The following is a 113,798-nucleotide window of genomic DNA, read 5'->3' as shown; positions in this document are numbered from 1 at the left end:
GTGAAGCCCTGCTGGAACGGCAGCGACACCGAGTCCGTGAAGATCAGTGGCGCGGCGCCGGTGCCGCCCTCGCCGCCGTCGATGGTGACGAAGTCGACCCCACGCCCGGTGTCGCGCATCAGGGTGGTCAGCTCCTCCCAGAAGCCGAGGTCGCCCACCGCGGACTTGATGCCGACCGGCAGGCCCGTCTCGGCGGCGAGCAGCTCCACCCAGTCGAGCAGGCTGTCGCAGTCGGAGAACTCGGCGTGCCGCGACGGGCTGACGCAGTCGCGCCCCTGCGGGATGCCCCGGGTCGCCGCGATCTCCGCGGAGACCTTGGCCGCCGGCAGCAGGCCGCCGAGGCTGGGCTTCGCGCCCTGGCTGAGCTTGATCTCCAGCGCCCGCACCGGCGCGCCGGCGACCAGGTCCCTGAGCCGGTCCAGGCTGAACCGGCCGCGTTCGTCGCGGCAGCCGAAGTACGCGGTGCCGATCTGGAAGACCAGGTCACCGCCCTTGCGGTGGTACGGCGACAGCCCACCCTCGCCGGTGTTCTGCAGGCAGCCGGCCAGGGCGGCGCCCCGGTTGAGCGCCTCGACGGCGTTGCCGGACAACGAGCCGAAGCTCATCCCGGAGATGTTCACCACCGACTCGGGCCGGAACGCGTGGGCGCGGCCCCGCGCGGCGCCGAGCACCTTGGCGCACGGCAGCCGTACGTCGTGTCCGGCGCCCGGCGTCGACGGCGGGACGGCCCGGCCGAAGGTGCGGTGCTTGATGATCGGATATCCGGGCGTGAACTCGATGTCGTTGTCGGTGCCGAAGCCGAAGTAGTTGTTCTGCTGCTTCGCCGACGCGTACACCCAGCGGCGCTGGTCGCGGGTGAACGGCCGCTCCTCGTTGTTGCCCGCGACGATGTACTGGCGCAGCTCCGGCCCGATGGACTCCAGCAGGTACCGGGCCCGGCCGAGGACCGGGAAGTTGCGCAGCAACGCGTGGTCGCGCTGGATCAGGTCGCGCGCGGCGAGGGCCGCGACGGCGGCGACGGCGGCGGGTACGGCTCGGCTTGCCCACTTCATGCCCGCCACTCTTTCCGCGATCGCCTCCCGCCAAACGGGCCGGCGACCACGCGGCCGGTCCCGCCCGTCCGGACGGCGCGCCCGGGCGCCGGCGCTCCGACGGGTCAGCGCGGCGTCGGGAGCCGGTGGACGACCAGCATGGCGATGTCGTCGGTCGGCTGCTCGGCGCCGAGGGCGCCCATGACCGCGGCGCACACCTGCTCGGCCGGTGCCGGCCGGACCACGTCGGCGAGCTGGTCGAGGCCGACGTCGATGACCTCGTGGCGGCGTTCGACGAGGCCGTCGGTGAAGCAGACGAGCGCCGCGCCCGGCGGGAAGTCCACCTCCGCCTGCTGCCGGGGCGGCGGCCGGCGACCCGTGCCGAGCGGGGGATCGGCGTGGACCGGGACGGCCGCGCCCGGCTGGCCCGGCGCGGCGAGGACGGGGCGCAGGTGCCCGGCGGAGGAGAGCCGGATGCGGGTCCGGTCGGGGGAGACCATGGCGTAGAGCGCCGTGGTGAGGTTTCCGGCCTCGAAGTGGCTGACCTTGCGGTCGAGGAGCGTCAACGCCTCCGCCGGGTCGTCGCAGACCAGCGCGTAGGCGCGCAGCGCGCTGCGGACGCGCCCCATGATCACGGCCGACTGCAGCCCGTGGCCCGACACGTCGCCGATGACCAGGCCCAGCCAGCCCGAGGGCAGGACGAACACGTCGTACCAGTCGCCGCCGATTCCGGCGACGTGCCCGGGCACGTACCGGGCGGCCATGTCCAGGCCCGGCAGGCGGGGCAGCTGGGTGGGCAGCAGGCTGCGTTGCAGGGCGAGGGCGGCGTTGTGGTCGAGGTTGTGGGACCGGGCGAGGTTGGCCAGGCTGGCCCGGTCGGCGACCAGCTCCAGCAGGCGTACGTCGTCGCTGGTGAACCGGCGCTGGCCCAGCGTGCCGACGTGCAGCACGCCGATCAGCTCGCCCCTGGCGAACATCGGCACGCCGAGCAGCGACCGCAGCCCCATCGACAGCAGGATCGGGTTGACCACGACGTCGGGGGTGACCTCCTCGATGACCACCGGCCGTCCGGTCAGGGCGATCCGGCCGGCGAATCCACGGCCCACGGAGACGCGGAACCCCTGCCGGACCTCCTCCTCCAGCCCCTTGGCCGCGGTGGCCACGAGCTGCTGGGAGTGCGCGTCCAGCATGAGGATGGCCGCCGTGTCGACGTCGAGCAGGTCCCGGACGCGGTCGAGGAGCTCGTCGAAGAGGTCGGCCGCGTCGAGGCGGGACAGCGTCGCGTCGGTCACCGCCTCGATGCGGCGCAACCGTTCGTCGTCCTGGATGAGCCCTCGACCGCCCACCACCGGATCCTAGCCCTGACGACTGCGACCGCCGATTCCGCGTTGTGCCGGCCGGCCCGGGCGCGGCGTCTGCACGGACCTGGTCCGGGCGTCGGCCGGTCAGGACCGGCGGCGGGTCGCCGAGGCCTGGAGCGTGGGCCGGCGGATGACCGCGATCCGGTCGCCCCGGGCGCGCAGCGACGTGCGCCCGCCGCGCCCGCGCCGTACGGTCAGGTCGACGGTGCGCCCGCCCACGCGCACGCCCTCCAGCGTGAGGTCCGGCAGCCACTCCGGCAGGTGCGGGTCGACGAAGATCGTCCGCAGCGGCGCGGCCGGGCGCAGCGCCAGCAGCGCCTGGATCAGCGCGACGACCGCGCTGGCGGACCATGCCTGCGGGGAGCAGGAGTCCGGGTAGACGCCGGGGTGCGGGTGGGCGTCGTCGCGGGGGAGTCCACTGAGCACCTCCGGCAGCCGGTGTTCCGTGAAGAGCGCCGCCGCGGAGAACATCCCCTCCGCGAGCCGGTGCAGGTGCTCCCAGCAGCCGTACCGGGCCAGCCCCAGGCCGATCGTGCCCGCCTCGACCGGCCAGACGCTGCCCCGGTGGTAGCTGAACGGGTCGTACGCCGGGTGCGCCGAGGACAGGGTGCGCACCCCCCAGCCGCTGAACATGTCGGGGGCGAGCAGCCGGTCGGCGACCAGGTGCGCGATGCGGGCGGGCACGATCCCGGCGGCCAGCAGGTGGCCGTCGTTGGAGTTGACCGAGCGCACCTGCCGCTTGTCCGGCCCCAGCGCCAACGCGTGGCAGCCCCGGTCCGGCATCCAGTAGGCCCGGTGGAAGCGGCGCCGCAGGGCGGCGGCCCGGCGGATGAGTCCGGCGCCGTACGCGGGATGGCCGGCCGCGGCGAACGCCACCCCGGCGTGCCGCAGCGCGGCATACCAGTACGCCTGCAACTCGCTGCTCGCGATCGGGTTCGGCACCACCTCGCCGTGCTCGTCGACGATCGCGGTGTCCGAGTCCTTCCACCCCTGGTTCTTCAGGCCGGCGGGAGACCGGCGGTGGTACTCCAGGAAGCCGTCCCGGTCGAGGTCGCCGAACCGGTCGATCCAGCCCAGCACGCGCCGCGCGGTCGGCAGCAGGTCCCGTACCGTGTCGAGGTCCCCGGTCCAGGCCAGGTACTGGCCGAGGAAGACCAGGAAGTCCGGCGCGGTCGACCAGTCGCCGTAGTAGCCGTCGAACGGGTCGATCCCGAGCGCGGACACCGGGCCCCGCCGGGCCTCGTGCAACGGCTTGCCGGGTTCCTCGTCGCGCCAGTCGTCGACGCGCCGCCCGAGGTGGTGGGCGTTGAGCCGCAGGCTGTCCGCCAGCATCGTCGGCCCGGCGAGCAGGGACTGCCACGAGGCGGTCATCGTGTCGCGGCCGAAGATCTCCTGGTAGATGGGCAGGCCCGCCATGGGCGCCGTCGGGCCCTCCGGTTCGCCCAGCGGCAGCACGGACAGGTCGTCGACCGCGCACCGCCAGGCGGCGGTGACGTCGAAGTTGCTGCTGGCGAGCCGCGCGAGTTCGCGGGAAAGGGTGCCCCGGGCGCGCGCGGCCGCGTCGTCCGGCTCGGCGAAGGTCGGCGGCGGCGCGGCGAGGCGCTGCCCGTCGAAGACGGGTTCGACGAGGAGTTCCACCCGGCGGGACCCCCGGGGTGGCACCGCGAGGTCGACCGTCAGGGCGGCGTCGGCGTACCGGACGGGCGTGTCGGCCCGTACGCCGATCGCCACCGCCCGGTCGAGGCCGTCACACCGGTAGGTCAGGCGGAGCTCCCGGTCCCGGTCGTCCCAGCTCGCGTCGACCGTGCCGGACTGCATTCGGCGGCCGGTCTCGGCCTCGCTGGTGTCGGCGAAGTCGGCGGCGAGGTGGATCCGCAGCCGCAGGTCCAGCGGCACGGCCGCGTAGCTGACCACGGTCAGCCGGGTCCGCAGCCCCGCGCCGACGAAGCGCTCCACCAGCAGGTAGGACGCGCGGGAGGGCAGCGTGTCGCCGTCGCCGAGGGCGGTGTACGAGAGCTGGGCGTGCCCCGCCACGTTGGCCGTGCTGAACGGGACCGGCTCGCGGCCGTCCACGCTGAGGCGTTCGGTGCTGAGCACCCGGGTGTTGCGGGCGAAGAAGCCCTGCGGGTCGGCGCCGGTGATCCGGCCGCGGACGTCGGTCACCAGGGTGCTCCAGCCGCTCGCCACGTAGAGCAGGTCCGGGCGGACGCGCAGGTTCCGGACCCGGGTCATCGCGGCCGGGGCGGGCTCGGGCGGGCGCGCCGGACGGGACGGGCGGGCCGTGGATGCGCGGACGGCGACAGCATCGGGTGCACCCCTCCGGCCGGCGGCTGCGGGCCGGGGCCGCACCGGTGGGGTGCCGCCCGGGCCCGCCGGACAGCGGTCCCTACCCGTTCGCGCCGCCGCTACACCCGGTCAGCCCTGCGGCTGGCCGATGTTCACCATCCAGCCGATGCCGTAGCGGTCGACGCACATGCCGAACTCGTCGCCCCACATCTGCTTCTCCAGCGGCACGGTCACGGTGCCGCCGTCGGCGAGCTGATCCCAGTAGCCGCGCAGCTCGTCGGCGTCGTCGCCGCTGAGGCTCACGGAGACGTTGTTGCCGGGATCGTGCTCCATCCCCGGCGCGGTGTCCGAGCCCATCAGGGTGAAGCCCCGGTCGGTCTCCAGCATCGCGTGCATGATCTTGTCGGTCAGCGCGGGATCGTCGGTGCCCATCGCGCCGAAGGTGCTCGTCGACAGCGAACCGCCGAACACACGCTGGTAGAACTCCATTGCCTCCCGCGCGTTGCCCGGGAAGCTGAAGTACGGGTTGAGTCGAGACGCCACAGCACCCTCCTCCGGTCGCGACGGCCTCATCGTCGCAGATCAGGGGGCCGGAGCGGGTCAGGTGCGACCGCGTTTCGCCGGCCCGCCGGGGCTGTCCGCCCCGGTGAGCCGGCGGACGGTGTTCAGCCCCGGAACGACCGGCGTACGACGCCGCCGACGACCGCGCACCAGGTGTCGAGGTCGAGCTTGCCGTGCGCGGGCAGGCGGTGCAGACGCTGGACGTCCTTGACGGCCGTCCTGGTCGCGTGGTCGTACTCGCCGGTGACGGCAACCTCCGGGTAGCCCCGGTAGTTGAGCAGGAACTGTGCGGCGGTGACAGGCGCGCCGCTGGCGTGGGCGCCCAGCTCCGGCACCAGGGTCTCCCAGGTGGGCGCGGTGAGGGTGGCGTCGACGTCGACCGGGATGCCGTTGCGGTGCTGCCAGTCCTGCACCGCGGCGACGGTGGCGGCGTCGAAGACGCTGTTGACGGGCACGGTGTAGCCGCGGTGGGCCAGCAGGTACTGCACCACCCGGACGCTGGGGGAGCCGACGAAGCGCCACAGGTCGGGCCAGCGGCGGGCCGGCACGTCGGCGAGGTCGGTGCCGAGGGCCTCGAAGACCCGGCGGCGCAGGGCGGGGAACTGCCCGTAGAAGGCGGCCCCGGGGCACAGGGTGGTGCGGAAGTCCCAGTGGCCGAAGATGTCGTGGGCGTGCAGCCCGTACTGCCGGCAGATGGTCGCGCAGAGCGTGACCAGCGAGTCCAGCAGCGCCTCCGGCGGGGTCTCGGTGACGTACGTGCCCTCGTTCTCGATGCCGATGGCCCGGCCGTTCTCGCCCGGGCAGTGCGCCGAGATCATCTGCCGGTCGCCGGCCTGTAGCCGCTCCAGGCTGCCCCGGCGTCCCTCCATGACGTACCCGCCGCGGCTGATCGTGAAGTGCTGGCCGGTGTCGGACCAGCCGTTGCCGTCCATGTGCAGGTTCTGGCAGTCGCGGGCCAGCTTGACCGCCTGTGCCTCGGAGTAGTCGGTGACGTTCGGGAACGCCATGTGGTGCACGATGATCTTGTTGGTGGGGATGGCGCTGACTGCCAGCGGGTCCGCCGGCGGGCGCGCGCCCCACTCGTCGCAGCTGTAGATCCAGTCCAGGTCGGTGCCGGGGTCCGCCTGCGCGGCGGTGGGGAGGGCGAGTTGGCTGCCGACGACCGCGACCGTGGCGGCGCCGAGGCCGGCCCGCAGCAGGGTCCGGCGGTCCAGTGCGGAATTCTCGACGTGCATGGCGTCTCTCCTCTGCGGCCGGAGGTGGGGGCGGGGGCGGCCCCATGAAAAGGAACTCCAGGCATCGCGTGTGCAGTGGAGAATATTGCCAAGCGTCGGCCGGGCGCTAGAGCACCTGGGAGAGGAAGCGGCGCAGCCGGGGATGCCCGGCCCGCTCGAAGATCGCGGCCGGCTCGCCGGCCTCCAGCACCACGCCACGGTCCATGAACGCCACGGTGTCGGCGACCTCGCGGGCGAACCCCATCTCGTGGGTGACCACCACCATCGTCATGCCCCCGGCGGACAGCTCGGCCATCAGCCCGAGCACGCCCTTGACCAGCTCCGGGTCCAGGGCGGAGGTCGCCTCGTCGAAGAGCATCACCTGCGGGCGCAACGCCAGCGCGCGGGCGATCGCGACCCGCTGCTGCTGCCCGCCCGACAGATGCGCCGGGCGGGCGTCGGCCTTGGCCGCCAGCCCCACCAGCTCCAGGTGCTCGCGGGCGACGGCCACCGCCTCGTCCTCACCGAGCTTGCGGATGCGGCGCAGCGCGAGGGTGACGTTGCGCAGCACGCTCATGTGCGGGAAGAGATTGAACTGCTGGAAGACCATGCCGATCCGCTGCCGCAGGGCGTCCGGGTCGTCGGCCAGCACGCTACGCCCGTCCAGCAGCACGTCGCCACGGTCGGGCTCGATCAGCCTGTTGATCGTGCGCAGCAGGGTGGACTTGCCCGACCCGGACGGGCCGATCACGCAGGCCGTCGCCCCGCGCGCCACGTCCAGGTCCACCCCGCGCAGCACCCGGTGCGACCCGAAGGCCAGGTGCACGTCGCGGACGCTCAGGCTCACCGAGGTCGTCGTGTCGATGCTCATCGCTGGTTCCCTCCCGCCGCGCCCGGCAGCGCCAGGTCGAGGTCGTCGTCGCCGTCAGCCGGCGCGGCAGCCTGCCGGCCGTGCCGCAGTCGCCTGTCGATCCAGTTGACGGCGTGCGTCAGCGGAACCGTCAGCGTCAGGTAGCACAGCCCGGCCAGCAGCAGCGCCGACTGATTGCCGGTGTTCGCCGCGTAGTCCTGCCCGATCCGGAACAGCTCCCGCTGGCTGGCCAGCAGGCCGAGGAAGTAGACCAGACTGGAGTCCTTGATCAGCGCGATCAGCTGGTTCACCCAGGCCGGCAGCACCCGCCGGATCCCCTGCGGCACGATCACCAGGCGCATCGCCTCGCCCCAGGACAGGCCGAGCGCCCGGGCCCCCTCCAGCTGGGCGGCCTCCACCGACTGGATGCCGGAGCGGAAGATCTCGCCGATGTAGGCCGCCGCGATCAGCGACAGCGCCAGGATGCCCAGGGGATACGGGTTGGGCCCCCACACCTGCATGCCCAGCGGCGCCAGGCCGACGCCGATGAGCAGGATCGTCGCCGCGGCGGGCAGGCCGCGGAACACGTCGGTGTAGACCCGCGCCGGCCACCGCAACCATCGGGTACGCGAGATGCCCGCGACGGCCAGCGCCATGCCCAGCACCGAGCCGAGCAGGGCGGCGGAGATCGCCAGGATCAGCGTGTTGGGCAGCCCCACCGTCAGCATCTCGGGCAGCGCCTCGCGCATGGAGGCCCAGTCGAAGAAGGTCTCCCACAGGGTGCTCAACGGATCCATCGTCGCTCCTACCGCCCCGCTCGTCGTCCGTACGTCTCAGGAGGTGGCCGACGGCGACGGCACCGGGACCGTGCCGCTGCCCGGCGTGAAGTCGGCCGGGATCGGGCGGCCCGGGTAGTACTGGGCCTGCAGGCGGCTCCACGTGCCGTCGGCGATCACCTCGTCGAGGCCCTTGTCGAGCGCCTCGCGCAGCTTGTCGTTGCCCTTGGCGAACGCGTACGCCGTCGGGGCCGGGCTGAGCAGCTTGGCCGCCACGGTGATCTTGCCGGCGCTGTCGGCGGCCGACTTGTCGCCGATCTCGGCGGGGGCGATCCAGGCGTCGGCCGTGCCGGCCTTGAGCTGGTTGATCGCGCCGTTGTAGTCGGGCACCCGGACCGGGTCGAGCCCCTCGCCGGTGGCGTAGTCGTCCTGGACGGTGCCCTGCACGACCACGACCCGCTTGCCGGCGAGCTGGTCGAAGCCGGTGATCGACGAGCCGGCCGGCACGTCGAGTCCGAAGTGGCCGAAGTCGTAGCCGTTGCCGAAGTCGACTGTCTTCCTGCGCGCCTCCGTGATCGTGATCGACGAGCTGCCGACGTCGAACTTGCGGTTGTTGACCTGGGAGAGCAGCGCGGAGAAGTCGGTGCCGACGAACTCCACCTTCAGGCCGACCTTCCCGGCGACCGCGACGAGCAGGTCGTTGTCGAAGCCGGTGAACTTGCCGTCCTTGAGGTAGACGTTCGGCGGGGCGTCGGTGAGCGTGCCGGTGCGCAGCACGCCCGGCTGGAGCAGGCCGTACGGGTTGTCGGCCGCGCCGGCCGCGTCGTCGCCGCAGGCGGTCAGGGTGGTGGCGGCCAGGACGGCGGCCACGCCGAGGGCGGCGGCGCGGGTGAGGGAGGAAAGGAATCGCACAGGTGTCTCCGATGAGGTGTCTGCGGCGACGGGCACGGGGCGCGCGTCGCCGACGGTGCGCCCGGTGGGCGTACCGCTGGAATGGTGCGGGGAAAGAAGGGGTGGCGCGGCTAGCGCGCGTCGCCGGGGCGACAGGAGGTGGCGCAGACCCGCATCATGTCGATGTGGCGGCGCCGGATCAGCGCCGGCGACGTCGGGGCCACGGCGGGGACCGCCGGTGGGGCGCAGCTGCGGACGGACATGGCTCTCCTCGGTCGGGACGACCTGGGAACCAGGCCGCGCTTGCACCGGAGCCGCTCCGGTGCCTGGTCCTCACCCGGGGCACCCCTGCGCGGACGAGGGTTGCCGGCCAGCGAGCCGGGGCTTGACGCTGGCGCTCATGACCTGCCGACGAGGCTAGCAGCCCGCCACGGTGGGGCGTCCAGCCGCTATGACCACCCTCACGCGCACCTGCGGTGACACCCGGTCACTCCTCGATCGCCCCGCCGACCTGCCGCAGGTGCTGCCGGAAGGTGTGGGCGGGGTCGGCGGCGCGGCGGGCCAGGTAGTCGGCGAAGGCGGTCTGCTCCCGCAGCGTCTCCCCGGCGCGGATCCGCCGCGCCTGGACCCGCTCGACGGTCCCGATGCGCTCCGCCGCCGCGAACAGCTCCGCAGCCCGTGCGGCGGGCACGAACAGCACCCCGTCGTCGTCGGCGACGACGAGGTCGTCGGCGGTCACCACGTGCGGCCCGACCCGGGCGCTGGCGAGCGTCTCCGGCTCCCGCGCGTCGAGGCGGGCCGGGCCGGACGGGAGGCTGCCGTAGCTGAAGACGGGCAGGCCGATCTCCACCAGCTCGGGCGTGTCCCGGTGCAGGCCCCAGACGACGAGCCCGGCGATCCCGGCCGCGACGCCCTCCAGCACCGCCAGGTCCCCGACGCACGCCTCGTCGCTCCGGCCGCCGTTGTCGATCACGAGCACGTCGCCCGCGGTCGCGTTCTCGTACGCCTCCAGGAACACGTCCACGCTGCCGTGGTGGCGCACCGGCAGCGCCCGGCCCACGAGGCGGTGACCGGGAACGACCGCCCGGATCCCGGCCGGCGCCGCGCGCGGGGGCACGCCGAGGCGTACGCAGGCGTCGGCGATCAGCGGCGTGGACAGGTCGGCGAAGCGCTCCCGCATGACGTCCTCCCGGCGGTACGGCGAGTCGTGGGCCGTCATCGTAGGGAGGCCGGTAGGTGGGGCGGCCAGGGCCAATCCGGTGCGACTGGCCCCCCGCGGTGGCGGCGTCCGGGTCTAGACTGTCCACCGTGATCCCGCCGCATGCCGTCGCCGCCGTGCACGGTCTCTGGGTCACCCCGGACCTCCCGCTCTACGGCGACGGCCACGATCGCTCCGACTACGTTCCCTGACCGGCCCGGCACTGCACCGCCCTCCGGTCCATCTCCGCCACGCTCGGGAGCGCTCAGTCATGCCCGGATCCGATCACCGCCAACTCGTACCGCCCGCCGACCACCCGCCCGCCGACCCCACCGACACCTCCGCCCTCGCGGTGCTGCGGGCGCCACAGACCGCCCGGGTCCTGGCGGCCAGCCTGCTCGGCCGGCTCCCGCTCGGCGCGGCACCGCTGGCCCTGCTCGTCTTCGCCCGGGAGACGATGACGCTGACCGTCGCGGGCCTGCTGGTCGGCGCGTTCACCGCCGGCACCGCCGTGGGCCAGCCGATGCTCGCCCGGATGGCGCAGCGCTGGCGGCAGCCGCCGGTGCTGTGGCTCTCCGTGGCGGCGTCGACGATCGGCTTCGCCCTCACCGCCGCGCACGTCAACCTGCCGGTCACCGTGTTCGCCGCTGCCCTGGCCGGGGCGGGCGCGCCGCCGTTCGAGTCGTGCCTGCGGGTGCTCTGGCGCGACCTGCTCCCCGCGCACCGGGTGCAGACCGCGTACACCCTGGACATCGCCGTCCAGGAGCTGATCTTCATTCTCGGCCCGGTGGTCACGCTCGCCGCCGTGGGCCTGGCCGGCCCGACCGGCGGTCTGGCCGCCGCCGCGGGCTTCCAGGCCGCCGGCACCGCGTGGTTCGCCACGACCGACGCGGTCCGGCGCTGGCGGGGCGAGCCGGCGGTACGCCACTGGGCCGGGCCGCTGCGCGCCGGCCGGCTCCGACTGGTCCTCGGGGCGCTGCTGCTGGTCGGCGCGGCGGTGGGGAGCGTGACAGTCGCCGCGACCGGATACGCCGAGGCGGCCGGGGCCCGGTCCTGGGCCGGCTGGCTGCTCGCCGCGCATGCCACCGGGGCGCTGGTCGGCGGCCTGCTCTACGTGCGCTTCGGCGGACTGCGCCGGCACGCCACGCTGCCGCGCGTGGTCGGCGTCTTCGCCGCCGGCTACCTGCCGTTGCTGCTCACCCCGGCCCCGCCCGCGATGCTGGCGCTGATGGCGGTCAGCGGGCTCGCGCTGCCGGCGCTGCTGACCATCGCCTTCGTCGCGATCGACGACGTGGCGCCCACCGGCACGGTGGCCGAGGCGTTCGCCTGGGCGGCGACGGCGTTCTCGGTGGGCAGCGCGGGCGGCGCGGCGGTGACCGGCGTGGTGCTGGACGCGGCGGGGGAGGTGACCGTCGGCTTCCTGATCGCCCCGCTGAGCGCCGTCGCGGCGTGCGGGATCGCGCTGGTTTCCGCCCGCCTCTCCGGCCGCGGCGGGTCGGCCGGCTGATCCGCCGGGCCGGCCGGCCACCCGCTGCGCCGGGACTACTTCCCGGCGCAGTGGGAAAGGGGCGGCCCGGGGAGCCGAACGGATCGGGGGTGCCGTGGAAGCGGTCGTGGTCGGCGTGGTGATCGTGGCCGCGCTCCTGGCGCTCGTCGGCGCGCTGAGCGTCCGGCTGGTGCAGCAGTACCAGCGCGGCGTCGTCTTCCGCTTCGGCCGGGTGCTGACGCCGGTCCGGGAGCCCGGCCTGCGGCTGATCGTCCCGGTCGCCGACCGGATGGTCCGGGTCAGCATGCAGACGACCGTCATCGGGGTGCCCCCGCAGGGGGCGATCACCCGCGACAACGTCACCCTCACCGTCGACGCGGTGGTCTACTACCGGGTCGTCGACCCGGTGAAGGCGCTGGTGAACGTCCACGACTACCCCTCGGCCGTGCTCCAGGTGGCACAGACCGCCCTGCGTTCGGTGATCGGCAAGGCCGACCTGGACACCGTGCTCGGCGACCGGGACCGGGTCAACGCCGAACTGAAGGCGGTCATCGACGCGCCGACGGAGGGGCCGTGGGGGCTGCTGATCGAGCGGGTCGAGGTCAAGGACGTCGCGCTGCCCGAGGGGATGAAACGGTCGATGTCCCGCCAGGCCGAGGCGGAACGCGAACGCCGCGCCCGGGTGATCGCCGCCGACGGCGAGTACCAGGCGTCCCGCCGGCTCGCCGACGCGTCCCGGGCGATGGCGGGCACGCCGGGGGCCTACCAGCTGCGGCTGTTGCAGACGGTGGTGGACGTGGCGGCCGAGAAGAACAGCACGCTGGTGATGCCGTTCCCGGTGGAGCTGCTGCGCTTCTTCGACAAGTTCACCCGCGACGCGGAGGCACCGGCGGCGCAGCGCCCGGAACCCGCCGCGCCGGTGCCCGGTGACGGCCACCGGCGCCCGCAGGCCTGACCCGGGGCGGCGGGCAGGCTCTCAGACCCCGGCCGCCGACTCCGCGGCCGGCTCGCCCGGCTGCGCGGGTACGACCGCCGTCGGCAGCCGCGGCATCGTGAACACGAAGCGGGTCCCCTCGCGGTACGCCTCGTCCAGGCTCAACGTGCCGCCGTGGAACTCGACGACCTTCTTGCACACCGCGAGCCCGATGCCGGTGCCCGGGTACGTGCCACGGGGGTGCAGGCGCTGGAAGATGACGAAGATCTTCTCGGCGTACCGGGGGTCGATGCCGATGCCGTTGTCCTCGACGGCGAAGGACCAGTCCTGCGGGGTGTCCGTCACCGTCACCCGGATCAGCGGCGCCCGGTCGGGGCTGCGGAACTTGACCGCGTTGCCCAGCAGGTTCTGCCAGAGCATGGTCAGCAGGGTCGGCTCGCCCCGCACGGTGGGCAGCGGGTCGCGGGTGATCGTCGCGCCGGACTCGTCCACCGCCCGGGACAGGTTCGACTCGGCCTGCGCGAACACCTCGGCCAGGTCGACCTCCCGCAGCTCGCCGTAGACCCGGCCGATCCGGGAGAACGTCAGCAGGTCGTTGATCAGCTCCTGCATCCGGCTCGCCCCGTCGACGGCGAAGCCGATGTACTGCCGGGCGCGGTCGTCGAGCTGGTCGGCGTAGCGGCGCTCCAGCATCTGGCAGAACGACGCCACCTTGCGCAGCGGCTCCTGCAGGTCGTGCGACGCCACGTACGCGAACTGCTCCAGGTCCTCGTTGGAGCGGCGCAGCTCGGCCGCCTGCTGTTCCAGGGCGTCCCGGTCGTGCTGGCTGCGCTCCCACGCCTCCACCACGGTGCGGCGCATCGTCTCCACGTCACTGGTCAGCCGGGCGATGTCGGCGGGGCCGTCGGGCCGCAGCCGGTGCCGGAAGTCGCCGCCGGCCACCTGCCGCACCGAGGCGCCCAGCCGGTCCAGCGGGCGCAGCACCCTCGTGCGCACCAGCACGGATCCGACGATCCCGCACAGCAGCAGGGCCGCCAGGATCGCCACGAAGGTCAGGTCCCGCAGCGCCCGGGCCCGGTCGAGGTCGTCCCGGCCGGCGTCCCGGATCCCGTCGAGGCGGGCGACCAGGCCGGTCAGCTCGGCGCGTACCGCCGCGAAGGTCTCCGCGTCCCCGGTCACCAGCGGCGCCAGCTCCTCCGGCGTCCCGCCGGCCTGCCGGGAGGCGACCAGGCGTTCGGCGTACTCGGTGCGCCAGCGGTCGGCCAGCCGCCGCGCCCGGTCGAGGTCGGCCAGCGCCTCCGGCTCGCCGGCGAGCAGCTCGTGCAGCCGGGACATGGTCGCGCGTTCGCTCTCGACGCCCCGCCGGTACGCGTCGAGGAAACGCGGGTCGGCGGTGACGACGTGGCCGCGTACGGCCGCCGCCTGGGCGAGCAGGCCGCTGTCGAGCTGGCCGACCGCCGTACGGGCCGGGGCGACCCGGTCGGCGAGGTGGTTGGAGACCGCGGCGGTGTGCCTCAGCGCGGCGGCGCCGGCGCCCCCGCCGAGCAGGACCAGGGCGGTCATCGTCAGCAACAGGACAGTGAGCCACCGCCGGGTCGTCATCGGCCGACGGGTCGCTGCCTCGGGAGTCGCCTCGCTGCCCACGGCCTGCACCCTAGTGCAGCCGGCCCGGCCGGGAGCGCCGTGGCGCGGTGCGGTTGCCGGCGGGTGGTACCAGTGACGTGTGTCCGTAACCGACCATGCCGCCACCCGCCGGGGCGCCCCGGACGTCCGGGGGCCGGAAGCAGCCGTTGCGCCGATGGCCGCGCCGGCTCCCGCGACCACAATGGCGACCGGGGGACGACCCCACCGTCCCCGAATCGGGGAGGTGAACGCGTGACCGGCTGGCAGGTCTCCGGCTACCGCCCGGTGCGGCAGCTCGGCGCCGGCGCGTCCGGCCGGGTGGACCTCGCCGTGCACGAGGCGACCGGCACCCCGGTGGCGATCAAGTACCTCACCGGCGGCATCGGCGACGACCCGGCGTTCCGTACCGCGTTCCGCGCCGAGGCCCGGCTGCTGGCCGGCATCGACGACCCGCACGTCTCCCGCCTCTACGAGTACGTCGAGTCGCCCGGCGGCGCGGCGATCGTCATGGAACTCGTCAACGGCGTGTCGCTGCGGCAGCTGCTGCGCGCACACGGAGCGACGACGCCGGAGTCGGCGCTCTGCGTCCTCAAGGGCTCCCTCGCTGGGCTCGGCGCGGCGCACGCGCGGGGCGTCGTGCACCGCGACTACAAGCCGGAGAACGTCCTGGTCACCGCCGAGGGCATCAGCAAACTGGCCGATTTCGGCATCGCCATGCCGGTGGGTGAGAGCTCCGGGGTCAGCGTCACCGGCACTCCCCGCTACATGGCCCCCGAGCAGTGGACGGGCGCCCCGGCGAGCCCGGCCTGCGACATCTACGCGGCCACCGCCACCTTCTACGAGTGCCTCACCGGCCGCCCGCCCTTCGACGGGCGGGACCTGCTCACCCTGCGCCAGCAGCACGCCCACGCGCCGATCCCCACCGATCCGGCCCCCGAGCCGGTGCACGAACTGCTGCGGCACGGCATGGCCAAGCAACCGGCCGAGCGGCCGCAACCCGCCCAGGTCTTCCTCGCCGTGCTGGAGCGGGTGGCGGCCGACGCGTACGGGCGGCGGTGGGAGGAGCGTGGCCTGCGCGAGCTGGCCCGGCGGGCGGCCCTGCTCGCCGCCCTCCTGCCGTTCCCGGACGGCACCGGCGGGGCCACCAGCCTGGCCAGCACCGCGTTCGGCGAGGCGACGGACCGGTGGACGTGGCTGCGGTCCGGCCGGGCCCGCGCGGCGCTGGTCGGCGGCGGGCTGGCGGCGGCGCTGCTGCTCGGCGGCGCCGGGTTCAGCTACGCCAGCCGCGACGAGCCGCTGCCCGCCGCCGGGACGCCCGCACCCGAGGCGCCGGCGGAGCCGACGGATGCGCCCTCCGCGTCGGTCCCCGCGCCGAGCCCGACGGCCGGGACGACGCCCAGCCCGACCCCTTCCGTCGTCGCACCGACGGCGACGACGGCCGCACCGGAGCCGGCCGGTACCGGCGAGCCGACGACGTCGGCCCCCGCCCCGACCGCGTCGGCCAGCGCCAGCGCCGCGCCGGCGGACACCGTCGCGCCCTCCGTCGGCCGGGTCGCGGCCAGCCCGGGCGAACTCGACCCCCGCGGCTGCCCGTACGGGCCGACGTCCAGCACGATCTCCGCGGTCGTCGCCGACGAGGGTACGGCCACCGGGGAGCTGAGGGTGAGCCTCCGGTACACGCTGGACGGGCGCACCACCGAGGTGCCCATGGCGGCGGGCGCGCGCGGGGTGTTCCGGGGCGTCCTGGGCGAGCTGCCCCAGCCCAAGACCAGCACCCGGATCCCGGTCCGGGTCGTCGCCGTGGACGAGGCCGGCAACGCCTCGCCCGAGGGCCCGCCGGTGTACGTGACGCTGCGCTCGTTCTGCACGCCGGGCTGACGCCCGACACTTCGATGCCGACCACGACGACGGAGGGCGGGCCGCCGTGACCCAGCCGAACGACCCGACCGAGGCGCTGCCAGCCCGCCGCCAGCCGGACGACGGCGCGGCGACCGCCCGCCTCGGCGTCCACCAGCCGCAGTCACGGACGGAGCCGACCGCTCACCTGCCGTCCCACGACGCGACGGTGTACCTGGCCGGCGGGGAGCCGACCGCGCGCCTTGCCACCGGCGAGGCGACCATGCGCCCGGCGGCGGAGGAAACGACGGCGTTCCTGCCTTCGCGCGACGCGACCGGGTACCTGGCGGGCACGGCACCGTCCCCGGCTTCGGGTGAGGCGACCGTGCACCTGGCGGCGGGGGAGCCCACGGCGTCCCTGGCCCACGGTGCGGCGACCGTGCGTCCGGACCCCGGCGAGGCGACGATGCCGCAGCGCGCACTGGGCGGGGGCCCCGTGCCGTGGCCGGCGGCGCGGCACGCGCCGGAGGAGTGGACCGCCCGGGCGGCGGCCACGGAGGTCGGGCACGTGGCCGGCACCGGGCGTACCACCGGGACCGGCCCGGGAACGCCGTTCGGCGGGCCCACCGGGGCCGTGCCCGGCGGGGAGGTGCGGTTCGGGCCGGGCGTGCCGACGACCCCGCCACCGGCACCCGCGTGGCCGGCGCCGGCGCGACGGCGGTCGCCGTGGCGGACGGTGGCCTCGGTGCTGTCGACCCTGCTGACCGTCGCGCTGCTCGCCGCCGTCGGCCTCTACCTCTGGCAGCGGATCAGCCCGCTCGAGGTGACCGGGGTGACGGTGACGGTTCCGCAGCCGGCCGGCGACCGGTGCGACGTCACCGTCGACGTGGTCGCCACCGTGTCGACGAACGGCCGGGCGGGGGTGATCCGCTACCAGTGGCTGCGCACCGGCAGCGCGCCCGGCAGCCTGCTCACCGAGCGGGTCGGGTACGGCCAGCGCACCGTCGAGTTGACGCTGCGCTGGGCCTTCAGCGGCGTGGGCAGCACTTCCGAGACGGCCACGGTCAACATCACCTCACCGGCTCCGGTGCAGGCCCAGACCCCGGTGTCCTACGGCTGCCGGCGCCGCTGACCGGGCGTTTCCCCGGTCGCCGCCGGGGGTAGGTCGGGCCGGACGAACCCGGATGCCGTGTGGAGGAATTCCGATGAGAGACAACTTCGGCGACGCGGTGGGGGACGCCCTCCGGTCGGTGATGCTGTTCCTGCCCAAGGCCGTCGCCTTCGTGGCGATCCTGGTGGCCGGCTGGCTGATCGCCAAGGCCGTGCTGAAGATCGTGGACAAGGTGCTGGAGCGGGTGGGCTTCGACCGTGCGGTGGAACGCGGTGGCGTCCGCCGGGCCCTGGCCCGCTCCCGGTACGACGCCAGTGACATCGTCGCCAAGCTGGCCTACTACGGGCTGCTGCTGGTGACCCTCCAGCTGGCCTTCGGCATCTGGGGGCCGAACCCCATCTCCGACCTGATCGCGGGTGTGATCGCCTGGCTGCCCCGGGCCTTCGTCGCGATCGTCATCGTCGTGGTGGCCGCCGCCATCGCCAACGCGGTGAAGGACATCATCAGCGGCGCCCTCGGCGGGCTGTCGTACGGCCGGCTCCTGGCCAGCATCGCCTCCGTGTTCATCCTCGGCCTGGGCGTCATCGCCGCCCTCAACCAGATCGGCGTGGCCACCGCGGTCACCACTCCGGTGCTGATCGCGGTGCTGGCTACCGTCGGCGGCATCCTCGTCGTCGGGGTGGGCGGCGGGCTGGTCCGTCCCATGCAGAGCCGCTGGGAGTCGTGGCTGAGCCGGGCCGAGCAGGAGTCGCGGCTGATCGCCACGCACGCGCGCGCCTACCAGGCCGGCCGCCGCGACAGCGAGGCCCACCTCGCCGCGGCGGCCACGCACGGCGGCGACCCGGACGCCACGCAGGTCGTCTCCGGCCCGCGCGTCGACACCGACCCGGAGGCCACCCAGGTGGTCTCCGCCCCGCGCGTCGGGGCGGACCCGGACGCCACGCAGGTGGTCTCCGGTCCCCGCGCCGACACCGACCCGACCGTGCCCGTGCCGCGGCAGGGCGAGCCGGACGCCACCCGGGTCACCTCGGGCGGCGCCACCGTCCCGGCCGGCGGGGACAGCGAGGCCACCATGGTGATCCCGCCGCTGGATGGCGAGCAACGCCGCCGCTGACCGCGCACTGCCGCCGGGGCGGGATCCACATCGGATCCCGCCCCGGCGTGTGTCCGCTCAGTGTGACGGCCGGGCCGGTGCGTGCGCCATGGTTACCTGGTCCATCCGCCGTCGGCCGTCCTGCGGGTCCTCGCCCGACGGGCGACAACGCCTTCGGCCGGGTTTCCGACAGCACAACGGCCTCTTACGGTGGTACGTTGCGGGCCGCCGCAGCCGTGGTTGCCGGCGCGTGGATCTCGCGTGAGGCTCGGAGCCCGCTATGCCGCTGTCAGACCGTCGGCTTGGCCGAATGGCCGGTTGGGCTCAGATTCTGAGCCTTCCGCTGGCGATCATCTCTCTCGGATGGGCGATATTCACGACGACGAGTCCGGACAGCGGTCGGACCGACTCGGCGGTGGGTGCGGTAGCTCGGTCCACCACGAGCCCCACGGTCGCTGCGGTGCCGTCTCCCACGCTGCCGGCCCGGCCCACCGGCCGCGACGACGACTCCGGCGCCGGTCCGATCGTCCGGATGCAGACGTACGGGGCCGACTGGTCGTGGTGGGCTCTCGTGCTCTGGTGGTGTGCTGCCGCAGCCCTCATGACAGGAGTGGGCGGTTGGGCGGTACGCCTCACCGAGGATTTCCGACCGGGGTTGCTGATGGTGATCGCGTGCCAGGCAGCCTACGTCTTCGTCTTCTGGCGTTCGCTCGGGTCGGTTGGCATTGCTGTCGCGGTGATGGCGTCAGGGCTGTGCCTCGGGCTCGTCGGCACTGACGGCCCTGCTCGCCCTGCCGGGAAATGAACTGGGGACGGCGTTCCGCTCCGGATCGTGCCGCGTACGCCGCCCCGTTGCGGAGCGTGGTGTCACTCGCTGAGCATCGATTCCGCGCCTGCCCCGTCCGGTGTCGAGGATTCGACTACCATCGCGGGCATGACGTGGCGATGTTGATGCACTGCTAGGGGCCACTGCCGTGGGCCGCCGCGGTCGCCGTACGTCCGGCGTCCGCTTCGTCCTCACGGGAAGGTCCCATGACTGTCCACCCTCCGCGCGCGTCCGCCGCGCGCGTCCGCCGGCTGGCGACCACCCTCTACGGGTACGCGTTCCTCAGCGAACTCGTCCTGCTCTATCCGCTGTACGCGCTGCTGTTCAGCGACACCGGCCTGTCGGTGTGGCAGATCTCGTCGCTGTTCGTGATCTGGTCGGCCGCCAGCATCCTGCTGGAGGTGCCCTCCGGCGCGTTCGCCGACGCGGTCTCCCGGCGGCTGCTGCTCAGCCTCGCCCCGGTGGTCACCGCCGCCGGCTTCGCCCTCTGGGTGCTCGTGCCCTCGTACCCGGCCTTCGCCGTCGGGTTCGTGCTCTGGGGTGCCGGCGGGGCGCTCGCCTCGGGCGCGCTGGAGGCGCTGGTCTTCAGCGAACTCGACCACCTGGGCGCCGCCGGCCGCTACGCCCGCGTCATCGGCCGGGCGAAGACGGCCGGCACGATCGGCGTGCTCGCCGCGATCCTGCTGGCCGGTCCCGTGTTCGCCGTGGGCGGCTACCCGGCCGTCGGTGTGGCGAGCGTGCTCGCCTGCCTGCTCGCCGCCGCCGTCGCCACCCGCTTCCCCGAACACCGCCGACCCGAGACCGCCGGGGCCGATGCCGCGCCCGTCCGGGCCGACGCTGCGCCCGTCCGGGCCGACGCTGCGCCCGTCCGGGCCGACGCTGCGCCCGTCCGGGCCGATGCCGCGTCCGCCAGGGCCGACGCCGCGCCCGCCCTCGTCGTGCGCGACGGGGGACCGGACGGGCCCGGGCGCGACGGGGGACCGGAGCGGACCGGGCGCGACGGCGGGGCGGACGACGACGAGGACCTCGGCTGGTGGACGAGCCTGCGGGCGGGGCTCGCCGAGGTCCGCGCCGACCGGACCGTGCGCACGGCGGTGCTGCTGGTCGCGGTCGTCGCGGCCGTCTGGGGCGCCCTCGACGAGTACACCCCGCTGCTGGCCCGGGACACCGGCGTCGGCGAGGCGAGGGTGCCGCTGCTGCTCCTGATCACCTGGCTCGGGGTGGCCGTGGGCGGCCTGCTGGCGCCGGCGGGGGAGCGGCTGACCGCCCGGGGGTACGCCGGTCTGCTGGCGCTGTCGGCCCTGGCCCTGGTCGCGGGGGCGCTGTCCGCCCGGCCGGCCGGCTTCGCGCTGGTCGCGGCGGCGTTCTGCGGCTTCCAGCTCGCCACCGTGCTCGCCGACGCCCGGTTGCAGGCCCGGATCACCGGGGGCAGCCGCGCCACCGTCACCTCGCTGGCCGGGATGGCCACCGACGTGACGGTCATCGCGGTCTACGGCGGCTACGGCCTGCTCGCCACCGGGGCCGGCAATCCGGTCGCGTTCGCGGTGGCCGCGGTGCCGTACCTGATCGTGGCGCTGCTGCTGGTGACCCGCGTGGGCCGCTCGGGCCGCAGGCCGGCGCCAACGACCGCCGGGCACGCCGGCTGACCACGGCCCGGCGGCGGTCGCACGGACCGCCGCCGGGCCGCCGCCCGTCAGCCGGAACGACCACCGCGGTGTCCGTCGAGGTCCCGGGGCCCGCGCCCGCGCCGGCTCGTCGGCGGCGATCCCCCCTCGCCGGTACGCCGTCAGCCCGGCGGGTCGCGCTCAGGCGCCGGCAGTCTCGCCGGTCTGCTCCCAGATCGAGCTCATCTCGTCGAAGGCCTGCTCCATGAGCTGCACCATGGCCCGCCGGGCGCGCTCGCCGTCGCGCCGCTGGATCGCCTGGGCCACCTCGGCGTGCAGTTGCAGGGCCTGCTCGTGCGGGTGGTGCGGCATCAGGTGGTGCTGGTGCCGGCCGGTGAGCACCTCCGCGATCAGGTCCTGCAACCGGACGAACATCTCGTTGCCGGAGGCGACCAGGATCCGGCGGTGGAATTCTATGTCGAGCTGGAGGAAGCGCTCCTCGTCGCCGGCCTTGCCGGCGGCCCACATCTTCGCCGCGAGCCCGACCAGGTCGCTCGCCTCGTCGTGGCCGACCCGGTTGGCGGCCAGCCAGGCGGCGTGCGGCTCGATGGCGGTCCGCAGCTCGGTGATCGAACGAAGCTGGACGATGCGGCCGGCCGAGGCGAGCCGCCAGCGGATCACCTGCGGATCGAAGACGTTCCAGTCCTCCGACGGGCGGATCATGACCCCGACGCGGCGGCGGGTCTCGATGAACCCGATCGAGGCGAGCACCCGCAGCACCTCGCGGACGACCGAGCGGGACACGGCGTAGCGGTCGACCAGGTCGTCGATGTTGAGCACCGAGCCGGGAGCCAGCTCGCCGTCACAGATGGCCGTGCCGAGGCGATCGAGGACGCGTGCGTGCAGGCCAGCCTCGACAGGGGCGAGCTGGGCGGCCACAGCCCCCGAGGAGGACGATTTCACGTCACGGAGCATATCAGTTGGGTCTACCCCTTGTATAAATCTGTTTTTTCGGCCTAGCATCCGGTTGTTAAGCGGATGTAAACCGCGAGGTGGCGGCCCACCCCGGTCAGGGCGGCGGCCACGGCCACGGCATAAGGAGAGATGGACGTGAGACGTCGATCAGTTATTGGGACTTCCCTGGCGATGGTCGTCGCCCTCGGCCTGTCCGCCTGCGGTGGCGGCGGGGACGACGCCGGCGGCTCGAACACCGTTCGCGTGACGCTGGTGAACCACGTCTGGACGGAGAACATCAAGAAGGCCCTGCCGGAGTTCGAGAAGCAGTCGGGCCTGAAGGTGGAGGTCACCCAGCTCGGTGAGGACCAGCTCTCCGACCAGTACAACGTCAAGCTCAACGCCGGGTCCACCGACCTGGACGTGATGATGTACCGGCCTCTGCAGGAGGGGAAGCTGTTCGCCAAGAACAAGTACCTCGCCGACCTGACGGACAAGAGCAAGTCGGACAGCGCGTTCGAGATCGCCGATTTCCAGTCCGGACCGGTGCAGGCAACCACGTACGAGGACAAGGTGGTCGGCGTGCCGATCATCACCGAGCAGGAGGTCCTCTACTACCGCAAGGACCTGCTGGAGAAGTCCGGCTTCACCGCCCCGCCGAAGACCCTCGACGAGCTCAAGGCGCAGGCGGCGAAGGTCGAGGCGGACAACCCGGGCGTGGCGGGCTTCGTGTCCCGCACCGGCAAGGCCGCCGCCGTCACCCAGTTCTCCAGCTTCCTCTACAGCTTCGGCGGCGACTTCGTCGACGCCAGCGGCAAGGCCTCGATCAACACCGAGCAGGCCAAGCAGGCGTACGCCTACTACGGCGGACTGCTGCGTGAGCACGGCCCGGAGAACATCAGCACCGACATGAGCTGGTCCGAGGCCATGGCGATCTTCACCCAGGGCAAGGCGGCCTTCTACACCGAGGCCAACTCGCTCTACAAGAACGCCACCGACCCGACCAAGTCGAAGGTCTCCGAGACCGTCGGGTTCGCGGCCTTCCCGGCCGGCCCGGCCGGCTCGAAGCCGTACAACATCCCGTCCTGGGCGCTCGGCGTCAACGAGGCCTCGAAGAACCAGGACAACGCCTGGAAGTTCATCCAGTGGGCGGCCGGCAAGGAGCAGGCGCTGGCGCAGCAGAAGGCCGGCGTCCCCAGCGCCCGTACCTCCGTCTGGGAGAACCCGGAGGGCGCGGCGACCTACCCGAAGGACCTCGCCGAGGCCACCACGGTCAGCACCGCCAACGGCGTGGGCCACGACCGGCCGCTGGTCGAGAAGGTCGCCCAGGCGCGGGAGATCGTCGGCCAGCCGATCGTCGACGCGATCACCGGCAAGGACGCGGCCGCCTCGGCGGACGCGGCCAACGAGGCGTTCCAGAAGTTCCTCGACGACGAGGCGAAGTAGCCCGAAGCGCAGGTGGCGGAGCCGGACCGGCTCCGCCACCCCGCGTCGGGCCGCTGCCCTGACCCACCCGGAGACCCCATGTCAGCCGTCACCACACCACTCAAAAGATCGCCCGAGGCGCGTCCGGCGTCCCCGGAGACCTCGGCCTGGTCGCGCTGGGCCAACGCGCACCGCAAGTGGCTCTTCGCGGCACCCGCCATGTTGTTCGTCGCCGTGCTGATCATCTTTCCGGTGGCGTGGACCGGGTACCTCAGCCTGACCGACGCCGAGGGCTCGGTCCGTGCCGAGAGCGAGTTCATCGGCTTCCAGAACTACCTCGACGTGCTCGGCGACACCGACCGGTTCTGGCCGGCCGTGTGGCGCACCGCCCTCTTCACCGGCGTCGTGCTCTTCTTCGAGGTCGTCCTCGGCATGGCGATCGCCCTGCTGCTGTGGCGGCCGTTCCGCGGTGAGAAGTGGGTCCGGGTCGCGATCCTGCTGCCGCTGGTGGCGACCCCGGTCGCGGTCGGCATGATGTGGCGGCTGATCTTCGACCCCAACATCGGCATGGCCAACCAGGTGCTCGGCTGGGTCGGGATCGACCCCCAGCCCTGGCTCTCCGGGCAGAACTCGGCCCTGCCGACGACGATGTTCATCGACATCTGGCAGTGGACCCCGATGGTCGTGCTGATCCTGCTCGCCGGCCTGACGTCGCTGTCCGACGAGCCGCAGGAGGCGGCGCTGATCGACGGCGCCAGCACCTGGCAGCGGTTCCGGCACGTCACCCTGCCGCTGCTGATGCCCACCGTGATCGTCGCGATCCTGCTGCGCGGCATCGACGCCCTGAAGACCTTCGACATCCTCTACGCCACCAAGGGGCGCGGCGGCGGGTCGTTCCACGAGGTGGAGACCCTGAACGTGTACGCCTACGGGCTCAGCTTCGACTACAACGACTACGGCGTCTCATCGACCGTCCTCATCATCTTCTTCCTGATCATCATCGGGGTGATGTGGGCCCTGACCTACCGCAAGAAGGGGCTGGACCGATGAAGCTGCGCAGGCCGTACAAGATCTTCCGCACGGTGGCCCTCGTCCTCGTCGTGCTGTCGCTGATCGCGCCGCTGGTGTGGATGGTCGCCGCGTCGTTGAAGACGAACGTCGACATCTACGACACCGACAAGGCGTTCGTCTTCTCCCCGACGCTGGACAACTACTCCAACGTGCTCCAGCAGGCGAACTACATCCAGTTCATCGGCAACAGCCTCTGGGTGGCGCTCGCCGCCACCGTGCTGTCGCTGCTGCTCGGCGTGCCCGCCGCGTACTCGATGAGCCGCTTCAACATGAAGAAGTCCGCGCTCGTCGTGCTCATGGCGCGGGTCATCCCCGGCGTCTCGCTGCTGGTGCCCTGGTACTACGTCTTCTCGAACCTGCAGATGGTCGGCGGGTTCACCGTGCTGATCCTCAGCCACATGTTCGTGTCGCTGCCGCTGATCGTCTACATCATGATGGGCTACTTCGACGGCCTGCCGGCCGAGCTCGAGGAGGCGGCGCTCGTCGACGGGCTGACCCACATCGGCGCGTTCCGGCGGATCACCCTGCCGCTGTCGGTGCCCGGCATCGCCACCGCCGGCATCCTGTCGTTCATCTTCTCCTGGAACAACTTCATGTTCGCCCTCGTGCTCTCCGGGGCCGACACCAAGACGCTCCCGGTGGCGATCTTCGACTTCGTCGGCTACGCCAGCATCGACTGGGGCGGCCTGATGGCGGCGGCCACGGTGGTCACCCTGCCGATCATGCTGATCGCCCTGTTCGTGCAGAAGTACGTCGTCTCCGGCCTCACCGCCGGCGCCACGAAGGGCTGAGGACACCATGACCACGATCGAACGGGTGGAGACCTTCCTCGTCGCGCCGCGCTGGCTGTTCGTCCGGGTCGAGACGTCCTCCGGGATCGTCGGCTGGGGCGAGGCGACCTGCGAGGGCCGCTCCGAGACCGTCCGCACCGCCGTCGAGCAGCTCAGCGAGCTGCTGGTCGGCCGGGACGCGCTGCGCATCGAGGACCACTGGCAGGTCATGACCAAGGGCTCGTTCTACCGGGGCGGGCCGATCCTGGCCAGCGCCGTGGCCGGGCTCGACCAGGCGCTGTGGGACATCGCCGGCAAGCACTTCGGCGCGCCGGTCCACCAGCTGCTCGGCGGCCCGGTGCGGGACCGGATCCGGGTCTACGGCTGGGTCGGCGGCGACGAGCCGAGCGAGGTACGCGACCAGATCGCCGCCGCCGTCGCCACCGGCCTGACCGCGGTGAAGATGAACGCCTCCGGCCGGATGAGCACCGTGGCGTCCGTCGCCGAGATCGACGGCGTGGTGCAGCGGGTGGCCGCCGCCCGCGAGGTGCTCGGCGACGAGCGGGACGTGGCGGTCGACTTCCACGGCCGGTTCACCCTCGCCACCGCCCGCCGGGTCGCTCCGCTGCTGGAGCCGTACCGGCCGTTCTTCCTGGAGGAGCCGGTGGTGCCGGAGAACTCGCACCTCATCGGCGAGTTCGTCCGTTCCACCACCACGCCGGTGTCGACGGGGGAGCGGCTCTACCACCGGCAGGAGTTCCTGCCGGTGCTCCAGGCCGGCATCGCGGTCGCCCAGCCGGACCTCTCGCACGCCGGCGGCATCACCGAGGTACGCAAGATCGCCGCGCTGGCCGAGGTGTACGACGTGCAGCTCGCCCCGCACTGCCCGCTCGGGCCGATCGCGCTCGCCGCCTGCCTACAGGTCGGCTTCGCCACGCCGAACTACCTGATCCAGGAACAGAGCATCGGCATCCACTACAACCTCGGCGCCGAGGTGCTCGACTACTGCCTCGACAAGACCCCGCTGACGTTCGTCGACGGGTACGTCGAGCGGCTCACGGCACCCGGCCTCGGCATCGAGATCGACGAGCACGCCGTACGGGCGGCGGACAAGCGCGGACACGCGTGGCGCAGCCCCACGTGGCGGCACCGCGACGGCTCCTACGCGGAATGGTGATCACATGACCGTCGACCTGACCGCCGAACTGACCGCGGCCCGCATCCTCGCGATCATCCGCGGCACCGACACCGCCGCCGCGATCGCCGCCGGCACCGCGCTGCTCCAGGAGGGCGTACGCGTCGTCGAGGTGGCCCTGACCACGCCGGACGCCCTCGGGGCCATCGAGGCGCTGCGCGCGGCGGCCCCCGCCGGGTCGCTGGTCGGGGCCGGCACGGTGCTCACCACCGCCGACGTCGCCGACGTGGCCGCCGCGGGCGCGCAGTTCGTGGTGACGCCGGCCGTGGTCGAGTCGATCGCCGAGGCGGCGCGCCGCGGCCTCCCGGTGGCCGCCGGGGCGCTCACCCCGACCGAGGCATACACGGCGGTGCGGATGGGGGCGTCGGTGGTCAAGCTCTTCCCGGCGTCGGTCGGCGGCCCGGCGTACCTCAGGGCGGTGCGCGACCCCTTCCCGGACATCCCGTTCGTCGCGGTCGGCGGCGTCGGCCGCGACGACGTGCCCGGCTACCTCCGGGCCGGCGCGATCGCGGTCGGCCTCGGCGGCCCCCTGGTCGGCGACGCCGCCTCCGGCGGCGACCTGGACGCCCTGCGGGCGCGGGCGCGCAGCTACCTCGCCGCCGTGCGGGAGTCGACGCCGTCATGACCGCACCCGACCTGCTCACCGTCGGCGAGGCCCTGGTGTCGCTGCGCTCGGCCGGGCCGCTCGCCGCCGGGGGGCCGCTGACCATGCACCTGGCCGGCGCCGAGTCCAACGTGGCCGTCGCGGTGGCCCGGCTGGGCCACCGGGCCGCCTGGGTCGGCCGGGTGGGCGCCGACGAGTTCGGCGAGTACGTGCTGCGCCAGCTGCGCGCCGAGGGCGTCGCCGTCGACGGCGTGACCCGCGACCCGGACCGGCCGACCGGCCTGATGTTCCTGGAGCGGCGCACCGCCGACCTGACCCGGGTGCAGTACCACCGGTCCGGATCGGCCGGCTCCGCCCTCGGCGTCGACGACCTGCGGGCGCCGCTGGCCGTCGGCGCGCGGATGCTGCACCTGAGCGGCATCACCCCGGCGCTGTCCGACACCGCCCGCGCGGCCACCCGGTGGGCGGCCGAGGCCGCCGTCGCCGCCGGCATCCCGGTCTGCCTCGACGTCAACCACCGCGAACGCCTCTGGTCGCGCGACACCGCCCGCGAGGTGCTCACCCCGCTGGCCGGGTACGCCTCGACCGTCGTCGCCTCCGCCGACGAGCTGGACCTCGTCGGCGACCCCGGGGCCGACGAGTCCACCGTCGTGGCGGACCTGCTGCGCCGCGGCGTGGACACGGTCCTGGTCAAGCTGGGCTCCGACGGCGCCCGCGCGCACACCCGCGAGGGGGTCCGGCGGGCCGAGGCGCTGACCGTGACCGCCGTCGACGCCGTAGGCGCCGGGGACGCGTTCACCGCCGGCTACCTGTCCGGCTGGTTCGACGGGCTCGACCTGGCCGGTCGGCTGCGCCGCGCGGCCACCCTCGGCGCCTTCGCGGTCTCCAGCCCCGGCGACTGGGAAGGGCTGCCGCGCCGCGCCGAACTGTCCCTCCTCGACGGCCACGAGGCCGGCGACGTCCTCCGCTGACCACCGAGCACCCCGAAGAAGAAAGGCACCCCGTGAAGATCGTCGCCGCTGACGTCATCGTCTCCAGCCCCGACCGCAACTTCGTCACCCTGAAGATCACCACGGAGGACGGCGTCACCGGCCTGGGCGACGGCACCCTCAACGGACGGGAACTCTCGGTCGCCTCGTACCTGCGCGACCACGTCGTCCCGCTGCTGATCGGCCGGGACGCGCACCGCATCGAGGACGCCTGGCAGTTCCTCTACCGTTCGGCGTACTGGCGGCGCGGGCCGGTCACCATGGCCGCCATCGCGGCGGTCGACGTGGCCCTGTGGGACATCAAGGCCAAGGCCGCCGGCATGCCGCTGTACCAGCTGCTGGGCGGGGCGTCGCGCACCGGGATCATGGCGTACGGGCACGCCTCCGGCCGGGACCTGCCCGAGCTGTTCGACTCGATCCGCCGGCACCTCGACGAGGGCTACCGCTCGATCCGGGTGCAGACCTCGGTGCCGGGCATCAACGCCGTGTACGGGGTCGCCGCCCAGCCCAGCGCCGACGGCAAGCGCTACGACTACGAGCCGGCGCAGCGCATCCCGCTGCCGGCCGAGGAGGACTGGGACACCCGCTCCTACCTGCGCCACCTGCCCGGCGTGTTCGAGGCGGTCCGCAACGAGTTCGGCCCGGAGCTGCCGCTGCTGCACGACGGCCACCACCGGATGACCCCGATCCAGGCCGCCAAGCTCGGCAAGGCCCTGGAGCCGTACGACCTGTTCTGGCTGGAGGACTGCACCCCGGCGGAGAACCAGGAGGCGCTGCGGCTGGTCCGCCAGCACACCACCACGCCGCTGGCGATCGGCGAGGTCTTCAACACCGTCTGGGACTACCAGACGCTCATCCGCGAGCAGCTCATCGACTACGTCCGCTCCGCCGTCACCCACACCGGCGGCATCACGGCCATGCGCAAGCTGCTCGACTTCGCCGCCCAGTACCAGATCAAGTCCGGCATCCACGGCCCGACCGACATCTCGCCCGTCGGCATGGCCGCCGCCCTGCACCTGGACCTGGCCATCCACAACTTCGGCATCCAGGAGTACATGCGCCACGGGGCGCTCACCAACGAGGTGTTCCGGCAGTCGTTCACCTTCGTCGACGGCTACCTGCACCCGGGGGAGCAGCCCGGGCTGGGCGTCGAGCTGGACGAGGAGGCCGCCGCGAAGTTCCCGTACGTGCCGGCGTACCTGCCGTTCAACCGGCTCCAGGACGGCACCGTCCATGACTGGTGAGGGCGCGTCCCCGACGCGGCACGTGGTCGTGATGGGGGTGTCCGGCGCCGGCAAGACGACGGTGGCCCGGGGCATCGCCGCCCGTACCGGACTGGTCTTCGCCGAGGCCGACGAGTTCCACACGCCGGCCAACGTGGCGAGGATGCGCGCCGGCGTGCCGCTGGACGACGCCGCCCGCCTGCCCTGGCTGCGCGAGCTGGCCGGCTGGATGGCCGCCCGCGCCGCCGAGGGCGTGTCGACGGTGCTGGCCTGCTCGGCGCTGCGGCGGTCCTACCGGGACACGCTGCGGCAGGGGCCGCCGAGCGTCGAGTTCGTCCACCTGGACGGCGCCGCCGAGGTGATCCGGGAGCGGATGGCCCGGCGTGCCGGGCACTTCATGCCGCCGAGCCTGCTGGAGTCGCAGCTGGCCACCCTGGAACAGCACCACCCGGACGAGTCGGTGCTGGTGCTCGACCTGTCGCTGACGCCTGACGAACTCGTCTCGGCGGCGCTCGACCGGCTCGGCCTGACGAGCGGCGTCGCCGCCAACGGCTGAGCGCCTCCCGGTCGCGGTGCCCAGGCGCCGCGACCCGGGCGTCAGTCGGGCAGCGTGTCGAGGTAGACCCAGCGGCCGTCCTCGCGGACGAACCGGCTGCGCTCGCTCTGCGTACCCGGCTGGCCGCCGGCGCGGTGGTGGGCCCGGAACTCGACGGTGCCGGTGGCGTCGAACAGCCCGCCCCGGTCGGTGTCGACGATCTCCAGGCCCGTCCAGCGCTGGCCGGGGTCGAGGTCGAGGGCACCCGGCCGGGTCGAGGAGTGCCAGCTGCGCAGCAGGTACGCGGTGTCGCCGACGGCGAAGGCGCTGTACCGCGAGCGCATCAGCGCCTCGGCGGTCGCCGCGTCCGCCTCGCCCCGGTGCAGTCGCCCGCAACATCCGGCGTACGGCTGGCCGACGCCGCAGGGGCAGGGCCGGTCACGGTCGTCGGCCGCCCGAAGGCGGGATCGCTTCGCCACCGGCCCATTCTGGCCGACGGCCCGGCGCGACCGGCGTCCGGACCCGCCGCCCGTCGTGGTGCCGGCTCAGCCGGCGCTCGTGCGGGGCGCCCGTCGGGTGCCGAAGGACTCCATGGTCGTCGCCTTGCGGGCCGGGGCCTTCGTGGCCGCGCCGGCGCGGGTCGCGGCGGCCTTCGTCGCCTTCGTCGCGGGCGCCTTCTTGGCGGGGGCGGCGGTGGCCGGTGCCTTGCGGGCACGGGCGGGGGCGGCGGTGGCCGAGGTGTCCTTCTTCCGGGCCACCCGGGCGGTCGTCGCCGTGGGCTTGCCGCCCGGGGACTTGGCCGCGGTCGCCCCGGTGGCCCGTTTCGTGGCCGTCGCCACCTTCTTCGCCGCCGTGGCCCGCTTCATCGGGGCCTTGCGCGCCCCGGTGGCCTTCCTGGCCCGTCCTGCGTCCGCCATCGTCGCTCCTCGGGAATCGGCCCTGGGCGCTGGGTCTTCCCCCGGCCCCGGCGGTCAAACGCCGCCGAGCCGGCGTGGCGGGGGAAGCGGCCCCGCCACGCCGGCTCGGCGGATCACACTCCGGCCACCGGCTTGTACGCGCAGACCACCTCCCAGCCGCCGGGCAGCACGGCCACCCGGTCGAAGCCGACCTCCTTGAGCAGGCCGGTGTAGAACTCGACCTCCCGCAGCCGGCTGACGCAGCTGTCGACCCCGATGAGGAAGTAGCTCCAGAAGAACTGCATCGCCAGCCGGTCCGGGGTGCGGAACTCCTCGCAGATCACCAGCAGCCCGCCCGGTTCGAGGGCCGCGTACGCCTTCTCGACCAGCCGGCGGGCGACGTCGTTGGGCCAGTCGTGCAGCACCCGGACGAACGCCATGGCGTCGTAGCCCGTGGGCAGCGGCTCGGCGAAGAAGTCGCCGCCGACGAAACCCAGCCGGTCGGCGTGCCCCGTACGCGCCCGGGTGGCCGCCACCAGCGGCGCCACGGCCGGCAGGTTGTACACGTCGGCCCGCAGCCCCGGGGCGTCGTCGAGGACGTGCGCGGCGAGCGTGCCGTCGCCCCCGCCGACGTCCAGCAGTCGGCGCCGGTCCGACCACAGCCGGTCGGCGTTGCGGTGCACCGTCTCGATCACCGGGGCGAGACCGACGGCCATGCTGCGCTCGAAGTCGGCGGTCTGCTCGTCGGTCTTCGGGGGCCAGGCGAAGTCGTCGTCGCTCATGCTCACCTCGCCCCGCAGGCTCTCGGCCAGCCGACCGTGCAGCCGCCGCCAGGGGTAGCGGTCCCGGTCGCGTTCGACGGCGCCGGGGCCGACGACCGCCGTGACGGCGTCCCGGAGGCCGGGCACCGCGCGGTACGTGGCCGTCGTGATGTCGTCGCCCGGCTCGCTGCGCTCGACGACGCCGAGGCTCTCCAGGCAGTCGAGGAACTTGTAGAGCCGCAGGGGCCGCACCTCGAACCGGGCGGCCAACTCGCCGAGGCTCGCCGGTCCGGGCTCCAGCGCGTCGAGCAGTCCCGTGCCGAGCGCGGTCTCCAGCACGTCCATGGCCTTGGGCCCGTTGGCGAGCAGACTCATCAGCGCCCGGGGGGACAGCGTGACCTTCACCGTTTCAGCTCCTCTTCCAGGGCGTCCATGAACGTGTCGATCTCGTCGAGGGTGTTGTAGACGTGCGGGCCGACCCGCAGGTGGCCCCGCCAGCTGCAGACCATGTCGCGCGCGATGAGCCGCCGCTTGACGGCCTCGCCGTCGGCGACGTCCAGGCAGACGACGCCGCCGCGCCGGTGCGGTTCGGTCGGGCTGACCACGTCGATGCCGGCCGCCGCGGCCCGGTCCAGGATCCGATGGGTGCAGGCGAGCGAGTGCCGGCGGATCGCGTCGACGCCCACCCCGGCCAGCAGGTCCAGGCCGACCTGGGAGACCAGCGAGGTCAGGGGGAACGGCGTCCCGCCCGCGAAGCGCCGGGCCCCGTCGGCCCAGCCGGTCGACGGCTGGAACGTGAACGCCCGGTCGCCGGCCTGCCAGCCGGTGGCCGCCGGTTCCAGCTCCGGCACCAGGCCCGGCCGGACGTAGAGGAAGGCGGTGCCGACCCCGCACAGCCACTTGTGCGCGCCGCCGAGCACGACGTCGACGCCGAGCGCCGTCACGTCCAGCGGCATCACCCCGACGGTCTGGAAGGCGTCGACGACCACCAGGGCGCCGACGTCGTGGGCGCGCCGCACCAGCCGGGGCAGGTCGATGGTGGCGCCGGAGGAGAAGCTGGCGTGCGGGACGCAGACCAGCAGGGTGCGCTCGTCGATGCGTGCCTCGAGGGCGTCCTCGTCGAACCGCGGGCCGCCCGAGCCGACCACGTCCAGCCGGGCGCCGTAGCGGCGGAACGCGTTCCAGATGAACGGCACCGTCGGATACTCCAGGTCGGTGGTGACGACCCGGTCGCGCGGCGGTCGGTAGTCGAAACAGGACGCCACCCGGGCGAGCAGCGTGCTCAGGTTCGCGTCCGTGACGACGCTGCCCGCCGCCGCGCCGATGAGGGCGGCGACCGAGTCGGCGTACCGGTCGAGGCCGACGTGCCAGCCCTGCCAGACCTCGTCGCGCCAGCTCCGCAGCGTCTCCCAGTAGCCGGTGAGGACTCCTTCCGCGCCTCTGGGCACCGCGCCGGTGGAGTTGTTGTTGAGATAGACGGCGCTCTGGAGCAGGGGGAACTCGGCGCGCAGGGCGGCGTGCGCGGTGGCGTCGAGGCACTCGGGCACGTGCGGGTCGGGGTGCGGTTCGGGCGGGCTCACTCGGGGCTGCCTCCGGTCGGCTCGGTCGGGGACGGGGGCCGGGAGTCGTCGGCGACGGAGGTGAAGACCGGGATGGACCGGACGGCGGCCAGGTAGGGCGTGCCCTCCGTGTAGCCGGTGCCGGGGCGGGGGCCGAGCATCCGGGTCGCCAGCCGGTGGTGCGTACGCCGCCACTGGACGACCGCGGCGGCGAACGACCGCATCTCCTCCTCGACCCGCTCGCCGCCGGGCGCGGCGAGCAGGCCGTCGCGTACGGCGGCCCGGAACGCGTCGTCGACCGACGGCCGCCCGGCGTGCACCCGGTCGCGGACCTCCGGCACCTGGTGGTAGGCGGCCGAGTCCAACCGCGACCCCTCCGGGGTGCGGCACAGCGACTCCACCAGCTTGTAGGAGCGCGACTGGATGGCGCTCGCCCCCTCGGTGAACTCCCGGAACGTGCGGAACGCCTCCGCCTGCATGGTGGCCAGCAGCGAGAACAGCGGCCCGGCGGCGGTGAGCTGCTCGCGGGCGTATGCCAGCCGCTCGACCGCCGGCCCCGCCTGGCCGGCGGTCAGGGCGGCGACGGTGGCGCGCAGCTCGTCGGCGATCCCCGCGAAGAGGCACTCGTACGCCTGGAGCACCCGGATGAACAGGTACTCGTCGTGTGTCACGTGGACCGGCAGCATGCTCAGCCGCAGCACCAGCTCCCCGGTGGGATCCGGGTCGGCGGCGAGGGCGCGCAGCTCGTCCGGGGTCGCCACCGCCTCCCGGTGGGGGACCGTGCCGGCCAGGCCCATCCGGACGAGAGCGGGGGACGCGGCCCGTACGCCGAGCCGGTAGCGTTTGGCCACCACGTCCCTGCTCGGGCGCCGCTCGGGCAGCAGGTCGGTGGTGCCGGAGGCGGCGGTCAGCTCGAAGGCCAGCGCGTCGGCGACCAGGCGGACGAGGAGCCGGTCCCGGTCCCGCCGGGCACCGACCGGGTCGGCGGCCGGCCCGTCGTCGACGTCGTCCCCGCAGGGCAGCCGGAGCAGCCGCAGCGCCAGGTAACTGCGGTAGTCGTACCGGCCGTCCCACTTGTCGAGCGCGGCGTCGAGGAAGTCACCCAGCAACCGGGCGTGGGCGTCCCGCGCGGCCGCCGGCACCGTCGACTGCGCACGGGCCTGGTCGAGCAGGGCCAGCAGTTCCTTCTCGACGAAGTGTTTGCCGACCCGGTGAAACTCCGCCAGCACGGCGGAGTATGGGAAACTGTCGGGCTCACCGGCACCGGACAGCCAACTCGTCAGTTCACGCACGAACCGCACCTCGACATTTCGGTCGCCACGCAGACAGGTGGGGAGGGATTGACAATTTCTGGTGGACGAGGATTGTCAGGGACGACCGACAGGTGATTCGTTACCGGATTCGTCGGTGGGCTTCAGGCGGGCCCGCCACAGTTCGGGGAAGAACCGGTACCCGACGAGCTTGGCGAGCATCGTCGCCTCGGCGCCGTCCGGGGCGTGGCCCCCGACGCGCAGGGCGAGCTGGTAGTGCCGCGTCCGCCACAGCGACACCCGCTCGTCCCACTCGACGAGCGCCTCGGCGAGCCGCTGGACGGGGTTCGCCGGATCCGGCCGGCCCAGTGTGGCCGGGTCGATCCCCTGGGCTTCCAGCTGCTCGGCGAACGCCCGGCCGAGCTGTCGGCTCGTGGCCTGGACCTGCCGCCAGCCGGGCGACTCCGCGCCGGATCCCTTGCCCAGCGCCGGTTGCATGGCCTGGAAGTCGGCCGGGGACAGATGCCGGAACATCTCCAGCTGGTCGGTGACCAGCTGGATTCCGAGCGTCGCCCGGGCCAGCAGCGACTCGGTCACCGCCAGCTCGCCGGCGCGCAGCCGGGTGACCGCCTCGGCCAGCTCGGCGGCGGCGAGTTTCAGCCACAACTCGGTGGACTGGTGCACCACCTGGAAGAGCAGCTCGTCGCGGTGGAGCATCTCCTCCGGACGCCGTTGCAGGTCGAGCAGCGCGTCCAGCCGCATGTAGCGCGCATAGTCCGTGGCGCCGTCGCCAGGCAGCACAGGTGAGTGGTCCCGCTTCACGGAATTGTGTCCCCTTCGGTCGGCGTCGCCGCATCGGGAAACCGACGGTGCGACAGCGCGTGCGGCGGCCATTATGCAACGACGAAAGGCAATGTGTCACGCCCCTGTCGCGCACCGTGTCCCTTTTCGGGAAGGGGAGGGTTTCCGCCATTTTCGGCGACATTCACAAGGCGGTTTGTTAGCACATTCGGTCGACATTCGCAATCGTGGTGAACGGTTGACCCGGCACACCGGCGGGTGGGTGCGGGGTTGGGTCGACGGTTCCCGTCGGGCGGGGCACGAGAAAGCCGCCGCCGTGCCGGGGTGTCCCGGTACGGCGGCGGCTGGCGGTGGGCGGCGGAGTCCACCGCCCACCGCGAGGGCTCACCAGGTCGACGGTGGCGGTGGCGCCACGACCGGCGGGCGGTCGTCGCAGGTGATGGTGTTCGGCAGTTGCCACGGGGCCAGCCAGCCGCCGTCGTTGCCGCCCAGGTCGGTGAGGGCGAACTCCGAGCCGGTCGCCGGGAAGTTGAACGACCCGCAGTTGTTGACGCCGACGGCGCCGACGTTGCGGGCGTCGACGTTGCGCAACGAGGCCGAGCCCGCCGCCCGGGCGCTCAGCACGGAGGTGCCCGTGCCGTCGACCCGGATGTCCTGGAACCGGACGCCGGTGATCGAGTGGAGGTCCTTCACGGGCCAGTCGCTGACCAGCATGATGGCGTTGTACGTGTTGTCGAGGTAGGTGTCCCCGATGACCTCGATCCGCGCGTCGATGTCCCGGTCCAGCGCGTAGAACCAGATGGCCCCCAGCCCGATCTTCCAGTTCAGCTCGTACGTGCCGGCGCGGGCGGTGGTGTTGCCGGTGATCAGCAGCCGCCCGGTGAACGGCTGCGCGCCGAAGCGGGAGCCGACCTGGATGGCGCTGCCCTCCCGTACCGGGTCGGCGACCAGGTTGTGCGACACCGTGAGGTCGGTGCCGCCGTAGAGGGCGATGCCGTTGGCCAGCACCGGCGACTGCACGGTGTTGTGGTCGAACGTGTTGCGGGCGTTGCCGACCTTCTCCGACCACATCGCGAGCCCGTCGTCGCCGCTGTTGCGGACGAAGGTGTGGGCGACCAGCGAGTCCGTGACGCCGGTGTGGAAGTTGAGCCCGTCCGCGATCTGGTCGACGATGATCGTGTTGGTGACCCGCACGTTGCTCATCGGCCCGTCGAACCAGATGCCCACCTTCGTGTGGCGCAGGTGCAGGCCGTCGATGGTGGAGTCGCTCATCGCGCCGCCGATCGCGTTGACCTGGTCGGTGTCGATGCGCTCGCGCACGTCGCCCTCGATGGCGAAGCCGGAGAGGTGCACGTTGCGGCTGCCGCCCTCGGCGGCGGGCCTGCCGTAGAAGCCGACGCCGGTGTGCACCGAGCCGTCCGGCGCGGGCGTGGGCAGCGCGACCTCGCGTCCCTTGACGATCGTGTACCAGCTGCCGGCGCCCTCGATCGTCACGTCGTCGACGATGATGTGCCGGTTGACCTGGTACGTGCCGGGCGGCAGGTAGACCGGCACGTCCGCCCGCCGGGCGAAGGCGATGGCCCGGTCCAGGGCGGGGGCGGAGTCGCGGCGGCCGGTCGGGTCGGCGCCGAAGGCCAGCACGTTCGCCGCGCGCAGCCGCACGCGCGGCGGGCCGACGAGCTCGGAGTCCAGCAGGTCGACCACCGTCCACGCCGCGTTGCTGCCGGCCGGCGCGGTGAGCCGGACCCGGTCGCCCGCCCGGTACGTGTGGCCGAGCAGCAGCCGCTGCTCGTCGTAGAAGTGGCTGGGGCGGAACGGGGTGGGGATGCTCGGGTACGGCGTGGTCTCCGCCGGCACGCACGAGCACTCGGTGATCCACCAGTCCGGGTGCAGCAGCCCGGCGGTCGGGTCGTTGGAGAACGGGTACTGGTTGTAGAGCCAGGCGTACTGCGAGGTGAGGGTCATCGTCCGGACCCGCCGGTCGTTGACCGCCACGTCCAGCGGGGCGGTGATGCCGCCGCCCTGTGGGGCGTCGGGGATGCTGTAACGCACGGTGATCGCGTTGGCCGCGCGGGGCAGGACGAACTCGACGTACCGGCCGGGGGTCAGCCGGACCGCGCGGCGGCCGGAGGCCTCGGCGGGCAGCGTGTAGGCGGTGCGATCGGGGCCGATGATCTCGCCGTCCGTGGTCGCGTTTTCCGCCTCCTGCTCGACGAAGGCGACGTCGGCCCCGCGCCCGGCGACGAGTTGCGGGTCGAGGCCGGCCCTGGTCACCACTGGTGCGGTGCCGGCGGGCGGGGCGGCGGTGGCCCGGCCGGGCGCGCCGGCCAGGACGCCGAGGGCGGTCGCGAGCGCGACGGTGGCGGCGACCGCCGCCCGGGGCCGTCGCCGCGACGACGGTCCGGGCAGCGCAGATCTGCTCAGGGGCATGGCGTGACTCTTCTCGTGGTGGGACGGGTCCGGCGGTGCGGCCGGCAGTGACCGCCGCTACGCGGCGTACACCTCGAGCTGGGACAGCTGCGCCGCCGGCCAGCCGGTGTTGCCGGTGACGCGGATCCGCACGTACCGGCCGGGCGTCGCCGGGACGGCGATGGCCACCCGGTTGCCGGTGGCCGGATCGAAGACGTGGGCGGCGGACGCGACGGCGGTGCTCCAGGCGGTGCCGTCCGGGCTCGTCTCGACCGAGAGGGTCTGGGTGCGTCGTTGCCAGGCGGCGGCGGGCGGGAGCCGGAGCACGACCTGTCCGACGGGGACGGTCGCGCCGAGGTCGACCCGGACCCACTGCGGGAAGGCGTTGCCGGCGCTCTCCCAGTAGGTGTTCGCGTCGCCGTCGACGACGTTGGCGCAGCCGTAGGTCTGCACGTGGCTGCTCTCCGTCACCGGCCTGCCCCGGGCGAGGTCGGCTCCGGGCGCCGCCGCGGTGGTCGCCGACACGGCGGTGGACGGCGCCGACGGCGTGCCGGCGCCGTCCACCGCGACGACAGTGAAGGTGTACGCGGTCTGGGGCGTCAGCCCGCCGACGGTGGCGGACGTGCCGGGAACGGACGCCACGGTCTGCCCGTCGCGGCGCACCTGGTAGCCGGTCACGCCGTCGGGATCGGTCGACGCCGTCCAGGCCAGCGACACGCTCGTCGAGGTCCGACCGGTCACCGTGAGGCCGCCCGGCGGGGTGGGCGGGGTGGGCGTCCCGGTCGCCGCGTACACCTTGACCTGAGCGAGTTGGGCCGCCGGCCAGCCGGTGTTGCCGGCGACGGTGACCCGGACGTGGCGGGCGGCGGTGGACGGCGCGGTGAGGGTCGCGGTGTTGCCGGTCGCCGGGTCGAACCGGACCCCGACCGGCCCGGCGAGCGTGGTGAAGGTCGTGCCGTCGGTGCTGCCCTGCACCGTCACCGTCTGGGTGCGCGCCTCCCAGCCGGCGGGCACGGCGAGGACGATCCGGGCCAGCGGGTGGCTCGCGCCCAGGTCGACCCGCCACCACTGCGGGAAGGCGCCGTTTGTGGACTCCCAGTAGCTGTGGGGATCGGCATCGACGGCGTTGCCGGCGGCGAACGCGCCGTTCTGGCTGCTCGCCGACGCCGGCCGGCCGGCGGCCAGGTCGCCGCCGGGCTGCGGGCCGCCGCCGAGGACGGGCGGCGTCGGCCGTACGGGGGTCAGGGCGAGCTGCCCCTTGAACATCCGGCCACCGTCGGCGGTGATCCGCAGGTAGTAGTCGGCGGAGCAGGCGGTGCCGTCCTCGTCCAACGCCCGGATGCCCGCCCCGGCCGGCGTGGTCGCCTGCGTCTCGCTGGTCTTGGCGATCTGGTTGCCCTCGTTGAACTCGTCGAACATGGAGACGTAGAGGCCCTGGGCGCCCAGCCGGGTCATGTTGTAGAGGTGCCGCCAGTAGAAGTCGCCGTGGCGGCGGTGCCCGGCCGACAGGTCGCCCGGCATCACGCAGGGCTGGTAGTCGATGCCGTGCGCGGCGCAGTCGGCCAGGTCGGGGACGTTGACGTTGGTGTGGAACCAGTCGAGCCCGTCGAGGGTGCCGGTGCGGCCGACCATCCACGGCGAGAGCATGTGGAACGCGTGGTAGACCTCGGAGAAGCCCGGCCGGGAGTCGTTGACGCCCTGCCGCCAGTAGGTCGGCACGCCGCCGATGACGTAGCAGCCCTGGGCCTTGAACCAGGTGACCACGTCGAGGCAGGCGGCGGGCGCGAACGGGCGGCCGTCGTCGTTGAAGCCGAATCCCCAGACGCAGACCACCGGCCGGCCGTTCTGCCGCGCGTACGCCGGTGAGGCGGTGTGCGCGGACATCCGGTCGGCCCAGTCCTGCTTGATCTGGGACTGCATCGCCGTCCAGCCGGTGACGTCGTACATGATGTAGAACTTGCGGCCGAAGCGTTCCGCCGCGCCGCGGACCTTGACCGCCATGGCGTCGCGGGTCGGCCCCTCGTCGCCGACCGGGTTGAACCGTTGCAGGGCGGCGGTGTCGCAGCCGTGCTCCTGCATCCAGCGGAAGTGGGTGTCGACGGTCTGCTGGTCGTAGGAGGAGAAGAGCTGCGCCGGCTGGCCGTTGCCGAGCGGCGGATAGGCGGTGGTGTAGCCGCGGGCGTACTCGCGCATGTCGGGCCAGGAGACGATCGTGGTGTTGGCCGGGGAGGGCGACTGGAACCGGTCGCGGCTCCAGTGCCACCAGCCGCCGATCGGCGCGCCGTCACCCGGGCAGCTGAACCAGCCCTGGTAGCCGACCGAGACCTTGCCGACGACGTCGCCCGGCGGGCTGGCCGCGTACGCCGTGCCGCGCAGGGCGGAGACCAGGTCGGTGGGGGAGACGGCGGCGAGCGCCGAACCGGCGGCGAGGGAACTGATGAGTCTCCGACGGGACACCGCCATGGCCGTCTTCCTTCCGGTCGCGGAAAGGTATCGATGGCCATGGTGCAGTAGGCGACTCCACAATGCAAGAGCGAGACCCGGCAATGAAAGAACACGACCGGGTGCGGAAATTTGTCAGACGGGGGCGGGTCGGGAACCCCTTCCGGCCCGCCCCCACCGGGGCGTCACTCCCTGAGCAGCGGCAGCACCCGGCGGCCGAGCAGGTCGACGCCACCGGCCGGGGTCAGCCCGTGCGGGGTGCCGAACTCCACCCGGGTGGCCCCGGCGTCGAACACCGCCGCGGCCTGCGCCGCGACATGTTCGGGCGTGCCGGAGAAGGCGAACAGGTCGAGCAGGTCCCCGCCGATCAGCGCGCCGGCGAGGTCGTGCTCCTGGCGGGCGACGTGCTGCTGGATCCGCGCCAGCAGCTCCGGGTCGATGTCGACGTTCGGGTCGAGGGCGGCGACCACGGCGAGGTACATGGCGACCTCGGTGCGGGCCACCCGGCGGGCCAGGGCGCCGTCCTCGTCCACCACGGTGACCGCGCCGATCACCACACCCACCTGGTCCCGGCCGGCGGGCGTGGCCTCGTCCAGCCAGGCGCGCATCGTCTTGGCCATCGCCGGGTTGGCCGACCCGCCGACCTTGATCTCCGAGGCGAAGGCGGCGGCCGTCCGGGCGGTCTGCTGACCCCACGTCCCCACCAGGACCGGCACGTCGGCGCGGACCGGGGCGTAGCGCAGCGTCGTGCCGGGCGCCACGGTGAACTCCCGGCCCGCGAAGCCGCCCTCGTCGCGGGAGAGCAGCAGTCGCACCACGTCGACCGTCTCGGTGATCCGGCGCAGCGGCCGGGCCTGCGGCACCCCGATCTGGTCCAGCCAGGTGCCCCGGGCCAACCCGAGGTAGGCCCGCCCGTTCGACGCCAGGTCCAGGGCGGCGACCTGCCCGGCGATCTCCACCGGGTGCATGGTGAACGGGTTCAGGCAGGCCGACCCGAGCCGGATCCGCCGGGTGTGCCGCGCGGCCACCAGCAGCGGGAAGATCGGCGGCTGGTACATCAGGTCGCCGAAGACCGACAGCACGTCGAAGCCGTGCCCTTCGGCGAGTTCGGCCAGTGCGGCGTACTCGTCGGCGCTCTTGTCGGACTGCAGTCCGATGCCGACCAGTCGGCGTCCGTCGTCGGTGCTCACGTCAGGTCTCCAGTGGGAATCTGCCGCCGGGCGGTCCGTTCGATGCGCATGATGACCCGCTCGTCCGGGTCCGGGCAGGCCACGTGACTGTCCCGGGCCAGCCAGTCCTCCGGCGGCAGCGGCCGCTGCTTGGCCGGCAGCAGCGGCAGGCACGCGGCGAGGGCGTAGAGGCAGAAGTGCCTGCCCGTCGGGATGCTGAGCCGGTTCGACTCGGTCAGGTCGATGTAGTCACCCGGCCGCAGGCCGCAGACGGACCGGCCCTCGATCCGCTCGACCACGACCCGCAGGTCGTAGAGGTCGGTGACCGGTTCCTCGGCGCTCATCGGAGGGCCTCCGCGTGGTGGTGCACGATGCGCCAGCCCCGCTCGTCGCGGCGCAGCACGTCGGTCACCCGGAAACAGTCGTCCGGCTGCCCGCCCGCGTAGCGGGCCCGCAGGACGTAGCGGACCAGGCCGGTGTCGTCCCACGAATCGACCCGGAACTGCTCGGGCGCGACCGAGGTGGGGGACGCGGCCGGACCCCGGTCCGCCGCCCGGCGGTCCCGCAGGTCGTCCAGGGCGGCCAGCCCGTCCAGCAGCTCGGGCGCGTCGGACTCCCAGATCGTCAGGTCGGGGTGCAGGCGGGCGTCGAACGCCGACCGGTCGCCCAACGACCGGTACATGTCGGTGATGGCGGCGGTGAGATCGTCAACGGTCATCGGGGCTCGCTTCCGGTCGGGGCGGACGGGGGTGTCGGGGGTGACGGCGGATCAGGAGAGTTCGGCGAGGCGGGCGCGCAGCGGATCGAGCCCCATCGGGCCGAGCCGCAGTGCGCGGTGGTGGAACCGCTTGCGGTCGAACCCCGCGCCCTCGCGCCGTTCGACCTCCCGGCGGGCCTGCTGCCAGAGCCGCGCCCCGACCTTGAAGGCCAACGCCTGCGCCGGCCAGCCCAGGTACCGGTCGACCTCGAACCGCGCCGTCGCCGGGTCCAGTCCGGCGACCCGGACCAGGAAGTCCACGGCCAGCTCGGGGGTCCACCGGCGCGCGTCGGTGACGCCGTTCCCGGGCGGGACCGGCGCGTCCAGGTGCAGTCCGAGGTCGATGACCACCCGGGCCGCGCGCCACATCTGCCCGTCGAGCATGCCGAGCCGCTCGGCGGGGCCGGCGTAGAGGCCCAGTTCGTCGGCGAGGCGTTCGGCGTAGTGCGCCCAACCCTCGGCGTACCCGTGCACCTGGCACAGCGACCGCTGCCACGGGTGCAGCTCGGCGGTGGTGAGGGTGATCGCGTGCTGGAGGTGGTGCCCGGGCAGCCCCTCGTGGCAGAGCGTCCCGACGTGCCGCCACACCGGCACCGTCGACTCGCCGGGGGGCGTCGACCACCAGATTCCGCCCGGCCGCGTCAACCCGGCGTCGGGCGGGGTGTAGTACATGACGCCGGAGGCGGCGGGGCTGATGCGGCACACCACCTGGCGGGTGGCGGCCGGGATGGCGAAGTGCGGGCCGTCCAGGGCGTCGGTGAGCTGCTCGGTGCGCTCGCGCAGCCACCGCTCCAGCTCGGGTCCGACCGGCACCCGGCCGGCGGGGTCGGCGTCCAGCGCGGCCCGCGCCGCCGCCACGTCCGGGTGGCCCAGCTCGGCGGCGACCGCCCGCTGCTCGGCGGCGGTGCGGGCCAGCTCCGCCCAGCCGTACGCGTACAGCTCGTCCAGGTCGACGGTCGCGCCGAGGAAACTGCGCGCGGTGACGGCGTACAGGTCGCGCCCGACGCCGTCGATCTCGGTGGCCCGGGGCGCCAGCTCGGTGCGCAGGAACGCGGCGAACTCGGCAGTGGCGGCGCTGGCCAGTTTCGCCCCGGCGGCCAGCTCCCCGGCCGGCCCGCCCGGGTGGCCGGCCACCAACCGGCCGTAGAAGTCGGCGGTGACCCAGGCCGTGCACTGGTCGGCGACCGCCAGCACCTGCCGGCGGGCGACCAGGTGTCCCCGCTGCGCCGAGCAGCGCAGCGTCGCGGCGTACTGGCCGAGGGCCGTGGGCACCCGGCGCAGGTGCGCGGCGACGACGGCCCAGTCCTCGTCGGTGGCGCGCGGCAGGTTGTCGAAGACCTGCCGGACCAGGTGCACCGGCGTCGCCAGCGGGGCGAGCAGCCGGGTGGTGAAGCCCGCGTCGTAGAGGTCGACCTCGCTGGCCAGCCGGTCGCGCAGCGCCCCCGCGAGGGCCCGCTGCGCCGTGCCGTCGGCGTCGGCGCCGGCCGCCGCCGTGGCGGTGCCGCGAGCCAGCTCCGCGCGGGCGGCGAAGCCGTCGGGGGAGAGGTCCGCGAAGTGCGATCCGGGGGTACGACCCGCCGCCTCGGCGGCCTCCGGGTCCAGCTCGGCGAGCGCGTCGAGGTACCCGTCGGCGACCTCGGTGATGGTCGTCATCGGGCGAGGCCCAGTCGGCCGTGGTCGTCGCGGTATCCGACGCCGCCCTTGAGCACCGCGTGCAGGGTGCGCAGCGCGGACACCGAGCGGGTGGGATCGTCGCGCAGGACCAGCAGGTCGGCGTGCTTGCCCACCTCGACGCTGCCGAGCGTGTCGGCCTGGCCCAGCCACTGCGCGGGGCGGATGGTGGCGGACCTCAGCGCGTCGGCGACGGGCATCCCGGCGTCCACCATGAACTCCAGCTCACGCACGGTCGCGGTCGTCTCGTCGTAGCCGGCGTGCGGCGGCATGTCGCTGCCCAGCGCGATCGGCACCCCGTTGCGGATGGCGTGCTGCAGGCTCTCCCAGTGCCGGGGCCCGGCGGACAGGGCGCGGTCCATCAGCCAGCCCGGCACGCCCGCGTCGCGGAAGAACTGTTCGCAGCGGCTGACCACGATGGTCGGGACGTACCAGACGCCCCGCTCGGCCATCAGCCGGGTCACCTCGTCGGTCAGCTCGTAGCCGTGCTCGACGCAGTCCAGGCCGAGTTCCACGGCGCGGCGCACCGACTCGGCGGGCCCGGCGTGCGCGGTGACCTTGCGGCCCCAGTCGTGCGCCACCCGGATCACCGCCGCCAGCTCGTCGTCGAGCAGCTGCGGGGTGTCGATCGACTCGAACTCGCCGGCGATGCCGCCGGAGATGCACACCTTGATCAGGTCGGCGCCGGCCCGGATCTGCTGGCGGGTGAGCCGGCGGAACCCGTCCGCCCCGTCGGCCTCCAGGGCGTCGGCCTCCCAGCCGTGCCCGCCGGTGCAGCAGAGGGCGTGCCCGGCGGTGAAGATCCGCGGGCCGTCCACCGCGCCGCGCTCGATGCCCTTGCGCAGGGCGAAGTCGGCGTACCGGCTCTCGCCGACGAGCCGGGCGGTGGTGACCCCGGAGTGCAGCGTCCGCCGCGCCGAGTCGGCCATCAGCAGCACCAGCTCGGCGAGGTTCGACCGGTGCACCTCGTCGCCGAAGTGGCCGGGCAGGCCGAGCGAGAGATGCACGTGCATGTTGGTCAGGCCGGGCATGACGTGGTCGCCGTGCAGGTCCACCACCCGGGCGCCGCCGGCCTCGGCGAGGACGTCGTCGACCGGGCCGACCGCGCGGATAGTGCCGTCGGCGCCGACCCAGATGCCCTGGTCGCGCTGGAGGTCGTCCCGCACGCCGTCGTAGAGCGCGAGGTTGACCAGGACCTGTTCGGTGGGGATGTGCATGCGGTGTCCTCTACGCGGCGGGCGCGGTGGCCGGCGCCACCGTCGGGTCGTTGAGCCAGCAGGCGGCGCTGCGGCCGCCGAGGTCGAGCGTGGGCGGCTGCTCGCCGCACGGCGCGAAGGCGTGCGGGCAGCGCGGCCGGAACCGGCACCCGGTCGGCGCGTGCGCCGGGTCGGGCACCTCTCCGGCGAGGGTCCTGGGCAGCTGCGGGTGCGCCGAGATCTGCGGCACCGCGTCGATCAACGCCTGGCTGTACGGGTGCCGGGGCGAGGACCACAGCTGACGGGTGGGCGCGGTCTCCACGATCCGGCCCAGGTACATCACCGCCGTGACGTCGGCGATCTCGTGCACCAGGGACAGGTCGTGCGAGATGAACAGCATGCCCATGTCCAGGTCCCGGACCAGCCCGACGAGCAGATTGACCACCTGCGCCTGGGAGGAGGCGTCCAGCGCGGTGACCGGCTCGTCCGCGATGATCATCCGGGGCTCCGGCGCGAGCGCCCGCGCGATGGCGAGCCGTTGCCGCTGGCCGCCGGAGAACTGGTGCGGGTACCGCTCCGCGGCCCCGGCCGGCATGCCGACCCGGTCCAGCAGGTCGGCGACCCTCGCCCGGCGGGCGGCGCCGGTCACCGTGTCCGGCACCCCGTCGAGGAGCTGGGCGCCGATGGTGCGCCGGGGGTTCAGCGACGCGTACGGGTTCTGGAAGACCATCTGGAGCCCCACCTGCGGCACCGGCCGGCGCCGCCAGCCGAGCGGGGTGACCGGGCGGCCGGCGAACCGGATCGCCCCGGCGCTCGGCGCGGCCAGGCCGACCGCCACCCGGGCCAGCGACGACTTGCCGCAGCCGGACTCGCCGACCAGGCCGACGATCTGGCCGGGTGCCACCTCGAGGCTCACCCCGGCCACGGCCCGCACCGGCCCCCGGCCGCGCGCCTTGTACTCGACCTCGACGTCGCTGATCTCGAGCAGGTTGCCCGAGCCGACGGGCTCGTTCATGCCGCCACCTCCAGGTGCGGACGGACCACGCAGGCCACCGACCGGTCGGCGCCGGCGGGGGCGAGCGGGGGCGGCGCGCTGCCGCAGGACGGCTCGGCGTACCCGCACCGGGGCTGGAACGGACACCCGGGCGGCGCCTGCCCCGGCGCCGGCGGCCCGCCCGGGATGGGGCGCAGGGTGCCGACGGCCTGGGTGCCGTGCGGGCGGGCGCCGAGCAGCGCCGCCGTGTACGGGTGCCGGGGCGCGGTGAGCAGCGCCCCGGTGGGACCGGTCTCCACCACCCGCCCGGCGTAGAAGACGTACCCGCGGGTGGTGAGGGCGCTGAGCACGCCGAGGTCGTGGGTGATGAACGCGACGGCCAGCCCGGTCTCGGCGCGCAGCTGGTCCAGCAGCGCCAGGATGCCGGCCTGCACCGTCACGTCGAGCGCGGTGGTGGGCTCGTCGGCGATCAGCAGCCGGGGGCGGGCGGCGAGGGCGATCGCGATGGCCGCCCGCTGCCGCATGCCGCCGGAGAACTGGTGCGGGTACGCCCGCACCGCCCGCTGCGGGTCGGGGATGCGGACCTGTTCGAGCAGCTCCACCGCCCGCCGGTCGGCCGCGCGCCGGTCCAGGCCCAGGTGGACCTGCATGTGTTCGGTGAGCTGCCGGCCGATCGTGAGCATCGGGTGCAGCGCCGCCGTGGGGTCCTGGAAGACCATCGCGATGCCGGCGCCGCGTACCTTCTGCCAGCGCTTCGTGTCCAGGCCGAGCAGCTCGGTGCCGGCGAACCGGGCCGATCCGGTGACCTTGGCGCCGGCGGGCAGCAGCCCGAGCAGGGTCTGCGCGGTGAGGCTCTTGCCGCACCCGCTCTCCCCGGCGATGCCGACCATCTCGCCCTCGTCGACGGTGAACGACACGTCGTGCAGGATCGGCAGCGGCCCGGTGGGGCCGGGCAGGGTGACGGCCAGGGAGTCGACCTCGAGCAGGGGTGCCATTTCTCAACGTCCCTTCGCGTAGCGGGGGTCGATCCGGTCGCGCAGCGCGTCGCCGAGCACGTTGAAGGCCATCACCACGGTGAGGATGGCCAGACCGGGGAAGACGCTGACCCACCACATGGAGAGGTCCTGCGAGCCGAGCGCCACCATCGAGCCCCACTCGGCGGCCGGCGGGCGGGGGCCGAGGCCGAGGAAGGACAGCGCGGAGAGCAGCAGCACGGCGTTGCCCAGTTCGAGCGTGGCCAGCACGATCGCCGGCCCCACGCTGTTGGGCAGGACGTCGCGGCGCAGCGCGCGCATCGGTCCGATGCCGAGCAGCCGGGCGGCGCTGAGGTAGTCCTCGCCGCGCATGGTCAGCACGGCGCTGCGGATGACCCGGGCGTAGACCGGCCAGGAGACGATGACCAGCGCGAGGACGGCGTTGCGGGTGCTGGGGCCGAACGCGGCCGTGACCGCCATCGCCAGGATGATCTGCGGGAACGCGAAGACCAGGTCCGTCAGGCGCATCAGCGCCTCGTCGACGAACCGGCCCACGTAGCCGGCGACCAGGCCGAGCAGGCCGCCGATCAGCAGGGCGAGCGAGACGATGGCGAGCGCGAGGGGGATCGACAGGCGGGAGCCGTGGATCACCCGGCTGAACACGTCCCGGCCGAGGGAGTCGGTGCCGAACCAGTGCGTGCCGGACGGCGGCGCGTAGGCGTCGGGGCTCTGCGCCAGCGGGTCGAACGGCGCCACGAGCGGGGCGAGGAGCGCCGCCAGCAGCCACCCGCCGAGGATGACCAGGGCCACCACGGCGATCGGCTGGCGCCAGATGGGCCGCGCCGTCGAACGTCCCCGCAGTCGGCCGCCCAGGAAGCGGCGCCGGGTCAGCGCGGCGGTCGCCTTGGGGTCGGGCGCCACGGGATCGGGTGCGAGTGCGGTCATGACAGGCGGATCCTCGGGTCGATGAGCCCGTACAGCAGGTCGACGGTGAGGTTGACCAGCGTGTAGACCAGCGCCACGAACAGGCTGACGCCGAGGATCGCGGGCAGGTCCAGCGCCGTCGCGCTGCGGTACGCGTACTGGCCGAGGCCCGGCCAGCCGAAGATGTTCTCCACCAGCACCGTGCCGGAGAGCAGCGAGGCGAAGGCCAGCCCGGAGACGGTGATCACCGGGACCAGGCCGGCCCGCAGCAGGTGCCGGCGGAACACGACCCGGGCGGGCAGGCCCTTGGCGTACGCGGCCCGGATGTAGTCCTGCTGGAGCACCTCCAGCATGGACGAGCGGACGAACCGGACGAGCATCGCCACGGTCAGGCTGGTCAGCACGAGCACCGGCAGGATCAGGTGCTGGGCGGCGTCCCAGGCGACGTCCCACTGGCCGGCGAGGGCGGCGTCGACCGTGTACATGCCGGTCACCGTCGGCGGTGGGCTGAAGTCGGTCGAGAGCCGTCCGCCGCTGGGCGCCAGGCCGAGCTGGTAGAAGAAGACGTAGAGCACGACGAGCGACAGCCAGAACGGCGGGGTGGAGAGGCCGAGCAGCGCGCCGACGCGGATCAGCTGGTCGGTGACCCGACCGTTGCGCACGGCCGCGAGCATGCCGATCCCGGTGCCGATGAGCAGCGCCAGCACCATGGTGGGGATGGCCAGTTCCATGGTCGCCGGCACGTACTGGAACAGGTCGTCGGCCACGGTGCGGCCGGTCTGCTGCGAGATGCCGAGGTCACCCGTCAGCAGGTTGCCCAGGTACTGGAAGTACTGCACGTACAGCGGCTGGTCCAGGCCCCACTTCTCGCGGAACGCCGCGACGGTCGCGGGGTCGTTGAGCGCCTGGTCGGAGAGGTTGGCCGTGACCGGGTCGCCGGGTACCACGGTGACCAGGCCGAACGTCACGATCGTGACGCCCAGCAGCAGGCCGGCGGTGATGGCCATCCGCTTGAGCAGGAAGACCAGCAGTGCCCGGTGCGGCCGCGGCCGGGACACGGTCGTGGTGACCGTGCCCGGCTCGGCGTCGTCGACTGTCGTCGTCATGGAGTGACTACCCCCGGCCCACCGCGGCGAGGTCGACCTGCCAACCGGCGGCGGTGTAGTCCGTGCCGGTCAGGTCGCCGCTCGCCACCACGGTGGAGGAGTTGCTGGCCAGGACGACGTACGGCGAGGCGGCGTTCATCGCCCGCTGCCACTCCTGCATGGCGGCGGCCCGGGCGGCCAGGTCGAGGGTCTCGGTGACCTTCTTGCCGGCGGTCACGACGGCCGGGTCGGCCCGCTCCACCGTCCAGCCCGAGCGCAGCGCGGTGGCCTGGCCGGGGGACATGTTGTTGATCAGCGAGTCGGCGACCGGGTAGTTCAGGCTCTGCGGGGTGAACCCGAGGGCCATCTTGCCCGTACGCATCTCGTCGAGGAAGGTGGTCAGCGGCTGCGGGGTGAGCTCCAGCTTGATGCCGGCCTCGGCGGCGTCGCCCTGCACCTTCGTCGCGACCGTGCCCAGGTCGACCCCCTTGTAGGTGATGGCCGGGTAGTTGAACTTGACCGTGGGGTTGGTCAGCCCCGCCTCGGTGAGCAACGCCTTGGCCTTCGCCACGTCACGCTTCGACTGCTCCTCGGCGGGCAGCGCGCCCGGGTAGGCCGGGGCGACCAGGCCGGCGCCGGGGGCGGCGCCCTTGCCGTACAGCGCGGCGATGCCCTCGTAGTCGATGGCGGCCCGCAGCGCCTGGTTGAACTTCGCGTTCGAGCTCACCGGGGAGACGGCCGGGTCGGCGTTGAGGAAGAGGAAGTAGACGGTGTCCTGCATGGCGGAGGTCTTCAGGCTGCCCGGCAGCCCCTCCAGCAGCTTGCCGGAGATGTCCAGCGCGATCTCGGAGCCGCCGGCCCGCTGCATGGTCAGCTTCTGGGTCTGCACGTCCATGTTGCGCAGCACGACGCGGCTGAACTCGGGCTTGTCGCCCCAGTAGTTGGGGTTGGCCTCCAGCACCACCTGCGCCGACGGGTCGTACGACTTGAGCACGTACGGGCCGCTGCCGACGGAGTTCGTGTCGAGGTACTGCTGCGCGGTGTCGCTCTTGGCGGCGTCGGCGGCGTCGGTCGCGCCGTGCTCCTTGGCGACCTTGGAGTTCACCACGCCGGTGGAGGGCATCGCGAGCACCACGGGGATGTTCGGGTCGGCGGTCGCCGAGGTGACCACCACGGTCCGCTCGTCGGTCTTGGCGAACGTGAGGCCGCTGACCATGACGGCCGGGCTGGCCTTGACGTTCTTCAGCCGGTTGAGGGAGAAGACCACGTCGTCGGCGGTCAGCGCGGTGCCGTCGGAGAACTTCACGCCCTCGCGCAGCTTGAAGGTGAAGGTCTTGGCGTCGGGCGACGCCTCGAACGACTCGGCCAGCGCCGGGACCGGCTTGCTCACGTCCGAGCCCTCGAAGGTCAGCAGCGTGTCGTAGAGCGAGTGCACGGCGGTGAGGCCGGTCGCCTCGTAGATTCGGCCGGGGTCGAGGGTCTTGAGGACGAACGAGGTGTTGACGGTCAGGGTCTTGGCCGAACCGCCGTCACCGTTTCCTCCGCTGCCGCCCGCGCTGCACGCGGTGCTGGAGGCGATGGCCAGCGCCGCCAGAGCGATCGCTCCGACGCGGAGCCGGCGAGGGGACACCGACATGCTGTTCCTACCTTCGTATGGGCCGGCCCGCGCGGGACGGGCTCTGGGGGCTGTCACACCCGGTGACGTCGGTGACGCCGCGGCCGGGCCGTTGGTGCAACCGTGGCGGCTTCGCGGGTCTGCGCCGTTGGGCCGTCATGGGGTTGGATGTACCCGGACGGGACTCGTGTCCGGTTCGTGCCTCGACGCCGCTTGTCTAGTAGCGCCAAACGCGTTCACCTTGTGTTTGACCACCCTAGACAGCGGCGTATAGTCACGTCAAACATTTCTAGCCACACTGTTTTGGAACGAGGAAAGACGCATGCTCGGTGACCAGCTCCGCGACCTGCGCCAGCAGCACTCCTTCACGCTGCGCCAGCTCGCGGCGGCGGCCGACGTGTCGCCCGCCCTGCTCAGCCAGATCGAGAACGGCGCCACGGACCCCAGCCTGGCCACCCTGCGTAAGCTCGCCAAGGTCTTCGACACCTCCATCGCGGCGCTGTTCTCCGAGCCGGACGCCCCGCTGGTGCACATCAGCCGGCCCGGCTCGCGGTCCCGGCTCGCCGCGCCTCCCGGGCAGATCGCCTACGACCGGCTCACGCCGGGGCGGGGCGACCTGGAGGTGCTCGAAGCCGAGCTGGCGCCCGGCGACGCCAGCTCCACCGAGCCGTGGGCGCACCCGTCCACGGAGTGCGCGATCGCCGTCACCGGCGAGGTGGTGGCCGAGATCGGCGGCGAGAACTACGTGCTGAAGACCGGCGAGGCGATCACCTTCGACTCCCGGCTGCCCCACCTCTACCGCAACGCCAGCGACCAGCGGGCCCGGCTCATCATCGCGGTCACCCCGCCGACCCCCTGACCCACCCGGCACGTCACCCGGCCCGCGCACGCGCACGTGGGCGGTACGACGCCGCCCGTCGAAAGGACCCGCAGTGGACCGTGACAGCGTCGACTGGTTCGGCTACCTCCCGGCCGTCACCACCCCGTTCACCGCCACGGGCGAGCTGGACCTCGCCGCCTGGCGCGGGCAGCTGGACTGGCTCGCCGCCGAGCGGCTGCACGGGGTGATCGTCGGCGGCACCACGGGCGAGTGGTTCAGTCTCAGCGAACAGGAGCGGGCCGAGCTGTTCCGGGTGGCCGCCGAGCGGGTCGGCGGCCGGCTCACCGTGCTCGGCGGCTGCAACGCGTACACGCCGGCGGAGGCCATCCGGCACGCCGAGGCCGCCCGGGCCGCCGGCCTGCACGGCATCCTGCTCACCCCGCCGCCGTACGTGGTGCCCACCCGCGCCGAGGTCGTGGCGTTCTACCGGGCCGTCTCCGAGGCCGTCGACATCCCGCTCTGCGTCTACAACTGGCCCCGCGGCACCGGCGTCGACCTGGACGCCGACCTGCTGCTGGAGCTGAGCGCGCTGGACACCGTGGTGGCGGTCAAGAACTCCACAGCCGACTTCGGCGGATTCGTCCGGAGCCTGGTGGCCCTGCGGCACCGGGTGCGCTACTTCGGCATCCCCACCAACGAGGTGGGCATCGAGCTGATGACCACGATCGGCGGCGACGGGCTGATGGGCGCCGGCGCCGTGCTCGGCGCCGACCACCCCGACTTCTTCCGCGCGCTGCGCGCCGGGGACCTCGACCGGGCCCGGGCCCTCGGCGCCCGCGACCGCGTGATCATGGAGGACTGGTTCGGGCCCGACTACGGCGCCCGGTTCGGCAACGCGCAGGCGATCATGAAGTACGCCCTCACCCTGCGCGGCGTGCCGGCCGGTCACGTCCGTGCGCCGCTGCTCCCGCTGACCCCCGCCGAACAGGACCGCGTCCGGGCCACCATGACCCAGCTCGACCTGCTCCCGTGACTGCGTACGACACGGCGGTCGTCGGCGGCGGCCTGCTCGGCTGCGCGACCGCCTGGCACCTGGCCCGCGCCGGCAACCGCGTCCTGCTCGTCGAGAAGGACCAGGTCAACCGGCACGCCTCCGGGCAGAACGCGGGCAGCCTGCACTTCCAGCTGGAGTTCCGGATGGTCGAGCACGGCGACGACGCGGCCCGCGCGGCGGCCCGTGCGCTGCCGCTGCACCTGGACGCCGTACGGGCCTGGGCGAGCATCGAGGACGAGCTCGGCGAGCGGTGCGGGGTGTCCCGCACCGGCGGGCTGATGCTCGCCGAGACCCCGGCGGAGATCGCCGTGCTGGACCGCAAGGCGGCCCTCGAACGCGAGTACGGCCTCGACGTCGCCGTGCTCTCCGGCCCGGAGCTGCGCCGGTTCGCGCCGTACCTGGCGGACACCGTGCTCGCCGCCGGCCACGTGCCCGGCGAGGGCAAGGCCAACCCCCGGCTGGTCACCCCGGCGCTGGCCCGGGCCGCCGGCCGCCACGGTGCCGTGCTGCGCATTGGCTGCCGGGTCACCGGGCTGCACCGGCGCGGCCGGCGCTGGGAGCTGCGCACCGGGACCGGTCCGGGGGACACCGCCAGGGAGACCCACCTGGCCGACACGGTCGTGCTCGCCGGCGGCGTGTGGACCGCCGAGCTGGCCGCGATGGCCGACGTCCGGCTGCCGGTCTTCCCGGTCGGGCTGACGATGAGCGCCACCGCCCGCAGCCGGCCGTTCCTGCCGCACCTGATCCAGCACGTCGGCCGGCGGCTGTCGATGAAGCAGACCGAGGACGGCAACGTGCTGATCGGCGGCGGCTGGCCGGCCAAGCTGGTCAGCCGCGCCGGACAGGTCGACCTGGAGACCAATCCGGAGCTGCGCTACGAGTCGCTGGTCGGCAACGCCGACGCCGCCCGGGTGGTCCCGGCGGTGTGGGACCTGCCGGTGATCCGGACGTGGACGGGCATGACCACGCTCACCCCGGACCACCTGCCGCTGCTCGGCGCGGTGCCGCGCCGGCCGGGGCTGTACGTCGCCACCGGCGGCTCGGCCTTCACCCTCGGCCTCACCTACGCCCGGCTCCTCGCCGCCATGGTCGTCACCGGCGAGCCCGACCGGGCGATCGAGGACTACTCGCCCGCCCGCTTCGGAGCGCTGAACTTTGTCTGAACACCGCCCGCCGCAGCCCGCCGAGGCGCCGAGGCGCACCGCGATGGGCCGGCCCGCGCCGGTCACCATCGAGGTGGACGGGCGGCCGGTGCCCGCCCACCCGGGCGAGTCCCTGGCCACCGCGCTGCTGGCCGCCGGGGAGCGGGCCGTCGGCGCCACGCGCGGCGGCGCCCGCCGTGGGCCCTACTGCAACATGGGGATCTGCTTCGAGTGCGTCGTCACGGTGGACGACGTGCCCTGCCAGCGTTCCTGCCTGGTCCGGGTACGGGCCGGCATGCGGGTCCGCACGGCGGTGCCCCGGTGAGCGCGCCCGACGTGGTGGTGGTCGGCGCCGGCCCGGCCGGGCTGGCCGCCGCCGCCACCCTCGGCCGGCACGGCGCCGCCGTCACCGTCGTCGACGAGCAGGAGCAGCCGGGCGGGCAGATCTACCGCCGGCCGCCGGCCGGGTTCACCCCACCGGCCGCGCCGTCCTCCGCCGGCCGGGCCCTGCTCGCCGAGGCCACCGCCGCGCCCGGCGTCCGGTGGCTCGCCGACACCACCGTGTGGGGCGTCCTCGGCACCCGCGCCGGCCTGGACGGGTACGCGGGCGAGCAGCCCCCGCCGGGGCGCTACCGGGTCGCCACGCACGGCCCGGCCGGCGTCCGCCTGCTCGAACCCCGGGCGGTGCTGCTCACCGCCGGCGCGTACGACCTGCCGGTGCCGTTTCCCGGCTGGACCCTGCCCGGCGTGCTCACGGCGGGCGGTGTGCAGACGTTCGTCAAGGCGCAGGGCCTGCTGCCAGGTGGCCGATTCGTGCTGGCCGGGGGCCACCCGCTGCTGCTGGTGGTGGCCGCCCAGCTGGTGCGCGTCGGCGCCCGGGTGGTCGAGGTCGCGCTGGTGCAACGCCGCCGCGACCTGCTGCCCGGTCCGGCCGGGCTGGCCGCCGTGGCGGGTGCGGGCGGCAAGATCGCCGAGGGTGTGGGGGCGCTGCGCGTGCTGCGGCGGGCGGGGGTGCCGGTCCGGTTCGCCACGGTCGTCCGCCGCGCCGACGGCGACCCGGACCTGAGCGCGGTGACCCTCGCCGAGGTCGGCCCCACGGGGCAGCCGGTGCCCGGGACCGACCGGGAGGTGCCCTGCGACGTGCTGGCGCTGGGCTACGGTTTCGTCCCCTCCGTCGAGCTGGCCCGGCAGGCCGGCTGCGCGGTGACCTGGGACTCGCCCGCGGGCGGCTGGGTGGTCGGGCACGACGAGTGGTTGCGCACCTCGGTGCCCCGGATCGCGGTGGCCGGCGAGCTGACCGGCGTCGCGGGTGCCGAGCAGGCGGCGGTCGAGGGGCGGCTGGCCGCCCTGGGCGTGCTGCGCGACCTGGGGCTGCTCGACGAGGATCGGGCCACCGCGCTGGCCGCCCCGGTGCGGCGGGAACTGCGCCGCCGGCGACGTTTCGTCACCCGGGTGCTCGACCGCTTCGCGCCGGACCGGGCGGCCCTGGGCAGCCTGGTCACCGACGACACCGTGCTCTGCCGCTGCGAGGAGGTGCGGGCCGGTGACGTGCGCCGGGCGGTGGCGGCCAACCCGCACCTGGGCACCGCGAACGCGGTCAAGCTGGTGACCCGCGCCGGGATGGGTCTGTGCCAGGGCCGGTCCTGCCAGCCGGGCCTCTGCCAGTTCATCTGCACGCTGACCGGCCGGGGGCCGGAGGAGGTCGGGGCGTTCACCGCTCAGGCGCCGGTCAAGCCCGTCCCCCTGCGCGCCCTCGCGATCGGCGCCGCGCCGCCCGACGCGCCCTGACCGACGGCGGCGAGCCGGCCGGCGCTGATCGGGCTGCCCCCGCGCCGTGCCAGGCCCGGCGCCTCGATCGACAACATTCGATCGCTATCCGTCAATCGCTTGATCGGCGGGACCGGCGCGGGCCGGCCGGTCGGAGGTGCGCGCGGATCATCCGATTTCGCCGCTCAGGGCGCCTGGCGGGGTCCCGCCGGCGCCCTCGGTTTCGTAGGTTGCCCAGCACATCCGCCTCGCCGGGGAGGGGTCGCCATGGGAAACGTGCCGGGCCTGGGGGGCGTACCGCGCCGACGGCTGCTCCGCGACGGCGCCGTCATCGCCGCCTCAGTGCCGCCGCTGCTGCTGGCGGGCTCGTCCGGCGCGTCGGCCGCCGTGCCCCGGTACGACCCGCAGCAACGGTTCATCCGCCTGGTCGGCGGCGGGTACGGCGTCATCTTCGCGGTCCAGGCCGACGGCGCGCTGTACTGGTACCGGCACACGGGCTGGCAGACCGGCGCGTTCACGTGGGCGAGCGGTTCGGGCCGCCGGATCGGCTCCGGCTGGCACCAGTTCCGGGCGGTCTTCGGCGGGCTCGACGGCTCGCTCTACGCCGTACGCGGCGACGGCACCGTCCACTACTACCGCTACCGGCTGACCAACTCGACGACCGGCGCCGGCACCTGGATCAGCGGCGGGCAGATCGGCGCCGGATTCGAGCGCTACCCCCGGCTGTGCGGGTTCCACGGCGCGTTCTACGGGCAGAACGCCGCGGGCGACCTCTTCCTGCACCAGTACGACCTGGTCGGCAGGACGTGGACGGTCCAGGGGGCGCGCATCGGTGGCGGCTTCGCTGGCGCGGTGTTGCAGGCGGACACCTCCGGGGTCCTCTACGCCTACCACTACGGCGACATCCGCTGGCACCGGCACCTCGGCGGCGGCACCTGGGCGTCGGGCTCGGGCCTGCGGATCGGCTCCGGCTTCCGCAACTTCTTCCTCAACGACGGGGTGTGGTGCACCGGCCAGGGGGCGCTGTACGCGATCCCGCCGGACGCGGCCACCGCCCGGCAGAGCGGCGCGCTCACGCAGTACCGGCTGACGAACCACACCACCGCCGGGCCCGACGGGCGGGCCGCCTGGATGAACAGCGGCACCGGCAAGCGGGTCGGCTCCGGCTGGACGGTGCAGACGCAGGCCGCCCTCCAGGGCTACGCCAACACGCCGAGCGTGGCGCAGGGCGAGGTGGCGCGTTTCGCGGTGTCCACCGGGTTCCCGTCGCTCACCGCGTCGATGGTCCGGCTGGCGCCCAACCCCGGCGCCCCCGTGGTCGTCGCGCAACCGCTGCCCGTCACCGGCGGGGTGCAGTCGCTGCCGGTGGGGTTCCTCGGCGTCGGCTGCGGCTGGTCCGACCGGTTGCAGTTCCGGGTCCCCGCCGACTGGCAGCCCGGCCTCTACGCCGCCCGGCTGGAGGGCCCGAACGGGCTGCACCGGTACGTGCCGTTCCTCGTGCGGCCGACCCGCCCCACCAACAGGATCGCGGTGCTGCTACCCACCTTCACCTACAACGCCTACAACAGCTGGGGCGGGCACAGCCAGTACTGCCCGGACACGACGGGCCGGCGGCCCCTCTCCGTACGCCGGCCGTCGACGGAGCTGAACGTCGACGACCCCGGGATCCGGGACCACACCCTCTTCTCGGATCTCCTGCTGACCCGCTGGATGTCCCGGCAGGGGCTCGCCTTCGACGTCTACGAGGACGCCGACCTGCACGGCTCCAACGGCTGGCTCACCAACTACCGTGTGCTCGTGCTGGGCAGCCATCCCGAGTACTGGTCCGACACGATGCGGCAGCGCCTGGTCAACTTCCAGGCCGGCGGCGGCCGGCTGATCTACCCGGGCGGCAACGGCCTGTACGAGCGGGTGCAGGTCAACTCCGCTCGTACGGTGGTCACCTACCGCCGCGCGGACGGCAGGCGGGACATCTACACGGAGCTGGGCCTGCCCGCCTCGCAACTGCTCGGCACCAACTACGTCGACGCCGGCACGTACGCGCCGTACCAGGTGCTGCATGACCACCCGGTCCTGGCCGGCACCGGCCTGGTAATGGGCAGCAGGTTCGGCCGCACGGGTTACAACGGCGCCGCCAGCGGCTGGGAGACCGACGGGCTGCGCGGGCTGGCCGGCGAGGCGTCCCCGGCGCAGGTCATCGCCCGGGGGGAGAACCCCGGGGGCCAGGGCGCCGCGATGGTCTTCCTGGAGCGGCCCAACGGCGCCCTGGTCTTCAGCGCGTCCTCGATCTCGTTCGTCGGCGCCCTGGCGGACGATCCGGCGATGTCGACGCTGTTGCGCAACGTCTTCGACCGGATGCTGGCGTCGGCGCCGGCGGTCCGGGCCACCGAGGTTCCGATGCCGCGTACCAGCCCCGCGCCCGCGATCCCGGAACCGTCCACGATGGAGTAGCGGCGCTCAGAGCCAGCCCGAGCGGCGGAAGAGGCGGTGCAGGGCGACCGCGGTCAGCGCCATCAGGCCGAGCACCGTGGGGTAGCCGTAGCGCCACTGCAGCTCCGGCATGTTGGCGAAGTTCATGCCGTAGATCCCGGCGATGCCGGTCTGGGTGGCGGCGATGGCGGCCCACGCGGCGATCTTGCGCATGTCGTTGTTCTGCTCCACCGCGAGCTGTGCCAACCGGGACTGCACGATCGAGGTCAGCAGGTCGTCGTAGGCGGCGACCCGGTCCACCGCCCGGGTCAGCCGGGCGTCCACGTCGACGAACCATCGGTGCAGGCCGCGCGGCGGGTTGTCGGGCCGCTGGTCGAGCAGGGAGCGCAGCGGCGCCTGCAGGGGCTGCACCGCCCGCTTGAACTCGACCACCTCCCGCTTGAGCTGGTAGATGTGCTGGATGTCGGCCGAGCGGTCGCGGGCGAAAACCGCCTCCTCGACGCGTTCCAGGTCCCGCTCGACGTGCCCGGCGACCTCCAGGTAGAGGTCGACCATCCGGTCGCAGACCGCGTACGCGACCGCCCACGGGCCCTGCGCGAGCACCGCGGGGCGCTGCTCGACGTCGGCGCGTACGCAGGTGAGCGCGCCCGCGGCGCCGTGCCGCACCGTGACGGCGAAGCGGTCGCCGACCAGCACCATCACGTCGCCGGTGTCGACCACCTCGGAGGTGTCGGTCAGTTCGGCGTGCTCGACGTAACGGGCGGTGCGCAGGACCAGCAGGGTCACGTCGCCCTCGCGGCGCACCGTGGGGCGGTGGCCGTCGGCGAGGGCCTGCTCGACGGTGAGGTCGTCGAGCCCGAAGGTGCGGCCGACGGCCGCCATCACCGCCGCATCGGGCTCGTGCAGACCCAGCCAGACGAAGGTGTCGCGGCCGCGACGGCTGCGGGCGTACGCGTCGGCGTAGTGCGGGCGGCCCGGCTCGCGCCGCCCGCCGACGTAGACGGCACAGTCGACCACGGAGTCGGGATTGGAGCGCCGGGGCTCCGGTGCGCGCTGACCGGGCAGCGGTCGGCCGAGCAGCCGGTCGAACACGGCCGACAGCCTGACCCGTTCCCTCGACCGCCGAACCACCCGTCCCCCTCCGCCGCACCGGCATCCGCGCGGACACCGTACTCGGGTCGTGCGGGTCCGGGGGTCACGGCACCCGGGTGGCGAACACGATGACGTTGTCGACGTAGTTGCCGCTGTCCCGGTCGAACCGGCCGCCGCAGGTGATCAGCCGCAGGCCGGTCGCGTCGCTGGGCCCGTAGACCAGGTCGGTGGGGAAGCGGTCCTTCGGGTACGACCCGACGCCGTCGACGGCGAAGGTGGCGACGCTGGCGTCGGCGCGGGTGATCCGCACGGTGTCGCCGGGCCGCAGCCGGCCGAGGTCGAAGAAGACGGCGGGGCCGGCGGCGGAATCGACGTGCCCGACGAGCACGGCGTTGCCGGTCTCGCCGGGGCTGACGCCGTGCCGGTACCAGCCGGCCAGGGTGGGCCGGTCCAGCGGCGGCACCTCCAGGCGCCCGTCGGCGTCGGCGCCCACCGGGACGATCCGTGCCCGCACGTCGATGGCCGGGATCCGCACGTCGACCGGCGCGGCCCGGTGCAGCGGCGGCACCGGCGGCTTGGAGTGGACCGGTGCGGGGGCGTCGGCGGCCTCCGGCCGGGGCGGGCGGGGCGGGGTCGTCGCCAGCCCGGCGGCGACGAGGCCGAGCCCGGTCGTGGCGAGCAGGACGACGACCGTGACCGCCCAGCCGGGCCTGCGCCAGGACACGATCCCACCTCCGTACGCGTGCGCCCGGGTGCCCGCTCCGGTGGTTCACCGGTGCGGGCACCCGTTGCAGGGATGGACGACTTGCAGGAGTGGACGGCACGGGGCCGTCGGTCAGAGCGTGGCCGCCGCCATGTGGCGCCGGCGGCGGGCCAGGACCAGGGCGCCGCCCGCGGCGGAGCCGAGCAGGGCGCCGCCGGCCGCCAACGCGCCGGTCCCGTCGGTGCCGCCGCGCCCGCCGGCCTGGGCCCCGCCGATCGGGGTGACGGTGAACGTGGCGCTGCCGGCCGCGCTGCCGTCGCCGCAGGTCGCGGTCACGGTGTAGGTGCCCAGGGTGAAGCCGGCGGTGAAGAGTTCGGCGCTCAGCCCGCCGCCGGCCGCCGCGGTGGTGGACCGGACGTTCTGGTCGCGGTCGGGGCCGGTGACGCGGAAGATCGCGTCGCCGGACTTCGGGTTGCAGGTCGTCGCGGTGAGCACGACCGTCCCGCCGACCGGCGTGGTGGCCGGTGACACGACGGTGTCGGCCAGCGCCGCGCCGGGGAGCAGGAGCGTGCCGAGACCCACGCCGAGCGCCGCCGATACGAGAACTGTCTTTGCCTTCATACGCGTCTTCCCTCACTTTTCGTCCGCTGACTGCGTGGGACGTCGTTCGGGTGGCCAACTCCGTGACTAGCACCGGTGTGACCAACCCTAGGAGGGTTGGGACCCCGATCCGGTGAAAATGAGAAATCTTCGTTGCCGTCACGTGTCCACCCGGGAGGCGGAGGGAGCAGCGGAAATGCCGGCACGGCCCACCCGCGAGGGTTGGCCGTGCCGATGTCACCGGGGGACGTGCTGTCGCGGCTGGGCCGTCCCGGCCCCACTCGTGAACGGTGCCCCGCGGCGGGCGCGTACGCGCCCGGCCCGCCGCGTTGGCCCGGTCTTGGCCGATTTGCTCCGGGCGACTTCCTGTCCAGCGTGTCGCCGCAGCCATCCGGCAGGGGGCGGCGGGACGGTCAGACCGGGCGGCCGGCGTCGTCGTGCAGCAGCCCCACCAGCGCGGAGAGGCCCTCCTCGCCGCGGCCCCGGGCGACCGCCTCGTCCAGCAGGTCACGTACCGGGCGCATCAGCCCGGCGTCGACCCCCAGGTCCCGGCAGGCTGCCAGCAGGTTGCCGAAGCTGGCGGCCTGCATCCCCAGCGAGGACCCGTCGGCGTCGTGCTCGCCCGAGTCGACGGCCGCCGCCATGGCGGGCAGTTCCCCGAGCATGGCGGTCAGCCACCCGGTCACCATCGGCGCGAACCGGCCCGCCGGCGTGCCGGCCGCGCGGATCATCGCCGTGGCGTGCAGGAATCCACCGAACATGCCGTACATGGCGGCGAGCAGGGCCAGGTCGTGCACGGCGGCCCGACCGGGGTCGGCGCCGAGCCAGTGGACGTCGCCGAACGCCGCGAGGGTGTCCCGCCAGTCGAGGAAGGCGTCCTCCGTGCCGCTGTAGAGCACGAACGCGCCGGGCTGGCCGATCATGAACGGAACGGCCATGATGCCCCCGTCGACGTACCTCGCGCCCCGCGCGGTCACCCACTCCGCGAGCCGGCGGGCCTGCGCGGGGGTGCCGTTGGTCAGGTTCACCACCGTCCGCCCGGCCAGGGCCGGCGCCGCCTGCTCGAGCACCCGGCGGGTGACGTCGTCGTCGAGCAGGCACACCACGACCAGTTCGCCCACCGCGACCGCCTCGGCGGCGGAGCCGGCCACGTCCGCTCCCGCCCCGGCCAGCGCGGCGGAGCGCTCCGGCGACCGGTTCCACACGGTCGTGGGGTGGCCGGCGGTCAGGAGCGCGCCAGCCAGGGCCCTGCCCATCGCGCCGAGCCCGAGCACGGCGACGGGCCGGTGGCGCGGGGCGCTCACGCGGCCGCCTCCGCGTACACCCGGACCAGCCGGGAGAAGTCGTCGGCACCGTGCCCGGCGGCGACCGCGCGGGCGGCGACGGCGTTGGCCGCCCGGAGCGTGCCGGTGTCGATGCCGTGCCCCTCGGCCGCCTCGACGATGTGCGCCATGGTGGCGGCGGCGGAGGCGATGGTGGAGACGTCGGCGGCGTGGTTCCCGACGTCGGTCCGCCCGGCCAGGTCGTCGACGAGGTCGGGCAGCAGGCCCGAGATCCCCTTGGCGTACGGCGCAAGCTCGGTCGCCGTGATCCCCTCCGCCCGGGCCAGGGCGAAGGCGTGCGCGATGCCGCTCATCGCGGTCCAGAACACGTCGAGCAGCGCCACGTCGTGGGCGGCCGCACGAGCTGGGTCCGGGCCCAGCCAGTCGGCCGAGCCGCCCAGGTTCCGCAGGGTGTCCCGCTGGGCGTGCCAGACCCGTTCGGGCCCGCTGTAGAGCACCAGCGCCTCGGACCCGCCGATGGTGGGGGCCGGGGTCATGATCGCGCCGTCGAGGTAGTCGACGCCCTGCCTGGCTGCCCAGGCCGCCATCGCCCGGGCCCGCTGCGGGGTGTCGGCGGTCAGGTTCACCAGGGTACGCCCGGCGAGGGCTTCGACCGCGGGCTCGACGACGGCGCGGACGGCGGCGTAGTCGATGACGCAGGCGAGCACCAGCGGGCTCGCGCGGACGGCCTCGGCCACGGTCGGCGCCCGCCGGGCGCCACGTGCGACGAGGGGATCGGCCCGGGCGGCCGTGCGGTTCCAGACGGTGGTCGGATGGCCGGCGGCCAGCAGCGCGCCGGCGAGGGCCCGGCCCATCGGCCCGAGGCCCAGCACGGTCACCGGGGACAGGTCGCGTTCGGTCACGGAAGTGCTCCTTCGTGGATGGGGTGGCCCGGCCCTTGCGCCTGCCGCCGGGCCGGTCCCATCCTGTTTCCGTACGCGCGAAGCATCAAGTACCGACTATTTTCTCAGGTACTTACCTTTTGGTAAGTGAGAGCGGGGGCGACGTGAAGAAGCGGACCTACACGTGCGGGCTCGACGCCGCGATCGACGTCGTGGGCGGCAAGTGGAAGGCGCTGATCCTGTGGGAGCTGGACGGGGGCCCCCGCCGCTTCGCCGAGGTGCGCCGGGGGATCACCGGGATCAGCGAGAAGATGCTGATCCAGCAACTGCGCGAGATGGAGGCGTACGGTCTCGTGCACCGCGAGGTCTACCGGCAGGTCCCGCCCAAGGTGGAATACTCGCTTACCGACTTCGGCCGGTCCCTCAACGAGGCGCTGATGCCGCTCGGCGACTGGGGCGAGCGGAACATGGCGACCATCGAGGCCATCCCCCGGGACTGACCGGCCGGCGCGTCGGGCTGCCGGAGGTCCTGGCCATCACCACCGCGACCAACCTGCGCTCGCAGGCCGTGATGCGCCGCCTGGGCATGACCACGGACCCGGCCGACGACTTCGACGACCCGGAGGTCCACTCCGGTCCGCTGCGCCGGCAGGTCGTCTACCGCAGGCGGGCCGGGGACCGCTGAGCGTCGGGCGGCAGGCCCCGGTGGGCCGGGCCGCTGATCACCAGCGCGCCGCTGGCCGGCGGCCTGCTCAGGGCCGGGCCGCTGCCCGCTCCGGCGCCGCCCGGAACTGCCTGTCGACGACGGCCAGCAGGGCGGCGTGCGTCTCCGCGTCCGCCGCCGCGATTAGCCCACCCACGCCGGTGTACGGGGGCTGCCCCCGCAGCCCGGTCACCACGCACCCGGCGGCCTCGCACAGGGCGATGCCGCCGGCGAAGTGCACGCTGTCGCGGAGGTCCCCGTCGGTGACGTACGCGGCCCGTCGACCGGCGGCGACCCACGCGACGGCCAGCGTGGTGGAGAGCACCCGTGGCCCGAACCGCGCGGTGAACTCCGCGTCCGCGAGCATCCCGGTCGCCCGGAACGCGGAAGCGTTCGGGAACGGCGGGTCGAGGTTGACGTCCACCAGCCGGGAGCGGGCCGACGGCGCGAGGGGCTCGTCGACGCCGTCGCGACGGACCTGGGCCGCCCCGCCGGCCCCGAACCAGAACACCTCCCCGGCGAACCGGTCGGCGATCGCGGCGGCGGTGACCTCCGGACCGGTACGCAGCGCCACGTTCACCGCGACCAGCGGGGTCCGTGCCGCGTAGTTCAGCGTGCCGCAGAGCGGGTCGACGAGCCAGGTCCGGTCCGCCGACCGGGAACCGGTGCGCCCGCTCTCCTCGCCCAGCACGGCGTCGTGCGGCCGGGCGCGGCGCAGCACGTCGAGGACGGCCCGCTCCGACTCGAGGTCGGCGGTGGTGGCGAAGTCACCAGGCGACTTGTCGAACCGTTCCAGCGGCCCGCCGAACCGGGCCCGGACGACCGCCGCGCCCGCCTGTGCCGCGACGATGGCCAGTTCCGGGTCGGTGAGTGCCATGGCCGCACGGTACCCGGGCTGGCGGAACGGCGGTGCGCCCGGTGCTCAGCCGCGAGGGTCGGGGTCGGTCACCCAGCCGGCGAGCAGCACCAGCCCGCTGGGCCGGTGCACGGCGAGGAAGCCGAAGGGCCGGTCGACGTCGAAACGTACCCGCCGCCTGCGCGCGGTGAGCCGCGGCGGCGCGGAACCCGCCCGCGAGGCGACGGCGGTGACCACGGCGGCGCGGAAACCCGTCGCGCTGAAGGTGGCCGTCACGCTCTGCCGTGCCTGCGAGACGGACAGCAGCCGGGCGATGCCGGGGAAGTGGTCGCCATTCCCGGTCGCGGTGGACAGGCCGAACAGCGCGGCCCGCTCCAGCAGGTCGTGGTCGGCGGAGGCGGTGAAGGCCACGGTGGAGACGAGCAGTTCCGGCCGGTCGTCGACGGCGTCGACGACCTGCTCGTCGACGCCGGGGCCGGCGGCGAGCGGCAGCACGGCCGGTGCGTCGAGCGCGCCGACAGCGGCCGGCAGCACCTCCGCCGCCCCGTGCTGCGGCGCACCCAGGGCGAGCACCACGTCGACATCCTCGGCGCCCCGCACGGTCAGCAGGCTCAGCGGGCCGGCGGGGGTGTCGACGGCCCGCAGCGCGTCGAGGTCGTAGCTCGTCCGGCTCAGCCCGGCGAGCCGGCGACCGTGCCACGGCCCGACGGACGGCTGGCACCAGACGTCGCGGAACGCCGCGGCCCACTCGGTGCGCAGCGACAGCGCGCTGGCCAGCACCATCGCGGTCGCCGGGGTGACCCGCACCGGCATCCGGGGGACCAGGCCGTCGGTGTGGGTCGCGGCCCACCCGTCGAGGGCCCGCTGGTCGTGCGCCGGATCGCCGGTCAGCTCCCCGCGCATGGCCGCCGGCACCTCCCGCGACCACCGGTCGGCCAGCGGCAGGTCCCGCCGCGCCCAGGCGGCGAGCGCGAGCCGGGTGGTGGGGGAGCGGTCCAGGTCGAACCGGGCCGGTTCCGGCGCGACCGCGAGCAGCTCGTCGCGGACCGGACCGGTCGCGTAGCGGGCGAGCAGCGCCAGCAGCGGATAGACGCCGGCGCCGGAGACGACCGTCTGCCCGCCGTCCACCGTGGACGCCCAACGGGCGGTGAGCGCGTTGGCGGCGGTGATGCTCATCGGCGGGCGTCCTCCCGGTTGCGCGGTTGCCGTCGCCCGGGGGCGACCGCTGGCACCCTACCGCCGTCCGCCGACCGGCCGACGCCCCCGACCCGGGCCGGTCGGTGCCCGGGCGCCCCCGGTGGTGTGGCAGCGTGGTCGGCGTGAACACCTCCGCTCCGCTGGACGTCGACCTGGCGCTGGTCGGCGGCGGCGGCGCCGCGTCGCTGGTCCTCGCCGCCCTGGACCGGCACGGCGTGCGCGACCTGCGGATCGCCGTCGTCGACCCGGTCCACCGGCGCGGCCAGGACCGGACCTGGGCGTTCTGGGGCCACCCCGGCAGCGACTGGGACCCGCTGCTGGCCGCGAGCTGGCGCCAGGTCGAGGTGGCGACGCCCGCTGGCCGCCGCGTGCTCGACCTCGCCCCCCTGCGGTACGCCATGCTGCGCTCCGGCCCGGTCTACGCCCGGGCTGCCGAGGCCGAGCGGCGGCTCGGCGTGCGAAGGATCGTCGCGCCCGTCGACGCCCTGCACGACGACGGCGGGCACGTCACCGTACGCGTCGGCGGCGCCGGGCCGGCCGTCCGCGCGTCCTGGGTGCTGGACTCCCGGCCCCGGCCGCCCCGGCGACCCGGGCGCACCAACTGGCTCCAGCACTTCCGGGGCTGGTGGCTGGAGTCCAGCCTGCCGGTCTTCGACCCGGCCCGGGCCGTCCTGATGGACTTCCGCACCCCGCAGCCCGCCCGGGGCGTGTCGTTCGGGTACGTCCTGCCGGTCAGCGACCGGTACGCACTGGTGGAGTACACGGAGTTCGGCCCCGACCTGCTCACCGACGCCGGCTACGACGCGGCGCTGGCCGGCTACCGGGACCTGCTCGGCCTCGACCCGACCCGGTTGACCGTCCGCGAGGTGGAGAACGGGGTGATCCCGATGACCGACGGCCCGTTCGAGGCCCGGCCCTCGCCCCGGGTGGTCCGCCTCGGCACGGCCGGCGGGGCCACCCGACCCTCCACCGGCTTCACCTTCTCCGCCATGCACCGCCAGGCCGAGCAGGTCGCCCGGGCCCTCGCGGCCGGCCGCCCGCCGGTGCCCGCTCCCGCGTACCCCCGTCGGCACCGCTGGATGGACGCGGTCGCGCTGCGGGCGCTGGACGCCGGCGGCGTCGGCGGTCCCGACTTCTTCGGCCGGCTCTTCGACCGCAATCCCGCCGAGCGGGTGCTGCGGTTCCTCGACGGCGCGACCACCCCGGCCGAGGAGGTGGCGCTGATGGGCACCACCCGGCTGCGGCCGATGGTCGCCGCCACCGCCGGCGACGCCGTGGCCCGGCTCCGCGACCGCCTCGACCCGACCCGGCGGGCGGCGACCTGGACGGTCCCGCGGCCGGTGGTCGGCGACCGGGCCGACGCCGACGGCTGAGCCGCCTCAGCCGGCGCGGTGGAAGGTTGGGGAGGTCGTCCACGCCGCGCCGCCGCCCGACGGCCGGGGAGGCGGTGCGGATTCGGTAGGTTGCCGGCATGGTGGACGAGACGGCCGGCAGGGTCGTGCAGATCTGGACCGACGGGGCGTGCAGCGGCAATCCCGGCCCCGGCGGGTGGGGCGTGGTGCTGCGCTACGGCGCGCACGAGCGGGAACTGTGCGGCGGCGAGGCGACTCCGACCACCAACAACCGGATGGAGCTGATGGCGGCCATCCAGGCCCTGGAGAGCCTGACCCGGTCGGTCACCGTCGAGCTGCACACCGACAGCACGTACGTGCGCAACGGCATCACCAGCTGGCTGGCCTCGTGGAAGCGCAACGGCTGGCGGACCGCCGCGAAGCAGCCGGTCAAGAACGCCGACCTGTGGCAGCGGTTGGAGGCCGCGTGCGCCCGGCACGACGTCACCTGGCTGTGGGTGAAGGGGCACAACGGCGACCCGGAGAACGAGCGCGCCGACGCGCTGGCCAACCGGGGCATGACCGAGGCCCGCGCGTCGGCGGTGCCCGCCGGCCGCTGATCGGACCGGCGGGCGGACGCTCAGGTCACTCGGTGCGGCTCGGGTCGGTGGTGCCGGAGACGGCGTCCACGTCGTAGCCGGCGCGGCTGACCTCCCGGGCCGACCGCCGGTCCTCGGCCGGCAGGTCGGCGAAGTCGTCGCCGGTGTCGTCGGTGCTGCGCAGGGACTCGCCCGGCGGACGCAGCGACGCCTGCATGGCGGTGGCGCCGTCCGGCTCGTCGGTGGCGGCCCGGTCGGTACGGTTCTGATCGGTCATGCCGCTCTCCTGCCCCCGTGGCCTGCCCGCAAACGTGCCCCGCCGCGCGCAGCGAACCGCGTCCGGGTGGGCCTGCCCGCAAGCGTGCCCCCGCAGCGGTGCTCAGCGAGCCGCGTTCGGGCGCCTGTCCGCAAACCTGCCCCGCGGCGCTCAGCGGGCCGCGTCCGGGTGGCCCGGCATGCCGGACCCGCCGCTGGAGCTGCCCGACGCGCCACCCGCCATGCCCGACCCGTCGTCCTCGGTGACGATGTCGGGCTTCGTCGTCGTGTCGTCCGGCGCCGGGACGTCGGTGTCCGCCTCGACCTGCACCATCCGGGCCTGGCCGGCCTCGTCCTCGGCGTGCGCCGGATCGACCGGCAGCTCCCCGTCGCGCGCCCGATATCCCACCACTGCCTCCCCGTGCCGTCGCACCGCCGCGTTCCGCCGATGCCATGTCCGCCCCCGGCTACCCGCAGCCCCCCACCCAAAACCACCCGCCCCCGTCCCACCCTGCCCCGTCCCGCGCGGGACGGCGCCGCGCCGTTCCGCCCCGCGCGGCGCCGTTCCGCCCCGCGCGGCGCCGTCTCGCGCGGCCCCGCCCCGCCCGCCTCGACGGGGCGATCATGCAGTTGTGGTGCCCGTTGTGGGCGGATTGCCGCCGGTATGCGCAGCGCCACAACTGCATGATCGCAAAGGTCGGGGGGTGGAGGGAAGAGCAGGGGGAGGGGCGGGAGGGAGTGCGGGGTGGGGTCAGCGAAGGCGTCGTGGGCGGGCGGCGCGGGTGGGGGAGCGGGGTGGGCGGGGCAGCGGGGTGAGCGACAGCGGTGACCAGTGCCCGGGGCGCGTCCGGGCGGGCGGCAGGGCCGTGTGCCGGTCGCCCCGGGCCGCGTCGAGCTGGGACTGGTGCAGGAACAGGGCGCCGGAGAGGTCAGCGCCGCGCAGGTCGGCCCCGCGCAGGTCGGCGCCGGTGAGGTCGGCCAGGCCGAGGTCGACGCCGCGCAGGTCGGCGCCGATCAGCAGCGCCCCGCGCAGGTTCGCCCGGCGCAGGTCGGCACGGCGCAGGTCGACGCCGAACAGGTGGGCGCCCCGCCGGTCCACGCCGGGCCGGCCGCCCCGGGCCCGGGCCGCGTCGCCGGCGCGGGACAGCAGTGGGTTGACCCGCCCCCGGTACGCGTCCACGTCGAGATCCAGCAGCGTGTCGGCGGGCTCCCGGGTCAGCCGCCCGGTCTCGTCGAGCGCGACGGACAGCTCGTCGCGCAGCGGCTGCGGCGGGCGCGTCGCGAGTGCCTCGGTCAGGTACCAGAGCAGCTCGTGCAGGGGTCGCATCACCGCGAACGTATCGAACATGCGCGCCGCGGTCTCCGGGGCGTCGCGCCAGTCCCGCCCACCGAAGGTGACCTGGGCCACCTGCTGCCCGGCGCCGAAGCAGTCGAAGACGGTGCAGCCGGGGAAGCCCCGGTCGCGCAGGTCGGCGTGGATGCCGCAGCGCGAGTCGGCCCGCAGGTTGGGGCAGGGCCGCCCGGCGGGCTTGTCGATGGCGAAGTCGGCCGACGCGGAGAAGGCCGGCGCGACGCAGCAGAGCCCGAAGCACCGGGCGCAGTCGGCGCGCATCCCGTCCGCCGGCGACGTCGCCCCGGGAGTCTCCGACACGCTGACCGTTCTCCTGCCGATCGGGGGGATCCCGCCGGCGGCCTCGCGGGCGGAGGCTCCCATTGTCCCGCCGCCGCGCCGGTCACCGGGTCCCGGGGTGCCGAGCTGTGCGAACCCGGCCGGCGGGGCCGCGCCCGGGGTGCCGAGCAGCGGGGCCCGCCGGGGTGCCGAGCTGCGGGCCCGGCGGGCGGGGCCGCGCCGGGGCGTCCCGGCGTGGCGGCGGCTCACCCCCGCACCGAGCGCCAGTCGTGCGACTCCAGCGCGTTGGCCTGCGGGCCCATCATCAGCATGCCGCCGTCCACCGGCCAGGACGCGCCGGTGACGTACGCGGCGGCGGGCGAGGCGAGCAGCGCGACCACGGCGGCGACCTCCCGCGCGTCGCCGGGCCGCCCGACCGGCACCCCGGGACGTTCCTCGGTGAACGGGTCGACGTCCTCCTGGCCGGTCATCGGGGTGGCGATCTCGCCCGGGGCGACCGCGTTGACGGTGATCCCGTCCGCCGCCAGCTCCTGCGCCATCACCTTCGTCAGCAGGCCGAGCCCGCCCTTGGCGGCGCAGTACGCGGCCGAGCCGACCCGGGGCGCGTGCTCGTGCACGCTGGTGATGTTGACGATCCGTCCGCCCAGCCCCGCGGCCCGCATCCGCCGGGCGGCCCGCTGCCCGCACAGGAACGGCCCGTCGAGGTCGACGGAGAGCACCTCGCGCCACTGCTCCCAGCCGGTGTCGACGAAGGGCGTGGACGCTCCGGTGCCGGCGTTGTTGACGAGCACGCCGAGACCGCCGAGCCGGTCGGCCAGCTCGTCGACGACCGCCTCGGCGCCCGGCAGGCGGGTCAGGTCCAGCTCGGCGACCTCGCAGCGCCGGCCGGCGGCGCGTACCTCGGCGGCGGTCCGCTCGGCGCCTGCGGCGTCGCGGTGCCAGGTGACGCCGACGTCGAAGCCGGCCTCCGCGAGGGCGACGGCGCAGGCCCGGCCGATGCCGGAGTCCGCGCCGGTGACGATGGCGATCCTCGGGTAGTTCTCGTAACGCGATGGCATGCCGGCGCACTACCCGTTCCATGCGGATGCAACCATGCGTCGATCCCCGTCCGTGCAGAGGATTGTCTGCGTCGATGCGTTCTGTCATTCTCCACCGTGGACGCTGCCAGCGGCGGTCGGCATTCCGGATGGTCGCGCTGAGTGGCGCCGTCATCTGCCGGAGGGACCTCGTGAAACGCAGACGTCGTCATCTGCTCGCAGGACTGGCGGTCGGTGCCCTGGTGGCGTCGACCGGCCTCATCGGAATCCACTTCGCCGGCGCCGAGGTGCCGACCCCCGTCGCCGCGGCCGGCGACGGGGAGATGCCGGGCGCGCTCGGCGCCCACATGGAACGGCTGCGCCAGGCCGTGCCGGGCAGCGACGGCATGTCGCCGGACGGGCCCGGCAACGCCGCGCAGCAGGAGTTCCTGGAGCGCGCGTACCCGGCCGACACGATCAGCATCGCCCAGGTCGACCGCTCCAAGTCGGCGTACGCCGCCGCCGAGCGGCGCGCCGGCGGCACCCGGGGCTGGACGAACATCGGCCCCAGCGAGGCGCTCTACCCGTTCACCGAGTTCCGCAACGCCGGCAACTACGTGCCGAACGCGTACGTCGCGGGCGGCCGGGTCACCTCCATCGACATCGCCCCGGACTGCAACGCCCTGCTCTGCCGGGCGTACGTCACGCCGGCCGGCGGCGGCGTCTGGGGCACCCTGAACGTCCTCGCCGCCGAGCCGAAGTGGTTCTACCTGGGCGGGCCGCTGGGCATCAACGCGGCCGGCTCGGTCAAGATCGACCGCAACGACAAGACGGGGCTGACCATCTACGTCGGCACCGGCGAGGCCAACACCTGCGCCTCCGGCTGCGTCGCCGGCGTCGGGCTCTACAAGTCGACGAACGGCGGCGTCACCTGGAAGGGCCCGCTGGGCAAGGACGCCCTCGCCGGCAAGGGCATCGGCGAGATCACCGTCAAGCCCGGCGACCCGAAGACGCTCTACGTCGCCACCACCACCGCCCTGCGCGGCATGTCCAGCTCCTGCTGCACCGGCGTCACCCGGCCCGTGCCGGACGCCGAGAAGTGGGGCCTCTACAAGTCCACCGACGGTGGCGCGAACTGGAAGTTCATCCACAACGGCTCGGCCGACGCGACGCAGTGCACGGGCAGCGCCGCGGAATACGGCAACACCGCCACCTGCTCGCCGCGCGGCGTGCGCTACGTCAAGCTCGACCCGCGCGACGCCAACACCGTCTACGCCTCCTCGTACGCCCGGGGGGTCTGGCGCTCGACGGACGCCGGCGCCACCTGGACGCAGATCAAGCCCTCGCTCAACCCGGCGGTCTTCCAGACCCGGGCCGCGATCGACGTGACGGCCCTGCCGAACGGCAAGACCCGCATGTACGTCTACGAGGGCAACCTCGGCAACCCGTACTCGCGGCTGTTCCGCAGCGACGACGTGGCCGGCGGCGCCCCCGCGTTCGCCGACCTGAGCAGCGCCAACCCGGCCGACCCGGGCTACGCCACCTACAACCAGTGCACCGGCCAGTGCTGGTACGACGTGTTCGTGCACACCCCGGCCGGGCACCCGGACATCGTCTACACCGGCGGTTCGTACGTCTACGGCGAGACCGTCGCCCACAAGCGGGCCGTGGTGCTCTCCACCGACGCCGGCGTCAGCGGCACCGACATGACCTTCGACGGCACCGACGAGCTGCACCCCAACGGCCTGCACCCCGACCAGCACGCCCTGGTCACCAACCCGCGCAACCCGTACCAGTTCTTCGAGGCCAACGACGGCGGCGTGATGCGCTCCAGCGGCCAGTTCGTGGACCGGTCGGCCTGGTGCGACAACCCGGACCGCAACCTGACCACGCAGGCGCAGAAGGACCGCTGCCGGCAGATGCTGTCGAGGATCCCGTCGAAGCTCGACGGCATCAACAAGGGCATGAACACGTTGCAGTTCATCAGCCTCTCGGCCAGCCCGCACGACCACCGGCTGCTCCAGGGCGGCACCCAGGACAACGGCACCTGGGAGAACAAGGGCGAGCGCCGGCGCTGGGTCAACACGATGATCGGTGACGGCGGCGCGTCCGGCTTCGACGTCGGCAGGCCGGAGTTCCGCTTCCACACCTTCTACGACGCCTCGCCCGAGGTGAACTTCAACAACGGCGACGTGGGCAGCTGGATCTCGATCTCCGACCCCGTCTTCGGGCAGCCGGGCACCCTGTTCTACGCACCCGTGGTCAGCGACCCGAAGGTCAGCGGGACGATCTTCGCCGGCACGTCGCGCACCGTCTACCGGACGAAGACGTTCGGCCTGGGCGACCGCAGCCTGGCCGAGGCCGACCGGATCTGCAACACCTGGACCGGCACGTTCGAGGCGCAGTGCGGCGACTTCGCGCCGCTGGGCACGGTCAACCTGACCGACGCCGCGTGGGGCGACCGGGCCGGCGGGGCCGTCTCGGTCGTCGAGCGCGTCGCCTCCGACTCGTCCACGGCGTACGCGGCCACCAGCACCGGCCGCGTGTTCGTGTCCCGCAACGTCGACGCCGAGCCGGCGTCGGCGGTCACCTGGACGCGCATCGACACCGCCGCCACGCCGAACCGCTTCGTCACCAGCGTCCACGTCGACCCGGCCGACCCGGCACGGGCGTGGGTCTCCTACAGCGGCTTCAACTCGAACACCCCGGCCACGCTCGGGCACGCGTTCGAGGTGCGGGTGGCGGGGGCGGGCGCGACCTGGACCGACCGGTCGTACGACTTCGGCGACCAGCCGATCACCGACCTGGTCCGCGACGACGTCACCGGCACCCTCTACGCGGCCACCGACTTCGGCGTGCTGCGGCTGGCCAAGGGCGCCACGACCTGGGTGAAGGCGGCCCGGGGCATGCCGAACGTGGAGGTGGCCGGGCTGACCATCGTGCCGGGCAAGCGGGTGCTCTACGCCGCCTCGCACGGCCTCGGCGCCTGGCAGCTCACGCTCTGAGGCAGGCGACCATCGGCGACGACACGGTACGGGGCCGCGCGCGCGGCCCCGTACCGCTGCCCGGGGCGGCCGGGCGGGCCTGGCGGACCCTCGGCGCGGCCTTCGTCCTGCTCGTCTTCGTCCCGCCGCTGCTGCTGCTGGTCTCCGGCTCGCTGACCGAGCCGGGCCTGCCGCCGCCGCCCACCCCGCAGCTCGTGCCGGAGCCGGTCTCCACCACCGGCTACCGGCAGGCCGTCGAGCTGGGCGGGCTGCTGCGCGCCTCGCTCAACTCGGTAGTGGTCGCGGTCGTCGCCGTGCCGCTGAGCGTGCTCGTCGCCTCCCTGGCGGGCTTCGCGCTGGCCCGGATCGCCCCGCGCGTCACCGGCGTCGTCGTGGCGGCCTCCCTGGTGGCGCTGATGGTGCCGGCCACGGCGCTGCTCGTGCCCCGCTTCACGATCTTCCGGATGCTCGGCCTGACCGACACGCTGGTGCCGCTGGTCGCGCCGGCGTTACTGGGCACCTCGCCGCTCTACGTCCTCGTCTACTACCTGGCGTTCCGGGCGCTGCCGACCGATCTCTACGACGCCTGCCTGGTGGCGGACCTGTCGCCGCTGCGCACCTGGTGGCGGGTCGCCCTGCCGCTGGTGCGCCCGGTCACCGCCGGCCTCACCGCGCTGACCTTCGTGCTCACCTGGTCGAACTTCCTCGACCCGCTGATCTACGTCTACGACCGCGACCTGTTCACCCTGCCGCTGGCGCTGCGCTCCCTGTCGGTGCTGGACCCGACGAACTTCCCGGTGTTCCTGGCCGGCGCGGTGCTGGCCACGGTGCCGGCGCTGGCCGTCTTCGTGCTCGCCCAGCGGCGCTTCCTCCACCACGACGACCCGACGGGACGAGACTGACGATGCGACCGACGACGCGACCGAAGGCGCTGCTCGCGCTGCTGCTCACCGCCGTGCTGGCCGCCACCGGGTGCGGCTCCGGCACCGGATCGTCCGCCGACGGGCCGGTGCGGCTGCTGGTCTTCGGCGCCCCCGAGGAACTCGCCGCCTACCGCACCCTCGTCGAGGCGTACGAGAAGGCCCGTCCCGGCGCCGACGTGCAGCTCGTCGAGGCCAGCGACCGCAAGGACCTGCTGGCCCGGCTCGCCACCTCGGTGGCCGGCGGCGCCCCGCCGGACCTTTTCCTGATGAACTACCGCTTCTACGGCCAGTTCGCCGCCAAGGACGTCATCGAGCCGCTGGACGACCGGCTGGCCGCCTCCGAGGCCGTCGACCCGGCCGACTACTACCCGGTCGCCTGGAACGCGTTCCGCTGGCAGGGCCGGCAGCTCTGCCTGCCGCAGAACGTCTCCAGCCTGGCCGTCTACTACAACCGCACCCTGTTCGCCAAGCACGGCGTGCCCGAGCCGAGGGCCGGCTGGACCTGGAACGACCTGGTGGCCACCGCGACCGCGATGACCCGCGACTCGCGAGGCGTGGTGGTCAAGGCCACCGAGAGCGAGGGCGCGGCGCGGCGCCCGGCCGTGCACGGCCTCGGCGTGGAGCCGTCGATCATCCGGCTCGCCCCGTTCGTCTGGTCCGGCGGCGGCGAGATCGTCGACGACCCGGCGAAGCCGACCCGGCTGACCCTGGACACCCCGGCCGCCCGGGAGGCGCTGAAGAACCTCGTGGACCTGCGGCTGGCGTACGGGGTGGTGCCCACCGACGAGGAGGTGGAGGCCGAGGACGACGAGTCGCGCTTCGCCAACGGCCGGCTCGCCATGCTGATGAGTTCCCGCCGCTCCACCACCACGTTCCGCTCGATCACCGGCTTCGAGTGGGACGTCGCGCCGCTGCCCGTCTACAAGGAGCAGGTCGGGGTGCTGCACTCCGACGCGTACTGCATGACCCGGGGCGCGAAGCACAAGGACGCCGCGTGGCGGTTCCTGGAGTTCGCCATCGCCGAGGAGGGGCAGCGGATCATCGCGGCCACCGGGCGTACCGTCCCGTCGCACGTCGGGGTGTCGAAGTCCCCGGCGTTCCTCGGCCCGGCCCAGCCGCCGCGCAGCGCCAAGGTCTTCCTCGACGCGATCCCCACCGTCCGGGCGCTGCCGACCGTCTCCACCTGGCCGGAGATCGAGGACGTCACCTACGGCATCCTGGAGAACGCCATGCACCGGGGCGACCGGCTCGACGACGTGATCCGCGACCTCGACCGGCAGACCCGGCCGATCTTCGCCCGCGGGGAACACGGGTGAGCGATCCGGGCCTCGCCCTGGCCGGCGTCTCGGCCGCGTACCGGGGGGCGACCGTGCTGCACGAGGTGGACCTGGCCGCCGCCCGGGGCGAGCTGCTGGTGGTGCTCGGCCCGTCGGGGGCCGGCAAGTCGACGGTGCTGCGGGTCGTCGCCGGCCTGGAGCCGGTCACCGCCGGCCACGTCCGCATCGCCGGCCGCGACGTCACCGCCGAGCGTCCGGGCCGGCGCAACGTGTCGATGGTCTTCCAGTCGTACGCGCTCTTCCCGCACCTGAGCGTCGCCGAGAACATCGCCTTCGGCCTGGAGGTACGCGACACGCCCCGCGCGGTGGCCCGGGAGCGCGCCCGGGCGGCGGCCGAGACGGTCGGCTGCGCGGGGCTGCTGGACCGGCGGCCCGGGCAGCTCTCCGGCGGCGAACGGCAGCGGGTGGCGCTGGCCCGGGCGCTGGTCCGCGAGCCGGACGTGTTCCTGCTCGACGAGCCGCTGTCCAACCTCGACCAGGCGCTGCGGGTGCAGATGCGCGCCGAGCTGCGGGCCCTGCACGACCGGCTGGGCGCGACGATGGTGCACGTCACCCACGACCAGACCGAGGCGCTGGTGCTCGCCGACCGGATCGCCGTGCTGCGCGACGGGCGCATCGAGCAGGTCGGCACCCCCGACGAGATCTGGCGCACCCCGGCCACCACCTTCGTCGCCCGCTTCGTCGGTTCCCCCGCGATGAACCTCCTCCCGGCCGACGGCCCGCTGCGCCCCGAGGGCGCCCCCGCCCCGGGGGCGGACCACGACGGCATGGAGATCGGCTTCCGGCCCGAGGCGGTCGCCCTCGACGCCGCCGAGGGCACGGACGCCACCGTCGAGCGGGTCGAGGTGGTCGGCGAGGACGCGTACGCGTACCTGAGGCTCGCCGGCGGGCACCGGATCGTCGCCCGGGTGCCCGCCGCCCGCCGCCCCGATCGTGGCGCGGCGGTACGCGTCGGGGTGCGCTGGGCCGACGTGCACCTATTCCACGCCGCCTCGGGCCGCCGGCACGCCCCGTGACGGCGACCGACCGCCGCTCGCGCCGGCAACTGGCGCTGATGCTCACGCCGTACCTGATCGGGCTGGTCGGGCTGGTGCTGCTGCCCGCCGCCGTCACCCTGGCGCTGGCGTTCACCGAGTACGACCTGCTGCGCCCGCCCCGCTGGGTGGGGCTGGACAACTTCGCGGCGCTGCTGGACGACCCGGTGTTCCGGGTGTCGCTGACCAACTCGCTGGTCTTCGCGCTGGTGGCCGTACCGCTGCGGGTGCTCCTCGCCCTCGGCCTGGCGCTGCTGCTGCACCGCCGGGCGGTCGGCGTCGGCGGCGCCCGCACGGCGGCGGTGCTGCCGACCGCGGTGCCGGAGATCGCCTACGGGCTGCTCTGGCTCTGGCTGCTCAACCCCCTCTACGGGCCGATCAACCAGCTGCTGCGCACGGGCGGGGAGAACGGCCTGACCGCGCTGGGACGCACCCCGCCGCAGTGGCTCACCGACCCGACCGATGCCCGCGCGGCGATCGTCCTGATGAGCCTGTTCACCATCGGCGAGACCTTCGTGGTGCTGCTGGCCGCCCGCCGCGCGCTGCCCCGCGACGTCTACGAGATGGCGGCGATCGAGGACGCCACCGGCTGGGACGTGTTCCGCCGGGTCACGCTGCCGCTGATGGCGCCCGTGCTGGGGCTGCTGGCGGTGCGCGACGCCATCCAGAGCCTGCACTTCTCCTTCGTGCCGGCCTTCGTGGTGACCGACGGCGGCCCGCCCCCGTACGCCACCACCTACCTGTCGCTGTTCGTCTACCGCACCGGCTTCGAGTACCTGCGCTACGGCTACGCCGCCGCCGCGACCCTGGTGATGATCCTGCTGACCGTGGCGGCGGTGCTGGTGCAGTGGCGGTTGATCCGCCGCTACCGGGCGTTCTACCGGCTCTGACCACCCGATAATCCCGGGCGCCGGCCCCGGGGGCCGTGGCATGATCGCGCACTGCGCCGGCCGGGCGGCGGCGCGCGAGGAGGACGGCATGGATTTCGACGTACGCCGCATCGGCCCGCAGTCGACCGCAGAGGCGGCCGACGTGCTCGCCGACGCCTTCGACGGGTACCCCTGGATGGCCTGGACGGTGGCCGCCGACCGGCACCGGGAGCGACTTGCGGCGATGTTCGCCGGCACCGTCGCCGCCGTCGGGCTGCCCTACGGTGACGTCTGGGCGGCGGTGGACGCCGACGGCCGGCCGGCGGCGGTGGCGGTCTGGCTGCCCCCGGACCGGCCGGTGCCGGACGAGGTCTGGGCCGGCGTCGCGGCGCGCAACGCCGAGCTGGCCGGCGACCGGCAGTCGGCGCTGCACGCCGCCGAGGCGGCCTGCGCCTCCCTGCGGTCGGCCGAGCCGGCGTTCCTGCTCGCCACCGTCGGCGTGCGCCGGGCCGACCAGGGCCGGGGGCTGGGCGCCCGGGTGCTGCGGCCCGGCCTGGCCGAGGCCGACCGGGCCGGCCTGCCGGCGGTGCTGGAGACCTCGTCGGAGCCGAACGTGCGCTTCTACCGGCGGCTGGGCTTCGTCGTCACCGGCCAGGCGCGGGTGCCCGACGGCGGGCCCGACGTCTGGGCGATGCGGCGGCCGGCGGCCGGCGAGCGGGTGTAAGGGCCGTCCGCCCGGGTAGCCGCCGGGAATGGAGCTGGTCGAGGAGTCGCCGTACCGCTTCCGGATCGACCGGCACGACCCGATGCGGGTGCCGGGGGTGGTGTTCGCGTCCCGGTCCCTGCTGCCCGACGCGGGGGAGGACAGGTCGCTGGAGCAGGTCGCGAACGTCGCCACGCTGCCCGGCATCGTCGACGCCTCGTACGCCATGCCCGACGTGCACTGGGGCTACGGGTTCCCGATCGGCGGGGTGGCCGCCACCGACGTCGCCAACGGCGGCGTGGTCTCGCCCGGCGGGGTGGGCTTCGACATCTCCTGCGGCGTCCGGCTGCTCGCCGCCGACCTCGACCGCGACGGGCTGCGGCCCCGCCTCGACGCGCTGATGGACGGCCTCGGCGAGGCCACCCCCCGCGGCATGGGCAGGGGCGCGGTGTGGCACCTGTCGACGCGCGCGGAACTCGACGCGGTGCTGCGCGGCGGCTCCCGGTACGCCGTCGAGCGCGGCTTCGGCGTCGAGCGGGACCTGCACCGCTGCGAGGACGCCGGGGCCGTCGGCGACGCCGATCCGGCGCAGGTCAGCGAGCGGGCGATCGAGCGGGGCGCGCGTCAGGTCGGCAGCCTCGGCTCCGGCAACCACTTCCTGGAGGTGCAGGCCGTCGAGGAGGTGTACGACGACACCACCGCCACCGCCTTCGGGCTGCGCCCCGGCCAGGTCTGCGTGATGATCCACTGCGGCTCCCGGGGGCTGGGCCACCAGATCTGCACCGACTACGTGCGGAAGATGGAGCAGGTGATGGCCCGCCACGGCATCGAGGTGCCGGACCGCCAGCTCGCCTGCGCCCCGGTCTCCTCCGCCGAGGGCCGCGCCTACCTGGGCGCGATGGCCGCCGCCGCCAACTACGCCCGGGCGAACCGGCAACTGCTGGCCGACGCCGCACGGAAGGTCTTCGCCCGGGTCACCGGCAGCCGGCTCGACCTGGTCTACGACATCTCGCACAACCTCGCGAAGATCGAGACGCACGGCGTCGACGGCGAACGCCGCGCGCTGTGCGTGCACCGCAAGGGGGCCACGCGCGCGCTGCCGCCCGGCCATGACGACCTGCCCGACGACCTGCGGGACGTGGGCCAGCCGGTGCTGATCCCCGGCTCCATGGGCACCGGCTCGTACGTGCTCACCGGCGTGCCGGGGGCGCCGGCCTTCGCGTCCACCTGCCATGGGGCCGGCCGGGTGCAGAGCCGCAAGCAGGCCGTGCGGTCGGAGCGCGGGCTGGACCCGCGTGCCCAGTTGGAGGAGCGGGACATCGCGGTTCGCGGGGCGTCCCGCCGCGGCCTGGCCGAGGAGATGCCGGCGGCGTACAAGGACGTCTCGGCGGTGGTGGCCGCCGCCGAGGGCGCCGGACTGTGCCGCAAGGTGGCCCGGCTGGTCCCGCTCGGCGTGGTCAAGGGCTGAGCGGGCGGCGCGGGGTAAGGGGCTCACACGTCCAGCGTCACCGCGCAGCACCAGCCCTCGCCGTCGGGGCCGAAGCGCAGCCCGTGCAGGGAGACGGCCTTCGGCACCGCGCCGACCAGCTCGACGGCGTCGGTGTCCACCGTGCGCCAGCGCACCACCAGGCCGCCGGCGCCGTCGTCGGCCACGTCGGTGCGCAGCGGCAGCTCACCCGCCGTCTCCATCCGGAAGATCACCTCGTCGAGTACGCCCACCAGCAGGTCCGCGTCGTCGTCACCGGCCGGCGCGCGGAACTCCCGCTGCGGGCCCGGGGACGCCCCGGCGGGGTCGACGAACGTCCCGACCAGCGCGGCGACCGCCTCGGCGACGCACTCCTCCCGGCTCGGCGCCCACGCCTCGATGCGGACGTCGGCGGTGTGCGGCAGGCGGCGGTGCCCCCGCCCGGATGGTCGCGGCATGCCCCGATCCTCCGCCACGCCGCGCGACGGCGGGCTCGGTTCCGGTCCGCCGGCACGCCGCGCGACGGCGGGTTCAGTGCAGTCCGAGCCGGGCGATGGGCTCGACGAGTTCGCGTTCCTCGTAGGCGAGGTGGGACAGCAGGGTGTCGCTGAGCAGGTCGACCGCCGCGCGCAGCTCGGCCATCCCGTCCGAGACGGAGACGAACGCGACAAGCGCCCGGTCGACGCGTTCCAGCACGTCGTGGATGGCGTGGTGCTCCTGCTCCAGCCGGTCCAGCACCGGGGCGAGGCGGTCGTCGCCCCGGCGCAGGTGCGGGAAGATCCCCCGGTCCTCCAGCGTGTGGTGGGTGGTGACGACCCGGCAGTACGACTCGCAGTACGTGCCCAGCGTCCACTTGTTCTGCCGGATGGTCATGGTGTTGATGTGCGAGCGGGCCGTGCCCGCGTCGACCAGCCCGGCGCCAACCTGCTCCACGAGGTCGTACAGCCGGGTCAGCTCGGCGCGCAGCCCGTCGTGCACGTCGATGAGGTGCTGCGCGCCGGCCTGGTCGTGCGGCGGGTAGGTGCGCGCCGGGTCGGGCGCGGGGCCGGTGGGGCGCGTGGCCTCGTCCCAGACCCGGATCGCGCTGCGGCGCACGCCGTCGTCGGGCGTCGGGACGACGGCGAAGGACCCCGCGCCGGCGGGCGGGCGGGGAGCGGGCGACGGCTGCGCCCCGGCGCCCCCGGGTGTCGCCCGCGCCCCGACGGCTTCGGGCGTCGCCGGGGTCACGGCGGCAGCGGCGCCGGCCGCGCGCTCGCCGGCCACGAGTTCGCGTACGGCGGGGGCGACCTCGGCGGCGAAGCGTCGCAGGTCCTCCGGGTCGTCGCTGCCCAGGATGAACGTGCTGATCCCGTCGCTGAGCGCGAGGTCGGCCAGTTCCTCGGCCCACTGCTCGGCGGGGCCGTCCAGCGGTCCCCGGCCGACGGTGGCGAAGCGGCCGGTGACGTTGAGCAGGCGGCGCACGTCGGCCGGATCGCGGCCGGCCTCCCGCGCGGCGTCGTCGATGATCGTGTTGCCCCTGCCCAGGTCGCCGGGTTGCAGGTAGCCCAGCGACGGCAGCCACCCGTCGGCCCGGCTCCCGGTCAACGCCAGCATCCGCGGCTTGTACGCGCCGAGCCAGATGCCCACGTCGTGGGCGGGCGCGGGGCCCCGCTTCGCGCCCACCACCCGGTGGAACTCGCCGTCGACCCGGACGCCGCCGCGCGCCTCGACGTCCCAGACCTGGCGGATGACGTCGATCGCCTCGGTCAGGGCCCGCACGCCCTGCCCGGGGGAGAGCCGGCGTCCGCCCATCGCCTCGATGGCCTCCCAGAACGCGCCGGCGCCCAGGCCGAGCTCCACCCGGCCACCGCTGAGCAGGTCGAGACTCGCCACGCTGCGGGCCAGGACGGCCGGCGGGCGCAGCGGCAGGTTCGTCACGTTGGCCGCCAGCCGCACCGTGCCGGTCCGGGCCGCCACGAAGCTCATCAGCGTCCACGTGTCGAGGAACGCGGGCTGGTACGGGTGGTCCTGGAAGGTGACCAGGTCGAACCCGACCTGCTCGGCCAGCACGGCGAGGCCCACCACCCGCCCGGGCTCGGCGTTGCCGGGCGTGAGGAACGCCCCGAAGGCCAGCGGGTGGCCGTAGTCGCCCATTTCGGTACTCCCTTCCGCCCCGCAGCCTCTCACGCGGCCCGGGACGGTCTCCGGGCCGTCCGGCGAAACCGGCGGAAAGGCGGGCCGGCGCGACCCTCCGGCACGGCCCGTGCCCACCGCCGCCGGGCACACGGGGCGCTGCCACCGGCGTACGGTCGCCGGATGCGGATCACGAAGTTCACCCACTCCTGTGTCCGGCTGGAGCACGACGGCGGCGTGCTGGTCATCGACCCCGGCACCTGGAGCGAGCCGCGGGCCCTGGCCGGCGCGGACGCCGTGCTGGTCACCCACGAGCACACCGACCACGTCGACGTGCTCCGGTTGGCGGGTCTCGGCGTGCCGGTCTTCGCCCCGCAGGGCGCCGTCCTGCCCGACCTGGCGCCGCTGTCCGTGACCAGGGTCGGCGCCGGCGAGCGGTTCACCGCCGCCGGCCTCACCGTGACCGCGCTCGGCGGTCGGCACGCCACCATCCACGGTGCCCAGCCCGACTGCGCCAACCTGGGCTACCTCGTCGACGACGCGGTCTACCACCCGGGCGACTCGCTGCACCGCCCGGAGCAGCCGGTCGAGACGCTGCTGGTCCCGGCGCAGGCCTCCTGGCTGAAGCTCACCGAGGCGATCGACTTCGCCGGCGCCGTCGGGGCCGAGCGGGTGTTCCCGATCCACGACGCCCAGCTCAACGAGCGCGGCCTGACCAGCGTGAACGGCTGGTTCGCCGAGACCGTGCCCGGCTACCGTCACCTGGCGCCGGGGGAGTCCGCCTGACCGGCGACCCCGCCCGGCACGATCTCCACCGCCACCGGCCGTGTCGTCCACGGACGAACTGCTATACGGTCGCTGGGTGAGGGTCGAAGAACACTGGTGGAACGGTGACACGTCGCAACGCGGGCGTCGGGACGTGTACATCCGCACGGATGGGCAGCGTTGGGACGTGCAGGTACGAATCGGCGGCGAGTCCGGCCGCTCCCGGGTGCAGGAATGCCCCGGCCGGACGTCCGCGGTCATCCTCGCCGGTGCATGGCGTGGCAACCACCCCGCCTGGCGCGAGGTGTCCGACTGATGGCGCTCGCCGGCCGCGACCGGTGACAACCGGTCGCGGCCGGCGTTGACCGGGCCGCTCCCCGCGACAGCGGTTACGCTCGCATCACCGTGAGCCCGGGGGAGCAGCATGAGCAGCGAGACCGTCCCGGCGGTGATGCCGGCCGCGTTCATCGGTCACGGCAGCCCGATGAACGCGCTGGAACTCAACCGCTACACGCAGGCGTGGCGCGCCTTCGGGCGGGCGGTCCCGCGGCCCCGGGCGATCCTGGTCGTGTCGGCCCACTGGTACATCGGTGCCACCGCCGTCACCGCGATGCCCCGGCCGAGGACGATCCACGACTTCTACGGCTTCCCGCCGGAGCTGTTCGACGTCCGCTACCCGGCGCCCGGCCTGCCGGAGCTGGCGGAGGAGATCGCCGACGTGGTCCACCCCACCTGGGTCGGGGCGGACGTCGACTCGTGGGGGATCGACCACGGCACCTGGTCGGTGCTCACCCACGCGTTTCCCGACGCGGACGTCCCGGTCGTCCAGTTGAGCATCAACGCGTTCAAGAGCCTGGACTACCACCTGGACCTGGGCGCGCGGCTCGCCCCGTTGCGCGAGCGCGGGGTGCTCGTCGTGACCAGCGGCAACGTGGTGCACAACCTGCGGGGGGTGGATCCGCGCATGGTCGACGAGGGCTTCGACTGGGCGCAGCGGTTCGACGAGGCGGCGAAGGACGTCATGCTCGGAGAGCCGACCGAGGCGGCCGCGCTGGACGCCCACCGTGACTTCGGCCGGGCCGTACCGACGCCGGACCACTTCATTCCGCTGCTCTATCTCGCCGGCCTGGCCGGCGCCGCCGGCAACGGCGCGGAGGTGCTGGTGGACGGGTACGCGTACGGGTCGCTGTCGATGACCGCCTACACCGTGGGGTCGTCCTGCCGCACCGAGGCCCCGCTGGCCGGCGCTCCCGCCCTGCCGGCCGACGTGCCGCCCGACTCCGCCAACATCTGACGGCCGCCGTCGCGGTGGGCCACCGCCTGGCGGCCGGCCCGGCGGGGCGACGGGACGCGGGACCAGCCGGTCGTCCCGCCGGGGCCCGCATCCCGTCGCCGCGTCCCTCAGCGGCCCTTGACGACCTCGACCAGCTGGTCCAGCGCGGCGCTCCAGCCCTCGGCGAAGCCCATCTCCTCGTGCGACTTCTTCGCCGCGGCGTCGGCGTGGATCGCCGTGGCCGTGTACTTCGTGCCGTTGCCGGTGGGCTCGAGCTTGATGATCGCGGTGAACGGGAAATCGTCGCCGGCCACCTGGGGGCGGAAGCCGGGGCCCAGCCCCGAGGTGAAGATCAGCGTCGAGCCCTCCTCGACGACCAGGATGCAGCCGGTGCTCGGGAACTCCTCGCCCTCGGGCGAGCGCATCACCGTGTTGAACCTGCCGCCGGGCTGGAGGTCGATCTCGCAGGACGAGGTCGACCAGGGCCGCGGGGCGAACCACTGCACGATCAGCTCGGGCGTGGTCCAGGCCTTCCAGACCAGCTCGGGGGCGACGTCGACGGTGCGCTCCAGGACGAGGTCGAGGTTCGGGTTCACGCTCGGGTAGGCGGTCATGTCTGCTGCTCCTTCAGGTCGTGGAGAAACGAGTCGAGCTGGTCGAGGCGCCGGGTCCATGTCGCGCGCTGACCGGCGAGCCAGGTGTCGACGTGCTCGAGTGGCTGGGGGGCGAGCCGGTAGGTCCGCACGCGCCCCTTCTTCTCCGACGTCACCAGGCCGGAGCGCTCGAGGACGCCCAGGTGCTGGGTGAACGACGGCAGTGCCATGTCAAACGGACGAGCGAGCTCGCTGGTTGTCGCGGGCCCTCGGCCGAGCAGCTCGACGACCCGGCGGCGGGTCGGGTCCGACAGCGCGTGGAACACGCCGTCCAGGGTCCCGTCGTCGCTTCCGGCTCCGCCGCCCGATTGCTTAGGCATGCGCCTAACTATGCCCGCGCCGAACACTTAGGTCAAGCCCTAAGTAAACGCGTCTGGTCCCGATCCGTCCGGGTGGGTCATGCTGAGGGCATGACCGACGTCGGTGCTCCGGAACCGCTCACCCTCAACGTCTACTGCCGGCTCACGGTGGCCGTGACCGACCCGCAGGTGCTCACCGACCAGGCGGTGGCCGACCTGCGGGCCGCAGACATCGACTGGGCGGCGGAGGGGGACGACCTCGAGACGGCGGTGGCGGACCTGCGCAACGACGTCGTGGTGTCGCTGGCGTCGCTCGTGGACATCAGCCGCATGGTCGAGGGGCTGCCGGGGGTGGAGGCGAAGGGCGGGCTGTGCTGGGCCGAGCCCGGCCCGCCCCGCGAGGCCGTGTGGCGCGCCGAGTGAGGGTCGCCGCTGGCGAGCCCGCGCGCAGCGGGCCGCAGCCGGGCGGTGGCACCACCTGAGCGCCGGGCGGGGCGGCCCCTGTGTCGGTCTCGGACATGCCGGCGTCACCCGAGGTGTCGACGGCAGTCATGTCCACTGTGCACTGCGTCACGCTAGCGTCTGCGCACGCCGGCACCACCGCCGCCGCTCCCGGACAGGAGAGCGCCATGACCAGACCGCTGAAGGCCGCCGCCGCCCTCGTCACCGCCCTGCTGCTCGTCCTCACGACCGCGGCCCCCGCCCAGGCCGCCACCCCGGACACCAAGGCCCCGGTCGCCGGGACCCTGCGCCCCCACAACGTCTCCGGCGTGTACGTCGCCGGCGTCTCCTCCGGTGGCTACATGGCCACCCAGCTGCACGTCGCCTACTCGTCGCGGATCCGGGGCGCGGCGGTCGTCGCCGCGGGGCCGTACTACTGCGCGCAGAACAACGTCGCCCAGGCGCTCGGCGGCTGCGGCGACAACGCGTACCCCACGAACGTGTCGGCCCTCCAGGCGTACACCCGGACGTGGGCCTCCTACGGCTGGGTCGACCCGGTGGGCAACCTGTCCGGCGACCCCGTGTACGTCTTCCACGGCACCAACGACACCGTCGTCGAGAAATCCGTCACCGACGACCTGGTCCGGTACTACCAGCACTTCGGTGCCAGCGTGCAGTACGACAGCGGCTCCCCGGCCGGCCACGCCTGGGTCACCCCGTACGGGACCCTGGGGTGCACCGTCACCGCCTCGCCGTTCCTCGACGACTGCGGCACCGACCCGCAGAGCGCCCTGCTGGGCAAGCTCCTCGGCAGCGTGCGGGCGCCGAACACCGGCCCGCTGGGCGGCAGCCTGATCCGGTTCAGCCAGCACACGTACGCCGTCAACGGCTGGGCTCCCGGGCTGAGCATGGGCGCCGACGGTTTCGCCTACGTGCCGGCGTCCTGCGCCGCCGGGCAGTCGTGCCGGCTGCTCGTCGCCCTGCACGGCTGCCTGCAGGGCCACGGCGCGGTCGGCACCGCCTTCGTGGACCGGGCGAACCTCAACCAGTACGCCGACACCAACAACCTGATCGTGCTCTATCCGCAGGCCGGCACCGCCGCCGCGAACCCGAACGGCTGCTGGGACTGGTGGGGCTACCTGGGCGCGACCAACTACCCGATCAAGGGCGGCGCCCAACTGGAGACGATCATGAACATGGTGCGCCGGCTGGACGGCTGAGCCGCGCGGGTGGGGCCCTCGGTGCGGGCCCCGCTCAGGCGGGCGCGTCGCTGCCCACCAGGCGGGCGTCGGCCGCCGCCTGACCGTCGACGTCCCCCGCCTCCTCACACACGCCCGCCGCGTCCGCCCAGTGCCGCCGGGCCTCGTCCGCGTCGTCGAGGGCCGCCGCCGCGTCGCCCAGGTGCAGCAGGGTCCGCCCCAGGCCGGCCGTCGGCCGCCCGTCGCGCAGCCGCAGGCTCTCCGCCAGCAACTCGTACGCCTGCCGGGCCTGGGCGGGCGTGGTGGACAACAGCGCGGCACCCGCGTTGAGCAGCGCGGCGGCCCGGTTGGTCGGATCGGCCACGGACTCGTACTCCCGCAGCGCCGCCCGCCACGACTGCGCCGCGTCGAGGTGCTCGCCGAGCCCGGCGTGCACCAGCACCAGGTTCGTCAGCGCCGCCGCGTAGCCCCGGGCGTCGCCGAGCGCGCGGAAGGCGTTCGCCGCGCGGACCAGGTGGCGGTGTGCGACCTCCAGCTCCCCCCGGGACAGCCGGGCGGCGCCCAGGCCCAGATCGGTCAGCGCGTGCCCGGCCCGGTCCGCCGCCGAGCGGTGCCGCCGCGACAGCTCCAGGTGCTCCACCGCGTCGTCGAACTGCCCCAGGTCCAGCAGCACCAGGCCCAGGTTCATCCGTGCCTGCGCGGTGCCGCGCCGGCCCCGCTCCGCCACCGCGAGGCTGAGCGCCGTCGCCGCTGCCTGCGGGTCGCCCCGGCGGCGGCGCAGCACACCCAGCTCGTTGTGCGCCCAGCCGGCGATCTCCGGCCGGTCGTCGGCCGTGGGCGTGGCGAGCACCGTGCGGCACACCTGCGCCCACTCGTCGAGGCGCTCGGCGTGGGCGAGCCAGCCGCACAGCGCCACCGCCAGGCGGAACCACCAGCGGCGCACCCGGCGCGGCAGGGTCTCCGCCGCGCCCGCCGGCACCCTGACCACGGCCAGCAGCAGCTCCTGGTGCAGGTCGAACCAGCCGTACGGGTCGTCGTCCAGCGCCAGCGTCGGCTCCCGGTCCGGCGGCGAGCCGACCACGGCGAGGCTCGCGGCGTGCCGTTCGGCCCGCCGGGCCAGGTGCCGGGTGAGGCGGGCCTGCGCGGCGACCCGCCGCCGCGCCGGCTCCGCGTCGCGCAGGTGCATCCGGGCGTACGGGGCCAGCAGCGAGCGCACCTCGTAGCGGTCCCCGGGCGCGCCGGTGACGAACCCGCCGGCGGCCAGCTCGTGCAGCAGGGCGGCCACCCGGTCCGGACGGCGGCCGGCCAGCGCCCCGATAGTCGGCCGGTCCAGCGGCACCGGGCTGAGCGACATCAGCCGCCACAACCGCCCCGCCTCGCCGCCCAGCGCGTGGTAGGCGGTGTCCCGCGCGGTCACCAGCAGGGTCGCCGGGGAGGCGGCGACGTGCTGGTGCGGGGGCGTGTCGACGGCGCGGCGCAGCGCGTCGAGCACGTCGCTGTGCCGCCACCCGTGCTGCGCCGTACGCCTGCCGAGCTCCGCGACCGTGCGGGGCTGCCGTCCGCAGAGTTCGACGAGGTCGCGTACCGCCGGGTCGGTGCGCGGGTCCGGGCGGTGCGGCCGGGCGACGGGTGCGGCGGCGCCGGCGGCGGCGAACAGCTCGACGGCGTCGGCGGCGTCCGGCTCGGCGAGCCCGTGCGCCACCACCCCGTCCACCGCGGCCAGCGCTCCCGTGCCGGCCAGCAACAGGCGGCACGTCCGCGCGGTGGGCGGCAGCAGCGGTCGGACCTGGGCCGGGTCGTCCACGTTGTCCAGCACCACGAGGACCGCCCGGCCGTCGAGCTGGCCGCTCAGCTCGTCGACGGCGTCGGCGAGGTCGTCGGCGCGTCCCGACGCCGGCGGCCGGGTGCCGAGGATCCGGGCCAGCGCGGTCAGCACCTGCCGGGCGTCGTGCCGCCGGCCGCCCCGGCGCAGGTCCAGGTAGTACTGGCCGTCCGGGAAGTCGTCCCGGCACAGGTTGGCGGCCTGGATCGCGCAGGCCGACGTGCCGACGGCCCGCCGGCCGACCACCGCGACCGCGTGCTCCTTCTCCAACAGGTCGACGATCGCGTCGACGTGCCCGGCCCGCCCGGTGAACCCGGCCGGCCACGGCAGGGTGGGCGCGCCGGCGACGGGCGGCGGCTCGCTGTCGTCAGGCGTCGCGGCCTGGTGCCGCTGGCGGCGCCATTCCACGATCATCGCGGCGGCGAGGCCGAGCACGATCACCCCGGCGCTCGCCGAGCCGAGCTGGGCGACGGACAGCTCGGAGAGCAGGTTGCCGGTGACGTTGCCGAGCACCGCGCTGACCGTGCCGCCGACCACGCCGCCAACCGCGAGCAGCAGGCTCAGCCGCCGGGGCCGCCGCGGGCGGCGGGCCGGTCCCGGCCGCGTCACCGCACGCCCCCGGCGACCAGGCCGGCGACGAGCTGGCGGCGCGCCAGCACCACCAGCAGCACCGGCAGGACGGAGGCGATGACCGAGCCGGCGGCGAGCGCCCCGCTGTTGGCCGCGAAGCCCCGGGTCTGGCCCGCGAGGAACAGCCCCAACGGCAGCGCGCCCGGACCGCTGAACAGCAGACCCACCACCAGGTCGTTCCACACCTGCACGAACTCCAGCACCGCGACCGCCACCACGGCCGGGCGGTTGTGCCGGGCGAGCAGCCGCAGGGTGCCCCACCAGTGCCGCCCGCCCACCCGGGCCGCCCGCACCTGCTCGGCGGGCAGGTCCGCGAACGCGTTGCGCAGCACCAGCACGGCGAACGGCACGCCCAGCGCGACGTGCACCAGCGCCAGGCCACGCGCCGTGCCCGAGGAGAGCACCACGCCGAGCACCTCGTTGACCGGCCCGGCGATCACCTGCACCGGCACGATGCTGGCGGCCATCAGCAGCAGCCCGGTGGCCTGGGCGGGTGGCCCGGTCAGCCAGGCCAGCGGGTACGCGGCGAGCAGCGCGACGCCCAGCACCACGGCGGTGACCACGGTCGCCAGCACCAGCGTGAAGCCCAGCGTGCGCCACAGCTCGGCGCCGGTCAGCAGGTCCCGGTAGGAGTCGAGGCCGGGCGGGCTCCACCACCAGCCCCGGGCCGCCGCGTCCACCGTGCCGTGCAGCGAGGTGGCGAGCAGCACCCCGAGCGGCACCAGCCAGGCGACCGCCGCTCCCGCCACCAGCAGCCGGGTCGTCCGGCGTGGCGCGGGCGCCACCGGTGCGGGCGCGACGGGCACCGGGTCGCGGGGCGGCGGCCACGCCTGCCGCACGAACAGCGCGGCGACCAGCATGCCGGCGGCCACCGCCACCAGCCACACCACGCCGAGCGCCGCGCCCTCGCCGGTGGTGGCGCCGTTGGAGGTCTGCCAGACCCGCAGCGCGAGCACCGACGCCTCGTCGCGCACCGAACCGGGCGTCATCACCAGGATCAGGTCGAACGTCCGGGCGGTGCCGAGCGCCGCCAGGGTGAACACCACCGCCACGGTGCGCAGCAGCAGTGGCCGCCACTGCGCGTCCCAGAGCACGTCGCGGCGGTTGCCGCCGTAGGCGCGTACCGCGTCGGCGAGGCTGGGCGGCACCGCGTCGAGAGCGGCCCGGAACACGAGCACGGCCAGCCCGACCCACGCCCACACGAACGCCGACATCAGCGCCACCGTGACCAGGCCGGGGCCGAGCAGTTGCGGGGCGTCGGCCGCCGGCCGGCCGGCCAGCGCCGCCGCGACGAGCGTGGCCAGGCCGCGCTCCGGGTCCGGGTCGTACATCAGCCGGAAGGTGACCCCGGTGACCACCAGCGGCAGCGCGGTGGGCACCACCAGGATGAGGCGGACCAGCCCGCCCTCCTGCGAGCGGCGCGAGGCGGCGGCGAGCAGGTAGCCCAGGACGGTGACCACCGCCGGCACCAGCAGCGCCCAGAGCAGCGTGCGTCCCACCACGGCGCCGGTGCCGGGCGCGGCCAGCGCGGTGCGGAAGTGCTCCGCGCCCACCCACCGGCCGTCGGTGGTGACGCTGGCGTGCAGCGTACGCAGCACCGGCCACGCCACCAGCCCGCCGAGCAGCAGCAGGGCGGGCAGCAGCAGTGCCGAGGTGGCCCCCGCCGCCGGGTAGGCCCGCCCGCGCCGGGGCGGCCCGACGTCGTCGAGGACCGCCAGCTCGCCCAGGACCCGGCTCATCGCCCGCCGCCCGCCGACCGGGCCGCCGCCGCCAGTTGCCCGACGGCCCGGCGGGTCGCCCTGCCGGCGGGGACCCCGCCGGTGACGTCGGCGAAGAAGTCCTGCATGATCCGCCAGATGCCCACCCCGTCGGAGCCGGTGAACGGGCCCGGCAGCCGGTCGGAGAGGTCGAAGCGCACCGCCTCGGCCGTGCGCAGCTCGGCGGCGAGGCGGCGCCGGACGGGGTCGCGGTAGTCGTCCAGCGGCACGGACACGTTCGGGGAGAGGTAGCCGCCGGCGCGCAACCACGGCTGGAAGGCGGAGCCGTCGCTGAGCCAGCGCACCAGCTCCGCCCCACGGGCCGAGCCGGCGAACGCCACGGCGGCGTCACCGCCGACGATCAGCGGGCCGCCGGCCACCCGGGCGCCCGGGAAGCGGAAGGTCTCCGGCTGCTCCGGGCCCCGGCGGAACCGGCGGCTGACGTCGTCGACGAAGTCGGCTTCGAAGAGCATCGTCGCCCGCCGGTGGTGCACCACCTGGATCACCGACTCCTCGTACTGGGTCAGCAGGGCCCGGCGACCGCCGCCGGGGAACGCGCCGTCGACGCCCCACAGCTCGGCGAGCCGGTCCAGCGCCGTGTGCACCGACGGGCTCCGCCAGTCGGCCTCGCCGCGCGCCAGCGCCTCGTAGTGGCCGGGCGGGGCCACGTCGGCGAGCACGTTCTCGAACCAGTCGGTGAGCACCCACCCGTCGGCCGCGCCGACGGCCAGCGGCGCCGGGCCGTCGCCCGACCGGGCCCGCGCGCCGAGCCGCCGGGTGAGCGTCACGAGCTGATCCCAGGTGCGCGGGGGCTCGGGGAGCATCGACGGGAAGTGCCAGAACAGCGACTTGTGGGCCGCCTTGACCCAGACGCCGTAGCGGCGCCCGTCGGCGGAGAGCAGGTCGGCCATGCCGGGCGGGAGGGCGTAGCTGGTGGCGGGGGTCAGCTCGCGCAGCCAGCCGCGCCGGGCGTACTCGACGACCAGCCCCGACCGGGGCAGGATCGCCACGTCGGGGCTGGTGCCGGCCAGGTGGCGGGCGCGCAGGAACGCGTCGATGTCGTTGCCGGCGCTGATCACCTGCACGTCGGCGCCGTAGTTGCTCACGACCTCGCGGAAACGGGCCAGCTCGCCGCCGCTCCACACGACCGCGACCTGGACCGCCGGCGCCGTGGCGGCGCAGCCCGCGCCGGTGGTCGCGGTGAGCGCGGCGGTGGCCCGCAGCAGGGTACGGCGGCTCAGGCGCGCCACCGGCGCGGCCCGGCCCACCGGCGTCACCGGCCCACCTCGGCGACGACCGGCACGTCGGCCAGCGAGCCCGGGTCGGCCGTGCACACCAGCACCGCCACCCCCGGGGTGTTCTCCGGGGAGAGCCTGCCGAGCAGGTCGGTGAGCCGCCCACCGCCGGCCGGTCCGGTCGGCAGGTCGACCACCAGCACCTCGGGCAGGCAGGCCACCGCCCGGGCGAGCGCCACCCGGAACCGCTGCGCCTCCGACAGCAGGTGCGGTCGCAGCTCCAGCGTCGGGGCCAGCTCCAGCCGGTCGACCACCTTCGCCGTCCACGCGTCGGCCATCTCCCGCACCCGTTCCCGCCGGCGCTGGCCGTAGGCGATGTTGCGGCGCACGGTCAGGTGGGGCAGCAGCGCGCCGCCGGCCGGCACGTAGGCGATGCGGCGCTGCGGCGGCGGCAGGGCGGTCACCTCCCGGTCGCCGACCAGGACCCGGCCGGCGACCGGCGCGGCCAGCCCGCTCACCACCCGGGCGACGGCGGTGCCGAGCGGCGGGGCGGCGACCAGGGCGGCCGTGGCGCCGGCGGCGACGTCGAGGGTCACCGCGGCGGCGCCGGGCACGGCGACGAGCTCGCACAGTCGTAACGTGGCCATCACCTCCGGTGACCCGGGCGGTCGATCCCAGGGTCGCACAATCCGGCGACGACCGGCGCCCCGCCACCATCCCCTGTGGAGAGCCACCGGGGCCCACCGGTCAGTGCGACGCCGCGCCGAGCCACCGGGGCCCACCGGTCAGCGCGACGCCGCGCCGAGCCGGTGGGGCATCTGCCAGCCCTCCGCGAGCCGGGACGGGTGCACGTGGTGCCCGCCGCCGAAGAACTCGCAGAACTTCATGATCAACGGATCCCAGCGCAGCGGGTCCACATGGCTCGTCCCGGGGATGACGAGGTCCTGCTCGACGTACGCGCGCAACACCTCGACCTGGAAGGCGGTGGCCCGCACGTCGTCTCCCGCCAACGGGTGGGCCGCGACCACCCGGCACTCCAGTTGGATCGGGCACTCCGCGACCCGGGGCGCCGCGACCAGCGCGGACGGCTGGGCGGTCAGCCCGGCAAGGGTGAACTTGTCCGGCTCGTAGCGGTAGCCCTGGCGTGCCTTCTGCTCCGGCACATCCGGGCGGCCGGTGGTGAGCGCGATCCGGTCGACCGCGTCGACCATCGCCGAGGAGGGCAGGCTGAGCACGCACTCGCCCTCGCGCAGCAGGTTCGACGTCGTCCGGCCGCTGTTGCCGAGCCCGAGCATCGCCTGCCTGCCCAGCCACCACGCCGACGACATCGGCGCGAGATTCGCCGTGCCGTCGGGGTTGCGGGTGGTGACCAGCACCACCGGGGTCCCGAAGTAGAGCACCTTCAGACCGGGCACGACGTGCATCCGTCCGCCTTCCACCGAGGACGCGACCGTGCGTCGCGCCACCGGAGCCGACTATCCGGGAACCGGCGGGGTCGGCGCTGGCGGCGATCGGACGTGGCGTTCGCGCCGTGCCGCCGGTCAGCCGGCCGGGCGCGGCGGGAGACCGGACCGTTGGCACGCCTCCCGGTACATCCGCACCACCTCCTGCCGGATCTGGGCGCGTTCGTTCAGCCGGTGGGCGAACGGCACCCGCACCGGGACCTCGATGTCGTCCACGGTCACGGCGAACTCCATCCCCTCGGCGTCCAGGCCGGTGGCCCGGGCCCGGGTGGCCGCCGGCTGCCCGCCGAGCGTGCGGCAGATGAGCAGCGAGTCCCCGGCGTGGTCGTCGTTCATGTGCCGGCAGACGGCGGCGACCACGTCGGCGCCGAACGGGGCGGTCACGCGGCCTCCTCCGAGTCCGTGGCCGGCACGAGGTGGGACAGGGCGGCGAGGACCTCGGTGTTGTGCCGGTACGCCACGAGCACCTCGGTCCGCAGCGCGGCCCGACCCACCTCGTCGAGCGGGAGGGCGTCCAGCCTGGCCCGGTAGGCGTCCTTGTACGCCTTCGGACTGGGGATCCGGTCGAACCGGTAGAACGCCGCCCCGGCGGCCCCGCTCAGCCCGTAGTGCCGGGCGAGGGACCGTCCGATGTGCAGGCCGCCGGAGAGGTCGCCGAGGTAGCGGGTGTAGTGGTGGGCGACGAACCGTTCCGGTGAGCTGGCGCAGACCGCGCCGAGGCGCCCGGCGTAGGCGACCGTCGCCGGGGTCGGGTCGATCCGTCGGCGCCAGTCGGGCCCGAGCAGGAACTCCAGGTCCGCGGCGAGGGCGGGCAGCCGGGTCAGCGCGTCGTCGACGAACGGGCCGGCGAGCGGGTCGTGGCGCATCGCCTCGGCGGCGCCCTCCAGCGCCTCGTAGATGACGTGGTGCTGCACCACCAGCGCGGCGTAGCCGGCGCGGTCCAGCTCGCCGGCCACCAGGGCCGAGACGTACCGCTGGGACTCCGCGCCCTGGTGGGCCTCCTGGCTGGCGGCCCGCAGTTCGGCCGAGAACGGGGTGCTGGTCGGGCTCATGTCTCCTCCAGGGTGACGGAAGCCCGGGTGGGCTGCCGTCGGGAGAGATCAACGGTAGCCCGGCACGTGGGTGGGGGCACGACATCGAGGTCATGCCGGCACACCCCGCCGCCCTGCTTGGTCAGGCCGGCGAGGGAGCGGCGCCGCGGTAGATCGCGGCCAGCCACACGTCGCGCAGCACGTCGACCACGTCGCGCTCGGCCACGGCCGGCCCGTCGCCGGCGAAGGTGGCGTACCAGACGCGCTCGTTCATCGAGTTGAGCGCGATGGCGAGGTCGCGGGCCGGCACGCCGTCGGGGGCCGCCCCGCGCCGCCGCTCGGCCACGATCGCGGTCTCGATCGCGTGCACCCAGCGCTCCAGCACGGTCGCCCAGAGCCGGCGCACCTCGGCGTTGGTGCCGCGCACCTGGGCGCAGGCCAGCACCACCGCGCGGTGCGCGCCGAACGTCTCGTGGAACCGGTCGATCAGCTCCCGCCAGCGCGCCGGCGGATCCTCGGCCAGCCGCTCCAGCACGTTCCCGGCGGCGGCGTTGGCCTCCTCGATGACCCGGTCCAGCAGCGTCAGCAGCACCGCGTCCTTGGCCGGGAAGTAGAAGTAGAAGGTGGGCCGGGAGATGCCCGCCCCGCGCGCCAGGTCGTCGATGGAGATGTCGGCGAAGGCCCGCTGCCCCAGCAGCCGCTCGGCGGTCGCCAGGATGGCCAGCTCCCGCTCGTCGCCGACGGAGCGCGCCGCGCGCCGTCCGCGCCCGGTCGCGTTCCCGGTGGCCGTACGGGCGGGTGTCATGCCCGGTGACTCTACACCGGATCAACACTGTGTCGATTCGACTCGACAGGGTGTTGACGAGCCTCGACAGCCGTGGCTAGTGTCCGGTCACACCGGCGGACGGAGACGAGATGGCCACCGAACACGTCGACGTGCTCATCGTCGGCGCCGGCCTGTCCGGCGTGGGCGCCGCCTGCCACCTGCGCCGCGGATGCCCGGAGAAGACGTACGCGGTGCTGGAGTCCCGCGACGCGATCGGCGGCACCTGGGACCTGTTCCGTTATCCCGGCGTCCGGTCGGACTCCGACATGTTCACCCTCGGCTACTCCTTCAAGCCGTGGACCGACCCCAAGGCGATCGCCGACGGCGACTCGATCCGCGACTACGTCCGCCGCACCGCCGACGAGTACGGCGTCACCGACCACATCCGCTTCCGGCACCGGGTGCTGCGGGCCGACTGGGACAGCGCAAGCGCCCGCTGGACGGTGCACGCCCGGCGCGACGACACCGGCGAGACGGTCGCGCTGACCTGCTCCTTCCTGTTCACCTGCGCCGGCTACTACCGCTACGACGCCGGGTACGCCCCGGGGTTCCCCGGCACCGAGCGGTTCGCGGGGCGGATCGTGCACCCGCAGCACTGGCCCGCCGACCTCGACCACACCGGCAAGCGGGTGGTGGTGATCGGCAGCGGCGCCACCGCCGTGACCCTGGTGCCGGCGATGGCCGAGCGGGCCGCCCACGTCACGATGCTCCAGCGCTCACCCACGTACGTCCTGGCGCTGCCCTCGCGCGACGTGCTGGCCGACGCGCTGCGGCGCTGGCTGCCCGCGAAGGCCGCGTATCCGGTGGTGCGCTGGAAGAACGTCCTGCTCTCCACCGCCAATTTCCAGCTCAGCCGGCGCGCGCCCGCGCTGGTCCGGCGGTTGCTGCTGCGCGCCGCCCGGGGCCGGCTGCCGGCCGGCTACGAAGTCGACCGGCACTTCTCGCCCCGCTACGACCCCTGGGACCAGCGGCTGTGCGTGGTGCCCGACGGCGACCTGTTCACCGCGGTGGCCCGGGGGCGGGCGTCGGTGGTCACCGACACCGTCGACACCTTCACCGAGCGGGGCGTCCGGCTCGGCTCCGGCGAGGAGCTGGTTGCGGACGTCGTCGTCACCGCCACCGGGCTCAACCTGCTCGCCCTCGGCGGCATGACGTTGACCGTGGACGGTGTCGAGGTGGAGCTGCCCGACACCGTCGCCTACAAGGGGATGATGCTCTCCGGGGTGCCGAACTTCGCGCTGACCCTCGGCTACACCAACGCCTCGTGGACGCTGAAGGCCGACCTGGTGGCCACCTACGTCTGCCGGCTGCTGCGGCACCTGGACCGCACCGGCCAGCAGGTCGTCACCCCGCTGCCGCCGCCCGACGGCGAGCTGGAGCCGATCATCGACCTGACGGCCGGCTACGTGCTGCGCAGCGTCGACGCCCTGCCCAAGCAGGGCGCCAGGGCGCCGTGGCGGCTGTACCAGAACTATCCCCGGGACGTCCTGCTGATGCGGCACGGCCGGCTCACCGACCCCGGCGTGCGGTTCTCCCGCGCCGGCACACCGCAAAGGAGGACCGCCCGTGCGTAGGTTCGTCTTCACCGGCGGCACGGCCGTGGTGACCGGCGCCGCCAGCGGGATCGGCGAGGCCCTCGTGCACGGGCTGGCCCGCCGGGGCAGCGACCTCGTGCTGGTCGACCGCGACGCCGGGCGCCTCGACGCCGTCGTCGCGGCGGTCCGCGCCGCGCACCCCGACCGGCAGCTCACCGCCTACGTGGTCGACCTGGCCGACGCCGCCGCCACCGCCCGGGTGGCCGAGGAGATCCGGCGGCGGCACCCGGCGCTGCGGCTGCTGGTCAACAACGCGGGGGTGGCGCTGGGCGGCCGGTTCGACCAGGTGAGCCTGGACGAGTTCAGCTGGGTCGTCGACGTCAACTTCCGGGCCGTGGCGCAGCTGACCCACGCGCTGCTGCCCACGCTGCGGGTCGAGCCGGGCGCGCACCTGGTCAACGTCTCCAGCCTCTTCGGGATCATCGCCCCGGCCGGGCAGACCGCCTACGCGGCCAGCAAGTTCGCCGTCCGCGGCTTCACCGAGGCGCTGCGCCAGGAGCTGGCCGGCGAGGGAATCGGGGTGACCTGTGTGCATCCGGGGGGCATCCGCACCCGGATCGCGCAGAACGCCCGGGTGGGCGCCGGCGTGCCCGCCGAGGAGTTCGAGACCGGCCGCCGGCAGTTCGAGAAGCTGCTGACCATCGACCCCGCCCGGGCAGCCGAGGTGATCCTGCGCGGCGTGCACCGCCGCCGGGGCCGGGTGCTGATCGGCTGGTCGGCGAAGCTGCCCGACCTGCTGGCCCGGGTCGCGCCCGTGTCGTACCAGCGGGTCCTGGCCTTCGCGCTCGACCGCGTCGCGGGCGACGCCACCCGCCGGCTCACCACCGGATCGCCCGCCCCGGCGCAGCGCCAGCCCGAGGCGCCCCCGGCGCAGCGCCAGCCCGAGGCGCCCCCGGCGGCCGACCCGGCCGGGGAGCCGGCGTGAGCGCCCCGGCCGGGCGCCGGCACGTCAGCGTGGACGGCCGGCGGGTGTGCCACCGCGTCGACGGCGACGGGCCGCCGGTGCTGCTGCTGCACGGCATCGGCCGCACCCTGCGCGACTTCACCGAGCTGCACGAGCTGCTCGCCGCGCGGTTCCGGGTGCACAGCGTCGACCTGCCCGGCTACGGCGGTTCGCTGCCGATGGCCGGACCCTGCACCCTGCCGGCGCTCGGCGAGTTCGCCGCCCGCTACCTCGACGCCGTCGGCGTCGAGGAGCCGGCGCACGTGGTCGGCAACTCCCTCGGCGGCGCCGTCGCCATGCGCCTCGCGGCGTCCGAGCCGGGCCGGGTGGCCAGCCTGACGCTGGTCAACAGCGCCGGCTTCGGCCGGGAGGTGACCATCGCGCTGCGGCTGCTGGCGCTGCGCCCGCTGGGCCGGCTGCTGCTGCGGCCCACCCGGTGGGCCGCCCGCCGCGCCGAGCTGTCGCTCTTCCACGACCCGGCTCTCGCCACCGCCGAGCGCGTCGCCCACGCCCTAGCGGTCGCCCGCCAGCCGTACGCCGCCCGGGTGATGCTGGAGACCGCGCGCAGCCTCGGCACCTTCCGGGGCGTGAGCCCGCAGTGGCGCGAGGAGCTGCTGGCCGAGGTGGCACGGCTCGACGTGCCCACCCTGGTCGTCTGGGGCGACCGGGACCTGATCCTGCCGGCGGCGCACCTCGACGCCGCCCGGTCCCGGCTGCCGCGCGCCCGCACCCACCTGTTCGCCGACTGCGGGCACATGCCGCAGATCGAGTGCGCCGAGGAGTTCCACCGCCTGCTCGTCGACTTCTGGGCCGAGGCCGGCGCGGACGCCGCCGGCAGGTGAGCCGGCGGCGGGACGGGGAAAGCGGGCCGGGTGCCCGAGCTGACCCTCTTCCTCGGCGGCGACGTGACGACCGGCCGGGGCGTGGACGCGATCCTGCCCGCGCCCGGCCCGCCCGAGCTGCGCGAACCGGCGGTACGCGACGCGCGCGACTACGTCGACCTCGCCCGGGACGCCAACGGGCCGGTCCCGCGCCCGGCGCCGCCGGCCTGGCCGTGGGGCGAGGCGCTGCACCTGCTCGACGAGCTGCGGCCCGACGCCCGCGTGGTCAACCTGGAGACCGCGGTGACCGGCCGGGGCGAGCACACACCGGCCAAGGCGATCCACTACCGGATGCACCCGGGAAACCTGCCCTGCCTCGCCGCGGCCCGGCTCGACGTCTGCGCCCTGGCCAACAACCACAGCCTCGACTTCGGCCCGGTCGGGCTCACCGACACCCTCGACGCGCTGGCCGGCGCCGGCATCGCCACCGCCGGCGCCGGCCGGGACGCGGCGTCGGCCTGGCGGCCCGCCCGGGTGCCGCTCGGCCGGGGCAGCCGGCTGCTCGTGTGGTCGGTGGCCGTACCGTCCAGCGGGGTGCCCCCGCCCTGGGCGGCCACCGCCGGGTCGCCCGGGGTGGCGTACCTGCCGGAGGTCTCGGTCGCCTCGGCGGACGCGCTGGTCGGACGGATCGCCGCCGTGGCCGGGCCGGGGGACCGGGTGCTGGTCTCCGTGCACTGGGGCACCAACTGGGGGTACGAGGTGCCGCCCGCGCACGTCGACTTCGCCCACCGGCTGGTCGACGCCGGCGTAGACGTGGTGCACGGCCACTCGTCGCACCATCCCCGCCCCGTCGAGGTGTACCGCGACCGGCTCATCCTCTACGGCTGCGGCGACCTGGTCGACGACTACGAGGGCATCGGCGGGCGGGAGGCGTACCGCCCGGAGCTGCGGCTGCTCTGGCTGCCGACCCTCGACGCGGACACCGGGGCGCTGCGGGGCCTGCGGGCGGCCCCGGTACGGATGCGCCGGATGCGGCTGGAGCGGGCCGCGCCCGACGAGGCCGGCTGGCTGGCGGGGCTGCTCGGCGGCTTCGGCCCACCGTTCGCGCGCGGGTCCACCGTCGACGGCGACGGGCTGCTGACGCTGCACCCACGCTGACGGTGGCCCGCGCCACCCCCGGCGGGGGCGCGGGACGCGCCGAGGAGACGGGGCCCACCATAGATACATGACGCATCCCTCCCCGTCGGGCCGGACGGCCGCGCCCTCGGCTGCCGAACGCGCCTACCGGCACCTCAAGCGCGAGATCCTGGAGCAGATCCACCCGGGCGGCTCGCTGGTCAGCGAGGGGGAGATCGCCGAGGCCACCGGGGTCTCCCGCACCCCGGTCCGGGAGGCGCTGCTGCGTCTGGAGGCGGAGGGACTGGTCCGGCTCTATCCCAAGCGGGGTGCCCTGATCCGCCCGGTCTCCGCCCGCGAGATCACCGACGTGATCGAGGCGCGGCGGCTGGTCGAGCTGCACGCCGCCGAGCGGGTCTGGCCCCGGCGTGCCGCGCTGCGGGGCGACCTCGCCGCCCGGCTGGCCGAGATGCGGGACGCGCACGCCGCCGGTGACCTGGCCGCGCTGATGCAGGCCGACCGGGCGTTCCACGCCACCGTCGTGGACGCCGCCGGCAACGAGATCCTCGCCGAGCTGTACCAGCGGCTGCGCGACCGGCAGCTGCGGATGGGGGAGGCCAGCTTCCGGCTCTCGCCCGGCTGGGCCGAGACGGCGCTCACCGAGCACGCCGACCAGCTCGCCGCGCTCGACTCCGACGACCCCGGGCGCTGGCTCGCCGCCGTCGCCGCGCACATCGACAACGCGGCGACCGTGCTGCGGGCCCTGCGGTGAGGGTGCTGACCGCGCCGCCCGCCCCGTTCCGCTCGGCGGGTGGCCTCGTCTGGGGTGTGGCCGTGTCCGCGTACGTGGCCGCCGTGTTCCACCGCAGCTCGCTCGGCGTCACCGGGGTCGACGCGGCGCACCGCTTCGAGGTCAACGCCTCGGCGCTGGCCACCTTCTCCGTCGCCCAGCTCGCCGTGTACGCGGTGATGCAGGTGCCGGTCGGCGTGCTGCTCGACCGGTTCGGGTCCCGCCGGCTGCTCATCGCCGGCGGCGCGCTGATGGTCGCCGGCCAGCTCTGCTTCGCCGTGGCCACCGACGTGCCCCTGGCGATCGCCGCCCGCGTGCTGATCGGTCTCGGCGACGCCATGACGTTCATCAGCGTGCTGCGCATCGTGGCGCTGTGGTTCCCGGGGCGGCGCTACGCGATGATGACCCAGCTCACCGGCACGCTCGGCCAGCTCGGGGCGATCCTCGGCGCCGTGCCGCTGGTGGCCCTGCTGCACTCGGCGGGCTGGACGCCGGCCTTTCTCACCGCCGGGGCGGTCGGGGCGACCGTGCTGCTGATGGTCGTCGTCGCCGTCCGGGACACCCCGGGCGGGCCGGTCCCGTCGGGTGCGGCGCCCACCCTCACCGACGTCCGCCGGGAACTCGCCGCCGCGTGGGCCCAGCCGGGCACGCGGCTGGGGCTCTGGACGCACTTCGTCACCCAGTTCTCCGGCGCCGTGTTCGCCCTGCTCTGGGGGTACCCGTTCCTGGTGCAGGGGCAGGGGCTCAGCCCGACCACGGCGGCGTCGCTGCTCACCCTGATGACCGCGGCGATGCTGGTGACCGGGCCGGTGGTCGCGCACCTCTGCGCCCGGCACCCGTTCCACCGCTCGGTGCTGGTCTTCGCGATCACCGGCGCCACCGCCGTGGTCTGGGCCGTCGTGCTGGCCTGGCCGGGACGCGCGCCGGGCTGGCTGCTGGTCACGCTGGTGCTGGTGCTCGCGGTCAACGGCCCGGCCTCCCTCATCGGGTTCGACTACGCGCGCAGCTTCAACCCGGTCAACCGGATCGGCAGCGCCACCGGGGTCGTCAACGTCGGCGGCTTCGTCGCCTCGATCGTGCTGGTGCTGGCCGTCGGCGTGGTGCTCGACCTGGCCACCCCGGCCGGCCGGGCCAGCCCGGACCTGACCGCCTTCCGGTGGGCCTTCGCCGTGCAGTACGTCCTCTGGGCGCTCGGCGCGGTCCAGGTGCTGCGCTACCGCAACGCGGCCCGCCGCGAGCTCGCCGCGCGGGACCTCAGTGCCGCCGGCGGCCGTGGGTGAGGTCGTCCAGCACCAGCGTCAGGCCGGCCCCGAGCAGCCAGACGTCCTTCGCCAGGCCGATGCCCTGCTGGGTGGGCCGCAGGCTGCCCGCCTCGCGCATCCCCGGCGTCCGCAGGTAGAGCTGCACCAGGCCCGCGCCGAACGCCGCCAGCCCCAGACCGGCCAGCGCCGACGGTACGAACGGCGCGAGCAGTGCGACGCCCAGGGCGATCTCGGCCCGGGAGAGCAGCCGGGCGAACCGGTCCGGATCGAGCTTGCCGAGCTGCGGGACGGCGCCGACGGCCATCTTGTGCATGCCCTGCGCCGCCTCGCCCTCCAGCGACCGCTTGCCCATCCCCGAGTTGAGGACGAACGCGCCGATGCTGACCCGCAGCGGCAGATGGCTGATCCTCATGGCGCACTCCCGTCCGAGCGTCGAACCGTGCCCCCGCCTACCCCTCGCCGCCCGCGATAACCGCCCGACGGCCCCGGTCGTCCGCGACGATCGGGAGTAGGTTCGGCCCGAGGAACGTGATCGGGTGCCGCGTCAGGGCACCGACGGACGGCGGCGCGACGCGTCGGCGTGGAGCAGGAGGAAGCGTGAGCCAGGAGGTCAGGGGAGTCATCTCCCGCAGCAAGGGCGCGCCGGTCGAGGTGACCACGATCGTGCTGCCCGACCCGGGGCCGGGCGAGGCGATCGTACGGATCCAGTCCTGCGGGGTCTGCCACACCGACCTGCACTACCGGGAGGGCGGCATCAACGACGACTACCCGTTCCTGCTCGGCCACGAGGCCGCCGGCGTCGTCGAGCAGGTCGGGCAGGGCGTCGACGGCGTCGCGCCGGGCGACTTCGTGGTGCTCAACTGGCGGGCCGTCTGCGGGGTGTGCCGCGCCTGCCGCCGGGGCCGCCCGTGGTACTGCTTCGCCACCCACAACGCGGCGCAGAAGATGACCCTCACCGACGGCACCGAGCTCACGCCCGCGCTGGGCATCGGCGCCTTCGCGGAGAAGACCCTGGTCCACGCCGGGCAGTGCACCAAGGTCGACCCGGCGGCGCGGCCCGCCGCCGTCGGACTGCTCGGCTGCGGCGTGATGGCCGGTCTCGGTGCCGCCATGAACACCGGCGGGGTCACCCGGGGCGACTCGGTGGCCGTGATCGGCTGCGGCGGTGTCGGCGACGCGGCGGTGGCCGGCGCCGTGCTGGCCGGCGCGACGACGATCGTCGCGGTGGACACCGACCCCCGCAAGCTCGACTGGGCCCGCAAGTTCGGGGCCACGCACACCGTCAACGCCCGCGACGACGACCCGGTCGAGGCGATCCGCGCCGCCACCGGCGGCTTCGGCGCCGACGTCGTGATCGACGCGGTGGGCCGCCCCGAGACCTGGAAGCAGGCCTTCTACGCCCGCGACCTGGCCGGCACCGTCGTGCTGGTCGGCGTGCCGACCCCGGAGATGACCGTCGACCTGCCGCTGCTCGACGTGTTCGGCCGCGGCGGCGCGCTCAAGTCGAGCTGGTACGGCGACTGCCTGCCCAGCCGCGACTTCCCCATGCTCACCGAGCTCTACCTGCAGGGCCGGCTCGACCTGGACGCCTTCGTCACCGAGGAGATCGCCCTGGACCAGGTCGAGGAGGCGTTCGCCCGGATGCACCGGGGCGACGTGCTGCGCTCGGTGGTGGTCCTCTGATGGCGGCCCGCGTCGACCACGCCGTCACCTCCGGCACGTTCTCCCTCGACGGCCAGACCTTCGACGTCGACAACAACGTGTGGGTGCTCGGCGACGACGCCGAGTGCGTCGTCGTCGACGCCCCGCACGACGTCGACGCGATCCTGGCCGCCGTCGGCGACCGACGGGTCCGGGCGATCCTCGCCACCCACGCGCACGACGACCACGTCCGGGTGGCCCCGGCGCTGGCCCGGGCCACCGGCGCCCCGGTGCTGCTGCACCCCGCCGACCGGGTGCTGTGGGACATGGTGCACCCCGACGAGGCGCCGGGCGGGGAGCTGCGCGACGGGCAGACCGTCGAGGTGGCCGGGACCGCGCTGACCGTGCTGCACACGCCCGGCCACAGCCCCGGGGCGTGCAGCTTCCACGCGCCGCAGCTCGGCGTCGTGTTCACCGGCGACACGCTCTTCGCCGGCGGGCCGGGGGCGACGGGACGCTCGTACAGCGACTTCGGCACGATCGTCGCCTCGATCCGGGACCGGCTGCTCACCCTCCCGCCGGAGACGGTCGTGCACACCGGCCACGGGGAGAGCACCACCGTCGGCGCGGAGGCTCCCCACCTCGACGAATGGCTGGCCCGCGGGCACTGATCCCGTCCTGCCACCAGCGGTCCCGGCAGCCGCTCAGCGACTGTCCGGGGCCGCTCCGCGTACGGCGCCGCCGCGTCCGGTCACGCCGGCGCTCTCCCGGTCACCTTCGGGGTGCCGCCGTCGAGCGCGAGGTCACGCCGGGTGCCGCACGTACATCCGGACGGTCGTCCCGGCGGCGGTGGTGTGCACGCGGACCAGGTCGCACAGCGCCTGCACGATCACCAGCCCCCGGCCGCCGATGCCGGTCGCGGCCGGGGTCAGCCGCCCGGCCAGCGGGTCGGCCAGCCAGCCGTCGTCGCGGATCTCGCAGACCAGGTGCTCGGCGGTACGCCACACGCGCAGCACGCCGGTGCCGCCGGCGTGCGCGACGCTGTTCGTCGCCAGCTCGGTCACCGCGATCTGCAGATCGGCCAGCCGGTCCTCGTCCAGCCCCACGGCCGCGCCGTGCCCGGCCACGAACCGGCGCACCGCGGACAGCGTGTCGACCTCGTAGACCAGCGCCGAAACGGGCTCCGTCGGGCTCGCCAGGGGCTTGTTGTAGCGGGCGACCACGTCCGCCGGGGCGTACTGGGCGCTCGGCCGTCGCCCGGCGTCGTCGACGAGGATCGGGTGCGTGGCGTACGCGTCGGCGAGCACGTCGGCGTCGAGCCCGGCGATATCGTACGGGCAGAGGATGGTCGCCTCGCGGCCGGCGAATGCCATGTTGATCAGCGCCTCGTGCTGGGCGCACGCCGGATACTCCGTGTCGCTGCGCCCGGCCCAGATCGGCTCGCCGATGATCCGCGCGCGGCGGCCGGCGTGCTGGTCGATGAACGCCTGCAACACCCAGGGGATGATCCGTCCCGGGTTCCGGCCGGCCTCCGACATGTCCGCCCAGCGCACCGCGTCCGTGGGGCCGACGGCGGCGCGGACCAGCCGCAGGTTCGCGGCGGGCATCGCGACCAGGACCGGCTCCCCGGCGGCGAGACCGTCGGTGATGAACGGCACCGTGCCCGCGAGCAGACCCTCCCGATCGCGGTAGAAGAGCCCCTCGTGCACGAAGGCGCCCGCCGCCTGCGCGTGCCGCGCCCCGGTCACGCCGGCTGCCCCGAAATTGTGGCGGACCCGATCTCGCGCGGCCGCCGGTGGTGGCGGCACCACGCGACCATCCGGCGGGGCACCTGCTCGACCACCGCACCACCAGTCATCCGTCGCCTTCCGCTTCGGGCCCCACTGTAATCGGCGGTCCGGGTGCCGGCCCACCGGGTGAACGCCGCCGCCCATCCGGCCCGGCACGGGCCGGGCACCGCCCGCCCACGGCCGTGACCACGGGTCACGACCGCTCGTCCGGTGGCGACCTCCGGGTGCGCCTTCGAGAGTGGGACGACAGCCGCGACGCCTCGCCCTCCGGCACCGAAAACGGGGTGCGTCCCGGCCCGCTGGTGGGGGAGATTCGTCGCCGTGCGATCCACCACCGGACCGGCCGCCACGCCCACGGCGCCGGCACTCACCCCCGCCCAACGCGCCGCCCTCGCCCACGTACGGGAGGCGGCGCTGCGTGAGCGCCCCGCCGCCCTGGCCGCCATCGCCCGGGCGCTCGCCGGCTCGGGCGTCGCCCACGGGCCGGAGCACCTGATCGCGGCGGTCGGCGCGAACGGGCGGCTCACCCTGAACTTCCACCCGGACCGGCTGCTCGCCGACGGGCGTACGGTCGCCGACGCCCTCGCCGCCGAGGGCGTCTACCGCAGCCAGTTCGAAACCGGCATCTCCAACGGCGGCCTGTTCGCCTACCCGGGGGGCGAGCGGGACCGCTGGGAGGAGACGCTCTTCGGCGGCGCCTACCAGGCGGCCGGCGTACGCCCCGCCGACCGGCCCAAGTACGGCGGCCTCAACCTGCTCGACCATCCGGACGGCGCGTGCCCCCGGTTCGGCTCCTGCCACCTGCGGCTGCGTCCGCAGGTGCTGACGCGGGCCACGTTCTGCTTCGGCGACAGCCACCTGGGGCCCCGCGACCTGGGCACCGTGGACGTCTTCGAACCGGTGCTGGCGGCCCTGCTGGCCGCGACCGACGACACGGGGGTCAGCCTCGGCGTGCCGGGCGACGTGGTGACCCTGATCCGGGCGCTGCTGCGCCGACGCGAGGACGCCGCGTGGGCCCCCGGCGCGGCGGGTCGCGCGCTGGACGACTACATCGAGGCGCAGGTCCACGGCGAGCTCAGCCTCGCCCGGGACGTGGAGGCGATGGTCGTCGACCCGTCGTTCCGGGGCACCGCAGCCGGGGCGACGCTCGCCGCGCTCGCCCGGCGGCACGGCTTCGCCCTGCACTGGCACGCCGGGTTCGCGCTGCCCGTCGACCGGATCGACGCGGAGTTCCGGGGGCCGGCCATCCCGCCGCTGGCCGCCCGGGTGCACGCCGAGTTCGCCCGGCCGGGCGAACTGGTCGACGCCGCCCTGATCGGCCGCGCGGCGGCCTCGCTGGTCACGGAGCCGGCCCGCTGGGCCGACCGTGGGCCGACGGAGGTCACCCGCCAACACCTCAAGCAGCTCTGGCACGTCCTCGTGCGCTTCGGCGCCCCCCGCGCCGCCTAGGACGGCCGGCCCCCAGATCCTGCGGGCCCGTTGCCGGGGCGCGGACGGGCCGGTCGGCCAGCCGCACGTCGGCGCCTGCCGTCGGGTGAGCCGCCGCCTCGATCGGGTGATCGTCCCCGGCCGTCCGGTTGCGCCGCCAGCCTCCGGGACATCACCGTCCGTGCCTGCCCGTCACGAGTGTCGAGTGACCCGGGTCGCAGCCGACCGGCACCCGCTCATATCCGGAATGACCGACAGGACGGGCTGGTTGTGTCCCCCGTACCGCCGGAACCGAAACCCCGTCCGGCGCGGAAGTTTCCCCGAAGGAGTGCTCATCCAGGGAGCGCTTCGCCTGACCGAAAGGGCAACCATCGTGAAGTACGACTTCACTCGATGGCTCCCGGCCATCGCGAAGGACTCGAAGGACTCGAACCGCAGGATTGCGCTGAGCGTGGTGGGTGTCGCCGCCCTCGGCGGCCTGGCCCTCGGGCCGACGGCCGTGGCCGCCCCGGTCACCACCGCGCCCCACGAGGGCGCCGTGGCGGCGATCGAGCAGGCCACCGGCAAGGGCAGGCCGGGCGCGGCCGACGAGTCGGCCCTGACCACGGGCGGTACCACCACCAAGCCGTCCGCCGACAAGCCCAGCCGCGAGGAGCTGGTCCCGCACGGCGTGCAGGGCGCCCAGTCGCGCATCCCGCTCGACGACGCGCAGCTCGCCAACGCCAAGGCCATCATCGAGGAGGCCAAGGAGACCGGCGTGGGGGAGCGGGGCGCCGTCATCGGGATCGCCACCTCGCTGCAGGAGTCGAAGCTCTACAACCTCGGCCACCTGGGCGCGTACAACGACCACGACTCGCAGGGCCTGTTCCAGCAGCGCCCGTCGTCGGGTTGGGGCTCGCCCGACCAGATCACCGACCCCGAGTACGCCTCGCAGGCGTTCTTCAGCGCGCTCAAGAACGTGGGCGGCTGGCAGGACCTGCCGCTGACCTCCGCCGCGCAGACGGTGCAGGTCTCGGCCTACCCCTTCGCGTACGCGCAGTGGGAGGAGCAGGCGGCGGACATCGTCTCCCAGCTCTGGTGACACCCGCGTGACACCGGCCGGCCCTCGCCTCGGGGGCCGGCCGGTCGCGTCCACGCCGACAACGTCCCGTATCCGGGCCGCTGTCCGGTCGCAGGCGGCGCGGCGTCTCGTCGTGGTGGACCAGCTGTCGCGCTGCCCCGTTCACGGGACCACCTCCCAGCCCGCGCTCGCGCCGCCGTCGGGGGTCACCGGTGGAACACCACGGGTGTCACCGGCGGCGGGAGGCACCCATGGTGTTCCACCGGTGACCGTCGCGGGCGTCCCTGCTCTCGAATACGTCCGCTGCGCCCCCCAGCCGGCCACTCGCCGATCTTGGAAGGAACGGGCCCCGCCAGGGTCCCGCATCTGCCAAGGTCGCCCACATCGCTGCGCAGTGTCCGACTCGCCGGAGAGCCGCCGATGAGGCGTTCACGGGGCGTCCGGTTCAAGCCCCGGCGCTCGGATGGGGCTCCGTTGCCGGGTGCGTGCCCGTCGGCACGTTCGCTGCGGCCCCGGTCTGTGGTCGTCGGGGTCGCCCGGTGCTGTGATGTCCGTTGTGTGGGTGTGACCGGGGGCATCGTGGGGGCGGAATCGTGGCCGGGCCGGGTTCGTTACACCCTGCGTACGACCGAGCAAGACACCCCGCCGAGGTCACGCCGCCCCGACAGATGGCGGGCCCGGGGCCCCCGGAATGATGGCGGGCCGGCGGTGGTTACACATGGTCCGGCCGACGCGAGGGCGTCCCCCGCCCCGCACGACAGCCCGGCCCTCTTGCCGGCCCGCACGGGTCAGGCATCCGGCCGGCACGGCCGATCTTCCTCTGATCTTTGCTCCGGCTGATCTCGTCGGAGATCCTCTCCAGGTTTCTCTGGAGATCCTCTCCGGTTTCGCTGGAGACCCCGCTTGAGTTCGCATGAGTTCCCGTGAGTTCGCTTGAGCGCCGGACGGTGCTTGCACCCGCGTGAGCCGATCCCCCTTCGGTGTGTGGGTGCCAACCCCCGAATGGAGCGTTTCTGATGAACACGATCATGCGTAAGAGCGTTCTCGGTGTTGCTGGTCTCGCGTTCGCCGGTGGCGTGTTCGCCGGTCCCGCGACCGCGCACGCGGCCCCGTCGGTGCAGTCGACCCCGGTCGCAGTGACGGTGCAGGCCGACAAGCCGTCGGTCGACAAGGCCAAGCTGATCCCGCACGGCGTGCAGGGCGCGCAGTCGCACGTCGACCTGTCCGACGAGCAGGTGGCGAACGTGAAGGCGATCATCGCGGCGACGAAGAAGGCCGGCATGGACGAGCGCGCCGCGGTGGTGTCGATCGCGACCGCGTTGCAGGAGTCGAAGCTGGAGAACCTGGGTCACCTGGGTGACCGCAACGACCACGACTCGCAGGGCCTGTTCCAGCAGCGCCCGTCGTCGGGTTGGGGGACGGTGGAGCAGATCACCGATCCGGAGTACTCGACGACGGCGTTCCTGAAGGGTCTGAAGCAGGTCGACGGGTGGCAGGACATGCCCCTGACCAAGGCCGCGCAGACGGTGCAGGTGTCGGCGTACCCGGACCACTACGCCCAGTGGGAGCAGATGGCCGCTGACCTGGTGGCCGCGCACTGGAACAGCTGACAGCAGTAGTCGATCGTCTGGCCGGCACCCCACCCGGGGTGCCGGCCAGACGCATGTCGGGCCACGATGACGGGTGGCAGAGCAAAGCGGAGCGACCTGGCGTCCCACCGGCGGGTGCTGGCCGGGGACGTCGGCCGTCGTGGCAGCTGTCCCAGGCATGGCCCGACGCCCGGCTGGAACTGCTGGAGACCGTCGTCACCGGCGGTGGCCGAAGGCGACGTCGACCAGGGCCGCGACCAGCGCGAGTGCGATCACCCCGGCGGCCAGCAGCAGCGAGTGCCGGAACGCGAGTGAGAAGTCCCCACCGCTGGCTCCCAGCGAGGAGAAGAAGACCGAGCCTACGGCGGCGATCCCGGCGGCGGAACCGATCCGCTGGCCGGTCTGGAGCATGCCGGCCCCGCTGCCCGCCTGCCGCACCGGCACCTGGGACAGGGTCAGCGTCTGGTTCGGCGCGATCACCAGACCGCTGCCCAGCCCGGCCACCAGCAGGGGGGTCGCCGTCAGCCACGGCACGGCGGCGCCCTTCGGGGCCAGGTTCAGCACGACGACCACCGCGACGAGTCCCACCACCACGGTGAGCAGCCCGACCGCGACCAGGGGACGCCCGAAGCGGTCGACGATCCGGCCGCCGAGCGCGGACGCCGCGGCCGAGCCCAGCGCGAACGGGGTGATGGCCAGGCCGGCGACCAGCGCGCTGTAGCCGAGGCCGTTCTGCAGGTAGAGCGTGAAGATGAAGAAGATCGCCGTGAACCCGCCGAAGTAGACCAGCGCGATGAGCGAGCCCAGGGCGTACGACCGGAAGCCGAACAGCCCCAGGTCGAACAGCGGTTCCTGGCGGCGGCCGTACCACCGTTCCCACGCCCCGAAGCCGGCCAGGGCGAGCAGCCCCGCCGGAACGAGCAGCCACTTCGCCGGGCTCCGCCATTCCTGCTGCACCAGCGGCAACAGCACGGCCAGCACCCCCAAGCCGAGCAGCAGCACCCCGACGGGGTCCAGCCGTCGGTGGTCGCGTGGGCCGGCGGGTCGGCCGGGGAGCAGCCGCCAGCCGAGGACCACCGCGAGTACGCCGACCGGCACGTTGACGAAGAACACCCACCGCCAGCCGTGCGCCTCGCCACCGACGGCTATCAGCAGGCCGCCGAGCAGCGGGCCGACGGCCGTGGAGATGCCGATGGTGGCGCCGAGCAGCCCGAACGGGCGACCCCGCTCCGGCCCCTGGAAGAGCTCCTGGATCAGCCCGGTGACCTGCGGGTTCACCACCCCGGCGGCGGCGCCCTGGATCAGCCGGGCCGCGATCAGCCACCCGGGCGAGGTGGCCAGCCCGGCCAGTGCGCTGGCCAGGGTGAACAGGGCGATCCCGAAGACGAACGCGCTTCGCCGGCCGCGTGCGTCGCCGAAGCGGCCGGCGGAGACCAGCACCAGTCCGAACGTCAGGGCGTACCCGGAGAGCACCCACTGCAGGTCGCTGGGGGAGGCCCCGAGGGCGCGGTCGATGGACGGGACGGCGACGTTGACGATGCTCACGTCGAGCAGCGTCATGAAGGCGGCGACCAACCCGACCCCGAGGGCCTGCCAGCGGCGCCGGTCGTCCGGCGGCGCGCTCTTGTCGGTCGGGCTCATCGTGCCTCCCGTGGACCGGTCGTCGGGCAACGTCGAGCGCTACCCCGGTCCCCGGGAGGCGAACCATCGCGAGGCGCTCGGCGGCTCACGCCATCTGGCGGGCGCAGAACCGGGGACCGAAGTCCAGCCCGGCCATCGGCGAGTCCTCCCGGTGCAACAGATTCTTCTCGGTGAGCTGGTGCAGCGGCGCCCGCAACTGCTCCTCGGTGAGACCGGCCTCCTCGGCGATCAGGTCCGGGTACGGCACCTGCCCCCGGGCCTCCAGCGCGGCGACCGCGTCGTACACCCGCTCCTCGACATCCGACAGCTGCACCTGCCGCATGGCCTTTCCTCCTTCGCCTGTCCCGCCCCTGCGCGGGCGGTTACGCCGCGCGGTTACCCGGTGCACGGGCGAAGATGCCCACCCGATCGGGCGGTGCCCGTGGCCGCGCCCTGGCCGAAGGCGCCCGGGCAGGCGCTGGCCAGGCTGCACGTGCTCGCCGCGCCGTCGGCGCCACGGGCCGCGGCTTGCCCTAGGCTGCACCAGTGATCGTCTGGGATCTCGCCGTCGTCGGCGCCGGCCCCGCCGGGCTCTCCGCCGCCCACGCCGCCGCCCGAGCGGGCGTGCGCACACTGGTGGTGGAGCGCGCCGCGCACCCGCGCTACAAGACCTGCGGGGGCGGGCTGATCGGCACCTCGCTCGCGGCGGTGGCCGACCGGATCGAGGTGCCCGCGCACGACCGGGTCGACCGGGTGACGTTCACCCGGGACGGGGGTCGCCGGTTCACCCGCCGCCATCCCGGCGGTCCACTGGTGAGCATGTGCGCCGGGAGGAGTTCGACGACCGGCTGCGGGCCGCCGCGGTCGCCGCCGGTGCCGAGGTGCGCGAGCGCGTGGCGGTCCGCGCGGTCGAGCAGGACCCCGACGTCGTACGCCTGAGGCTGGCCGACGGGGACACGGTCCACGCGCGGGCGGTGGTCGGGGCGGACGGCTCCTCGGGGGTGACCGCCCGGCACGTGGGGGTCCGCCACCGGCAGGTGGACCTGGGGCTGGAGCTGGAGCTGCCCGTGCCGCCGGAGGAGCAGGCCCGCTGGCGGGGCCGCCTCCTGCTGGACTGGGGTCCGCTGCCCGGCTCGTACGCCTGGGTCTTCCCGAAGGGCGACCGGCTGACGGTCGGGGTGATCGCCGCCCGGGGCGAGGGGGAGCGGACCAGGGCCTACCTGCGCGGCTTCGTGGACCGGCTGGGCCTGTCCGGGGTGGAGCCGGCGCACGACTCCGGCCACCTGACCCGCTGCCGGGCCGAGGACTCGCCGCTGCGTCGGGGCCGGGTGCTGGTCGCGGGCGACGCTGCGGGGCTGCTGGAGCCGTGGAGCCGGGAGGGGATCAGCTACGCGCTGCGTTCCGGCGAACTGGCCGGCGCGGCGGTCGCCGCCGGTGACCTGGCGGGTTACGACCGCGCGGTCACCCGGGACCTGGTGCCGTCGATGCGCGCCGGACACCGGCTGCTCGACGTGTTCGCCCGGCGGCCGGGGGTCTTCCACGCGTTGCTGGCCACGCCGCCGGGCTGGCGGATGTTCGTGCGGTTCTGCCAGGGCCGGGCGAGCTTCGACGAGACGCTGCGTCGCGCCCCGGTCCGGGCGGCGCTGGCGCTACTGGACCGGCCACAGGCCGGCTGAACCCGGCCACGGCCCACACGTCCTGGCCGCACCTTCTGAAACCGGCCACGGAGGCGCACGTCCTGGCTGCTGCGCCGGCACGGGTACGGGCCTCCTCCGGTGCCGCACCGGTCGGCACACCGGGCGGCCGTCGGCACGGTCGGCACGCCGCCCGGCGTGCCGACCGTGCCACGCGCCATATGGCACACCGGCCCTGCCTTTCGCCCAGGATCCTAGGATGCCTTAGCGGTGGTGTCCGTCGTCACCACCGCACACAATGATGACGTCGAAGGAGAGAAGTCAGGGCAGGAGACCGCTCCGGACCGTCGTTCACCGACGAGCGGGAGCGCCCGCGCTGCTAACCTGGCCGTCATGGCACGAGGTATCTGGTCGCAGAAGGTCCGCTCCGCCCGCTGACGGCGGCGCCTGCTCTCTGCTGAATCCGCGCTCGCCGTCCCGGTTCCCGCCGGGCGGCCGTTTGCTGCTGCCCGGCTCCACCACGAGCTGCGGAGCACCCTCTTGAACCTCACCCCGACCCCCGAAACCCTGTCCCCGCCCGTCACGGCGGGCGGCGCCGCGCACGTCCGCGCCAACGGCGTCGCCGTCGTCCGCGGCTCCCGACGGGTCCTCCACGACGTGTCGGTGACTGTCTCCGCCCGGTCCCGGATCGCCGTCGTCGGCGAGAACGGCCGTGGCAAGACGACGCTGCTGCACGTTCTCGCCGGCCTCATCCCGCCCGACGAGGGCACCGTGCACCGGGCGGGCACGATCGGCCTGGCCCGGCAGGAGCTGTCCGCGCGTGACGGTGAGACCGTCGGCACCCTGACGTCCGAGGCGCTGGCCGCGTCGTTGGCGGCCCTCGCCGCGCTGGACGAGGCGTCGCTCGCCGTGGCCGCGGGCGATCCCGGCGCCGAGGACCGCTACGCCGTCGCGCTGGAGGCCGCCACCGGGCTCGACGCGTGGGACGCCGAGCGCCGCGTCGATGTCGCCCTGGAGGCCCTGGGCGCGTGCACGGACCGCGACCGGGCGTTGTCGGAGCTCTCCGTCGGGCAGCGCTACCGGGTACGGCTGGCGTGCCTGCTCGGCGCGCGGCACGACGTGCTGCTGCTCGACGAGCCGACCAACCACCTCGACGCCAACGGGCTGGACTTCCTGACCCGCAGGCTGCGCGAGCACGACGGCGGCCTCGCCGTCGTCAGCCACGATCGGGCGCTGCTGCGCGACGTCGCGGACCGGTTCCTCGATCTCGACCCGACGCGCGACGGGACGCCGCGCCTGTACGCCGGCGGCTACGACGCCTGGCAGGACGCCCGGCGCCGCGAACGTGAGTCCTGGGAGCAGGACCACGAGGAGCAGCAGGCCGAGCACCAGCGGCTGCAGAACGCGGTGTCCAGGGCCCGTGACCGGCTCTCCACGGGTTGGCGGCCGGACAAGGGGACCGGTAAGCACCAGCGCCAGTCCCGCGCGCCGGGCGTCGTGCAGGCGCTGCACCGCCAGCAGGATGCCCTCCAGGCGCACCGGATCGACGTGCCGGAGCCGCCGCCGACCCTGCGGTGGCCCGACCTGAGCGTCCGGCGGGGTGCGCCACAGTTGCGGGCGTACGGCCTCGCCGTTGACGGGCGCCTGGCCGGTCCGGTCGACCTCACCCTCGACGGCGGCGACCGGCTGCTGGTCACCGGGGCGAACGGTGCCGGGAAGTCCACGCTGCTCGCGGTGCTGGCCGGCGTGCTCCGGCCCACGGGCGGCCGCGTCTGGAGGGCGAGGGAGGCACGGCTCGCCCTGATCGACCAGGAGACCGCCGCGCACGATCCCGGCCTCGCCGCCCGCGAGGTCCACGCCCGCCACGTGGGGCGGCTGGTGGCCCGCGGGGCGCTCCGCGACGCCGAGGCCGTCCCGCTCGGGGCGCTCGGGCTGCTGGACTCCGATGCGATGCGCACTCCGGTCGGGCGGATGTCGCAGGGGCAGCAGCGGCGCCTCGACCTGGCGTTGGCGCTGGCCGGGCGGCCCGGGCTGATCCTGCTCGACGAGCCGACAAACCACCTGTCGTCGGCGCTCGTCGACGAGTTGACCGGGGCGATCCGTGACACGAGCGCCGCCGTCGTGGTCGCCACGCACGACCGGCAGCTGCTGCGGGACCTCGCCGACTGGCCGCGCCTGGAGATCGCCGGTCGGGTCACCGGCCGCGAACGACGCTGACCCGGCTCCCGGTGCCACGTCGCGCACGTGGCACCGGGCCGGTCGTGCCGCCGGACGGGCCGCAGGCGATCAGCCCACGGCCCGTCCGGTGGTGCGGGGATCAGAAGACGGGCACGCCCTCGCGCACCAGCCGCCAGTTCGGCTGGTAGAAGTCCGCCGGGT

106 protein-coding genes, 1 pseudogene and 1 riboswitch (2 of these 108 cut by a window edge) are annotated in these 113,798 nt (G+C 74.5%); of the genes and pseudogenes, 49 read left to right on the top strand and 58 right to left on the bottom strand.

All coding sequences use genetic code 11. From position 1 onward, the window contains the following. The 10 genes from ACN27A_RS04670 to ACN27A_RS04625 all read right to left on the bottom strand — a co-directional run. A protein-coding gene (locus ACN27A_RS04670; RefSeq protein ID WP_421450040.1) for an FMN-binding glutamate synthase family protein crosses the window boundary here: on the bottom strand, positions 1-1,052 show its 5' portion. The gene continues 523 nt to the left of window position 1, outside the view; 1,052 of the gene's 1,575 nt are visible here — the first part of the coding sequence; it begins with the start codon at positions 1,050-1,052; the stop codon falls past the left edge of the window. Positions 1,053-1,156: 104 nt separating this feature from the next. After that, positions 1,157-2,377 (bottom strand): PP2C family protein-serine/threonine phosphatase, encoded by a 1,221-nt coding sequence (locus ACN27A_RS04665; RefSeq protein WP_421450039.1) that lies wholly within the window; start codon positions 2,375-2,377, stop codon positions 1,157-1,159. Positions 2,378-2,476: 99 nt separating this feature from the next. Then, complete coding sequence (locus ACN27A_RS04660; protein ID WP_421450038.1) at positions 2,477-4,624, bottom strand: glycogen debranching N-terminal domain-containing protein; 2,148 nt, start codon at positions 4,622-4,624, stop codon at positions 2,477-2,479. Positions 4,625-4,807: 183 nt separating this feature from the next. Then, complete coding sequence (locus tag ACN27A_RS04655) at positions 4,808-5,221, bottom strand: VOC family protein (protein ID WP_421450037.1); 414 nt, start codon at positions 5,219-5,221, stop codon at positions 4,808-4,810. Between the two features lie 122 nt (positions 5,222-5,343). Continuing rightward, positions 5,344-6,474 (bottom strand): peptidoglycan-binding protein, encoded by a 1,131-nt coding sequence (locus tag ACN27A_RS04650; RefSeq protein ID WP_421450036.1) that lies wholly within the window; start codon positions 6,472-6,474, stop codon positions 5,344-5,346. Positions 6,475-6,580: 106 nt separating this feature from the next. Then, complete coding sequence (locus ACN27A_RS04645) at positions 6,581-7,324, bottom strand: amino acid ABC transporter ATP-binding protein (RefSeq protein ID WP_357580728.1); 744 nt, start codon at positions 7,322-7,324, stop codon at positions 6,581-6,583. Continuing rightward, on the bottom strand, positions 7,321-8,100 hold the full coding sequence (locus tag ACN27A_RS04640) for an amino acid ABC transporter permease (protein ID WP_421450035.1): 780 nt from the start codon (positions 8,098-8,100) through the stop codon (positions 7,321-7,323). Before ACN27A_RS04640 ends, ACN27A_RS04645 begins: the two co-directional genes overlap by 4 nt. Before the next feature lie 36 nt (positions 8,101-8,136). Then, entirely contained in the window at positions 8,137-8,991 is an 855-nt protein-coding gene (locus ACN27A_RS04635; protein WP_421450034.1) for an ABC transporter substrate-binding protein, read from the bottom strand. A 110-nt stretch (positions 8,992-9,101) separates the two neighbouring features. Further along, positions 9,102-9,233, bottom strand: a complete 132-nt coding sequence (locus tag ACN27A_RS04630) for a hypothetical protein (protein ID WP_421450033.1) — start codon at positions 9,231-9,233, stop codon at positions 9,102-9,104. A gap of 31 nt (positions 9,234-9,264) precedes the next feature. After that, positions 9,265-9,376: riboswitch (SAM riboswitch) on the bottom strand. Positions 9,377-9,457: 81 nt separating this feature from the next. Beyond that, the gene (locus ACN27A_RS04625; protein ID WP_421450032.1) at positions 9,458-10,189 is read right to left on the bottom strand and encodes an RraA family protein; all 732 of its coding nucleotides are present in this window, start codon (positions 10,187-10,189) and stop codon (positions 9,458-9,460) included. A 250-nt stretch (positions 10,190-10,439) separates the two neighbouring features. Here ACN27A_RS04625 and ACN27A_RS04620 point away from each other — a divergent pair, with 250 nt between their 5' ends. Together ACN27A_RS04620 and ACN27A_RS04615 are read left to right on the top strand one after the other, a co-directional pair. Next, the gene (locus ACN27A_RS04620; RefSeq protein ID WP_421450031.1) at positions 10,440-11,675 is read left to right on the top strand and encodes an MFS transporter; all 1,236 of its coding nucleotides are present in this window, start codon (positions 10,440-10,442) and stop codon (positions 11,673-11,675) included. Between the two features lie 94 nt (positions 11,676-11,769). Beyond that, positions 11,770-12,609 (top strand): SPFH domain-containing protein, encoded by an 840-nt coding sequence (locus ACN27A_RS04615; protein WP_421450030.1) that lies wholly within the window; start codon positions 11,770-11,772, stop codon positions 12,607-12,609. A 21-nt stretch (positions 12,610-12,630) separates the two neighbouring features. Here the strand turns inward: ACN27A_RS04615 and ACN27A_RS04610 are convergent, their stop codons facing one another. Beyond that, entirely contained in the window at positions 12,631-14,232 is a 1,602-nt protein-coding gene (locus ACN27A_RS04610; RefSeq protein ID WP_421450029.1) for a sensor histidine kinase, read from the bottom strand. A gap of 231 nt (positions 14,233-14,463) precedes the next feature. On the opposite strand from ACN27A_RS04610, the gene ACN27A_RS04605 reads away from it, so the two are divergent. The 5 genes from ACN27A_RS04605 (at position 14,464) to ACN27A_RS04585 (ending at position 20,723) form a co-directional block, all read left to right on the top strand. After that, positions 14,464-16,089 (top strand): protein kinase domain-containing protein, encoded by a 1,626-nt coding sequence (locus tag ACN27A_RS04605; RefSeq protein WP_421450028.1) that lies wholly within the window; start codon positions 14,464-14,466, stop codon positions 16,087-16,089. Positions 16,090-16,135: 46 nt separating this feature from the next. Then, the gene (locus ACN27A_RS04600) at positions 16,136-17,179 is read left to right on the top strand and encodes a hypothetical protein (protein WP_421450027.1); all 1,044 of its coding nucleotides are present in this window, start codon (positions 16,136-16,138) and stop codon (positions 17,177-17,179) included. A 73-nt stretch (positions 17,180-17,252) separates the two neighbouring features. Further along, on the top strand, positions 17,253-18,272 hold the full coding sequence (locus tag ACN27A_RS04595; protein ID WP_421450026.1) for a mechanosensitive ion channel family protein: 1,020 nt from the start codon (positions 17,253-17,255) through the stop codon (positions 18,270-18,272). A gap of 439 nt (positions 18,273-18,711) precedes the next feature. Continuing rightward, a complete protein-coding gene (locus ACN27A_RS04590; protein WP_421450025.1) occupies positions 18,712-19,056 on the top strand; it encodes a hypothetical protein in 345 nt (114 codons plus the stop codon). Between the two features lie 227 nt (positions 19,057-19,283). Beyond that, the gene (locus ACN27A_RS04585) at positions 19,284-20,723 is read left to right on the top strand and encodes an MFS transporter (RefSeq protein WP_421450024.1); all 1,440 of its coding nucleotides are present in this window, start codon (positions 19,284-19,286) and stop codon (positions 20,721-20,723) included. Between the two features lie 159 nt (positions 20,724-20,882). Here the strand turns inward: ACN27A_RS04585 and ACN27A_RS04580 are convergent, their stop codons facing one another. Further along, a complete protein-coding gene (locus tag ACN27A_RS04580) occupies positions 20,883-21,644 on the bottom strand; it encodes a FadR/GntR family transcriptional regulator (RefSeq protein WP_421450023.1) in 762 nt (253 codons plus the stop codon). A 141-nt stretch (positions 21,645-21,785) separates the two neighbouring features. Between ACN27A_RS04580 and ACN27A_RS04575 the strand changes: the two genes are divergently transcribed. The 8 genes from ACN27A_RS04575 (at position 21,786) to ACN27A_RS04540 (ending at position 29,468) form a co-directional block, all read left to right on the top strand. Next, on the top strand, positions 21,786-23,081 hold the full coding sequence (locus ACN27A_RS04575; RefSeq protein ID WP_421450022.1) for an ABC transporter substrate-binding protein: 1,296 nt from the start codon (positions 21,786-21,788) through the stop codon (positions 23,079-23,081). A gap of 78 nt (positions 23,082-23,159) precedes the next feature. After that, on the top strand, positions 23,160-24,110 hold the full coding sequence (locus ACN27A_RS04570; RefSeq protein ID WP_421450021.1) for a carbohydrate ABC transporter permease: 951 nt from the start codon (positions 23,160-23,162) through the stop codon (positions 24,108-24,110). Next, a complete protein-coding gene (locus ACN27A_RS04565; protein WP_421450020.1) occupies positions 24,107-24,922 on the top strand; it encodes a carbohydrate ABC transporter permease in 816 nt (271 codons plus the stop codon). The genes ACN27A_RS04570 and ACN27A_RS04565 overlap by 4 nt, the downstream gene beginning before the upstream one ends. A gap of 7 nt (positions 24,923-24,929) precedes the next feature. Beyond that, on the top strand, positions 24,930-26,078 hold the full coding sequence (gene dgoD / locus ACN27A_RS04560) for a galactonate dehydratase (RefSeq protein ID WP_421450018.1): 1,149 nt from the start codon (positions 24,930-24,932) through the stop codon (positions 26,076-26,078). Between the two features lie 4 nt (positions 26,079-26,082). Beyond that, positions 26,083-26,721, top strand: coding sequence for a bifunctional 4-hydroxy-2-oxoglutarate aldolase/2-dehydro-3-deoxy-phosphogluconate aldolase (locus tag ACN27A_RS04555; RefSeq protein WP_421450017.1), 639 nt, complete (start codon positions 26,083-26,085; stop codon positions 26,719-26,721). Beyond that, positions 26,718-27,671 carry a sugar kinase gene (locus ACN27A_RS04550; protein WP_421450016.1) on the top strand — a complete coding sequence of 318 codons (954 nt, stop codon included), beginning with the start codon at positions 26,718-26,720 and terminating at the stop codon, positions 27,669-27,671. Before ACN27A_RS04555 ends, ACN27A_RS04550 begins: the two co-directional genes overlap by 4 nt. After that, positions 27,668-28,933, top strand: a complete 1,266-nt coding sequence (gene manD, locus ACN27A_RS04545) for a D-mannonate dehydratase ManD (RefSeq protein WP_327031223.1) — start codon at positions 27,668-27,670, stop codon at positions 28,931-28,933. Before ACN27A_RS04550 ends, manD begins: the two co-directional genes overlap by 4 nt. Further along, positions 28,923-29,468 (top strand): gluconokinase, encoded by a 546-nt coding sequence (locus ACN27A_RS04540; RefSeq protein ID WP_421450015.1) that lies wholly within the window; start codon positions 28,923-28,925, stop codon positions 29,466-29,468. The genes manD and ACN27A_RS04540 overlap by 11 nt, the downstream gene beginning before the upstream one ends. 41 nt (positions 29,469-29,509) lie before the next feature. Here the strand turns inward: ACN27A_RS04540 and ACN27A_RS04535 are convergent, their stop codons facing one another. The 18 genes from ACN27A_RS04535 to ACN27A_RS04450 form a co-directional block, all read right to left on the bottom strand. Beyond that, on the bottom strand, positions 29,510-29,926 hold the full coding sequence (locus ACN27A_RS04535; RefSeq protein WP_421450013.1) for a YchJ family protein: 417 nt from the start codon (positions 29,924-29,926) through the stop codon (positions 29,510-29,512). 66 nt (positions 29,927-29,992) lie between these two features. Beyond that, a complete protein-coding gene (locus ACN27A_RS04530; RefSeq protein WP_421450011.1) occupies positions 29,993-30,364 on the bottom strand; it encodes a hypothetical protein in 372 nt (123 codons plus the stop codon). Positions 30,365-30,477: 113 nt separating this feature from the next. Then, on the bottom strand, positions 30,478-31,509 hold the full coding sequence (locus ACN27A_RS04525; RefSeq protein ID WP_421450010.1) for a methyltransferase: 1,032 nt from the start codon (positions 31,507-31,509) through the stop codon (positions 30,478-30,480). After that, positions 31,506-32,684 (bottom strand): aminotransferase class V-fold PLP-dependent enzyme, encoded by a 1,179-nt coding sequence (locus ACN27A_RS04520; protein WP_421450009.1) that lies wholly within the window; start codon positions 32,682-32,684, stop codon positions 31,506-31,508. The genes ACN27A_RS04525 and ACN27A_RS04520 overlap by 4 nt, the downstream gene beginning before the upstream one ends. Next, a complete protein-coding gene (locus ACN27A_RS04515) occupies positions 32,681-33,964 on the bottom strand; it encodes a tryptophan 2,3-dioxygenase family protein (protein ID WP_421450008.1) in 1,284 nt (427 codons plus the stop codon). Before ACN27A_RS04515 ends, ACN27A_RS04520 begins: the two co-directional genes overlap by 4 nt. A 66-nt stretch (positions 33,965-34,030) precedes the next feature. Continuing rightward, entirely contained in the window at positions 34,031-34,735 is a 705-nt protein-coding gene (locus tag ACN27A_RS04510) for a tryptophan 2,3-dioxygenase family protein (protein WP_421450007.1), read from the bottom strand. 363 nt (positions 34,736-35,098) lie between these two features. Next, entirely contained in the window at positions 35,099-37,144 is a 2,046-nt protein-coding gene (locus ACN27A_RS04505) for a glycosyl hydrolase family 28-related protein (protein WP_421450006.1), read from the bottom strand. 57 nt (positions 37,145-37,201) lie between these two features. Continuing rightward, positions 37,202-39,586, bottom strand: coding sequence for a discoidin domain-containing protein (locus ACN27A_RS04500; protein ID WP_421450005.1), 2,385 nt, complete (start codon positions 39,584-39,586; stop codon positions 37,202-37,204). Between the two features lie 164 nt (positions 39,587-39,750). Beyond that, on the bottom strand, positions 39,751-40,755 hold the full coding sequence (locus ACN27A_RS04495) for an LLM class flavin-dependent oxidoreductase (protein ID WP_421450004.1): 1,005 nt from the start codon (positions 40,753-40,755) through the stop codon (positions 39,751-39,753). Further along, positions 40,752-41,078, bottom strand: coding sequence for a TIGR04076 family protein (locus ACN27A_RS04490; protein WP_421450003.1), 327 nt, complete (start codon positions 41,076-41,078; stop codon positions 40,752-40,754). The genes ACN27A_RS04495 and ACN27A_RS04490 overlap by 4 nt, the downstream gene beginning before the upstream one ends. Then, positions 41,075-41,452: a nuclear transport factor 2 family protein gene (locus ACN27A_RS04485; RefSeq protein WP_421450002.1), complete on the bottom strand. Its 378-nt coding sequence runs from the start codon at positions 41,450-41,452 to the stop codon at positions 41,075-41,077. Before ACN27A_RS04485 ends, ACN27A_RS04490 begins: the two co-directional genes overlap by 4 nt. A gap of 51 nt (positions 41,453-41,503) precedes the next feature. Beyond that, entirely contained in the window at positions 41,504-43,144 is a 1,641-nt protein-coding gene (locus ACN27A_RS04480) for a DUF885 domain-containing protein (RefSeq protein WP_421450001.1), read from the bottom strand. Then, entirely contained in the window at positions 43,141-44,379 is a 1,239-nt protein-coding gene (locus ACN27A_RS04475) for an amidohydrolase family protein (RefSeq protein WP_421450000.1), read from the bottom strand. Before ACN27A_RS04475 ends, ACN27A_RS04480 begins: the two co-directional genes overlap by 4 nt. Positions 44,380-44,389: 10 nt before the next feature. Next, the gene (locus ACN27A_RS04470; protein WP_421449999.1) at positions 44,390-45,373 is read right to left on the bottom strand and encodes an ABC transporter ATP-binding protein; all 984 of its coding nucleotides are present in this window, start codon (positions 45,371-45,373) and stop codon (positions 44,390-44,392) included. Beyond that, positions 45,370-46,347: an ABC transporter ATP-binding protein gene (locus ACN27A_RS04465; RefSeq protein WP_327028434.1), complete on the bottom strand. Its 978-nt coding sequence runs from the start codon at positions 46,345-46,347 to the stop codon at positions 45,370-45,372. Before ACN27A_RS04465 ends, ACN27A_RS04470 begins: the two co-directional genes overlap by 4 nt. 3 nt (positions 46,348-46,350) lie before the next feature. After that, complete coding sequence (locus ACN27A_RS04460; protein ID WP_151456999.1) at positions 46,351-47,271, bottom strand: ABC transporter permease; 921 nt, start codon at positions 47,269-47,271, stop codon at positions 46,351-46,353. Continuing rightward, positions 47,268-48,356, bottom strand: a complete 1,089-nt coding sequence (locus ACN27A_RS04455; protein WP_421449997.1) for an ABC transporter permease — start codon at positions 48,354-48,356, stop codon at positions 47,268-47,270. The genes ACN27A_RS04460 and ACN27A_RS04455 overlap by 4 nt, the downstream gene beginning before the upstream one ends. A 7-nt stretch (positions 48,357-48,363) precedes the next feature. Next, positions 48,364-49,971 carry an ABC transporter substrate-binding protein gene (locus tag ACN27A_RS04450; protein ID WP_357580077.1) on the bottom strand — a complete coding sequence of 536 codons (1,608 nt, stop codon included), beginning with the start codon at positions 49,969-49,971 and terminating at the stop codon, positions 48,364-48,366. Positions 49,972-50,272: 301 nt separating this feature from the next. On the opposite strand from ACN27A_RS04450, the gene ACN27A_RS04445 reads away from it, so the two are divergent. The 6 genes from ACN27A_RS04445 to ACN27A_RS04420 all read left to right on the top strand — a co-directional run bounded on the left by ACN27A_RS04445 (position 50,273) and on the right by ACN27A_RS04420 (position 57,184). Next, entirely contained in the window at positions 50,273-50,809 is a 537-nt protein-coding gene (locus tag ACN27A_RS04445) for a helix-turn-helix domain-containing protein (RefSeq protein WP_132239617.1), read from the top strand. Between the two features lie 73 nt (positions 50,810-50,882). Beyond that, the gene (locus tag ACN27A_RS04440; protein WP_421449995.1) at positions 50,883-51,803 is read left to right on the top strand and encodes a dihydrodipicolinate synthase family protein; all 921 of its coding nucleotides are present in this window, start codon (positions 50,883-50,885) and stop codon (positions 51,801-51,803) included. Beyond that, positions 51,800-52,987, top strand: coding sequence for an NAD(P)/FAD-dependent oxidoreductase (locus ACN27A_RS04435; RefSeq protein ID WP_421449994.1), 1,188 nt, complete (start codon positions 51,800-51,802; stop codon positions 52,985-52,987). Before ACN27A_RS04440 ends, ACN27A_RS04435 begins: the two co-directional genes overlap by 4 nt. Beyond that, positions 52,980-53,291, top strand: coding sequence for a (2Fe-2S)-binding protein (locus ACN27A_RS04430; RefSeq protein WP_311413492.1), 312 nt, complete (start codon positions 52,980-52,982; stop codon positions 53,289-53,291). Before ACN27A_RS04435 ends, ACN27A_RS04430 begins: the two co-directional genes overlap by 8 nt. Further along, positions 53,288-54,754, top strand: coding sequence for an NAD(P)/FAD-dependent oxidoreductase (locus ACN27A_RS04425; RefSeq protein ID WP_421449993.1), 1,467 nt, complete (start codon positions 53,288-53,290; stop codon positions 54,752-54,754). Before ACN27A_RS04430 ends, ACN27A_RS04425 begins: the two co-directional genes overlap by 4 nt. Before the next feature lie 246 nt (positions 54,755-55,000). After that, on the top strand, positions 55,001-57,184 hold the full coding sequence (locus ACN27A_RS04420) for a N,N-dimethylformamidase beta subunit family domain-containing protein (protein ID WP_421449991.1): 2,184 nt from the start codon (positions 55,001-55,003) through the stop codon (positions 57,182-57,184). A gap of 6 nt (positions 57,185-57,190) precedes the next feature. On the opposite strand, the gene ACN27A_RS04415 is transcribed toward ACN27A_RS04420, so the two are convergent. From ACN27A_RS04415 to ACN27A_RS04395, 5 genes are all read right to left on the bottom strand, one after another. Further along, on the bottom strand, positions 57,191-58,294 hold the full coding sequence (locus ACN27A_RS04415) for a magnesium and cobalt transport protein CorA (protein ID WP_421449989.1): 1,104 nt from the start codon (positions 58,292-58,294) through the stop codon (positions 57,191-57,193). A gap of 64 nt (positions 58,295-58,358) precedes the next feature. Continuing rightward, positions 58,359-58,979 (bottom strand): class F sortase, encoded by a 621-nt coding sequence (locus ACN27A_RS04410; RefSeq protein WP_421449988.1) that lies wholly within the window; start codon positions 58,977-58,979, stop codon positions 58,359-58,361. Positions 58,980-59,090: 111 nt separating this feature from the next. Continuing rightward, a complete protein-coding gene (locus ACN27A_RS04405) occupies positions 59,091-59,579 on the bottom strand; it encodes a hypothetical protein (protein WP_132239627.1) in 489 nt (162 codons plus the stop codon). A 392-nt stretch (positions 59,580-59,971) separates the two neighbouring features. After that, complete coding sequence (locus ACN27A_RS04400; RefSeq protein WP_421449986.1) at positions 59,972-60,862, bottom strand: NAD(P)-dependent oxidoreductase; 891 nt, start codon at positions 60,860-60,862, stop codon at positions 59,972-59,974. Next, positions 60,859-61,743 carry an NAD(P)-dependent oxidoreductase gene (locus tag ACN27A_RS04395; protein WP_421449985.1) on the bottom strand — a complete coding sequence of 295 codons (885 nt, stop codon included), beginning with the start codon at positions 61,741-61,743 and terminating at the stop codon, positions 60,859-60,861. The genes ACN27A_RS04400 and ACN27A_RS04395 overlap by 4 nt, the downstream gene beginning before the upstream one ends. Positions 61,744-61,886: 143 nt before the next feature. Between ACN27A_RS04395 and ACN27A_RS04390 the strand changes: the two genes are divergently transcribed. After that, positions 61,887-62,222, top strand: coding sequence for a winged helix-turn-helix transcriptional regulator (locus tag ACN27A_RS04390; protein WP_132239631.1), 336 nt, complete (start codon positions 61,887-61,889; stop codon positions 62,220-62,222). 252 nt (positions 62,223-62,474) lie between these two features. Here ACN27A_RS04390 and ACN27A_RS04385 read toward each other — a convergent pair whose 3' ends face one another. Continuing rightward, positions 62,475-63,302: an inositol monophosphatase family protein gene (locus tag ACN27A_RS04385; protein WP_421449983.1), complete on the bottom strand. Its 828-nt coding sequence runs from the start codon at positions 63,300-63,302 to the stop codon at positions 62,475-62,477. A 45-nt stretch (positions 63,303-63,347) separates the two neighbouring features. After that, the gene (locus ACN27A_RS04380) at positions 63,348-64,457 is read right to left on the bottom strand and encodes a hypothetical protein (RefSeq protein WP_421449981.1); all 1,110 of its coding nucleotides are present in this window, start codon (positions 64,455-64,457) and stop codon (positions 63,348-63,350) included. Positions 64,458-64,600: 143 nt separating this feature from the next. Between ACN27A_RS04380 and ACN27A_RS04375 the strand changes: the two genes are divergently transcribed. Continuing rightward, positions 64,601-65,851 (top strand): lycopene cyclase family protein, encoded by a 1,251-nt coding sequence (locus ACN27A_RS04375; protein ID WP_421449979.1) that lies wholly within the window; start codon positions 64,601-64,603, stop codon positions 65,849-65,851. A gap of 98 nt (positions 65,852-65,949) precedes the next feature. Further along, on the top strand, positions 65,950-66,429 hold the full coding sequence (rnhA, locus tag ACN27A_RS04370) for a ribonuclease HI (protein WP_421449977.1): 480 nt from the start codon (positions 65,950-65,952) through the stop codon (positions 66,427-66,429). Between the two features lie 25 nt (positions 66,430-66,454). On the opposite strand, the gene ACN27A_RS04365 is transcribed toward rnhA, so the two are convergent. From ACN27A_RS04365 to ACN27A_RS04350, 4 genes are all read right to left on the bottom strand, one after another. Then, positions 66,455-66,685: a hypothetical protein gene (locus ACN27A_RS04365; protein WP_121398427.1), complete on the bottom strand. Its 231-nt coding sequence runs from the start codon at positions 66,683-66,685 to the stop codon at positions 66,455-66,457. A 150-nt stretch (positions 66,686-66,835) separates the two neighbouring features. Beyond that, a complete protein-coding gene (locus ACN27A_RS04360) occupies positions 66,836-67,072 on the bottom strand; it encodes a preprotein translocase YidC (RefSeq protein ID WP_421449975.1) in 237 nt (78 codons plus the stop codon). 342 nt (positions 67,073-67,414) lie between these two features. Continuing rightward, complete coding sequence (locus tag ACN27A_RS04355; protein WP_421458368.1) at positions 67,415-68,275, bottom strand: pentapeptide repeat-containing protein; 861 nt, start codon at positions 68,273-68,275, stop codon at positions 67,415-67,417. Positions 68,276-68,538: 263 nt separating this feature from the next. Continuing rightward, a complete protein-coding gene (locus ACN27A_RS04350; RefSeq protein WP_421449974.1) occupies positions 68,539-69,351 on the bottom strand; it encodes an SDR family oxidoreductase in 813 nt (270 codons plus the stop codon). 170 nt (positions 69,352-69,521) lie between these two features. On the opposite strand from ACN27A_RS04350, the gene ACN27A_RS04345 reads away from it, so the two are divergent. The 7 genes from ACN27A_RS04345 to ACN27A_RS04315 all read left to right on the top strand — a co-directional run bounded on the left by ACN27A_RS04345 (position 69,522) and on the right by ACN27A_RS04315 (position 78,627). Next, on the top strand, positions 69,522-72,314 hold the full coding sequence (locus ACN27A_RS04345; RefSeq protein ID WP_421449972.1) for an exo-alpha-sialidase: 2,793 nt from the start codon (positions 69,522-69,524) through the stop codon (positions 72,312-72,314). A 56-nt stretch (positions 72,315-72,370) separates the two neighbouring features. Next, positions 72,371-73,195 carry a carbohydrate ABC transporter permease gene (locus tag ACN27A_RS04340; RefSeq protein ID WP_421458367.1) on the top strand — a complete coding sequence of 275 codons (825 nt, stop codon included), beginning with the start codon at positions 72,371-72,373 and terminating at the stop codon, positions 73,193-73,195. Positions 73,196-73,197: 2 nt separating this feature from the next. Continuing rightward, positions 73,198-74,532 carry an ABC transporter substrate-binding protein gene (locus ACN27A_RS04335; protein WP_421449970.1) on the top strand — a complete coding sequence of 445 codons (1,335 nt, stop codon included), beginning with the start codon at positions 73,198-73,200 and terminating at the stop codon, positions 74,530-74,532. Beyond that, entirely contained in the window at positions 74,529-75,569 is a 1,041-nt protein-coding gene (locus ACN27A_RS04330) for an ABC transporter ATP-binding protein (RefSeq protein WP_421449968.1), read from the top strand. The genes ACN27A_RS04335 and ACN27A_RS04330 overlap by 4 nt, the downstream gene beginning before the upstream one ends. 38 nt (positions 75,570-75,607) lie before the next feature. Then, positions 75,608-76,477 (top strand): carbohydrate ABC transporter permease, encoded by an 870-nt coding sequence (locus ACN27A_RS04325; protein ID WP_421458366.1) that lies wholly within the window; start codon positions 75,608-75,610, stop codon positions 76,475-76,477. A gap of 88 nt (positions 76,478-76,565) precedes the next feature. Next, positions 76,566-77,180 carry a GNAT family N-acetyltransferase gene (locus ACN27A_RS04320; RefSeq protein WP_421449967.1) on the top strand — a complete coding sequence of 205 codons (615 nt, stop codon included), beginning with the start codon at positions 76,566-76,568 and terminating at the stop codon, positions 77,178-77,180. Positions 77,181-77,208: 28 nt separating this feature from the next. Further along, positions 77,209-78,627, top strand: a complete 1,419-nt coding sequence (locus tag ACN27A_RS04315) for an RtcB family protein (RefSeq protein ID WP_421449966.1) — start codon at positions 77,209-77,211, stop codon at positions 78,625-78,627. Positions 78,628-78,650: 23 nt separating this feature from the next. Here ACN27A_RS04315 and ACN27A_RS04310 read toward each other — a convergent pair whose 3' ends face one another. Next, the gene (locus tag ACN27A_RS04310; protein ID WP_421449964.1) at positions 78,651-79,082 is read right to left on the bottom strand and encodes an archease; all 432 of its coding nucleotides are present in this window, start codon (positions 79,080-79,082) and stop codon (positions 78,651-78,653) included. A gap of 73 nt (positions 79,083-79,155) precedes the next feature. Next, the gene (locus ACN27A_RS04305; protein WP_421449962.1) at positions 79,156-80,757 is read right to left on the bottom strand and encodes an LLM class flavin-dependent oxidoreductase; all 1,602 of its coding nucleotides are present in this window, start codon (positions 80,755-80,757) and stop codon (positions 79,156-79,158) included. A gap of 162 nt (positions 80,758-80,919) precedes the next feature. Between ACN27A_RS04305 and ACN27A_RS04300 the strand changes: the two genes are divergently transcribed. The 3 genes from ACN27A_RS04300 (at position 80,920) to ygiD (ending at position 82,795) form a co-directional block, all read left to right on the top strand. Continuing rightward, positions 80,920-81,522 carry an MBL fold metallo-hydrolase gene (locus ACN27A_RS04300; protein ID WP_421449960.1) on the top strand — a complete coding sequence of 201 codons (603 nt, stop codon included), beginning with the start codon at positions 80,920-80,922 and terminating at the stop codon, positions 81,520-81,522. Positions 81,523-81,598: 76 nt separating this feature from the next. Further along, positions 81,599-81,817 (top strand): hypothetical protein, encoded by a 219-nt coding sequence (locus ACN27A_RS04295; RefSeq protein ID WP_089000245.1) that lies wholly within the window; start codon positions 81,599-81,601, stop codon positions 81,815-81,817. Between the two features lie 108 nt (positions 81,818-81,925). Beyond that, the gene (gene ygiD, locus ACN27A_RS04290; protein ID WP_421449958.1) at positions 81,926-82,795 is read left to right on the top strand and encodes a 4,5-DOPA dioxygenase extradiol; all 870 of its coding nucleotides are present in this window, start codon (positions 81,926-81,928) and stop codon (positions 82,793-82,795) included. Positions 82,796-82,902: 107 nt separating this feature from the next. On the opposite strand, the gene ACN27A_RS04285 is transcribed toward ygiD, so the two are convergent. Together ACN27A_RS04285 and ACN27A_RS04280 are read right to left on the bottom strand one after the other, a co-directional pair. Then, a complete protein-coding gene (locus tag ACN27A_RS04285) occupies positions 82,903-83,388 on the bottom strand; it encodes an SRPBCC family protein (RefSeq protein WP_421449956.1) in 486 nt (161 codons plus the stop codon). Then, a complete protein-coding gene (locus ACN27A_RS04280) occupies positions 83,385-83,747 on the bottom strand; it encodes an ArsR/SmtB family transcription factor (protein WP_421449955.1) in 363 nt (120 codons plus the stop codon). The genes ACN27A_RS04285 and ACN27A_RS04280 overlap by 4 nt, the downstream gene beginning before the upstream one ends. Before the next feature lie 90 nt (positions 83,748-83,837). Here ACN27A_RS04280 and ACN27A_RS04275 point away from each other — a divergent pair, with 90 nt between their 5' ends. Further along, complete coding sequence (locus ACN27A_RS04275; RefSeq protein WP_421449953.1) at positions 83,838-84,149, top strand: hypothetical protein; 312 nt, start codon at positions 83,838-83,840, stop codon at positions 84,147-84,149. Between the two features lie 206 nt (positions 84,150-84,355). Continuing rightward, positions 84,356-85,387, top strand: coding sequence for a poly(3-hydroxybutyrate) depolymerase (locus ACN27A_RS04270; protein WP_421449952.1), 1,032 nt, complete (start codon positions 84,356-84,358; stop codon positions 85,385-85,387). A 34-nt stretch (positions 85,388-85,421) separates the two neighbouring features. On the opposite strand, the gene ACN27A_RS04265 is transcribed toward ACN27A_RS04270, so the two are convergent. From ACN27A_RS04265 to ACN27A_RS04230, 8 genes are all read right to left on the bottom strand, one after another. After that, positions 85,422-87,797, bottom strand: coding sequence for a hypothetical protein (locus tag ACN27A_RS04265; RefSeq protein WP_421449950.1), 2,376 nt, complete (start codon positions 87,795-87,797; stop codon positions 85,422-85,424). Beyond that, complete coding sequence (locus tag ACN27A_RS04260) at positions 87,794-89,557, bottom strand: ABC transporter permease subunit (RefSeq protein ID WP_421449948.1); 1,764 nt, start codon at positions 89,555-89,557, stop codon at positions 87,794-87,796. Before ACN27A_RS04260 ends, ACN27A_RS04265 begins: the two co-directional genes overlap by 4 nt. Next, positions 89,554-90,852, bottom strand: a complete 1,299-nt coding sequence (locus ACN27A_RS04255; RefSeq protein WP_421449946.1) for an extracellular solute-binding protein — start codon at positions 90,850-90,852, stop codon at positions 89,554-89,556. Before ACN27A_RS04255 ends, ACN27A_RS04260 begins: the two co-directional genes overlap by 4 nt. Next, a complete protein-coding gene (locus ACN27A_RS04250; RefSeq protein WP_421449944.1) occupies positions 90,849-91,457 on the bottom strand; it encodes an ATP-binding cassette domain-containing protein in 609 nt (202 codons plus the stop codon). Before ACN27A_RS04250 ends, ACN27A_RS04255 begins: the two co-directional genes overlap by 4 nt. Before the next feature lie 138 nt (positions 91,458-91,595). Then, a complete protein-coding gene (locus tag ACN27A_RS04245) occupies positions 91,596-92,234 on the bottom strand; it encodes a flavin reductase family protein (RefSeq protein ID WP_421449942.1) in 639 nt (212 codons plus the stop codon). Between the two features lie 117 nt (positions 92,235-92,351). Further along, positions 92,352-92,657, bottom strand: coding sequence for a DUF2470 domain-containing protein (locus ACN27A_RS04240; protein WP_421449940.1), 306 nt, complete (start codon positions 92,655-92,657; stop codon positions 92,352-92,354). Further along, positions 92,654-93,325: a heme oxygenase (biliverdin-producing) gene (locus ACN27A_RS04235; RefSeq protein ID WP_421449938.1), complete on the bottom strand. Its 672-nt coding sequence runs from the start codon at positions 93,323-93,325 to the stop codon at positions 92,654-92,656. The genes ACN27A_RS04240 and ACN27A_RS04235 overlap by 4 nt, the downstream gene beginning before the upstream one ends. 121 nt (positions 93,326-93,446) lie before the next feature. Continuing rightward, positions 93,447-94,109 (bottom strand): TetR/AcrR family transcriptional regulator, encoded by a 663-nt coding sequence (locus ACN27A_RS04230; RefSeq protein WP_421449936.1) that lies wholly within the window; start codon positions 94,107-94,109, stop codon positions 93,447-93,449. A 110-nt stretch (positions 94,110-94,219) separates the two neighbouring features. Here ACN27A_RS04230 and ACN27A_RS04225 point away from each other — a divergent pair, with 110 nt between their 5' ends. The 6 genes from ACN27A_RS04225 (at position 94,220) to ACN27A_RS04200 (ending at position 100,675) form a co-directional block, all read left to right on the top strand. Beyond that, the gene (locus tag ACN27A_RS04225) at positions 94,220-95,704 is read left to right on the top strand and encodes a flavin-containing monooxygenase (protein WP_421449935.1); all 1,485 of its coding nucleotides are present in this window, start codon (positions 94,220-94,222) and stop codon (positions 95,702-95,704) included. Then, positions 95,697-96,650 carry an SDR family NAD(P)-dependent oxidoreductase gene (locus tag ACN27A_RS04220; protein ID WP_421449933.1) on the top strand — a complete coding sequence of 318 codons (954 nt, stop codon included), beginning with the start codon at positions 95,697-95,699 and terminating at the stop codon, positions 96,648-96,650. Before ACN27A_RS04225 ends, ACN27A_RS04220 begins: the two co-directional genes overlap by 8 nt. Then, positions 96,647-97,510 carry an alpha/beta fold hydrolase gene (locus ACN27A_RS04215; RefSeq protein ID WP_421449932.1) on the top strand — a complete coding sequence of 288 codons (864 nt, stop codon included), beginning with the start codon at positions 96,647-96,649 and terminating at the stop codon, positions 97,508-97,510. Before ACN27A_RS04220 ends, ACN27A_RS04215 begins: the two co-directional genes overlap by 4 nt. 30 nt (positions 97,511-97,540) lie before the next feature. Beyond that, the gene (locus ACN27A_RS04210) at positions 97,541-98,647 is read left to right on the top strand and encodes a CapA family protein (RefSeq protein WP_421449930.1); all 1,107 of its coding nucleotides are present in this window, start codon (positions 97,541-97,543) and stop codon (positions 98,645-98,647) included. Positions 98,648-98,714: 67 nt separating this feature from the next. Further along, entirely contained in the window at positions 98,715-99,377 is a 663-nt protein-coding gene (locus ACN27A_RS04205) for a GntR family transcriptional regulator (RefSeq protein ID WP_421449929.1), read from the top strand. Beyond that, complete coding sequence (locus ACN27A_RS04200) at positions 99,374-100,675, top strand: MFS transporter (protein ID WP_421449927.1); 1,302 nt, start codon at positions 99,374-99,376, stop codon at positions 100,673-100,675. The genes ACN27A_RS04205 and ACN27A_RS04200 overlap by 4 nt, the downstream gene beginning before the upstream one ends. Here the strand turns inward: ACN27A_RS04200 and ACN27A_RS04195 are convergent. Beyond that, the gene (locus ACN27A_RS04195) at positions 100,650-101,069 is read right to left on the bottom strand and encodes a hypothetical protein (protein WP_421449925.1); all 420 of its coding nucleotides are present in this window, start codon (positions 101,067-101,069) and stop codon (positions 100,650-100,652) included. The genes ACN27A_RS04200 and ACN27A_RS04195 overlap by 26 nt on opposite strands. Before the next feature lie 185 nt (positions 101,070-101,254). On the opposite strand from ACN27A_RS04195, the gene ACN27A_RS04190 reads away from it, so the two are divergent. Both ACN27A_RS04190 and ACN27A_RS04185 read left to right on the top strand, forming a co-directional pair. Then, positions 101,255-102,340 carry an S-(hydroxymethyl)mycothiol dehydrogenase gene (locus ACN27A_RS04190; protein WP_327028391.1) on the top strand — a complete coding sequence of 362 codons (1,086 nt, stop codon included), beginning with the start codon at positions 101,255-101,257 and terminating at the stop codon, positions 102,338-102,340. Further along, positions 102,340-102,969 (top strand): MBL fold metallo-hydrolase, encoded by a 630-nt coding sequence (locus ACN27A_RS04185; RefSeq protein WP_393170760.1) that lies wholly within the window; start codon positions 102,340-102,342, stop codon positions 102,967-102,969. The genes ACN27A_RS04190 and ACN27A_RS04185 overlap by 1 nt, the downstream gene beginning before the upstream one ends. A gap of 132 nt (positions 102,970-103,101) precedes the next feature. Here the strand turns inward: ACN27A_RS04185 and ACN27A_RS04180 are convergent, their stop codons facing one another. Then, entirely contained in the window at positions 103,102-104,046 is a 945-nt protein-coding gene (locus ACN27A_RS04180) for an anti-sigma factor RsbA family regulatory protein (protein ID WP_421449923.1), read from the bottom strand. A gap of 363 nt (positions 104,047-104,409) precedes the next feature. Between ACN27A_RS04180 and ACN27A_RS04175 the strand changes: the two genes are divergently transcribed. The 3 genes from ACN27A_RS04175 (at position 104,410) to ACN27A_RS04165 (ending at position 108,186) form a co-directional block, all read left to right on the top strand. After that, the gene (locus ACN27A_RS04175) at positions 104,410-105,537 is read left to right on the top strand and encodes a DUF3626 domain-containing protein (RefSeq protein ID WP_421449921.1); all 1,128 of its coding nucleotides are present in this window, start codon (positions 104,410-104,412) and stop codon (positions 105,535-105,537) included. Positions 105,538-105,889: 352 nt separating this feature from the next. Next, positions 105,890-106,597, top strand: coding sequence for a hypothetical protein (locus ACN27A_RS04170; protein WP_421449919.1), 708 nt, complete (start codon positions 105,890-105,892; stop codon positions 106,595-106,597). A 995-nt stretch (positions 106,598-107,592) separates the two neighbouring features. Beyond that, positions 107,593-108,186, top strand: a complete 594-nt coding sequence (locus ACN27A_RS04165; RefSeq protein ID WP_421449917.1) for a hypothetical protein — start codon at positions 107,593-107,595, stop codon at positions 108,184-108,186. Positions 108,187-108,381: 195 nt separating this feature from the next. Here ACN27A_RS04165 and ACN27A_RS04160 read toward each other — a convergent pair whose 3' ends face one another. Next, positions 108,382-109,806 carry an MFS transporter gene (locus ACN27A_RS04160; protein ID WP_421449915.1) on the bottom strand — a complete coding sequence of 475 codons (1,425 nt, stop codon included), beginning with the start codon at positions 109,804-109,806 and terminating at the stop codon, positions 108,382-108,384. 85 nt (positions 109,807-109,891) lie between these two features. Then, positions 109,892-110,128, bottom strand: coding sequence for a hypothetical protein (locus ACN27A_RS04155; protein WP_132239717.1), 237 nt, complete (start codon positions 110,126-110,128; stop codon positions 109,892-109,894). A gap of 203 nt (positions 110,129-110,331) precedes the next feature. Between ACN27A_RS04155 and ACN27A_RS04150 the strand changes: the two are divergent. Both ACN27A_RS04150 and ACN27A_RS04145 read left to right on the top strand, forming a co-directional pair. Continuing rightward, positions 110,332-111,461, top strand: a pseudogene (locus tag ACN27A_RS04150) (geranylgeranyl reductase family protein). A gap of 498 nt (positions 111,462-111,959) precedes the next feature. Beyond that, positions 111,960-113,636: an ABC-F family ATP-binding cassette domain-containing protein gene (locus ACN27A_RS04145; RefSeq protein ID WP_421449914.1), complete on the top strand. Its 1,677-nt coding sequence runs from the start codon at positions 111,960-111,962 to the stop codon at positions 113,634-113,636. Positions 113,637-113,736: 100 nt separating this feature from the next. Here the strand turns inward: ACN27A_RS04145 and ACN27A_RS04140 are convergent, their stop codons facing one another. Then, positions 113,737-113,798: the final stretch of a bifunctional metallophosphatase/5'-nucleotidase gene (locus ACN27A_RS04140; RefSeq protein WP_421449912.1), read on the bottom strand. The gene runs 1,729 nt beyond the window's last position; the window shows 62 of its 1,791 coding nt (coding positions 1,730-1,791); the start codon falls outside the window, past its right edge — the gene reads right to left on this strand; its stop codon occupies positions 113,737-113,739.

The sequence above is a fragment of the Micromonospora sp. WMMD737 genome (assembly GCF_049179055.1).
Lineage (GTDB): Bacteria > Actinomycetota > Actinomycetes > Mycobacteriales > Micromonosporaceae > Micromonospora > Micromonospora reichwaldensis.
Note: the sequence above shows the minus strand (reverse complement) of the source record. Positions and strands in the feature narration are given on the sequence as shown.

Bases quoted from the DNA above. Each gene is read 5' to 3' on its own strand.
- ACN27A_RS04420 (WP_421449991.1), top strand. From the start codon at position 55,001: ATGGGAAACGTGCCGGGCCTGGGGGGCGTACCGCGCCGACGGCTGCTC.
- ACN27A_RS04350 (WP_421449974.1), bottom strand. From the start codon at position 69,351: ATGCCATCGCGTTACGAGAACTACCCGAGGATCGCCATCGTCACCGGC.
- ACN27A_RS04650 (WP_421450036.1), bottom strand. From the start codon at position 6,474: ATGCACGTCGAGAATTCCGCACTGGACCGCCGGACCCTGCTGCGGGCC.
- ACN27A_RS04575 (WP_421450022.1), top strand. From the start codon at position 21,786: ATGGACGTGAGACGTCGATCAGTTATTGGGACTTCCCTGGCGATGGTC.
- ACN27A_RS04485 (WP_421450002.1), bottom strand. From the start codon at position 41,452: ATGACCGTTGACGATCTCACCGCCGCCATCACCGACATGTACCGGTCG.
- ACN27A_RS04245 (WP_421449942.1), bottom strand. From the start codon at position 92,234: ATGCACGTCGTGCCCGGTCTGAAGGTGCTCTACTTCGGGACCCCGGTG.
- ACN27A_RS04505 (WP_421450006.1), bottom strand. From the start codon at position 37,144: ATGCCCCTGAGCAGATCTGCGCTGCCCGGACCGTCGTCGCGGCGACGG.
- ACN27A_RS04250 (WP_421449944.1), bottom strand. From the start codon at position 91,457: ATGGCCACGTTACGACTGTGCGAGCTCGTCGCCGTGCCCGGCGCCGCC.
- ACN27A_RS04205 (WP_421449929.1), top strand. From the start codon at position 98,715: ATGACGCATCCCTCCCCGTCGGGCCGGACGGCCGCGCCCTCGGCTGCC.
- ACN27A_RS04500 (WP_421450005.1), bottom strand. From the start codon at position 39,586: ATGGCGGTGTCCCGTCGGAGACTCATCAGTTCCCTCGCCGCCGGTTCG.
- ACN27A_RS04320 (WP_421449967.1), top strand. From the start codon at position 76,566: ATGGATTTCGACGTACGCCGCATCGGCCCGCAGTCGACCGCAGAGGCG.
- ACN27A_RS04480 (WP_421450001.1), bottom strand. From the start codon at position 43,144: ATGACGACCATCACCGAGGTCGCCGACGGGTACCTCGACGCGCTCGCC.
- ACN27A_RS04445 (WP_132239617.1), top strand. From the start codon at position 50,273: ATGCTCGGTGACCAGCTCCGCGACCTGCGCCAGCAGCACTCCTTCACG.
- ACN27A_RS04490 (WP_421450003.1), bottom strand. From the start codon at position 41,078: ATGAGCGCCGAGGAACCGGTCACCGACCTCTACGACCTGCGGGTCGTG.
- ACN27A_RS04335 (WP_421449970.1), top strand. From the start codon at position 73,198: ATGCGACCGACGACGCGACCGAAGGCGCTGCTCGCGCTGCTGCTCACC.
- ACN27A_RS04455 (WP_421449997.1), bottom strand. From the start codon at position 48,356: ATGACGACGACAGTCGACGACGCCGAGCCGGGCACGGTCACCACGACC.
- ACN27A_RS04325 (WP_421458366.1), top strand. From the start codon at position 75,608: ATGCTCACGCCGTACCTGATCGGGCTGGTCGGGCTGGTGCTGCTGCCC.
- ACN27A_RS04645 (WP_357580728.1), bottom strand. From the start codon at position 7,324: ATGAGCATCGACACGACGACCTCGGTGAGCCTGAGCGTCCGCGACGTG.
- ACN27A_RS04570 (WP_421450021.1), top strand. From the start codon at position 23,160: ATGTCAGCCGTCACCACACCACTCAAAAGATCGCCCGAGGCGCGTCCG.
- ACN27A_RS04450 (WP_357580077.1), bottom strand. From the start codon at position 49,971: ATGTCGGTGTCCCCTCGCCGGCTCCGCGTCGGAGCGATCGCTCTGGCG.
- ACN27A_RS04225 (WP_421449935.1), top strand. From the start codon at position 94,220: ATGGCCACCGAACACGTCGACGTGCTCATCGTCGGCGCCGGCCTGTCC.
- ACN27A_RS04460 (WP_151456999.1), bottom strand. From the start codon at position 47,271: ATGACCGCACTCGCACCCGATCCCGTGGCGCCCGACCCCAAGGCGACC.
- ACN27A_RS04660 (WP_421450038.1), bottom strand. From the start codon at position 4,624: ATGACCCGGGTCCGGAACCTGCGCGTCCGCCCGGACCTGCTCTACGTG.
- ACN27A_RS04305 (WP_421449962.1), bottom strand. From the start codon at position 80,757: ATGGGCGACTACGGCCACCCGCTGGCCTTCGGGGCGTTCCTCACGCCC.
- ACN27A_RS04355 (WP_421458368.1), bottom strand. From the start codon at position 68,275: ATGCGCGCCGACTGCGCCCGGTGCTTCGGGCTCTGCTGCGTCGCGCCG.
- ACN27A_RS04405 (WP_132239627.1), bottom strand. From the start codon at position 59,579: ATGAAGGCAAAGACAGTTCTCGTATCGGCGGCGCTCGGCGTGGGTCTC.
- ACN27A_RS04640 (WP_421450035.1), bottom strand. From the start codon at position 8,100: ATGGATCCGTTGAGCACCCTGTGGGAGACCTTCTTCGACTGGGCCTCC.
- ACN27A_RS04595 (WP_421450026.1), top strand. From the start codon at position 17,253: ATGAGAGACAACTTCGGCGACGCGGTGGGGGACGCCCTCCGGTCGGTG.
- ACN27A_RS04630 (WP_421450033.1), bottom strand. From the start codon at position 9,233: ATGTCCGTCCGCAGCTGCGCCCCACCGGCGGTCCCCGCCGTGGCCCCG.
- ACN27A_RS04315 (WP_421449966.1), top strand. From the start codon at position 77,209: ATGGAGCTGGTCGAGGAGTCGCCGTACCGCTTCCGGATCGACCGGCAC.
- ACN27A_RS04185 (WP_393170760.1), top strand. From the start codon at position 102,340: ATGGCGGCCCGCGTCGACCACGCCGTCACCTCCGGCACGTTCTCCCTC.
- ACN27A_RS04195 (WP_421449925.1), bottom strand. From the start codon at position 101,069: ATGAGGATCAGCCATCTGCCGCTGCGGGTCAGCATCGGCGCGTTCGTC.
- ACN27A_RS04160 (WP_421449915.1), bottom strand. From the start codon at position 109,806: ATGAGCCCGACCGACAAGAGCGCGCCGCCGGACGACCGGCGCCGCTGG.
- ACN27A_RS04385 (WP_421449983.1), bottom strand. From the start codon at position 63,302: ATGGCACTCACCGACCCGGAACTGGCCATCGTCGCGGCACAGGCGGGC.
- ACN27A_RS04310 (WP_421449964.1), bottom strand. From the start codon at position 79,082: ATGCCGCGACCATCCGGGCGGGGGCACCGCCGCCTGCCGCACACCGCC.
- ACN27A_RS04365 (WP_121398427.1), bottom strand. From the start codon at position 66,685: ATGACCGATCAGAACCGTACCGACCGGGCCGCCACCGACGAGCCGGAC.
- ACN27A_RS04155 (WP_132239717.1), bottom strand. From the start codon at position 110,128: ATGCGGCAGGTGCAGCTGTCGGATGTCGAGGAGCGGGTGTACGACGCG.
- ACN27A_RS04465 (WP_327028434.1), bottom strand. From the start codon at position 46,347: ATGGCACCCCTGCTCGAGGTCGACTCCCTGGCCGTCACCCTGCCCGGC.
- ygiD (WP_421449958.1), top strand. From the start codon at position 81,926: ATGAGCAGCGAGACCGTCCCGGCGGTGATGCCGGCCGCGTTCATCGGT.
- ACN27A_RS04235 (WP_421449938.1), bottom strand. From the start codon at position 93,325: ATGAGCCCGACCAGCACCCCGTTCTCGGCCGAACTGCGGGCCGCCAGC.
- ACN27A_RS04260 (WP_421449948.1), bottom strand. From the start codon at position 89,557: ATGAGCCGGGTCCTGGGCGAGCTGGCGGTCCTCGACGACGTCGGGCCG.
- ACN27A_RS04625 (WP_421450032.1), bottom strand. From the start codon at position 10,189: ATGACGGCCCACGACTCGCCGTACCGCCGGGAGGACGTCATGCGGGAG.
- ACN27A_RS04550 (WP_421450016.1), top strand. From the start codon at position 26,718: ATGACCGCACCCGACCTGCTCACCGTCGGCGAGGCCCTGGTGTCGCTG.
- ACN27A_RS04380 (WP_421449981.1), bottom strand. From the start codon at position 64,457: ATGAGCATCACCGCCGCCAACGCGCTCACCGCCCGTTGGGCGTCCACG.
- ACN27A_RS04280 (WP_421449955.1), bottom strand. From the start codon at position 83,747: ATGCCTAAGCAATCGGGCGGCGGAGCCGGAAGCGACGACGGGACCCTG.
- dgoD (WP_421450018.1), top strand. From the start codon at position 24,930: ATGACCACGATCGAACGGGTGGAGACCTTCCTCGTCGCGCCGCGCTGG.
- ACN27A_RS04275 (WP_421449953.1), top strand. From the start codon at position 83,838: ATGACCGACGTCGGTGCTCCGGAACCGCTCACCCTCAACGTCTACTGC.
- ACN27A_RS04270 (WP_421449952.1), top strand. From the start codon at position 84,356: ATGACCAGACCGCTGAAGGCCGCCGCCGCCCTCGTCACCGCCCTGCTG.
- ACN27A_RS04230 (WP_421449936.1), bottom strand. From the start codon at position 94,109: ATGACACCCGCCCGTACGGCCACCGGGAACGCGACCGGGCGCGGACGG.
- ACN27A_RS04620 (WP_421450031.1), top strand. From the start codon at position 10,440: ATGCCCGGATCCGATCACCGCCAACTCGTACCGCCCGCCGACCACCCG.
- ACN27A_RS04555 (WP_421450017.1), top strand. From the start codon at position 26,083: ATGACCGTCGACCTGACCGCCGAACTGACCGCGGCCCGCATCCTCGCG.
- rnhA (WP_421449977.1), top strand. From the start codon at position 65,950: ATGGTGGACGAGACGGCCGGCAGGGTCGTGCAGATCTGGACCGACGGG.
- ACN27A_RS04475 (WP_421450000.1), bottom strand. From the start codon at position 44,379: ATGCACATCCCCACCGAACAGGTCCTGGTCAACCTCGCGCTCTACGAC.
- ACN27A_RS04285 (WP_421449956.1), bottom strand. From the start codon at position 83,388: ATGACCGCCTACCCGAGCGTGAACCCGAACCTCGACCTCGTCCTGGAG.
- ACN27A_RS04585 (WP_421450024.1), top strand. From the start codon at position 19,284: ATGACTGTCCACCCTCCGCGCGCGTCCGCCGCGCGCGTCCGCCGGCTG.
- ACN27A_RS04530 (WP_421450011.1), bottom strand. From the start codon at position 30,364: ATGGCGGACGCAGGACGGGCCAGGAAGGCCACCGGGGCGCGCAAGGCC.
- ACN27A_RS04565 (WP_421450020.1), top strand. From the start codon at position 24,107: ATGAAGCTGCGCAGGCCGTACAAGATCTTCCGCACGGTGGCCCTCGTC.
- ACN27A_RS04165 (WP_421449917.1), top strand. From the start codon at position 107,593: ATGAACACGATCATGCGTAAGAGCGTTCTCGGTGTTGCTGGTCTCGCG.
- ACN27A_RS04470 (WP_421449999.1), bottom strand. From the start codon at position 45,373: ATGAACGAGCCCGTCGGCTCGGGCAACCTGCTCGAGATCAGCGACGTC.
- ACN27A_RS04300 (WP_421449960.1), top strand. From the start codon at position 80,920: ATGCGGATCACGAAGTTCACCCACTCCTGTGTCCGGCTGGAGCACGAC.
- ACN27A_RS04540 (WP_421450015.1), top strand. From the start codon at position 28,923: ATGACTGGTGAGGGCGCGTCCCCGACGCGGCACGTGGTCGTGATGGGG.